Annotated in this window: 77 protein-coding genes; 49 read left to right on the top strand and 28 right to left on the bottom strand. The window is 65.8% G+C overall.

Features of this window, described 5'->3' with window-relative positions; all coding sequences use genetic code 11:
• The first annotated feature begins 128 nt into the window (after positions 1 to 128).
• The 6 genes from ACSQ22_RS23610 (at position 129) to ACSQ22_RS23585 (ending at position 7,115) form a co-directional block, all read left to right on the top strand.
• Positions 129 to 2,435 carry an NADP-dependent malic enzyme gene (locus tag ACSQ22_RS23610; protein WP_436131732.1) on the top strand — a complete coding sequence of 769 codons (2,307 nt, stop codon included), beginning with the start codon at positions 129 to 131 and terminating at the stop codon, positions 2,433 to 2,435.
• 293 nt (positions 2,436 to 2,728) lie between these two features.
• Positions 2,729 to 3,760, top strand: coding sequence for an ABC transporter substrate-binding protein (locus tag ACSQ22_RS23605; RefSeq protein WP_436131731.1), 1,032 nt, complete (start codon positions 2,729 to 2,731; stop codon positions 3,758 to 3,760).
• A gap of 80 nt (positions 3,761 to 3,840) precedes the next feature.
• Entirely contained in the window at positions 3,841 to 4,665 is an 825-nt protein-coding gene (locus ACSQ22_RS23600) for an ABC transporter ATP-binding protein (RefSeq protein WP_431150328.1), read from the top strand.
• An 18-nt stretch (positions 4,666 to 4,683) separates the two neighbouring features.
• Positions 4,684 to 5,451, top strand: coding sequence for an ABC transporter permease (locus ACSQ22_RS23595; protein WP_055394856.1), 768 nt, complete (start codon positions 4,684 to 4,686; stop codon positions 5,449 to 5,451).
• Positions 5,444 to 5,926 (top strand): nucleoside deaminase, encoded by a 483-nt coding sequence (locus tag ACSQ22_RS23590; protein ID WP_436131730.1) that lies wholly within the window; start codon positions 5,444 to 5,446, stop codon positions 5,924 to 5,926. The genes ACSQ22_RS23595 and ACSQ22_RS23590 overlap by 8 nt, the downstream gene beginning before the upstream one ends.
• Positions 5,927 to 6,056: 130 nt before the next feature.
• Positions 6,057 to 7,115, top strand: coding sequence for a patatin-like phospholipase family protein (locus ACSQ22_RS23585; RefSeq protein ID WP_436131729.1), 1,059 nt, complete (start codon positions 6,057 to 6,059; stop codon positions 7,113 to 7,115).
• A gap of 132 nt (positions 7,116 to 7,247) precedes the next feature.
• Here the strand turns inward: ACSQ22_RS23585 and ACSQ22_RS23580 are convergent, their stop codons facing one another.
• Complete coding sequence (locus ACSQ22_RS23580; protein ID WP_436131728.1) at positions 7,248 to 7,880, bottom strand: TetR/AcrR family transcriptional regulator; 633 nt, start codon at positions 7,878 to 7,880, stop codon at positions 7,248 to 7,250.
• A gap of 145 nt (positions 7,881 to 8,025) precedes the next feature.
• Between ACSQ22_RS23580 and ACSQ22_RS23575 the strand changes: the two genes are divergently transcribed.
• The 9 genes from ACSQ22_RS23575 (at position 8,026) to otnI (ending at position 17,998) form a co-directional block, all read left to right on the top strand.
• Entirely contained in the window at positions 8,026 to 9,075 is a 1,050-nt protein-coding gene (locus tag ACSQ22_RS23575) for an SDR family oxidoreductase (protein ID WP_436131727.1), read from the top strand.
• 155 nt (positions 9,076 to 9,230) lie between these two features.
• Positions 9,231 to 10,487, top strand: a complete 1,257-nt coding sequence (locus tag ACSQ22_RS23570) for an alpha/beta hydrolase family protein (protein WP_436131726.1) — start codon at positions 9,231 to 9,233, stop codon at positions 10,485 to 10,487.
• 126 nt (positions 10,488 to 10,613) lie between these two features.
• Positions 10,614 to 11,393, top strand: coding sequence for a FadR/GntR family transcriptional regulator (locus ACSQ22_RS23565; protein WP_436131725.1), 780 nt, complete (start codon positions 10,614 to 10,616; stop codon positions 11,391 to 11,393).
• 332 nt (positions 11,394 to 11,725) lie between these two features.
• On the top strand, positions 11,726 to 13,102 hold the full coding sequence (locus tag ACSQ22_RS23560; protein ID WP_436131724.1) for a GntP family transporter: 1,377 nt from the start codon (positions 11,726 to 11,728) through the stop codon (positions 13,100 to 13,102).
• 37 nt (positions 13,103 to 13,139) lie between these two features.
• Positions 13,140 to 14,063, top strand: a complete 924-nt coding sequence (gene ltnD, locus ACSQ22_RS23555; protein WP_436131723.1) for an L-threonate dehydrogenase — start codon at positions 13,140 to 13,142, stop codon at positions 14,061 to 14,063.
• Entirely contained in the window at positions 14,060 to 15,337 is a 1,278-nt protein-coding gene (gene otnK, locus ACSQ22_RS23550) for a 3-oxo-tetronate kinase (protein ID WP_436131722.1), read from the top strand. Before ltnD ends, otnK begins: the two co-directional genes overlap by 4 nt.
• Positions 15,338 to 15,354: 17 nt before the next feature.
• Positions 15,355 to 16,044 (top strand): class II aldolase/adducin family protein, encoded by a 690-nt coding sequence (locus ACSQ22_RS23545; protein ID WP_395458118.1) that lies wholly within the window; start codon positions 15,355 to 15,357, stop codon positions 16,042 to 16,044.
• A gap of 63 nt (positions 16,045 to 16,107) precedes the next feature.
• Positions 16,108 to 17,175, top strand: a complete 1,068-nt coding sequence (locus tag ACSQ22_RS23540; protein WP_436131721.1) for an alpha/beta fold hydrolase — start codon at positions 16,108 to 16,110, stop codon at positions 17,173 to 17,175.
• A gap of 25 nt (positions 17,176 to 17,200) precedes the next feature.
• A complete protein-coding gene (otnI, locus tag ACSQ22_RS23535) occupies positions 17,201 to 17,998 on the top strand; it encodes a 2-oxo-tetronate isomerase (protein WP_436131720.1) in 798 nt (265 codons plus the stop codon).
• Positions 17,999 to 18,028: 30 nt separating this feature from the next.
• On the opposite strand, the gene ACSQ22_RS23530 is transcribed toward otnI, so the two are convergent.
• Positions 18,029 to 19,024, bottom strand: coding sequence for an isopenicillin N synthase family dioxygenase (locus ACSQ22_RS23530; protein ID WP_436131719.1), 996 nt, complete (start codon positions 19,022 to 19,024; stop codon positions 18,029 to 18,031).
• 433 nt (positions 19,025 to 19,457) lie between these two features.
• Between ACSQ22_RS23530 and ACSQ22_RS23525 the strand changes: the two genes are divergently transcribed.
• From ACSQ22_RS23525 to ACSQ22_RS23475, 11 genes are all read left to right on the top strand, one after another.
• Complete coding sequence (locus tag ACSQ22_RS23525; RefSeq protein ID WP_436131718.1) at positions 19,458 to 19,985, top strand: nucleoside deaminase; 528 nt, start codon at positions 19,458 to 19,460, stop codon at positions 19,983 to 19,985.
• A 79-nt stretch (positions 19,986 to 20,064) separates the two neighbouring features.
• Positions 20,065 to 20,721, top strand: coding sequence for a TetR/AcrR family transcriptional regulator (locus ACSQ22_RS23520; protein ID WP_176886787.1), 657 nt, complete (start codon positions 20,065 to 20,067; stop codon positions 20,719 to 20,721).
• Between the two features lie 189 nt (positions 20,722 to 20,910).
• Positions 20,911 to 21,213 carry a 2Fe-2S iron-sulfur cluster-binding protein gene (locus ACSQ22_RS23515; RefSeq protein WP_436131717.1) on the top strand — a complete coding sequence of 101 codons (303 nt, stop codon included), beginning with the start codon at positions 20,911 to 20,913 and terminating at the stop codon, positions 21,211 to 21,213.
• 36 nt (positions 21,214 to 21,249) lie between these two features.
• A complete protein-coding gene (locus tag ACSQ22_RS23510; RefSeq protein ID WP_436131716.1) occupies positions 21,250 to 21,837 on the top strand; it encodes an NAD(P)H-dependent oxidoreductase in 588 nt (195 codons plus the stop codon).
• A gap of 23 nt (positions 21,838 to 21,860) precedes the next feature.
• Entirely contained in the window at positions 21,861 to 23,189 is a 1,329-nt protein-coding gene (locus ACSQ22_RS23505) for an amidohydrolase family protein (protein WP_436131715.1), read from the top strand.
• Positions 23,186 to 23,662 (top strand): RidA family protein, encoded by a 477-nt coding sequence (locus ACSQ22_RS23500; RefSeq protein WP_218300429.1) that lies wholly within the window; start codon positions 23,186 to 23,188, stop codon positions 23,660 to 23,662. The genes ACSQ22_RS23505 and ACSQ22_RS23500 overlap by 4 nt, the downstream gene beginning before the upstream one ends.
• 29 nt (positions 23,663 to 23,691) lie before the next feature.
• Complete coding sequence (locus ACSQ22_RS23495; protein WP_436131714.1) at positions 23,692 to 24,555, top strand: creatininase family protein; 864 nt, start codon at positions 23,692 to 23,694, stop codon at positions 24,553 to 24,555.
• Positions 24,556 to 24,641: 86 nt separating this feature from the next.
• A complete protein-coding gene (locus ACSQ22_RS23490) occupies positions 24,642 to 25,640 on the top strand; it encodes an ABC transporter substrate-binding protein (protein WP_436131713.1) in 999 nt (332 codons plus the stop codon).
• A gap of 198 nt (positions 25,641 to 25,838) precedes the next feature.
• Positions 25,839 to 26,669 (top strand): ABC transporter ATP-binding protein, encoded by an 831-nt coding sequence (locus ACSQ22_RS23485; RefSeq protein WP_436131712.1) that lies wholly within the window; start codon positions 25,839 to 25,841, stop codon positions 26,667 to 26,669.
• Entirely contained in the window at positions 26,666 to 27,601 is a 936-nt protein-coding gene (locus tag ACSQ22_RS23480) for an ABC transporter permease (protein ID WP_436131711.1), read from the top strand. The genes ACSQ22_RS23485 and ACSQ22_RS23480 overlap by 4 nt, the downstream gene beginning before the upstream one ends.
• A 101-nt stretch (positions 27,602 to 27,702) precedes the next feature.
• Positions 27,703 to 29,088 carry an FAD-binding oxidoreductase gene (locus tag ACSQ22_RS23475; protein ID WP_436131710.1) on the top strand — a complete coding sequence of 462 codons (1,386 nt, stop codon included), beginning with the start codon at positions 27,703 to 27,705 and terminating at the stop codon, positions 29,086 to 29,088.
• A 171-nt stretch (positions 29,089 to 29,259) separates the two neighbouring features.
• Here ACSQ22_RS23475 and ACSQ22_RS23470 read toward each other — a convergent pair whose 3' ends face one another.
• Positions 29,260 to 29,982, bottom strand: a complete 723-nt coding sequence (locus tag ACSQ22_RS23470; protein ID WP_436131709.1) for an alpha/beta fold hydrolase — start codon at positions 29,980 to 29,982, stop codon at positions 29,260 to 29,262.
• Positions 29,983 to 30,143: 161 nt separating this feature from the next.
• On the opposite strand from ACSQ22_RS23470, the gene ACSQ22_RS23465 reads away from it, so the two are divergent.
• The 3 genes from ACSQ22_RS23465 (at position 30,144) to ACSQ22_RS23455 (ending at position 37,587) form a co-directional block, all read left to right on the top strand.
• The gene (locus ACSQ22_RS23465; protein WP_436131708.1) at positions 30,144 to 33,641 is read left to right on the top strand and encodes a DUF2126 domain-containing protein; all 3,498 of its coding nucleotides are present in this window, start codon (positions 30,144 to 30,146) and stop codon (positions 33,639 to 33,641) included.
• Between the two features lie 160 nt (positions 33,642 to 33,801).
• Positions 33,802 to 36,447, top strand: a complete 2,646-nt coding sequence (locus ACSQ22_RS23460; RefSeq protein WP_436131707.1) for a circularly permuted type 2 ATP-grasp protein — start codon at positions 33,802 to 33,804, stop codon at positions 36,445 to 36,447.
• A 168-nt stretch (positions 36,448 to 36,615) separates the two neighbouring features.
• Positions 36,616 to 37,587, top strand: a complete 972-nt coding sequence (locus ACSQ22_RS23455; RefSeq protein WP_436131706.1) for a transglutaminase family protein — start codon at positions 36,616 to 36,618, stop codon at positions 37,585 to 37,587.
• Here the strand turns inward: ACSQ22_RS23455 and ACSQ22_RS23450 are convergent.
• The 6 genes from ACSQ22_RS23450 to ACSQ22_RS23425 form a co-directional block, all read right to left on the bottom strand.
• Entirely contained in the window at positions 37,553 to 38,512 is a 960-nt protein-coding gene (locus tag ACSQ22_RS23450; protein WP_431150365.1) for an alpha-E domain-containing protein, read from the bottom strand. The genes ACSQ22_RS23455 and ACSQ22_RS23450 overlap by 35 nt on opposite strands.
• Before the next feature lie 142 nt (positions 38,513 to 38,654).
• Positions 38,655 to 39,830, bottom strand: a complete 1,176-nt coding sequence (locus tag ACSQ22_RS23445) for a zinc-binding metallopeptidase family protein (RefSeq protein WP_436131705.1) — start codon at positions 39,828 to 39,830, stop codon at positions 38,655 to 38,657.
• A 169-nt stretch (positions 39,831 to 39,999) separates the two neighbouring features.
• The gene (locus ACSQ22_RS23440; protein ID WP_055395483.1) at positions 40,000 to 40,317 is read right to left on the bottom strand and encodes a BON domain-containing protein; all 318 of its coding nucleotides are present in this window, start codon (positions 40,315 to 40,317) and stop codon (positions 40,000 to 40,002) included.
• A gap of 109 nt (positions 40,318 to 40,426) precedes the next feature.
• On the bottom strand, positions 40,427 to 40,819 hold the full coding sequence (locus ACSQ22_RS23435) for a hypothetical protein (protein ID WP_436131704.1): 393 nt from the start codon (positions 40,817 to 40,819) through the stop codon (positions 40,427 to 40,429).
• A 54-nt stretch (positions 40,820 to 40,873) separates the two neighbouring features.
• A complete protein-coding gene (locus ACSQ22_RS23430) occupies positions 40,874 to 41,038 on the bottom strand; it encodes a DUF1328 domain-containing protein (protein ID WP_010463174.1) in 165 nt (54 codons plus the stop codon).
• 198 nt (positions 41,039 to 41,236) lie between these two features.
• A complete protein-coding gene (locus ACSQ22_RS23425; protein WP_121420923.1) occupies positions 41,237 to 42,643 on the bottom strand; it encodes a sensor histidine kinase in 1,407 nt (468 codons plus the stop codon).
• A 124-nt stretch (positions 42,644 to 42,767) separates the two neighbouring features.
• On the opposite strand from ACSQ22_RS23425, the gene ACSQ22_RS23420 reads away from it, so the two are divergent.
• Positions 42,768 to 43,400, top strand: coding sequence for a response regulator (locus tag ACSQ22_RS23420; protein ID WP_010463169.1), 633 nt, complete (start codon positions 42,768 to 42,770; stop codon positions 43,398 to 43,400).
• Positions 43,401 to 43,510: 110 nt separating this feature from the next.
• Here ACSQ22_RS23420 and ACSQ22_RS23415 read toward each other — a convergent pair whose 3' ends face one another.
• The 4 genes from ACSQ22_RS23415 to gpmA form a co-directional block, all read right to left on the bottom strand.
• The gene (locus ACSQ22_RS23415) at positions 43,511 to 43,936 is read right to left on the bottom strand and encodes a response regulator (protein WP_436131703.1); all 426 of its coding nucleotides are present in this window, start codon (positions 43,934 to 43,936) and stop codon (positions 43,511 to 43,513) included.
• A gap of 113 nt (positions 43,937 to 44,049) precedes the next feature.
• Complete coding sequence (locus ACSQ22_RS23410; RefSeq protein WP_055395491.1) at positions 44,050 to 44,799, bottom strand: HesA/MoeB/ThiF family protein; 750 nt, start codon at positions 44,797 to 44,799, stop codon at positions 44,050 to 44,052.
• A gap of 91 nt (positions 44,800 to 44,890) precedes the next feature.
• Positions 44,891 to 46,327, bottom strand: coding sequence for a S41 family peptidase (locus ACSQ22_RS23405; protein WP_055395496.1), 1,437 nt, complete (start codon positions 46,325 to 46,327; stop codon positions 44,891 to 44,893).
• Between the two features lie 121 nt (positions 46,328 to 46,448).
• Positions 46,449 to 47,192 (bottom strand): 2,3-diphosphoglycerate-dependent phosphoglycerate mutase, encoded by a 744-nt coding sequence (gpmA, locus tag ACSQ22_RS23400; protein WP_055395498.1) that lies wholly within the window; start codon positions 47,190 to 47,192, stop codon positions 46,449 to 46,451.
• Positions 47,193 to 47,279: 87 nt separating this feature from the next.
• On the opposite strand from gpmA, the gene ACSQ22_RS23395 reads away from it, so the two are divergent.
• From ACSQ22_RS23395 to ACSQ22_RS23380, 4 genes are all read left to right on the top strand, one after another.
• Positions 47,280 to 47,687 carry a rhodanese-like domain-containing protein gene (locus ACSQ22_RS23395; protein ID WP_121420926.1) on the top strand — a complete coding sequence of 136 codons (408 nt, stop codon included), beginning with the start codon at positions 47,280 to 47,282 and terminating at the stop codon, positions 47,685 to 47,687.
• A gap of 77 nt (positions 47,688 to 47,764) precedes the next feature.
• On the top strand, positions 47,765 to 48,022 hold the full coding sequence (grxC, locus tag ACSQ22_RS23390; RefSeq protein WP_015015481.1) for a glutaredoxin 3: 258 nt from the start codon (positions 47,765 to 47,767) through the stop codon (positions 48,020 to 48,022).
• Positions 48,023 to 48,130: 108 nt separating this feature from the next.
• Entirely contained in the window at positions 48,131 to 48,589 is a 459-nt protein-coding gene (gene secB / locus ACSQ22_RS23385; RefSeq protein ID WP_055395502.1) for a protein-export chaperone SecB, read from the top strand.
• 220 nt (positions 48,590 to 48,809) lie between these two features.
• Positions 48,810 to 49,823: an NAD(P)H-dependent glycerol-3-phosphate dehydrogenase gene (locus tag ACSQ22_RS23380; protein WP_436131702.1), complete on the top strand. Its 1,014-nt coding sequence runs from the start codon at positions 48,810 to 48,812 to the stop codon at positions 49,821 to 49,823.
• Between the two features lie 29 nt (positions 49,824 to 49,852).
• Here the strand turns inward: ACSQ22_RS23380 and ACSQ22_RS23375 are convergent, their stop codons facing one another.
• Both ACSQ22_RS23375 and lysA read right to left on the bottom strand, forming a co-directional pair.
• Positions 49,853 to 50,539 (bottom strand): N-acyl amino acid synthase FeeM domain-containing protein, encoded by a 687-nt coding sequence (locus ACSQ22_RS23375; protein ID WP_436131701.1) that lies wholly within the window; start codon positions 50,537 to 50,539, stop codon positions 49,853 to 49,855.
• Between the two features lie 478 nt (positions 50,540 to 51,017).
• Positions 51,018 to 52,262 (bottom strand): diaminopimelate decarboxylase, encoded by a 1,245-nt coding sequence (lysA, locus tag ACSQ22_RS23370; protein WP_436131700.1) that lies wholly within the window; start codon positions 52,260 to 52,262, stop codon positions 51,018 to 51,020.
• 200 nt (positions 52,263 to 52,462) lie between these two features.
• Between lysA and ACSQ22_RS23365 the strand changes: the two genes are divergently transcribed.
• Positions 52,463 to 53,401 (top strand): LysR family transcriptional regulator, encoded by a 939-nt coding sequence (locus ACSQ22_RS23365; protein ID WP_436131699.1) that lies wholly within the window; start codon positions 52,463 to 52,465, stop codon positions 53,399 to 53,401.
• Between the two features lie 85 nt (positions 53,402 to 53,486).
• Here the strand turns inward: ACSQ22_RS23365 and coaD are convergent, their stop codons facing one another.
• Positions 53,487 to 53,987, bottom strand: coding sequence for a pantetheine-phosphate adenylyltransferase (coaD, locus tag ACSQ22_RS23360; protein WP_055395514.1), 501 nt, complete (start codon positions 53,985 to 53,987; stop codon positions 53,487 to 53,489).
• 148 nt (positions 53,988 to 54,135) lie between these two features.
• A complete protein-coding gene (locus ACSQ22_RS23355; protein ID WP_436131698.1) occupies positions 54,136 to 55,359 on the bottom strand; it encodes a helix-turn-helix transcriptional regulator in 1,224 nt (407 codons plus the stop codon).
• A gap of 319 nt (positions 55,360 to 55,678) precedes the next feature.
• On the opposite strand from ACSQ22_RS23355, the gene ACSQ22_RS23350 reads away from it, so the two are divergent.
• From ACSQ22_RS23350 to ACSQ22_RS23315, 8 genes are all read left to right on the top strand, one after another.
• Positions 55,679 to 56,140 carry an IPTL-CTERM sorting domain-containing protein gene (locus ACSQ22_RS23350; RefSeq protein ID WP_436131697.1) on the top strand — a complete coding sequence of 154 codons (462 nt, stop codon included), beginning with the start codon at positions 55,679 to 55,681 and terminating at the stop codon, positions 56,138 to 56,140.
• A gap of 168 nt (positions 56,141 to 56,308) precedes the next feature.
• The gene (locus tag ACSQ22_RS23345) at positions 56,309 to 57,109 is read left to right on the top strand and encodes a hypothetical protein (protein WP_436131696.1); all 801 of its coding nucleotides are present in this window, start codon (positions 56,309 to 56,311) and stop codon (positions 57,107 to 57,109) included.
• A gap of 182 nt (positions 57,110 to 57,291) precedes the next feature.
• Positions 57,292 to 58,416 (top strand): helix-turn-helix transcriptional regulator, encoded by a 1,125-nt coding sequence (locus ACSQ22_RS23340; RefSeq protein WP_436131695.1) that lies wholly within the window; start codon positions 57,292 to 57,294, stop codon positions 58,414 to 58,416.
• A gap of 202 nt (positions 58,417 to 58,618) precedes the next feature.
• Positions 58,619 to 60,328, top strand: coding sequence for a TPM domain-containing protein (locus ACSQ22_RS23335; RefSeq protein WP_228896456.1), 1,710 nt, complete (start codon positions 58,619 to 58,621; stop codon positions 60,326 to 60,328).
• Positions 60,329 to 60,344: 16 nt separating this feature from the next.
• Positions 60,345 to 60,665, top strand: a complete 321-nt coding sequence (locus tag ACSQ22_RS23330) for a hypothetical protein (RefSeq protein ID WP_436131694.1) — start codon at positions 60,345 to 60,347, stop codon at positions 60,663 to 60,665.
• Positions 60,666 to 60,716: 51 nt separating this feature from the next.
• The gene (locus ACSQ22_RS23325; RefSeq protein ID WP_436131693.1) at positions 60,717 to 61,187 is read left to right on the top strand and encodes a lysozyme inhibitor LprI family protein; all 471 of its coding nucleotides are present in this window, start codon (positions 60,717 to 60,719) and stop codon (positions 61,185 to 61,187) included.
• Positions 61,187 to 61,600 carry a hypothetical protein gene (locus tag ACSQ22_RS23320; RefSeq protein ID WP_436131692.1) on the top strand — a complete coding sequence of 138 codons (414 nt, stop codon included), beginning with the start codon at positions 61,187 to 61,189 and terminating at the stop codon, positions 61,598 to 61,600. The genes ACSQ22_RS23325 and ACSQ22_RS23320 overlap by 1 nt, the downstream gene beginning before the upstream one ends.
• 57 nt (positions 61,601 to 61,657) lie before the next feature.
• Positions 61,658 to 63,385, top strand: a complete 1,728-nt coding sequence (locus ACSQ22_RS23315; RefSeq protein ID WP_436131691.1) for a DUF4832 domain-containing protein — start codon at positions 61,658 to 61,660, stop codon at positions 63,383 to 63,385.
• A gap of 29 nt (positions 63,386 to 63,414) precedes the next feature.
• On the opposite strand, the gene rsmD is transcribed toward ACSQ22_RS23315, so the two are convergent.
• Genes rsmD through ACSQ22_RS23300 form a run of 3 tightly spaced genes read right to left on the bottom strand, consistent with a single transcriptional unit; the run spans position 63,415 to position 66,926 of the window.
• Complete coding sequence (gene rsmD, locus ACSQ22_RS23310) at positions 63,415 to 64,107, bottom strand: 16S rRNA (guanine(966)-N(2))-methyltransferase RsmD (protein ID WP_436131690.1); 693 nt, start codon at positions 64,105 to 64,107, stop codon at positions 63,415 to 63,417.
• A complete protein-coding gene (locus tag ACSQ22_RS23305) occupies positions 64,104 to 65,459 on the bottom strand; it encodes a M16 family metallopeptidase (protein ID WP_436131689.1) in 1,356 nt (451 codons plus the stop codon). The genes rsmD and ACSQ22_RS23305 overlap by 4 nt, the downstream gene beginning before the upstream one ends.
• A gap of 21 nt (positions 65,460 to 65,480) precedes the next feature.
• The gene (locus ACSQ22_RS23300) at positions 65,481 to 66,926 is read right to left on the bottom strand and encodes a M16 family metallopeptidase (protein WP_121420946.1); all 1,446 of its coding nucleotides are present in this window, start codon (positions 66,924 to 66,926) and stop codon (positions 65,481 to 65,483) included.
• Between the two features lie 27 nt (positions 66,927 to 66,953).
• Between ACSQ22_RS23300 and ftsY the strand changes: the two genes are divergently transcribed.
• The 3 genes from ftsY to ACSQ22_RS23285 all read left to right on the top strand — a co-directional run bounded on the left by ftsY (position 66,954) and on the right by ACSQ22_RS23285 (position 72,340).
• On the top strand, positions 66,954 to 68,360 hold the full coding sequence (ftsY, locus tag ACSQ22_RS23295; protein WP_436131688.1) for a signal recognition particle-docking protein FtsY: 1,407 nt from the start codon (positions 66,954 to 66,956) through the stop codon (positions 68,358 to 68,360).
• A 133-nt stretch (positions 68,361 to 68,493) separates the two neighbouring features.
• Entirely contained in the window at positions 68,494 to 71,163 is a 2,670-nt protein-coding gene (locus ACSQ22_RS23290) for an EAL domain-containing protein (protein WP_436131687.1), read from the top strand.
• 112 nt (positions 71,164 to 71,275) lie between these two features.
• Positions 71,276 to 72,340: a hypothetical protein gene (locus tag ACSQ22_RS23285; RefSeq protein ID WP_436131686.1), complete on the top strand. Its 1,065-nt coding sequence runs from the start codon at positions 71,276 to 71,278 to the stop codon at positions 72,338 to 72,340.
• A 70-nt stretch (positions 72,341 to 72,410) separates the two neighbouring features.
• Here ACSQ22_RS23285 and cutA read toward each other — a convergent pair whose 3' ends face one another.
• Positions 72,411 to 72,758 carry a divalent-cation tolerance protein CutA gene (gene cutA / locus ACSQ22_RS23280; protein ID WP_121508607.1) on the bottom strand — a complete coding sequence of 116 codons (348 nt, stop codon included), beginning with the start codon at positions 72,756 to 72,758 and terminating at the stop codon, positions 72,411 to 72,413.
• Between the two features lie 698 nt (positions 72,759 to 73,456).
• Between cutA and rpoH the strand changes: the two genes are divergently transcribed.
• Positions 73,457 to 74,398, top strand: coding sequence for an RNA polymerase sigma factor RpoH (gene rpoH / locus ACSQ22_RS23275; RefSeq protein WP_055398595.1), 942 nt, complete (start codon positions 73,457 to 73,459; stop codon positions 74,396 to 74,398).
• A gap of 116 nt (positions 74,399 to 74,514) precedes the next feature.
• Entirely contained in the window at positions 74,515 to 75,552 is a 1,038-nt protein-coding gene (locus tag ACSQ22_RS23270; protein ID WP_436131685.1) for a Bug family tripartite tricarboxylate transporter substrate binding protein, read from the top strand.
• A gap of 133 nt (positions 75,553 to 75,685) precedes the next feature.
• On the opposite strand, the gene ACSQ22_RS23265 is transcribed toward ACSQ22_RS23270, so the two are convergent.
• Genes ACSQ22_RS23265 through ACSQ22_RS23245 form a run of 5 tightly spaced genes read right to left on the bottom strand, consistent with a single transcriptional unit; the run spans position 75,686 to position 79,862 of the window.
• Positions 75,686 to 76,303, bottom strand: coding sequence for an SCO family protein (locus ACSQ22_RS23265; protein ID WP_121508606.1), 618 nt, complete (start codon positions 76,301 to 76,303; stop codon positions 75,686 to 75,688).
• An 8-nt stretch (positions 76,304 to 76,311) separates the two neighbouring features.
• Positions 76,312 to 77,214, bottom strand: a complete 903-nt coding sequence (cyoE, locus tag ACSQ22_RS23260) for a heme o synthase (RefSeq protein WP_055398593.1) — start codon at positions 77,212 to 77,214, stop codon at positions 76,312 to 76,314.
• A complete protein-coding gene (locus ACSQ22_RS23255) occupies positions 77,211 to 78,392 on the bottom strand; it encodes a COX15/CtaA family protein (RefSeq protein WP_436131684.1) in 1,182 nt (393 codons plus the stop codon). Before ACSQ22_RS23255 ends, cyoE begins: the two co-directional genes overlap by 4 nt.
• A complete protein-coding gene (locus ACSQ22_RS23250; protein WP_306553491.1) occupies positions 78,392 to 79,135 on the bottom strand; it encodes a hypothetical protein in 744 nt (247 codons plus the stop codon). The genes ACSQ22_RS23255 and ACSQ22_RS23250 overlap by 1 nt, the downstream gene beginning before the upstream one ends.
• Positions 79,077 to 79,862, bottom strand: coding sequence for an SURF1 family protein (locus tag ACSQ22_RS23245; RefSeq protein WP_121420954.1), 786 nt, complete (start codon positions 79,860 to 79,862; stop codon positions 79,077 to 79,079). Before ACSQ22_RS23245 ends, ACSQ22_RS23250 begins: the two co-directional genes overlap by 59 nt.
• A gap of 15 nt (positions 79,863 to 79,877) precedes the next feature.
• Here ACSQ22_RS23245 and ACSQ22_RS23240 point away from each other — a divergent pair, with 15 nt between their 5' ends.
• Complete coding sequence (locus ACSQ22_RS23240; protein WP_055398589.1) at positions 79,878 to 80,102, top strand: twin transmembrane helix small protein; 225 nt, start codon at positions 79,878 to 79,880, stop codon at positions 80,100 to 80,102.
• 116 nt (positions 80,103 to 80,218) lie between these two features.
• Here the strand turns inward: ACSQ22_RS23240 and ACSQ22_RS23235 are convergent, their stop codons facing one another.
• Positions 80,219 to 81,100 (bottom strand): cytochrome c oxidase subunit 3, encoded by an 882-nt coding sequence (locus ACSQ22_RS23235; protein WP_055398588.1) that lies wholly within the window; start codon positions 81,098 to 81,100, stop codon positions 80,219 to 80,221.
• A 65-nt stretch (positions 81,101 to 81,165) separates the two neighbouring features.
• Positions 81,166 to 81,361: DUF2970 domain-containing protein (locus ACSQ22_RS23230; RefSeq protein ID WP_436131683.1), on the bottom strand; the 196-nt coding region annotated here is incomplete at its 5' end.

Raw genomic sequence — 81,361 nt, 5'->3', positions numbered from 1 at the left:
GACTTGTGCGACTCCAAAAAGACTTCGAACAGGCTCTTATGCCGCATCCGCATAAACCTGCATGCCAGCCGCCCACGCCATCGGGTACCCTTGTTTTGCATTCCGCCGAGGACTTCCAGGATTTCCGTATGACACAGAACATTTCCGCCGCCGAACAGGCCCTGCGCGACGCTGCGCGCGAATACCACCGCAATCCCACCCGGGGCAAGATTTCGGTCACCCCCACCAAGCCGCTGTCCAACCAGCGCGACCTGTCGCTGGCCTACTCGCCAGGCGTGGCCTATCCGTGCCTGGACATCGCGGCCGACCCCTCCAAGGCGTTTGACTACACATCGCGCGGCAACCTGGTCGCGGTGATCACCAACGGCACGGCGGTGCTGGGCCTGGGCGACATCGGCCCACTGGCCAGCAAGCCGGTGATGGAAGGCAAGGGCTGCCTGTTCAAGAAGTTCGCGGGCGTCGATGTGTTCGACATCGAACTGGCCGAGCGCGACCCCGACAAGCTCATCGAGATCATTGCGGCGCTGGAGCCCACGCTGGGCGGCATCAACCTCGAAGACATCAAGGCGCCCGAGTGCTTCTACATCGAGCGCGAACTCAGCAAGCGCATGAACATCCCGGTGTTCCATGACGACCAGCACGGCACGGCCATCATCAGCAGCGCCGCGCTGCTCAACGGCCTGGAGCTGGTGGGCAAGCAGATCGGCGAGGTGAAGATTGCCGTCTCCGGCGCGGGCGCGGCCGCCATTGCCTGCCTGAATGTGATGGTGGGCCTGGGCGTGAAGATCGAGAACGTCTTTGTCTGCGACTCCAAGGGCGTGATCTACGAAGGCCGCCCCGGGGGCTACGATGAGTCGAAGGCGCGATACGCGCAAAAGACCGATGCCCGCACGCTGGCCGATGCCGTCAACGGCGCCGACGTGTTCCTGGGCTGCTCGGCCCCCGGCGTGCTCACGGCCGAGATGGTCAAGACCATGGGCCCCAAGCCCATCATCCTGGCACTGGCCAACCCCGAGCCCGAGATCCGCCCCGAACTGGCCAAGGCCGTGCGCCCCGACTGCATCATTGCCACGGGCCGCTCGGACTATCCGAACCAGGTCAACAACGTCCTGTGCTTCCCGTACATCTTCCGCGGCGCGCTGGACTGCGGCGCGACCAAGATCACCGAGGCGATGAAGCTGGCCTGCGTGCGCCAGATCGCCGACCTGGCCAAGGCCGACATCAGCGAAGAAGTGGCCAGCGCCTATGCGGGCAAAGAGCTGACCTTTGGCCCCGACTACCTCATCCCTACACCGTTCGACTCGCGCCTGATCCTCAAGATCGCGCCCGCCGTGGCCAAGGCCGCTGCCGAATCGGGCGTGGCCACGCGCCCCATCGAAGACATGGAGGCCTACAAGGAAACGCTGTCGCGCTTCGTCTACCAGACCGGCATGCTGATGCGCCCCGTGATCATGGCTGCCAAGGCCCTGCCGGACGCGCAAAAGCGCGTGGCCTACGCCGACGGTGAAGACGAACGCGCCCTGCGTGCCGCGCAGATGGCCATCGACGACAAAATCGCGCAACCCATCCTCATCGGTCGCCCCGCCGTGATTGCTGCGCGCATCGCCAAGGCCGGCCTGCGCATGCAACTGGGCAAGGATGTGGAGGTGTGCAACCCCGAGGACGACCCACGCTTCCGACAGTACTGGGAGCACTACCACCAGCTCATGAAGCGCAATGGCGCGTCGCCCGAAGTGGCCAAGGCCGCCGTGCGCCGCTCCAACACCATCATTGCCTCGCTGATGGTCAAGCTGGGCGATGCCGACGCGATGATCTGCGGCCTGGTGGGGACGTATGAAACGCACCTGGAACGCATCCACAGCATCATCGGCCGCCAGGAAGGTGCCCACAACTACGCTGCCCTGAACGCGCTGATGACCAACCGGGGCACGCTGTTCATTGCCGACACCTACGTGAACGAAGACCCCACGGCACAGCAGCTGGCGGACATCGCCTGGATGTCGGTGCAGGAGGTGCAACGCTTTGGCATCCCACCCAAGGTCGCCTTCCTCTCGCACTCCAGCTATGGCTCGTCCAAGCGCGCATCGGCCCGCAAGATGCGCGAGGCGCGCGACCTGTTCGTGGACGCCCACCCCGAGATCGAGTGTGATGGCGAGCTGCACGGCGATGCCGCGCTGGAGCCGAACATCCGCAACGCCTACATGGCGGATTCGACCCTGACGGACTCGGCCAACCTGCTGATCTGCCCCAACCTGGATGCCGCCAACATCCTCTACAACGTGCTCAAGACGACCACCAGCGGTGGCGTCACGGTGGGCCCCATCCTGATGGGTGCCGCTGCCACGGCCTACATCCTGACCCCGGCCGCCACCGTGCGCCGCGTGCTCAACATGACGGCCCTGGCCGTGGCCAGCGCTGCCGCCCGGCCACGCTGAGCGCTTTGTGCCGTGCTGACCGTGCGCAGTCCATGATCAGGCCTGCCCACACACCGTTTCAACGGGGCCCTCGGGCCCCGTTTTTCATGGGCAAGCCAACCCCTCACCCGGCGCATGCACCATTTCGGGAAACCCAGCATGCTGGCGCGCACCACTTCGGTGAACAATGGGGCACGGCGAAACACCCGCGTACACAAACCGGGCATCGTTTTTGCTGACTGCAGGTGTATGGCCCCTGAATGGGGCCCATGCCTTCCCTCACCGCATTTCCCCTCGCCCGACAGGAGCCCCCGATGAAAAAAAGACTGTTCATGCAAACCGCTGCCGCCCTGGCCCTGATCGGCAGCACCTCGCTGGCCCAGGCGCAGGCCACCACGCCCATCAAGTTCCAGCTCGACTGGCGTTTTGAAGGCCCTGCCGCGCTGTTCCTGCAGCCCGTGGCCAAGGGTTACTTCAAGGCCGCAGGCCTGGATGTGGCCGTGGATGCTGGAAACGGCTCGGGTGGTGCAGTGCAGCGCGTGGCCTCGGGCACGTACGACATGGGCTTTGCCGACCTGGCCGCCGTGATGGAGTTCCACGCCAACAACCCCGACGCGCAGAACAAGCCCGTGGCGGTGATGATGGTCTACAACAACACGCCCGCATCGGTCATGGCGCTGAAAAAGAGCGGCATCACCAAGCCCGCCGACCTGGCTGGCAAGAAGCTGGGCGCCCCCGTGTTCGACGCAGGCCGCCGCGCGTTCCCCATCTTCCAGAAGGCCAACGGCATTGGCGCTGTGACCTGGACGGCCATGGACCCGCCCCTGCGCGAAACCATGCTGGTGCGCGGCGATGTGGACGCCATCACCGGCTTCACCTTCACCTCGCTCCTGAACCTGGAAGCCCGTGGCGCCAAGGCCGCCGACGTGGTGGTGCTGCCCTATGCCGATTTCGGCGTAAAGCTCTATGGCAACGTGATCATCGCGTCTCCAAAGCTCATCAAGGAGAACCCGGCCGCCATCAAGGCGTTCCTGTCGGCCTTCACAAAGGGTGCCAAGGAAGTGATCGCCAACCCCGCAGCCGCCATCGAGCATGTGAAGGCACGCGACGGCATCGTGAACGTGCCGCTCGAAACCCGCCGCCTGCAACTGGCCATCGACACTGTCATCAACAGCCCCGACGCCCGCGCCGAAGGTTTTGGCAAGGCCGTGCCTGGCCGCCTGTCGCTGATGGCATCGCAGGTGTCGGACGCGTTCAACACCAAGACCCGCGTGAACGCCGACGATGTGTGGAACCCCAGCTTTCTGCCCCCTGCAGCCGAGCTGAACATCCTGCCCAAGAAGTAAAACTATCAATTTGATAGCAGCCAGCGCTTGATAGGCAGGCGCTGGCTGCCATTTTTATTCAAAAAGAAGAACAACCTTCCATGCAGGCTGCCGATTCCTATTTTGTGGATTTCCGCGATGTCTGGCTCGCCTACAACGACGAGCTGCGCGCCAAGAACCAGTTTGCGGTGGAGGCCATCGACCTGCAGGTGCGCCAGGGCGAGTTCATCGCCATCGTCGGCCCCTCGGGCTGTGGCAAGTCCACCTTCATGAAGCTGGCCACCGGTCTGAAGATGCCTTCCATGGGCAAGATCCTCATCGATGGCCAACCCGTGACCGGGCCGCTCAAGGTCTCGGGCATGGCCTTCCAGGCGCCTTCGCTGCTGCCGTGGCGCACCACGGTGGACAACGTGCTGCTGCCACTCGAAATCGTCGAGCCCTACCGCAGCAACTTCAAGCAGAAACGTAAGGAATACGAAGAACGCGCCCGCAAGCTGCTGCAGAAGGTGGGGCTGGCGGGCTATGAGGACAAGTTCCCCTGGCAGCTGTCGGGCGGCATGCAGCAGCGCGCCAGCATCTGCCGCGCGCTGATCCACGAGCCCAAGATGCTGCTGCTGGACGAGCCGTTTGGCGCGCTCGACGCATTCACCCGCGAAGAGCTGTGGTGCATCCTGCGCGACCTGTGGACCGAGCAGAAATTCAACGTGATCCTGGTCACGCACGACCTGCGCGAGTCGGTCTTTCTGGCCGACACGGTGTATGTGATGAGCAAGAGCCCCGGCCGGTTTGTGGTGCGCAAGGAGATCGAGCTGCCCCGCCCGCGCGACCTAGAGGTGACCTACACCAAGGAATTCACCGACATCGTGCATGAACTGCGCGGCCACATCGGCGCCCTGCGCAAGGCCGGCGCGCCCATCCAGCAGTAACCCGAAGACCTTCCCACCATGCACAAGAAAACCGTAGAGCGCTGGTCCCCCTGGCTGCTGCTGACCGCCACCATTCTGCTGTGGCAAATCATCTGTTCGGCCTTCAGCGTCCCCGAATTTCTCTTCCCCAGCCCCTGGGTCATTGCCACGCAGCTGGTCGAGTTCAGCGGCGTGATCGCCGCCCACGCTTGGCGCACCTACTGGGTCACGATGGCGGGCTTTGGCATTGCCATCGTGGTCGGCGTGCTGCTGGGTTTTGTGATCGGCAGTTCTCGCCTGGCCTATGCCGCCGTGTACCCGTTGATGACCGCCTTCAACGCGTTGCCCAAGGCGGCCTTTGTGCCCATCCTGGTGGTGTGGTTCGGCATTGGCGTGGGGCCTGCCATCCTCACGGCGTTTCTCATCAGCTTCTTCCCCATCATGGTCAACATCGCCACCGGCCTGGCCACCCTGGAGCCCGAGCTGGAAGACGTGCTGCGCGTGCTGGGCGCTAAGCGGTGGGACGTGCTGACCAAGGTGGGCCTGCCGCGATCCATGCCGTACTTCTACGGCTCGCTCAAGGTCGCCATCACGCTCGCGTTTGTGGGCACCACGGTGTCGGAGATGACCGCCGCCAACGAAGGCATCGGCTACCTGCTCATCAGCGCGGGCTCGTCCATGCAGATGGGCCTGGCCTTTGCGGGCCTGATGGTGGTGGGTGCGATGGCCATGGTGATGTACGAGCTGTTCAGCTGGATCGAAAAGCGCACCACGGGGTGGGCGCACCGGGGGTCTCAGGGTGAGTGAGCCACTGGACGATGCCCGGGTGGCGCTGCTGCTGCGCCGCGCCAATGCCGTAGCCCAACGCGCCATGGACATGGGCCGCCACCCTTTCGGCGCCTTGCTGGTCGGGCCCGATGGCGAGACCGTGCTGGCCGAGCAGGGCAACATCGACACCGTGAACCATGCCGAGAGCACGCTGGCCCGCGCAGCAGCGGCCAACTACCCCGGCGCCTACCTGGCCCAGTGCACGCTGGTCACCACCTTCGAGCCCTGCGCCATGTGCGCGGGCACCATCTACTGGGCGGGCATCGGCCGCGTGCTGTATGGCGCCGAAGAAACCGCCCTGCTCGCCCTGACAGGCGACCACCCCGACAACCCCACGCTGGCCCTGCCCTGTCGCACGGTTTTTGCCTGCGGCCAGCGCCCCACCGAGGTGCTGGGCCCCGTACCCGCACTGGCAGAAGAGATAACTGCCCTGCACCGCGATTTTTGGCGATAAACAGCTCCACCGCCCGCCCACAAAGCGCATATTGCTCCTTTTTTTGGAGCAATCACCCGCGCAACACAGGCCGCAGGCACCCTGCCGCTATACTGCCCGCCCCGTTTGGACGACAGCAGGATCACCCGGCATGCGCTTGACCATTCTTTTGCGCCTTCTGGCCCTTGGGGCCGCAGCAGGTCTGGCCGCATGTGGCGGCACAGCCCCGACCCAGACGGGGGCGGGCAGCGAAGTCGCGCCCCTCGCCACGCCCTCCACGCCCGCAACGACCCCCATCCGCATCGGTATCGCCCTGGGCGGTGGCGCGGCCAAGGGCTTTGCACACATCGGTGTGATCAAGATGCTGGAGGCCAATGGCCTGGCACCCGCTGTCGTCTCCGGCACCAGCGCGGGCAGCGTGGTGGGTGCGCTCTACGCCAGTGGCATGAACGCCTTCGAGATGCAGGAAAAGGCCGTGGCGCTGGACGAAGCCAAGATTCGCGACCTGCAGCTTTCCTCCGGCGGCCTGGTGCTGGGCCAGAAGCTGGAAGACTATGTGAACGAGCAGGTGCGCCGCAAGCCGCTGGAACAGATGGCCAAGCCCTTCGTGGTGGTGGCCACACGGCTCGAAGACGGCGAGCGCACGGTGTTTGCACGCGGCAACACGGGGCAGGCGGTGCGTGCATCGAGCAGTGTGCCAGGCGTGTTCCAGCCGGTCACCATCGGCAAATTCCACTTTGTGGACGGCGGCATCGTGAGCCCCGTGCCGGTGGATGCCGCCCGCCAGCTGGGCGCCGACATCGTGATTGCGGTGGACATCTCCAACAAGGCCCGGGGCCAGACGCCCGGCAACATGCTGGGCGCGCTGAACCAGTCGATCGCCATCATGGGCCAGAAGCTGGGCCAGGCCGAGCTGGCGCGGGCCGACGTGATCATCCGCCCCCAGGTGCTGGACATCGGCGCGGCCGACTTCAGCCAACGCGCCAATGCCATTGTGGAAGGCGAGAAGGCCGCGCTGGCCGTGATGCCGCAAATCCGCGAGCGTGTGGCCCAGTTGCAAGCCGAGCGCGCGCGGGCTGCGCAACTGGCGCAGGAAAAGGTGCGTGAAGCGGAGTACAAGGACTGCATGGACAAGCGCAGCCGCCTGCAGCGGCTGGCGGGCATGGCCGGGATGGGTGAGGCATGCGCGGCGTCGGCGGCCGCCAAGTAAGAGCAGTCCAGCAGATCAAAGCAGGCTGGAGAGACTGGAGAGGCTTGCAAGAAGACCACGATCGGCACGCCAGCAACGATGCCCAATGGATGTCTTGCATCGAGCGGATGAATTCGCCAGGGCTTGCGGCCGCTATCCGGCGTTCTCTCGCTCCGCATTTGCAATCAGCCCGCGCAGGAACGCCATGATGAGGCGCCCCGAGGGATCGGGACACGTGCTCATCCGCTGCAACGCCAGGCCATGCGACAGGGCCATGAAGGCAGCGGCCAGCTCGGCAGGTTCGGCAGGCGGAATCCTTCCGAGCTTGTGGAACAACTGGCCAATCACCTGGCCCAGCTCGCTGCGGTGCCGATCCCACACCTTCTGGTACTCCACGGCGAACGTCTGACTACGGTTGGCGTGCAATTGCAGTTCGATAGAAAGCATGCACCAATCCGCGTCGTGATTGAGCGTGGAAGCCCAGGCATCCAGCTCGGCAAATATCTGCTCGGAATCGTCTCCGTCACCCGACATGACCCGGGACAGGTGCGTCGCCTCTGCCGTCATGTGACGCCGCAGCAGCTCGAGCAACACATCTTCCTTGCTCGAAAAGTTGGAATAGAACGCGCCCTGGGAGTAGCCCGCCTTGTTCGCAATGTCGCGGATGGACGCGCCCCCATACCCGTTCGCAACAAACAACTGCTGCGCAGTTTCGATCAGGCGTTCGCGCGTTTGCGCTTGGCTTTCCTCTCGGCTCAAGCGCTTTCTTGCTGTCGTGGGGCTCATGCCCAAAGATATCACATGAACTTTCGAGATGGACCTGAAGCCCTCGCCGGTGCCGCCAGGCTGGGTCAGATTTCAAATATCACTTGATATTTATTTTGCCCATCGATAAACTGAAAGATCATTTGATTTTTGAAGTTCAATCGACATGAAACAATCCAAGGGCTTGCGGGCCGCTTTTGTCACCGGCGCTACCGGCCTCCTCGGAAACAACCTTGTGCGCGAACTGGTCGAGCGCGGCTTCTTCCTCAAGGCACTCGTCCGCTCCAAGGCCAAGGGCCAGCAGCAGTTTGCAGGGGTGGAGGGGGTCGAACTGGTGCAGGGCGACATGGCGGACGTGCCCGCCTTCTCCAAAGCGCTCCAGGGTTGCGACGTGGTGTTCCACACCGCCGCGTTCTTCCGGGACAACTTCAAGGGCGGCAGCCACTGGGCAGAACTCAAGCGCATCAATGTGGACGGCACCAAGGACCTCATCGAGCGGGCATATGACGCGGGCATCCGGCGCTTCATCCAGACCTCGTCCATTGCGGTGCTCAATGGCGAGCCAGGCATGCCCATGGATGAGACCTGCCTGCGCGAACTCGCGGATGCCGAAGACGACTACTACCGCAGCAAGATACTGGCCGACCAAGCTGTGTCGGCCTTTCTGGCTGCGCACCCGGACATGCATGCCAGCTTCGTCTTGCCCGGATGGATGTGGGGACCGGCCGATATCGGCCCCACCTCTTCCGGGCAGTTTGTCAACGACGTGGTGCTGGGAAAACTGCCGGGGCTGGTGCCCGGCAGCTTTTCCGTTGTGGATGCTCGCGATGTAGCGAATGCGCAGATTGCGGCTGCAGAGCAGGGGCTGCGCGGCGAACGCTATCTGGCTGCCGGCCGCCACATGACGATGCAGGAACTGGTGCCTTTGGTAGGAAAGATCGCGGGCATCAAGACGCCGACACGCAACCTGCCCTTTCCGCTCCTGTATCTCCTGGCGAGCGTCCAGGAGCTCTACGCACGCATCACCGGCAAGCCCATCCTGCTCAGCCTGGCTACCGTGCGGTTGATGCGCAAGGAGGCGGGACGCAGCCATTTCAATCATGCCAAGAGCGAGCAACAGCTTCAGCTGAAGTTTCGCCCGGTCGAGCAAACCGTTGCCGACACGGTGGCCTGGTACCGAGGCCATGGCTGGCTGCCCGGCATACCGAACCGATAGCGCCAGACATGCGGCTGCGTCGCTCCGGCAAAAAGGGCGCGAGCAGCCAACCCCCAACGCGTGCAACGCACCCTCGGCAGCCGTTCATCGGCCTGGTGACACGTGTCTTGTGCCTTGCCACGCTCCCATCGCATTACCACCCTGAAGGAGATATCGTGACGAACAGACTGGCTTGGAAACTATGGATGTCCTTCGGCGCTGCTTTGCTGGCAGCCGCCGCACCACAAGAGTCCGCTGCGCAGGGAATCCCTGCGGCCCGGGCTGCGAACAGCATGGCCGAATTTTGCGCAAAAGGACAGGCCGAGTACCCGGGCGGCATCGCTCGCCTGCATCCCTCGTTCAAATTCAACATCTGTTGGTGGCTGGAGGATGCCGGGATCGAAGCGCGAACCTTTGACGAGGTCATTGGAGCGCTGCCGGAACACGCGGGGCCATCGCAGCCGACCTGGCAGGCAACGTTCAGCAAGCCCGCGCAGATGCACGCAGAAAGAGCACGCGTGGCCGCCGAGCAGGGCGACAACCTGGCGGCATCGGCCGCCTACAGAAAGGCGGCTTTCTACTGGCGGATGAACCGCATCCCCAAGCGTATTCCCGCTGCAGACCTGCGCGCGACCGAACAAGCCTATGCAGCCCTGGGCAAACCACTCCAGCGGATTGCCTTCAAGGCCGGCGGCAAAGAGTTCATTGGCTACTTCCGGGCCCCATCCACCCACCGCAGCGGCGATGCAAAGCTGCCAACCTTGGTGATCCTTGGCGGCCTCGACAACCTGAAGACAGAGATGATCCGGCACAGCGACTACTTCGCAAGCCGTGGGTTTGCAACCATCGTTGTGGAGAACCCGGACACCGGGGAGAACCAGCTGGGGTTCCACCCCGACTCCCATGTGATGTTCGACGCCATTGCCGACTACATCCAGCAACGCAGTGATCTGGATGCCAGCCGGGTGGCGGTGTACGGCTGGAGCATGGGCGGCTATCTGGCAACGCTTGGCGGACTGAAGAACGACCTCTACAAAGCGGTTGTCAACATTGGCGGCCCCAGCGATTCCAGCTTTGGAAGCGCGCATTGCATGGTGGCTCCGGCATGGATCGTCGCGCCGTACACCATGTTTGCGAACATGGATCCGCGGACCACACCTCGGCAGACGATGTGCAACTATTACGAAACCTTCCAGCTCTCCCGCCAGTTGAAGACGCCGACGAGGGGGCAGTTGCAAAAACCCATTCTGATGGTGAACGGGATCCACGAAGACCTTGTGTCCAAGGAGGAGCCCTCTTCTCTGGCCGCGCTCGGCTTCAACGTGACCCAGCTGGTCTACGGGGACGATGGGCATACGGCGGAGCTGCACATGCGGGAGCACTTTGATTTCGCGGCGGACTGGCTGGTGCAGCGGCTCAGGGTGGCGAATTGATCTGACCAGACCTGGCGGGCGCGCGGTCGCGCAGGCAGGACGTGCTGCACGGCGCCTTGCGCTGACGCTTGGGGTACAGTCAGCCGTCCCTCGGGACTGCTGCCGCCACCTCTGTCCGCTTCGCCCATGTCGTCACCTTTTTCCGCCATCAAACCCAGCATCAAGCTGTCCGACCAGGTCGCCAGCGCGCTGGAGGCCGAGATCCGCGCGGGCCGCATCCAGGCGGCCGAGAAGCTGCCCACCGAGGCGGTGCTGGCGCAGCAGTTCCAGGTGAGCCGCACGGTGGTGCGCGAGGCGATCTCGCGGCTGAAGTCGCTGGGGCTGGTGGACTCGCGCCAGGGCAGTGGCGTGTACGTGCTGGCGCCAGGCATCGAGCCGCTGCAGTTTGATCTGCCCCACGCGGCATCGCGCGAGGCCGTGATGCAGATCGTGGAGGTGCGCCGCGCACTCGAAGCCGAGGTGGCCGAACTCGCCGCCCTGCGCCGCAGCGAAGACGACATCACCGCCATCCGCGCCGCCATGCAGCACATCGCCGACGCAGTGCGCGCGGGCCGCGACGGGGTGGAGGAAGACGTGCTGTTCCACCGCGCCATTGCGCGGGCAGCGGGCAACCCGTTCATGATCAGCACACTGGACTACCTCGCCCAGTTCCTGAAAGGCGCAACCCGCGTGACCCGCGCCAACGAAGCGCGGCGCGAGGACTTTGCCGACGCAGTGACCCACGAACACACGCAGATCGTGCGAGCCATCGAGGCGGGTGACCCGGTGGCCGCACGCGCCGCCGCCGCGCAGCACATGAAAAACGCGCTGGCCCGCATCGAGCAGGCCGATCTCACGTTCTGGGCACAGGATGGCGCACGCCTTGCAGAGCCGCTGGTGGCGGCATCCGCACCGCTGGTGTTCTGAACCCGGCGGGGACCCGGCTCCCGCAGCACACGGCCGCTGCGCAGGCGGATCAGGGGATGCTTTTCCCCGCTAAACGCTATTAAATTGATAGCTTACATCGCTTACCAGTTGCGCGCAGAGGGCCAAAAAACCTTCAAATAGCGCCGCCCAACCCGCCTCTCTAGTCCGCGCATGCGGGTTAACCCGAACCAAAATAGTGCACAGTAATTTGTATGATAACCATATAAACACACCAACCGAGGTGCAACCAGGCACCCAAACCGGGCTGCTCCAGGCCCTGTTTCTTTGGGCTGCCTGGGCCTGCCCCCTTCCATCCCGGAGATACCCCGCACATGTCCACCCTCGCACTTCTCGGCATCGGCGCCGGCAGCATTTGCCTGCTCCTGTTGCTCATCATCCGCTGGCAGGTCCACGCCTTCGTGGCCATGATGCTGGTGAGCTTTCTCGTGGCGTTTGCCACCGGCATGCCCATCGGCGACATCATCAGCACGCTGATTGCAGGCATGGGCGGCACGCTGGGTTCGGTCGCCATCCTGGTGGCGCTGGGCTCCATGCTGGGGCGCATGATCGAGGTCTCGGGCGGCGCGGCCAGCCTGGCCAACCGGTTCACGCAGCTGCTGGGGCCCACACGGGTGCCCATGGCCCTCACCGCCGCCGCGCTGGTGCTGGCCATCCCGGTGTTTTTTGACGTGGGCTTCATCATCCTGGTGCCCATCGTCTACGGCTTTTGCAAGGCGGCGGGCGTCAACCCCATTAAGTTCGGCTTGCCCGTGGCGGGCATCATGCTGGCCGCGCACGTGGTGGTGCCGCCGCACCCCGGCATCGTGGGCGGCGCGGCCATCGTCAAGGGCGACATTGGCTGGATCACCATCATTGGCCTGGCCATCTGCATCCCGCTGGCGGCGCTGTCGCAGGTCGTGGCGGGCTGGCTCAACCGCAAGGGCTACCCCATGCTGCCCACCACGGCCGAGCAGTTTGCGGCCTTTGGCAACAGCCAAGAAGGTGCGGAATCCAAGGCCCCCAAGGCTGCCGCAACCCCAGGCGTGGGCACCATCATGGCGCTCATCCTGATCCCGCTGGCGCTCATCATGGCCGGGACCACCGGCGCCACCCTGCTGCCCAAAGGCGACAGCCTGCGCAACGTGCTGGGCTTCATCGGCTCGCCCATCTTCGCGCTGATGGTGGCCGTGGGCCTGGCGATGTTCCTGCTGGGCCGCAACCAGGGCTGGAACCGTGAGCGCACCAATGCCATCATGGAATCCGCCCTGCCCCCTGCCGCTACCGTGATCCTTGTGACCGGCGCTGGCGGCGTGTTTGCCAAGGTGCTCACCGCCAGCGGCATTGGCACGGCGCTGTCGCAAAGCCTCACCGCGACTCATCTGCCGCTCATCCTGCTGGCGTTCATCATCTCTCTGGCGCTGCGCGCCGCACAGGGTTCGGCCACCGTGGCCATCATCACCACCTGCGGCCTGCTGGCCGACGCGATTGCGGGTGGCGGGTATTCCCCCTTGCAAGTGGCGCTGCTCACGGTTGCCATTGGATTTGGCAGCCTGGGCCTGTCGCACGTCAACGATTCGGGCTTCTGGATCGTGACCCGCTACCTGGGCCTGAGCGTGGGCGATGGCCTGCGCACCTGGACCGTGCTGACCACGGTGCTAGGCCTGGCGGGCTTTGCCCTCACGGCTTTGCTTTGGGTGCTGGTCGCCTGAGTGCCATCGTATTGAATTTCTTTGAAGGACTGACAACATGACAAAACCCACCGTCGGCATCATCGGCCTGGGCGCCATGGGCGCTGGCATTGCCAAGACCCTGCGCAACAACGGTTTCACCATCCACGTGTGTGACGTGCGCCCCGGCGTGGCCGATGCCTTTGTGGCCGACGGTGGCACGGCACACGCCACCACGGCTGCGCTGGCAGCGGTAAGTGATGTGGTGGTGTCGGTGGTGGTCAACGCCGCGCAGACCGAGAGCGTGCTGTTTGGCGACGACGGCAAGGGTGGCGCCGCCAGCACCATGCGCCCCGGCAGCACCTTCGTAATGTGCTCCACGGTGGACCCCAACTGGTCCGTGGCGCTGGAAGCGCGCCTCAACGCCCTGGGCCTGCACTATGTGGACGCGCCCATCTCCGGCGGCGCCGCCAAGGCCGCATCAGGCCAGATGACCATGATGACCTCGGCCAAACCAGAAGCCTATGCCGCTGCAGGCGCCGTGCTAGACGGCATGGCTGGCAAGGTGTACCGCCTGGGCGACAAGGCGGGCGCAGGCAGCAAGGTCAAGATCATCAACCAGCTGCTGGCCGGTGTGCACATTGCCGTGGCCGCCGAAGCCATGGCCCTGGGCCTGCGCGAAGGCGTGGAGGCCAGCGCCTTGTATGAAGTGATCACGAACAGCGCGGGCAACAGCTGGATGTTTGAAAACCGCATGGCCCATGTGCTGGCGGGCGACTACACACCGCTGTCAGCAGTGGACATCTTCGTGAAGGACCTGGGCCTGGTGCTGGACACCGCACGCGCCAGCAAATTCCCCCTGCCGCTGGCCGCCACCGCGCACCAGATGTTCATGCAAGCCTCCACAGCAGGCTTTGCCAAGGAAGATGACAGTGCCGTGATCAAGATCTTCCCTGGCATCACGTTGCCAAATAGCGAAGGTCCAGGGAAGGACAAGGCATGACACGCGCACGTGCACTGCTGGGCTGCATTGCCGACGACTTCACCGGCGCGACCGACCTGGCCAACAACCTGGTGCGCGCAGGCATGCGCGTGGTGCAAGCCATGGGCGTGCCCACGGCACCGTTGGATGCGGAGGCCGATGCCATCGTGGTCGCACTAAAGTCGCGCACCATTCCCAAAGAAGAAGCCATCGCCCAGTCCCTGGCCGCGCTGCAGTGGCTGCAGGCACAGGGCGCAGAGCAAATCTATTTCAAATACTGCTCCACCTTTGACAGCACGGCCGAAGGCAACATCGGCCCCGTGACCGATGCGCTGATGCAAGCCCTGGGCACCGACTTCACCATCGCCACGCCCGCCTTCCCCGACAACAAGCGCACGGTGTTCAAGGGCTACCTGTTTGTGGGCGATGTGCTGCTGAACGAGAGCGGCATGCAGAACCACCCGCTCACGCCCATGACCGACCCCAACCTGGTGCGCGTGCTGCAGGCACAAACACCCAGCCGCGTAGGCCTGATCGATCACAGCGTGGTCGCACAGGGCGAGGCCGCCATCCGTGCGCGCATCGACCAACTCAAGGCCGAGGGCGTGCGCATGGCCGTGGTCGATGCGGTGTCGAACGCCGACCTGATGCGCCTGGGCCCTGCCCTCAAGGGCATGCCGCTGGTCACAGCGGGCTCGGGCGTGGCCATTGGCCTGCCGGGCAACTTTGGCGTGGCCCCCAGCAACGAGGCCGCCCGCCTGCCTGCCGCGCAAGGGCTGCAGGCCATCGTGTCGGGCAGCTGTTCGGTAGCCACCAACCAGCAGGTGATGGATTTCATCAAAGCGGGCCAACCCGCTCTGGCCATCGACCCACTGCGCATTGCCGCAGGCGTGGACGTGGCCGCCGAAGCGCTGGCCTGGGCGGAAAGCCACATTGACCAAGGCCCGGTGCTGGTGTATTCCACCGCCGAGCCCTCGGCGGTGCGCGCCATTCAGGGCAAGCTGGGTTCTGAAAAAGCCGGGGCCATGGTGGAGGAAGCCATTGCCGCCATTGCACGCGGCCTGGTGCAGCGCGGTGTGCGCCAGCTCATCGTGGCGGGCGGCGAAACCTCCGGCGCCTGTGTGCAGGCACTGGGCATCACGCAGATGCGCATTGGCGCGCAGATTGACCCCGGCGTGCCGTGGTGCCATGCGGTGGCCCCGGACGCCAAGGACGGGCTGCACATCACGCTGAAGTCGGGCAATTTTGGTAGCACCGATTTTTTCACCAAGGCTTTTGCACAATTGTTGGCATGACCTCTACCCCCGCCTTCATGGATGAGCGCCAGGCCCGCGACGAAATCTGCCGCGTGGGCCGCAGCCTGTTTGAGCGGGGCTATGTGCATGCCACCGCAGGCAACATCAGCGTGCGCCTGGCCGACGGTTACCTCATCACCCCCACCGATGCCTGTCTTGGCACGCTGCAGCCCGAGCGGCTGGCGCGCCTGGACGCACAAGGCCAGCAGGTGGCGGGCGACCAGGCCAGCAAGACCATTGCGCTGCACCGGCAGATTTACGAGGCATCGGCATCGACAGCGGCCCCAGCGCGCTGCGTGATCCATACGCACAGTACGCATCTGGTGGCCTGCTCATTGCAGGCCGACATGACGGCCAACGGTCCGCTGGGGCCTGACGCGCAATTGCTGCCTCCCATCACGCCCTACTTCGTCATGAAGGTGGGCCGTGTGCCGCACATCCCCTACCACCGCCCTGGCGACCCGGCTGCAGCGGCGCTGGTGGCGCAGACCATTGGCCGCTATGCCGCCAAGGGCAGCCCTGTGCGCGCGGTGATGCTGGCGCGCCTGGGGCCCAACGTGTGGCATGACACGCCCGCCGCCGCCATGGCCGTGCTGGAAGAACTGGAAGAAACCGCCCGCCTGTGGATGCTGTGCAGGCCCCACCCCACGCCCCTCAACCCCGTGCAGATCGAGGAGCTGCGCCAGAGTTTTGGAGCGCACTGGTAACTGGTAACCGGCGGGCTGCGCACAAGGCGCGGGGATGAAAGAACACACACAAGGAGACAAACCATGACCCTTTCTTTCTGGCGCAAAGCCTTTGCTCCCATGCTGCTGGGCGTGCTGGCCACGGGCGGTGCATCGGCTGCGGACTACCCCGCCCCCAAACACGGCGAATGGGTCGTCAAGGATTTCCGCTTCCACACCGGCCAGACCCTGCCCGAACTCAAGCTGGCCTACTCCACCGTGGGCGATCCCGCAGGTGAGCCGGTGCTGGTGCTGCATGGCACCAATGGCTCGGCAGAGAGCATGCTCACGCCCGGCTTTGCAGGCACGCTGTTTGGCCCCGGCCAACCGCTGGATGCGCGCAAGTACTTCATCATCCTGCCGGACGCCATCGGCACCGGCCGCTCCAGCAAGCCGTCTGACGGCCTGCGCGCCGCCTTTCCGGCCTACAACTATGACGATATGGTGCAGGCCCAGTACCGCCTGCTGACCGAACACCTGGGCGTGCGCCATGTGCGCGCCATCATCGGCAACTCCATGGGCGGCATGCACACCTGGGTGTGGGCCCAGCGCTACCCCGATTTCATGGACATCGCCGTGCCCATGGCCTCGCTGCCCGCCGCCATGTCGGGCCGCAACTGGATGATGCGCCGCCTGCTGGTCGAATCCATCCGCAACGACCCCGAATGGCAGGGCGGCAACTACACCCGCCAGCCCCGCAGCCTGCAGTTTGCGTCGGTGTTCTTTGGCACGGGCACCAACGGGGGCAACCAGGGCCTGCAAAAGCTGGCCCCCAATCGCGCTGCGGCCGATGCGCTGGTGGAGCAACGCCTCAAAGCGCCTTTCCGTGGCGATGCCAACGACCACATCTACCAGTGGGAAGCCTCGCGCGACTACGACCCCGAGCCCGGGCTGGAACGCATCACCGCGCGCGTGCTGGCCATCAACTCGGCAGACGATGAGCGCAACCCACCCGAGCTGGGGGTGCTCGACAAAGCCATCCCCCGCATCCCGCACGCCCAGGCCTACGTAATCCCCGCCAGCGCCGACACCCTCGGCCACAGCACGGTGGGCCTGGCGCGCTTGTACCAAGACCGGCTGGCCCAGGTGTTCACCAACGCACCGCGCCGCTGACCCGTACTTTTCAGGAACCCTTTTCATGCCCCGCTTTGCCGCCAATCTGTCCATGCTCTACAACGACGTGGACTTTCTCGACCGTTTTGCCGCCGCTGCCCGCGATGGTTTCCAGGCGGTGGAGTACCTTTTTCCCTACGCCTACTCTGCGCAAGAACTGTCCGCGCGCCTGCAAGCCAACGGCCTGCAGCAAGTGCTGTTCAACGCCCCGCCCGGCAACTGGGACGCGGGCGAGCGTGGGCTGGCCTGCCTGCCCAGGCGCGAGGCCGAGTTCCGCGAAGGCATTGCCAAGGCGGTTGAATATGCCCAGGCGCTGCAGTGCCCTCGCATCCACGTGATGGCCGGTCTTGTGCCCCAGGGCGCGGACGCAGCCACCGTGCGCGCCACCTACATCGCCAACGTGCGCCACGCCGCCGAACAGGCTGCACCGCACGGCATCCAGATCCTGCTGGAGCCCATCAACGGCCGAGACATGCCCGGCTTCTTCCTGAGCCGCCAGGACCAGGCCCATGCGCTGATCGCCGAGATCGGCGCCGCCAACGTGAAGGTGCAGATGGACCTGTACCACTGCCAGATCGTGGAAGGCGACCTGGCCATGAAGGTGCGCCAGTACCTGCCCACCGGCAACGTCGGCCACTTCCAGATTGCCGGTGTGCCCGAGCGCCACGAGCCTGATGTGGGCGAAATCAACTACACCTACCTGTTCAAGGTGCTGGACCAGTTGGGCTACGACGGCTGGATTGGCTGCGAGTACCGCCCGGCGCGCGGCGCGGCGCCCCATGCCACATCCGACGGGCTGGGCTGGCTCCAGCCCTGGCTGTAAGCCGCACGGCCACCGGCAGCCTACGCGCCATCAATACGCCTTGAAGTTAGCCGCCACCCGCTGGTTCAGGTAGTCACCCGCAGCAATCGCCGGGTACTTCTTGCCGGGCCCCGCGATGATGGCGTCGCGGTTGGCCTGGGCAAAGAAGGCAATGCTGTAGCGCGGGCCCATGTACTCGCCCGGCAGCGGGTTCTTCACACGGTGGAAGTTGCTGGGCAGCTGGTCGTCGCTCCAGCGCATCAGCATGTCCCCAATGTTGCAGGTGATGGCCTGCTCGTCGGGCTCCACCGAGGTCCAGGCCTGGGTGTCCATCTCCTTGCCCGGGCACACCTGCAGGCCACCCTGGCCCTGGCGCTGAAAGAGCAGGGTCAGGCAATCAAAGTCGGTATGCGCCCCGGCGCGCCACAGGCCCAGGCTGGCTTGTTGCTCGGGCGGGGTCGCAAAGTAGTGCAGCAGGCGCAAGGTGCTTTGGTAGCTGGCCTGTGCAGGGTCGTGCGCGCGGGCAAAGAAGGCCTCGTCAAACCCCAGCTTCCACGCAAAGCATGACAGCACCTGCATGGCCACCTGCCAGCACTGGCCCTCAAACGCGAGCATGGTGGCCTGGAAGCCTGCCAGCTCCTCGTCGGTGGGCCACAGGCCTGCCATGTGCGGGCGGGTGATCTGGTACGACTCCTTCTGGTCCGGTGTGCCGGTGGAGGGGCGCACCTGCGCGCGGCTCTCCCAGCCCACGTTGAGCGCCTTCTTGAGCGGGTACTGCGCCTTCACGGCATCCGGCAGCGCAAAGAAACGCTCGGTCATCGCAAAGGCGTTGTGCACCTCGGCCAGGTCAATGCCGTGGTTCACGATCTGGAAAAAGCCGACATCGACGGCGGCGTCCCATAGCTGGTCGGCAATCTCGGTCTTGCGCTGAGCAAAGTGGCTGAGGTCGATGCGGCGGATCTCGCGGCTCGCGGTTTCCGAGCCCATCGCGCCCATGCGCGTTTCTTTTTGCAGCTCGGCGAGGTCGTAGGCAGCAGTGGTGGTCATGCAGTTCTCCTGAAGACAAGTGGAAGGAAGAAAGGCCCTCCCGCTGGGTGCTTCAAGAGCGTTTGGCACCGCCTGCTGCGGCCGGCCGTTCAACCCTTGAAGCCACGGTGTGCCAACGCACACCGCTGTGCGCACAGCGGGCTTCAAGAGCAATTTCCGACTGGCATCGCCTCGTGCAGGATGGCACAGGGACAACGCAGTGAACGCTTCTACTCTTGCCAATGGCGATGCAAGAAGAATGCCCACACGCCTTCCATGTGTGCCAGCGCAAAGTCAGAGCGCTTGTGCACAGCGCGTCCAAAGCCATGCATACATGTCACTGATTGTGATTGGCATGCCAAATGCATAGCGCCCTGCACCACAACGGCGGGCGTGCAGACAGTCCGGCGTTGCACAACGACAGCAACCCACCCACCATCGACGGAGACACACCATGCACGCGCTCATGTCTGCACGCCCAGCCAGTTTTGACGACCCCACGCCCATCAACGACACCGACGGCACCTACCTGCGCCAGGCCATCGCGTGGTCGTGCACTGCCCGCGCGCGCGGCAACCGCCCGTTTGGTGCGGTGGTCATCAGCGCCGAAGGGCACCTGCTGGCCGAGGCCTACTGCAACACCACCGAGACAGGCGACTGCACCGGCCACGCCGAGACCAATGCCGTGCGCCAGCTCAGCCCCCGCGTGGGCCGCGATGCCCTGGCCAAGGCCACGCTGTATTCGTCGGCCGAGCCCTGCGTGATGTGCGCAGGCGCAATTTTCTGGTCTGGCATCGGTCGCGTGGTGTTTGGCATTGACGCCCTTCGCCTGCGGGTTTATCGCGGCGAGCGAGCGGAACAACGCGATGCAGAGCTGTCCTGCCGCGATGTGTTCGCAGCATCGCCCCATTCCATCGAGTGCATTGGCCCCGCGCTGATCGAGGAGGCCAGCGTTCCCCACATCGGCTTCTGGAAAGCGTGAAGCGAGCAGTAGCGCGCAAAATCGCTGTCTTCTACCTGTTGTCCCTGTGCAAGCCGCGCATCCCGCGCCCCGCCCGTCCATGACTGAAACCGAAACCGATGTCGCCTCAGGCGCACTCCTGGGCCGCGCCAAACAAGGGCGCGAGCGCATCCTCACCGCCATCCGCGAGGCGGCCATTGCCGAGTTCAGCCGCCATGGGTTCAAAGGGGCATCCACCAAGGCCATTGCCGAGCGCGCGGGCCTGACCAAGCCCCAGCTGCACTACTACATCAGCAGCAAGGAAGAGCTGTATGAAGAGCTGCTGTACTCGGTGCTCAACGGCTGGTCGGGCGCCTTCATTTTTGACAGCAACAGCGACGATCCCAAGAAGGTGTTGAGCAGCTACGTGCGCAAGAAGCTCGACTACGCGCTGGACAACCCGGGCCTGTCGCGCATCTTCACCACCGAGGTGCTGGGCGGTGGGCGCAACCTGGGCAAATACTGGCCCGTGGCCGTCAAGTCCACCCAGCAGAAGGTGGACCTCATCAACCGCTGGATTGCCGAAGGCCGCATGCGCGCCGTCAACCCCACGCTGCTGCTCATGCAGATCTGGGGCATGACGCAGCACTACGCCGACTACGGCGTGCAGGTGCACATCATGCTGGGCCTGGCGCCCGACGAGCCCATCGACCGCGAGCCCATCGTGCGCGAACTCACCAGCTTTGTGCTGCTGGGCTGCGGCCTCGCACCAGACTAAGGCCCCCGCCCCATTCTGGGCATGCCTCGGGTGCCCGAGGGGCGAATCCCGGGCAATTTGCACCAGCACGCGGCGTCAAAAGCCCCTTTCAGGCCGCGTTGATCCACCACAAAGACGTTTGACCGCTTTTTGTGGCTGGCACAGCCTTTGCAATAGTTTGACCAATCGATCAAATCACATGGTCAAACAATGCAGACAGCCCCTGACACCGCCGACGCCGCCCGCACAGAACACGCATTCGAGCTGATCCTGCAGCGCAGCCAGATGCGCTTGCCCGTCGCCTCCGGCGAGAGCATGGCTGATGTGCTGCAGCTCGCTGGCGTACCGCTGGAAACCCTGTGCGAGCAGGGCTTGTGCGGCACCTGCGTGACCCGCTGGCTGGACGGCGAGCCCGACCACCGCGACAGCTGCCTGAGCGCTGCAGAGCAAGCCACCCATGTGGCCGTGTGCTGCGCACGCAGCCACAGCGCCACGCTGACGCTGGATCTCTAGGCACCACCCCTCCCACCCACTCGAAGGACACCCGCCATGCGTATCCTCGTGATCTATTGCCACCCGGTAGAAACCAGCTACAACGCAGCCCTGCACGCCGAGGTGGTGCAGCAGCTGCGCGGCGCGGGCCATGAGGTGGACGACTGCGACCTGTACGCCGAGGGCTTCAACCCCGTGATGACACGCGAAGAGCGCCTGGGCTACCACGAGGTGCCCAGCAACCAGTTGCCCGTGCAGGGCTATGTGGACCGCCTGCTCTGGGCCGAAGCCGTGGTGTTCTGCTTTCCCACCTGGTGCTTTGGCATGCCGGCGATGCTCAAGGGATTTTTCGACCGCGTGCTCATGCCCGGCGTGGCCTTTGACATCAGCGACCCGCACAACGTCAAACCCTCGCTCACGCACATCCAGCGCATCTCGGCCGTGGTCACTTACGGCCGCCCGCGCTGGACGGCCCTGTTCATGGGCGACCCGCCGCGCAAGTCCATCACCCGCTACATGCGACTGCTCACGGGCGGCAAGGCGCGGGTGGACTACCACGCCTACTACCACATGAACGTGGCCACACCGCCCCGGCTGGCGGCCTTCAAGGCCCGTGTGGGCCAGGCGATGGCGCGCTTTGCGTAAGACCACGTTCTAAGGGCCACAGCATGCACGCATCCAACACCCCCGACCACATCCTGCGCACACGGTTGCCGCGCTGGCTGCTGCCCGCCGCCTGGCCGCAGCAGGGCCACCAGCCCGCACTGGCCGATCTGCGCCTGGCCCAGGGCCGCATCGTGCAAGTGCTGCCCCACGGCACCCAGCCTGCGCCACACGGCGCTGTGTGGGACGTGGCAGGCGCGCTGGTGCTGCCCGGCCTGGTCGATGCGCACACCCACCTGGACAAGGCCTTCACCCTGCCCCGCATGGGAGAGGTCAAACCCGGACTGCTGGGCGCCATCGAGGCCATGATGGTGGACCGCCAAAGCTGGACCGAAGCCGACATCCACGCCCGCGCCAGCCGCGCGCTGCAATGGGCCTACGACGCAGGCACCGTCCACCTGCGCACCCACTGCGACTGGTGGGAGCCCGACGCGCAGCCACTGGCCTGGAACGTGTTGCGCGCACTGGCCCATGACTGGGCCGACCGCATCACGCTGGAGCGCGTAAGCCTGATCCCCCTGCACCTGTACGCAGAACGCAGCGCCGCCATGCAACTGGCCGCCACCGTGGCCGCCAGCGGCTCTGGCGCACTACTGGGCGGCTTTGTGCATTCCACCAACTGGGACCCGCAGGCACTGCGTCACCTGTTTGAAGCCGCACAACACCACGGACTGAACGTGGACCTGCATGTGGACGAAGAACTGCACCCTGGCGCACAGGGCTTGGCGACCACGGCCGCACTGCTCAAGGAGCTGGGTTTCGAAGGCCATGTGGTCTGCGGCCACACCTGCGCCCTGGCCGCACAAGACGAAGCCACGGCCCTCGCCACGCTCGACGCGGTGGCGCAAAGCCCGATCACGCTGGTCACGCTGCCCATCACCAACCTGCTGCTGCAGGACGCCACCACCGGCCGCACACCGCGCCAGCGGGGCCTGACGCTGGTGAAGGAAGCCCGTGCACGCGGCATCCCGGTGCTGGTGGCCAGCGACAACGTGCAAGACCCGTTCTGCCCCGTGGGCAGCTTCGACCCGCTGGAAGCCCTGGCCACGGGCGTTCTGGCTGCGCAGCTGGATGCACCGTTTGACCAATGGAGCGAATCGCTGTGCCGCACCGACTGGCTGCGCACCGGCCGCACTGGCCCCACGGCGCTGCCGCTGAAGCCCGGCGCGGTGGCTGACCTGCTGGTCTTCACGCAGGCCGACCACTGGGGCTTTCCGTCCCGCACGCAAGGCGCGCAGGGCCGCGTGGTGCTGCGCCAGGGCCGCGTCGCCAGCGGCCATGCACCGGCTGCCTGGCATGTGCCAACCACCCAATCCGCACGGAGCCTCGCATGAGCCCCACATCTGCGCCCGTACCTGCGCCAGGTATCGCCCAGCCACTGGCCCGCTACGCCGCGTGGCGCCGCGCAGGCGACTTCATCTACCTGAGCGGGATCATTGCCGTGGACCCTGCCGCCAGCCGCATCGTGCGTGGCTACGACGACATCCCGCATGAGGCCGCCACACTGATTGGCCGCACGGGCGAGTTCAGCAGCGACATCAAGGAGGGCCCCATCCTCGCGCAGAGCTGGTATGTGCTGGACCGCATTCGCCAGACCATTGAAGCGGCGGGCGGCCAGATGTCCGACGTGTTCAAGCTGGTGCAGTACTTCAAGAACCTGGACCACTTCCCGCAGTACAGCCGCGTGCGCAAGCTGTTCTTCCCCGGCGAGCCCCCTGCATCCACCGTGGTGGAAGTGAGCGGCATGTTGCCCACGCCCGACATCCTCATCGAGGTGGAGGCCACGGCCTACCTCCCTTTGCGCTGACAACAGCTTCCTTCACGAAAGAACCACCCATGCTGCACGGCTACAACCCGCCCCACCGCTACCTGCCCTACCTGAGCTGGACCGAGATCGCCGACCTGCCGGACAAGGAGAACACCGTCATCGTGCTGCCCACGGGCGCCACAGAGCAGCATGGCCCGCACCTGCCGTGTGCGGTGGACACGGTGATCAGCGCGGGGGTGGTGGGCCATGCACTGGCCCGCCTGCCGGCCGATGTGCCTGCGTTTGCGATGGCCCCCATCACCTACGGCAAGTCCGAAGAGCACCTGCACTTCCCCGGCACCGTCACGCTGAGCGGCGAGACCCTGCTGGCTACCATGAACGAGGTGGGCGAATCGGTGTACCGCGCAGGCTTTCGCAAGCTGCTGTTCGTCAACGGCCACGGCGGTCAGCCGCAGGTGATGGAGATGTGCGCGCGCGAGCTGCGCCTGCGCCATGGCGACTTCATCGTGGTGCCCAGCTTCACCTGGCGTGTGCCGCATGTGGCGGGCAAGTACCTGTCCGACACCGAAAAGAAGCTGGCGATGCACGCAGGCCACGCCGAGACCGCGTTGATGCTGGCGCTGGCCCCCGACACCGTGCACATGGAGCGTGCGGTAGTCAACTACCCGCCCGTTTTTGATTCGCCCCTGCTCTCACCCGACGGCCGCCCGGCCTGCGCCTGGAGTGCGCGCGACTTCGGCCCCAGCGGAATCATTGGCGACCCGCTGCCCGCCACGGCCGAACAAGGGCACGCCATCCTCGACTCGCTGGCCGTGAGCTGGGCCGCCGCCATTACCGAGCTGCATCGGCTGCAGTGGGCACCGCGCACTGAGCCCACCTGGGGCCGAGCCAATCACACCGGCCACGTGGAGCACTCCAGCGCACTGGCCTGAAACCTGCGAACGCCACCGCAAAACCTTTTCGCCTTCCCCTTCGTTATCCCTTCGTTCCACCTCCACCACCCTACCGGAGTACCACCATGATGAAGACCGCCTCCCGCCATTCCAAACTTGGTGCAGCCGCGCTGCTCGCTGTTGGTGCCGTCGGCACCATGCAGGCCCACGCGCAGGAAAAGTTCACCTACATGACCAACTGGTACGCGCAGGCCGAGCATGGCGGCTTCTACCAGGCGGTGGCCACGGGCCTGTACAAAAAGTATGGGCTGGATGTGACCATCAAGATGGGCGGCCCGCAGGTCAACATCGTGCAGATGATGGCCGCCGGCCAGGCCGAATGTGTAATGGGGTCGAGCGACCTGCAGATGATCCAGATGCGTGAAGGCGGTGTGCCCGTGGTCAACGTGGCGGCCGTGTTCCAGAAGGACCCGCAGGTGCTCATCGCGCACGAGGACGTGAAGAAGTTCGAAGACCTCAAGGGCAAGACCATCCTGATCGCCTCGTCGGCCCAGCGCGGCTACTGGCCCTGGCTGAAGGCCAAGTACGGCTTCACCGATTCGCAGACCCGCCCCTACACCTTCAACATCCAGCCCTTTGTCGCTGACAAGAACTCTGCCCAGCAGGGTTACCTGACGTCCGAGCCGTTTGCGATTGCCAAGGCGGGCGTGAAGGCCAACACACTGATGTTCAGCGACCACGGCTACCCCGCCTACGCCACCACCATCTCGTGCATGGAAAAGACCGTGAAGGACCGCAGCGCCGCCGTGGCGTCGTTTGTGAAAGCGTCAATGGAAGGCTGGAAGAGCTACCTGAACGATCCAGCCCCCGCCAATGCACTCATTAAGAAAGACAACCCCAACATGACCGACGAGCAGCTGGCCTACAGCGTGGCCAAGCTCAAGGAGTTGGGCATGGCGACGGGCGGCGACGCAACCACCATGGGCATCGGCATCATGACCGACGCACGCGCCAAGGCCAGCTACGACTTCCTGGTGGACGCCAAGCTCATCGACCCTGCCAAGGTGAAGCTGGCCGAGACCTACACAACTTCGTTCGTCAAAGACCTCAAGGTTCTTCCTTAACACCCCCCTGGGTCGCTTCGCGCCTTCCCCCAAGGGGGACAACGCCCTCGCTGCGGGGCGGCCCTTGCTCGGCGTTCGCTGGCTCGGGCCGCGCCAGTTTCCAGCGGCTGGCGCCAAGCCAAGCGCTACGACAGATAAGCCCCATCGCCCTGACACAGCGGCCAGCCTCCCCGGCCACATCCATCGAAAGGCACCACCATGTCCATTCCCGCTGCCTCGCCACCTCTGGCACCCGCGCCGCGCCCCACACCCGCCGTGGAGGTGCTCTCGGCCGAAAAAACCTACCCCAATGGCACCCAGGCCCTGCTGCCCGTGGACCTGACCGTTGAGGAAGGCGAATTCGTCACCCTGCTCGGCCCCTCGGGCTGTGGCAAGAGCACGTTGCTAAAAATGGTGGCGGGCCTGCTGGAACCCACCGACGGCCGCCTGCACCTGTGGCGCAAGCCCGTGGCGCAGCTGGAAGAAAGCGGCAAAAAGATGGCGTTTGTCTTCCAATCGCCCACGCTCATGCCCTGGGCCAGTGTGCAGACCAATGTGCGCCTGCCGCTGGACCTGGCGGGTTTACCCCGAAAGGACGCGGATGCCCGCGTGACCGAAGCACTGGCACTGGTAGGGTTGTCGAAGTTTTCCAAAGCCCTGCCCCGCGCGCTGTCGGGCGGCATGCAGATGCGCGTGTCGATTGCGCGTGGCCTGGTCACGCAGCCCGACCTGCTGCTGATGGACGAGCCCTTTGGCGCGCTGGACGAAATCACGCGCCACAAGCTCGACGCCGATCTGTTGGACCTGTGGCGCAAGAAAAAGCTCACCGTCATCTTCGTGACGCACTCGATCCACGAGGCGGTGTTCCTCTCCAGCCGCGTGGTCATGATGGCCGCACGCCCGGGCCGCGTGGTGGAAGAGGTCCACATCGACGCACCCTACCCCCGCACAGCCGACTTCATGGTGTCGCCCGAATTCAGCCGCTACGCCAAGCAGCTGCAAGACAGCCTGCTTCGCGCGAGCGTGGACACTGAGGAGACGGTGGCATGAGCACCCCTTTCCCTTCCGCGCCGATGGCATCGCCGGTGGCAGCACCCGTGGTGACGTCAAGCCCCACAGCCACGGCGAGAACGGCCACACCGCAGGCCGCCCCTGCCAAGCCCGCCGCCAAGGCCACACCCAAACGACCACCGCTCATGGCCCAGCCCCGCGTGCAACGCGTGGTGTACCCCCTGCTCGTCGGCATGGTGCTGGTGGCGCTGTGGCAGGGCCTGGTAACAGGGCTGGAGCTACCGCCCTACCTCGTGCCCTCGCCCATCCTCATGATGAAGACGCTGTTCACCGACTGGGCTGCGTTGGGTGGCTCGCTGTGGGTCACCGTCAAGATCACGGTGCTGGCCTTTGTGGTGGCCACCGTGGCGGGTGTGCTCATCTCGTTCCTGTTTGTGCAGAGCAAACGCATCGAGACCGCGCTGTTCCCCTACGCCGTGCTGCTGCAGGTCACGCCCATCGTGGCCGTGGCGCCGCTCATCATCATCTGGGTGAAGGACCCGACCGCGTCCATGGTGATCTGCGCCGCACTGGTCGCCCTGTTCCCCATCATCAGCAACACCACGCTGGGTTTGCGCAGCGTGGAGCCTGACCTGCAAAGCTACTTCCAGCTCAACCGCGCCACGCGGCTGCAGACGCTGCTGCGCCTGCGCATCCCGAGCGCGCTGCCCTACTTCTTTGGCGGGCTGCGCATTTCCAGCGGCCTGGCGCTCATCGGCGCCGTGGTGGCGGAGTTTGTGGCGGGCACCGGGGGCCAGGGTGCGGGGCTGGCGTACCAGATTCTGCAGGCCGGCTTTCAGCTCAACATCCCGCGCATGTTTGCTGCACTGCTGCTGATTTCGCTCACTGGCGTCGCCTTGTTCGTGCTGATGGCCTGGCTCACCCGTGTCGCCCTGGGCGGCTGGCACGCCAGCGAAACGTCGCACGACTAGCCCTTTCAACCCCATCGCCAACACACCGCGCGCAGCCACTGGCGCGCGGCAAGGGCTTTCTTTTGCCCAAAACGGCCACCAGCGGCCAAGGAGATACCGACATGACCACCACCGCCCATCAACTGCCCGACCTGCTGCCCGGCCTCGACTGGATCGCCGACCCGCTGCGCGTGGGCCGCCTCTCACAGGACTTTGCCTGGTTCAGCCCCGTGCTCAAGCGTGACCTGGCGGGCAAGCGCGGCGACATCGCCGTGCGCCCGCGCACCGAAGCAGAAATCCGCCAGGTGGTGGCCGCCTGCGCCAGCGCGGGCATTCCCCTCACCGTGCGCGGCAGCGGCACCGGCAACTACGGGCAAAGCACGCCGCTGCACGGCGGCGTGATCCTGGACCTGTCGGGCTACAACGCGTTTGGCTGGGTGCGCGGCGGTGTGGGCCGCGCGCAGTCGGGCATCCGGCTGGCAGACTTTGATGCGCAGGCCAAGCCCCATGGGCAAGAGCTGCGCTGGCTGCCCAGCACCTACCGCAGCGCCACGCTGGGCGGGCTGTTTGGCGGCGGCTTTGGGGGGGCAGGCTCCATCAACCACGGCCCGCTGGCCGCGCCCGGCAACGTGCTGGCCGTGCGTGCGATGACGGTGGAGCCCGAACCGCAGATCATCGAACTGCACGGCCCCGAAGCCATGCTGCTGCACCACACCTACGGCACCAACGGCATCGTGCTGGAGCTGGAAGTAGCCCTGGCCCCTGCCGTGGAGTGGACCGAATGCATCGCTACCTTCGACAAGTTTGACGACGCGCTGGAATTTGCCGACCGCTTTGGCAGCGCCCCCGGGCTGGAGAAAAAAGAGGTGTGTTTTCTGGCCGCACCCATCCCGCAATACTTCACCAGCCTGGCCGAGCACTTGCCCGCCGACCAGCACGCGGTGCTGACGCTGGTAGCCCCGCACTCCGAAGCCGGCATGCGCGATATGGTGGCTCAGCACGGCGGCCAGATTACCTACCGCAAGACCGCCGACGAAGTGGCCGGCAGCCACAAGACGCTGCTCGAATACACCTGGAACCACACCACCCTGCACGCCCTCAAGGTGGACAAGGGCCTGACCTACATCCAGAGCGGCTTCAACCCCATGCACCGCCTCAAGCAGGTGAAGGCGCTGGAGGCTGCGCTGAAGGGCGAGGTGATGATGCACCTGGAGTTCTTGCGCACCAAGGAAGGCGCCTTCAACTGCAGCGGGCTGCAGATCATCCGCTACACCACCGAGGAGCGCCTGAACCAGATCATGCAGATCTACCGCGACCACGGCGTGCAGATCAACAACCCGCACGTATACATCGTGGAAGACGGCAAGCAGAACCACCTGGACCCGGCCGTGGTGGGCATGAAGCGCCGCTTCGACCCGCAGGGCCTGCTCAACCCCGGCAAGCTGCGCAGCTGGTATGCGGCAACACAATTGGCGCCCGAGACAAAGCCAGCGCGACAAACTGCCTGAGAGCGCCTCACAAACTTCCCTGGCGTCGTTGTCCCACCTTGCCGTACTCCTTGTACTGCCTGAGGCCGAACGTCTAGGGATGGCCGCTTCGCTGAGTTTTTTGAGCCGCTCTAAGTCCATCCCGCCCACCACTGCGCCCTCGTCCACAAGGCGAGAGGAAGGAAGCTCAGGTCAGATCCATCCGCTGCGCGCCAACCACTGCACCAGCAGCCGTGTCACCGTTTCAGGTTGCTCCATGGTCAGCATGTGGCCGCTGTCCGGCAAGAGGTGGTGCTCAGCACCGGGCACCAGCGCCGCAATCTCAGCCGAACATTCGGGCGGCGTGAGCTGGTCAGCCTCGCCGCATACCACCAGCACCGGGCAGGCCACGCCGGGCAGGTGCTGGCGGGCATCGGGCCGATGGATGACGGCGCGGTTCTGGCGAACCAGGTGGGAGGCGCCTGCGTCCAGCACAAAGTCGAGATAGGCCTGCACCAGCTCAGGCCGCGTGGCGTTGTCAGGATGAAAGGCAAAGGCCACGTTGGGCTCGATCACTTCGCGCAGGCGGCCTTGTTCAAAGAGTTCGATAGCGGCTTCGCGCAGCGCCCGCATATCCGGCGTCTCGGGCCGCGCGGTGGTGCCCAGCAGCGCGAGCCCGGCCACACGCTGCGGCGCTTGGCGCGCGGCTTCCATGGCGATCATGCCGCCCATCGATGCACCGGCCAGCACCAGTGGCCCCGCGTGCTGTGCCAGCAGCCGGGCGGCAAAGTCCTCGATGGTGTGCAGACCCACATCCTGGTGGGCCGTGGCGACAGCGGGGCGCAGCGCGGCGGGCAGCAGCGGCAGCACGCCGCGCCACATGCGTTCATCGGCCGCGAGGCCGGGCAGGAGCAGAAGGTGGGGGGAATGGGACATGGGTGAATCAGGGCATCACCAAGTTGGTGCGCGGTCAGCAAAAGGGAGACAGCCTCGGGAGCGGGGCATGGACCGCACATTGTGAACAGCCGATGACCGCTTGTCACCGCCCCCGGAATAGTTGCCCGCGATGGCTCGGGACTTGCTAGCATGGCCTGCATATGCCCATCCACGCCGCGCTCCACCACGTCACGCATTACCAATACGACCGGCTGGTAGGCCTCGGGCCGCAGACCATCCGATTGCGGCCCGCGCCCCACTGCCGCAGCAACGTCATTTCGTATTCGCTCAAGGTCGAGCCTGCGCAGCACTTCATCAACTGGCAGCAGGACCCGTTTGCCAACTACCAGGCGCGGCTGGTCTTCCCCGAGAAGACGCGCGAGTTCAAGGTCACCGTGGATCTGGTGGTGGAAATGGCGGTGTACAACCCCTTCGACTTCTTCCTGGAGCCCGAGGCCGAGAACATCCCTTTCAAGTACAGCAGCGATGTGCAGCAGGAGCTGGCGCCCTACCTGGCCACCGACCCGATGACACCGCTGGTGCAGGCCTATCTGGACAAGGTGGACCGTAGCAAGCAGCGCACCATCGATTTCCTGGTCAAGCTCAACCAGCAGGTCTCGCAGGACATCCGCTACCTGATCCGCCTGGAGCCCGGCGTGCAGACACCCGAGGAGACGCTGCAAAAAGCCAGCGGCTCGTGCCGCGACTCCGGCTGGCTGCTGGTGCAGCTGCTGCGCCACCTGGGGCTGGCGGCGCGGTTTGTGTCGGGCTACCTGATCCAGCTCACGCCGGACGTGAAGGCGCTGGACGGCCCCAGCGGCACCGACCACGACTTCACCGACCTGCACGCCTGGTGCGAGGTCTACCTGCCCGGCGCAGGCTGGATCGGCCTGGATGCCACCAGCGGCCTGATGGCGGGCGAGGGCCATATCCCGCTGGCCTGCACACCCCAGCCCTCGGGCGCCGCGCCGATTGAAGGCGGCGTGGACAAGGCCGAGGTGGAGTTCAGCCACGAGATGCGCGTGACGCGCATCTTTGAATCGCCCCGCGTGACCAAGCCCTACACCGAAGACCAGTGGCAGGCCGTGCTGGCGCTGGGCGAGCGGGTGGACGCCGACCTGGTGGCGGGCGACGTGCGGCTGACGATGGGCGGCGAGCCCACCTTTGTGGCCGTGGGCGACCGCGACGCGCCCGAGTGGAACACCGATGCCCTGGGCCCCACCAAACGCGGCTTTGCCACCGAACTCACGCACAAGCTGCGTGCCGAATATGGACAGGGCGGCTTCCTGCACTTTGGCCAGGGCAAGTGGTACCCGGGCGAGCAGCTGCCGCGCTGGGCGCTGTCGATCTGCTGGCGCGCCGACGGCCAGCCCGCGTGGCAGAACCCCGCGCTGTTTGCTGACGAACGCGACCCATCCCACTACACCAGCGCCGACGCCGAGCGTTTTGTGCGCCACCTCACGCGCAAACTGGGCGTGACGGACCGCTACATCCAGCCCGGTTATGAGGACACCTTCTACTACCTGTGGCGCGAGCGGCGCCTGCCGGTCAACGTGGACCCGTTTGACGCGCGCCTGGACGACGAGCTGGAGCGCGCCCGCCTGCGCCGCGTGTTCGAGCAAAAACTCGACAGCGTGGTGGGCTATGTGCTGCCGCTGCAGGCAGGCGAAGGCGCGGGCACGCTGGCGGGCAGCGTGTGGAGTACCGGGCCGTGGTTCTTCCGCGATGACCGCATGCTGCTCATCCCCGGCGATTCGCCCATGGGCTACCGCCTGCCGCTGGACGCCCTGCCCTGGGTGAAGGCATCGGACACCGAGCACCTGATCCCGCAAGACCCGACCGCGCCCCAGAGCCCGCTGGCCGCAGCCACCACGCTGCGGGCGCGGTATTCCGTGCCATCCGGCCCCGTCACTGGCGACCGCGACCTGCCCTACCTGGCAGGCGCCACCGCTCCTGGCGAGGCACGGCGCGTAACGCAGAGCACTGCGGGTGGTGATAACGCGCGCCTGTCCGGTCAGCCCGACCCGCATGCGGGCGTGCAGCCACCCGGCAAGTTCCAGTCCGCCGCAGGCCTGTCGCGCACGGCGCTGTGCGTGGAGGTGCGCGACCCACGCCGCGCCAGCGGCCCCAAGGCCGAGAAGGTGGGCGAGAAATACGGCGTGCTCTATGTCTTCATGCCGCCGCTGTCGCGCCTCCATGATTACCTGGACCTGCTGGCCGCCATCGAAGCCACGGCCGAAGAGCTGGGCATGAAGATCGTGCTGGAAGGCTACCCGCCGCCGCGCGATGCGCGCCTCAAAGTGCTGGCAGTCACGCCCGACCCGGGCGTGATCGAAGTGAACATCCACCCCGCCAGCCATTGGAAGGAGCTGGTGCAGCACACCGAGTTTCTGTACCAGGCCGCGTGGGAGACGCGCCTGTCGGCCGAGAAGTTCATGACCGATGGCCGCCACACCGGCACCGGTGGCGGCAACCACTTTGTGATGGGCGGCGCCACACCGGCCGACTCGCCCTTCTTGCGCAAGCCCGAGCTGCTGGCCAGCCTGCTGCTGTACTGGCACAACCACCCCAGCCTGAGCTATCTGTTCAGCGGCCTGTTCATCGGCCCCACCAGCCAGTCGCCGCGCGTGGACGAGGCGCGCAACGACCAGCTGTATGAGCTGGAGATTGCACTGCGCGAGATCGAAACCAACCGCGCAACCTATGGCCAGGACATGCCGCCCTGGCTGGTGGACCGCACACTGCGCAACATCCTGGTGGACGTGACGGGCAACACCCACCGCAGCGAGTTTTCCATCGACAAGATGTTCTCGCCCGACAGCAGCACCGGCCGCCTGGGCCTGCTGGAGCTGCGCGCCTTTGAGATGCCGCCCCACGCCCACATGAGCGTGGTGCAGCAGCTGCTGCTGCGCGCATTGATCGCCCGCTTCTGGAAGGCGCCCTACCGCGCGCCCGCCGCCCGCTGGGGCACAGAGCTGCACGACCGCTGGATGCTGCCCACCTTCATCCAGCAGGACATGCACGACGTCCTGGCCGAGATGAACGCCGCAGGCTACGCGTTTGACGCGGCCTGGTTTGCGCCGCAGTTCGAGTTCCGCTTCCCCATGGTCGGCACCGTCCAATCGATGGGTGTGGAGCTGACCCTGCGCAACGCGCTGGAGCCCTGGCATGTGATGGGCGAGGAAGGCTCGGCCGGTGGCACGGTGCGCTATGTGGACTCGTCGCTGGAGCGCATCGAGGTGCGCGTGACGGGCATGAACGAAAGCCGCCATGTGGTCACCGTCAACGGCCAGCCGCTGCCCCTGCAAAGCACAGGCACGACCGGCGAGTTTGTGGCGGGTGTGCGCTACAAGGCCTGGAACCCGCCCTCGGCCCTGCACCCCACCATTGGCGCCCACGCACCGCTCACGTTCGACATCGTGGACACCTGGATGAACCGCTCGCTCGGCGGCTGCCAGTACCACGTGGCACACCCGGGCGGGCGCAACTACGACACCTTCCCGGTCAACGCCTATGAGGCCGAAAGCCGCCGCCTGGCGCGCTTCTCGCGCATGGGGCACACGCCGGGGCGGCTGGCGGTGCCACCTGCGACCATTGAACTGCCGGGCAGCCGGGAGTTTCCGTTCACGCTGGATCTGCGGCGAAAGATGCGGAGGTAGAGAAGCCCCCCTGAGTCGCTGCGCGCCTTCCCCCCAGGGGGACGGCGCCCTTGCTGCGGGGCGGCCCTTGCTTGGCGTCCCTGGTAGGGATCGCGCCGGTTTTGAAGGCTGTGGGTTACCCGCAGAGTGTTGTCGACCAAATGCCCGAAAATCGAGCGCAGTGAACCACCTCAACGACAGCCTCCCCACCCCCGACCCTTCTGACAGCGCAGCCCAGTTGGCGGCTGCACTGGCGCCCGCTGCGGCGGCCGGGCATTTTGACGAGCTGCGGGGTGCCAGCGTGGCGGACGCCCCTGGTGCTGCCACTGCATCAGTCACTTCCAAATCAATAGCAAACAAGCCAGATATCACTGGCGCCTGGGCCCAATTCTTCGATCAATTGGGGCCCGAGGGCTTCCAGGACCTGGACCGGCGCATGCAGAGCCTGCAGCGCCAGGTGCGCGACAACGGCATCACCTACAACGTCTATGCCGACGCCGACGGCCCGCAGCGGCCCTGGTCGGTGGACCTGTTCCCGCTGATCCTTTCGCAGGTCGACTGGGCACACATCGAGCGCGGCGTGCTGCAACGCGCACGCCTGCTCAACCGCGTGATGGCCGACGTGTATGGCCCGCAGGAGCTGCTGCGCAAAGGCCTGCTGCCCAGCGCGCTGGTGCAGGGCCACCCGGGCTACCTGCGCGCCATGCATGGCGTGCAGCCCGTGGGCGGCACCCATTTGCACATCGCGGCGTTCGACATGGCGCGCGATGCGCAGGGCGACTGGTGGGTGGTGACGCAGCGCACGCAGGCGCCCTCAGGCCTGGGATATTTGCTGGAGAACCGGCTGCTCATCTCGCGCCTGTTCCCCGAGGCGTTCAGCCAGATGCATGTGCAGCGCCTGGCCGCCACCTACCGTGCGCTGCTCGACGGGCTGCGGCAGATGAGCCCGGCGGGGGCGGATGCGCGCATCGTGCTGCTCACGCCCGGCCCGTACAACGAGACCTACTTTGAGCACGCGTACCTGGCGCGCTACCTGGGTCTGACGCTGGTGGAGGGCAACGACCTCACCGTGCGCGACGCGCGCCTGTACCTCAAGACGCTGCATGGCCTGCAGCCGGTGCACGGCATCCTCAAGCGCCTGGACGACGAGTTTCTGGACCCGCTGGAGCTGCGCAGCGACTCGCGCCTGGGCGTGCCCGGCCTGCTGCAGGCCATCCGCGCGGGCAACGTGCTGGTGGCCAATGCGCCGGGCTCGGCGTTTCTCGAATCGTCGGCGCTGCTGGGCTTCATGCCCGCGCTGTCGCGCCACCTGCTGGGCGAAGAGCTGGCCCTGCCGTCGCTGCCCACCTGGTGGTGTGGCGAGCGCTCGGCCATGCAGGCGGTGCTGCCGCAGCTCGCGCACAGCGTGATCCGCCCCACCTGGCCCATGGCGCAGCGCGTGCCCGTGCTGGGCGGTGCGCTGTCGGCACAAGACCTGGCGCAGTGGTCCGCTCGCATCGAGGCCCAGGGCGACGAGTACACCGTGCAGGCCCACCTGCCGCTGTCGCAAATGCCCACCTGGCGCAGTGACGCCGCAGAGGGTGCGGGCCAGGGCGGTGGCCCCATCGCCCCCCGCTCGGTGATGCTGCGCGTGTTTGCGGTGTGCGACGGCCCCGGCTCGTGGCGCGTGTTGCCGGGCGGGCTGGCCCGCCTGGCCCAGGGCGACAGCGGCATTACATCCATGCAGCGCGGCGGCAGCAGCGCCGATGTATGGGTGCAGACAGATGGCCCCGTGGACACCACCACGCTGCTGGCCCACAACCAGGCCGCGCCCGCCGTGGTGCACCGCAGCCGCCAGGTGACCAGCCGCGCGGCCGAAAACCTGTTCTGGCTGGGTCGCTACACCGAACGCACCGAGAACGTCACGCGCCTGGCGCGCATCACGCTGCAATGCCTCAATGGGGAGGACCAGACCTCGCAGCCGCTGCTGACCTGGCTGAGCGCCATGGGCGTGAGCCAGGGGCTGGTGCTGCCGACCGTGCCTGCGGCCGGGCAGGCACGGCGCGTGTTCGAGCGCTCGCTGATCGCCGGGCTGACGCAGCCCGCGCAGGTGACCAGCGTGGGCTACAACCTGCGCGGCATCCTGGGTGCGGCCTCGGCCGTGCGCGACCGTTTGTCGCAGGAACACTGGAACCTCATCGTGCGCGCCGAGGCGGAGTTTTTTGCGCCCCGCACAGGAGCCGAAGACGACGGCGACTATTCGCCGCTGGACGCGCTGCGCCAGCTGGAAGGCCTGAGCGGCCACACCGCAGCCATGACGGGCCAGCAGACCGACCGCATGACCCGCGACGACGGCTGGCGCCTGCTGTCCATCGGGCGCCACCTGGAACGCCTGGGCTTTCTGGCCTCGGCGCTGGAAAGCGGCCTGCAGACCGGCGCCGTGCACGATGAAGGCGGCTTCGAGGCCATGGTGGCACTGTTTGACAGCACCATCACCTTCCACGCGCAGTACCAGCAGCGGCGCGACATGCCCGCCCTGCTGGACCTGCTGGTGATCGACCGCGACAACCCCCGCTCGCTGGCCTGGGTCGCGCAGACGCTGCGCGGGCGCATTGCCAAGATCGAAGCGGCCGCCGGTACGCCCGGAGAGTCTGCGGCCACGGGCATCCCCGAAGCGTCCGACCTGTCGCTGGTGGCCCTGTGCGCGCAGGATGCCGAAGGCCGCCATGCCGCGCTGGAGGATTATCTGGGCCAGTGTGTGCGGGGTGTAATGGGCTTGTCGGATGTGCTGGCCACGCGCTACTTCACCCACTCCATCGATGCGTTGCGGCACAGCGTAGGAGCTTGATATGGGACACCCCCCTGAGGCGCTTCGCGCCTTCCCCCCGCTCTCGCATCCCTGCGCGATGCGGGCAGGGGCACGCAGCCTTTGCTGCGGGGCGGCCCTTGCTCGGTCGCCCTCGCCTCGGGCGTGCCAGTTTCGCACCCTGCGTCCGACTTCAAGGCCTGGATTTTTATGAAACTGCGCGTCATCCACGAAACGGTGTACCACTACAGCCCGGCGGTGCAGAACGCCCAGCACATGGCCCATCTGCGCCCGCGCACCGGTGTGGTGCAGCGCGTGCTGACCCACAGCCTGCAGGTGGACCCCGCCCCAACACAGTGCAACATGGTGCAGGACGTGTTTGGCAACACCCGCGCGTTCTTCAGCCTGCCGTTCACCCACGAGCAACTGCGGGTGCGCGCCGAAAGCCTGCTGGAGACCCTGCCCGTGCCCGCCGCACCGCCCGGCGAGCCCTGGGAGGCCGTGCGCGAGCGCCTGGGTTATCGGCGCGGCCAGCCCTACCACGCGGCCACCGAGTTCAGCTTTGCGTCGCCCTATATTCCCCGGCATGCCGACTTTGTGGCCTATGCCGCCGAGAGCTTTGCACCCGGCCGCCCGCTGATGCAGGCTGCCCGCCACCTGATGTCGCGCATCCATGCCGACTTTGCCTACACCTCCAACGCCACCGACGCGGGCACGCCCGCGCTCGAATCGCTGCGGCTGCGCCGGGGCGTGTGCCAGGACTTTGCCCACGTGATGATCGGCTGCCTGCGCAGCCTGGGCCTGGCGGCGCGGTATGTGAGCGGCTACCTGCTGACCGAGCCCCCGCCCGGACAACCCCGGCTGGTGGGGGCCGATGCCTCGCACGCCTGGGTGTCGGTGTGGTCACCGGCAGCCGACGAAAGTGATGGCGCATCAGACGACAACACCTGGTTTGACCTGGACCCCACCAACGACCGCGCGGCGGGCGAGGACTACGTGACCCTGGCCATCGGCCGCGATTTTTCGGATGTGTCGCCGCTGCGCGGCGTGATCCACGGCGGCGACCACCATGTGCTGCAGGTGGGCGTGACGGTGGAGCCGGTGCCCGCCGCTACGGCCGCTGCGCCAGACGCGCCAGATACGCCCCTCACACCGCCGCAGGCACCAGAAAATCCCGGCTGATCCGCGCACCCAGGTCGTTCACCCGCTCCAGAAACTGGGTGAGGTAGGCGTGCAGTCCATGGGTGAGGATTTCATCGATGCGTGCGAACTTGAGGTGCGCCAGCAGCCGCCCCGCGTGCCGCTGGGTCTCGGCCGACTGGCCGCTGCCCAGCATGTCGAGGTTGCCCAGCACCTCTTTCATGCAAGCGTGCAGTGAGCGGGGCATGTCGGCCCGCAGGATCAGCAGCTCGGCCACACGTTCGGGCGTGATCACGTCGCGGTATACCTTGCGGTAGGTCTCGAAGCCCGACACGCTGAGCAAGATGGCGCTCCAGTGGTAGAAATCGTAGTCTTGGTCCTGCGCCGTGGCCGCGCCCATGAAGTCGCTCTGCACCGCGTGAAACTTCACATCCAGCAGCCGCGCCGTGTTGTCGGCCCGCTCCAGAAAGGTGCCCAGGCGCATGAAGTGCAGCGCCTCGTCCTGCAGCATGGTGCCCACCGTCACACCCCGCGAGAGGTGCGATCGGAACTTCACCCATTCGAAGAATCGCGCCGGGTCCTGCTCCAGTGCACCGCTGGCGATCAGGCGGTTCACTTCGAGCCAGGTCTGGTTCTGGATCTCCCAGGCCTCGGTGTTGAGCGCACCGCGCACGGCCCGCGCGTTCTCGCGCGCGGCCTGCAGGCAGGCCAGAATGGACGAGGGGTTGGAAGGGTCCTTGACCATGAAGTCCAGCACCTTCGCCGGAGTCACTTCGCCATGCTGGGTGGTGTAGGCGGGCAGCAGCTCGCTGATGGACAGCAACCCTTGCCAGCCCTGCTTGGCGACCTCGGTCGATTGCGGCAGCAGCGCGCTCTGGTAATTCACATCCAGCATGCGCGCCGTATTTTCGGCGCGCTCGGTATAGCGTGCCATCCAGAAAAGATGGTCAGCGGTGCGGCTCAGCATGGTCGCGCCCTCCCTTGGCGTCGTGTGTGGCTCGGTACTGGCTGCTCAAGGGGTTTCAACAGCCCCATGGCAGATACCTAGCAAGTTCCAGGCCGCCGTCCTTGCCGCTCTTTGATGCAGGCAAAAAAAGGAAAAAATGGCGCTAGCGCACGTCCTTACTGGTTGTTTTGCTATTTTTTTTGACGTTTTGTTTGGGAACCGGTGCGGGCTGCGGAGCCGGAGCGGCGACTGGGACGGGCCGCCGGGCGGCTTCGCGCACCACGTCATGCACAAACCGCAGTTTGGCCAGCACCTCGCCTGCCAACGCAAACGGATAGGCATCTGGCTGCCCCAAGCTGCGGGTGAGGCTGTTGAGCAGCAGTGTCAGCGGCACCAGGTGCTGCACCATCGACTGGAAATCAGGCGCCGGGCTGGCAAACGGGTCGATGGCGCTGCTGCGCTGCGCCCCATAAATGCCCGGGATCGTGACCTCGGTCGCGTAGCTGGCCGACGTCTCCAGCAGATCGATCATGTGCAGATAATGGGCCCATGTTTCGGCCCAGTCTTCCCAGGGGTGGGCAGTGGCATAGGCGCTGACATGGTGGTCAGCCCAGTCGCCCAGGTCGTTGCCCTTGGCGTAGTGAGCCTCCAGCGCGGCGGCGTAGTCCTGGCGCTCATCGCCAAACATCTGGCGAAAATCTTCCAGGCGGCCGCCGTCGCGCACCAGCTGGTCCCAATAAAAATGGCCGGACTCATGGCGCAGGTGGCCAATCAGCGTGCGGTAGGGCTCACCCAGCGCGATGCGGCGGCGTGCGCGCTCATCGTCATCGGCCTCGGCCACATTCAGCGTAATCGTTCCGCTGTGGTGGCCCGTCAACACCGGCGGACCACCGGGCACCTCGGCCAAAAATTCAAAAACGGGTCCGGTGCGCCCGGGGGCGGGCTCCAGGCCCAAGCGGGCCAGGCTGTAAAACAGGCGCCGCTTGGCGGCCTCGATCTGCATCCAGCGGCCCATGTTCGCGGGCTCCGACAGATCGGGCAACACCCGGGTCTGGCGGCACGAGACACACAGTTCTGCATAGTCGTTGGCAGGCACGGCAAAGTTGCAGGCCTGGTGTTCGGTATGGTTGCGGCACATACGGTACAAGCGACCGCTGTAATCCGAGCCACCGCGCCCGCCCCGGCGGCGCCACAGGTCGGCGCCATCCTGCGGCGCAGGCGCCAGGGCCGCGATGGTCAACACATCGGGCAAAAATGCCAGCGCGCTGCCACAGTGCAGACACTGCACGCTGTCGAAAAAAACCAGATGACCGCAATGGTCGCAATTGAATACCCGCATGGTGTGGAGCTTATACCCGGTGGGGTGTGGCAAACGAGCAAGACCCAGGGGTATGCCTGCTGGCGCCCCATGAAAAAAGCAGGCCCCAGGAGGTACCCGGAGCCTGCTCAGCGGTCAGTGCCTATGCGCTACCGGCAGGAAGCCCGCAGCGCAATGTTCAGGCATCCGGTCAGGGACGAACCACGATGCTGTTGCGCACTTCACGCACATTCTTGGTGTTGCGTGCGATGGCTTCAGCCTGGTTCTTTTCAGCTTGCGACTTGGCAAAGCCCGAGAGCTGCACCGTGCCGTTGAGCGTTTCCACGCTGATCGAGGTGGCGGAGACGGATTTGTCTTCAGCCATTTTTGCCTTGACGGCGGTGGTGATGCCGGCGTCATCTACATAGGCGCCAACGGTCTGTTGTTCACGGGCCACCGAGCAGCCCGTGGCCGTGATGATGGTGATGCCAGCGACAGCGGCAAAGGCGAGTGCACGTGCGTATTTCATGGTGTTGTCCTTGTTTGAAAATGGTTGGGAACGCGGGTGCTGGAAGATTGCAATCTGCCGGTCTGTTGCACCCTCCGCGACCGGCGGACTGTAGGGATAGAGACAGGCTTCAGTAGGCGTGCTTGCGGCGCGACATCCAGAGCACCAGGGTTGCGAGCACGGCACCCGATGCTGCGGCGATTACGATCGATTTGCCGGGTTGCTCCGCCACATACTTGGTGGTGGCGTCTGCTGCATGCTGCATCTGGCGACGGGCACGGGCACTGGTTTCTGCGCAATAGCCGATGCTGCGGGCTGCCAGATCCTGGGCACGCGCTGCCAAGTCGTCAATGACGGGGTCGGTCTGGCTGCGGAGGGCACGTACGCCTTCTTCGGCTTTTTCCAGCGAGGTGTTGGCGGCCGTGCGGGTGGACTGCACGGCGTCTTGGGCGCTTTGCAGCACATCATCTGCGAGATGGCGTGCGCCGTTGGCAACTTTGTCGGTAGCGGTCTGGATACTCATGCGGAAACTCCTTGAAGGGGTGGATGCGGAATGCTTGGTTTCACGGCCGGGGCGTCAGCCCTTTTTGAGCAGACCCAGTACGAAGGTCACAACCGCCATGATGACGAACACGAAGAACAGAATCTTGGCGATGCCCACGGCACCGGCAGCAATACCGCCAAAGCCGAACAGGGCTGCGATCAGCGCGATCACCAGAAAAACAACTGCGTAGTGCAACATTTCTTTCTCCTTCTCCTCTTGAGGGGGCCGGTTGCCGGCGGGTGGGTTGGCACATGAATTTCAGCGCCTGGAATCGACTATAAGGAGCATGGAGAGTCAAAGATGCCGGTGCCCGGCGCGCCAGCCTGTCGGCGGCACAGCGGGCCGCCTGTAGGACGGCGCGCTGCGGCTCGCTATCCCTGGCCCAAGGCCGCTAGGTCAAGCGGCCAGAGAGGGCGGCTGCGACGACGCCTCGGCGCCATGGCGCTGCAGCGGGAGCACGGCAGAGACCAGGGTGCCGTTGCCCGGGCGCGAGGTGATGGACAGCCTGCCGCCCGCAGACTCCACGCGGTGGCGCATTCCCGACAGCCCGTGCGAGGTAGGACGCACCGTGGCGGGATCGAACCCCTCGCCATCGTCGCGCACCTGAACTGCCACATGCGTGGGGTAACCGTGTACCGACACCAGCACCTTGCTAGCTTTGGCGTATTTGCCGATGTTGGTCAACGCCTCCTGCACCATGCGGTACACCGTGAGTTGCGAGGCATCAGGCAACTGCACGGATTCCAGGCTCGTTTCCACTTCGATACCTGCGCGTTCGGCATATTCGCGGGTGAGGATCTCGATCGCGGCCGTCAGTCCGAGGTTGGAGAGCGATGAGGGCCGCAGGTCTTCAATGATGCGGCGCTTGAGCGCAATACCGCTGTTGAGCGTTTCGGTCAGGTGCTTGAGCCGCTCTGCCACCTCGGGAGCGTTGGCGTCGATCCTGGACTTGAGCCGCGCAACATCCAGCTTGGCCGCAGTGAGCAGCGCACCCAGCTCATCGTGCAGCTCGCGCGCAAGGTGCCCACGCTCATCTTCACGTACTTGCTGCAGATGGTTTGCCAGCTCGGAAAGAGTTGCGGTACGGGCCTTTACAAGGCCTTCGAGGCGGTCCCGTTCGCGCTCCAGCAGGGCCTGTTCGCGCTGGTTAACGACCTGCAGCGCCTGCGCCTGGCGCAGATACATGTAGAACGCCAGCAAGCCAATGACCGTCACCGTGGCAATACCAATGCGCGACAGCATGAGCGACTGCTCGATCTGGTCCTGGCCTTGTTTCACGTGCATGTCGCTGCGGGCAATCAACTCCAGCGCGTGCTTGCGGATGGCCTCCATGTGCTCCTTGCCCACGTCGGTATGCAGGATGAACTTCCAGGCATCTTCATTGCCCTGCCGGCGCAAACGCAGGCTCAGTTCCATCTCCGCGAGCTTGCGGGATATCTGCCGCGACAGCAGCGCAAATTCCTGCATGTCTTCGGGGGCATCCATGAACAGCCCGCGCAAGCCGTCCAGGTTGGTCTGCACGGTAGCCACCGCCTTGTCGTAAGGCTCCAGATAAGTCTCGTTGCCGGTGAGCAGATAGCCACGCTGCCCGGTTTCTGCGTCCAGCATGCTCTGCAGCAACAGGTTGACGGCCTTGCGCGTGTTCTGACCGTGGCTCATCTGCTCCACCGCATCTTGTGAGCGCATGTGACCCGTTTCGTTGATACCCACCAGCACCATCGCCGCCAGCAACGCCATGGGCAGGCTCAAGGCCATCTTGCGGACCTTGGGCAGCCAGATGCGGGTGTTTTCTTTAAGACTCATACGCGGTATTCTGGATAATGTGTGAAGACCGGGCACCACCCTGCCAACAGGGATGACGTGCCGGAGAAGCTTTCCAACCAACAAACATCAGGAGCGGCATCACCGCCCTGCGAAAGAAAGATCGATGATCAAGATTGGCATTGTGGATGACCACGCGATAGTTCGTTCCGGGCTGCGGCAGTTCCTGTCCGAGCATGTGGATCTGCGGGTGGAGGGTGAGGCCTCCAACGGCCGTGAAGCCATCGACCTGGTGCGCAACAAGGAAATTGATGTCCTGCTCATGGACCTGTCGATGCCCGGACAGAGCGGGCTGGATGCGCTGGCCATGCTGCGGGCCAAGGCCCCGGACATGGGTATCCTGATTCTGAGCGGCTACCCCGAAGAGCACTACGCGATCAACCTGATCCGCCAGGGCGCGAGCGGCTACCTGAACAAGGAGTGCGAACCCTCTGAAATCGTGGAGGCGATCCGCACTATTGCGCTGGGCCGCCGCTACCTGACGCCTGCCGTGGCCGAACTGCTGGCCCAGCAACTCAATCGCAAGGACGACGCACCGCCCCACGAGCAGTTGTCGGAACGCGAGTTCCAGGTGTTCCTCAAGCTGGCCAAGGGAGAGACGGCAGGCGATATCGCCAAGGCCTTGTCGCTCAGCGTCAAGACGGTGAGCACCTATCGCACGCGATTGATGGAAAAGATGAGCCTGTCGTCCAACAGCGATCTGACCTACTACGCGCTCAAGAACCGCTTGATTGACTGACATGGAGCAGTGGCCTCAGTCCGGGGTCATTGGGCCTGACTCAGCCCGCTGGCGAGAAGAGTAGAAAATAAAAAGCCCCGCCGCGCGCGCCCGCGCTGCAGGGCGCAGCATCACAGCGAATGGCCAGGCGACGACAGGGACTGGCCAGCTTCCATTCCCGCAGGACTGCTGCTGTGCTGGATGCAGTAGTCCACCAGCGCATCAATTTCGTTGGATTTGTCGAAGACCGCATCCACCCCAAGCTGTGCACAACGCATGCGCACATCGGGTGTCGCGTAGTTGCTCAGCACCACCATCTTCTGGCCATGGCGGCGCGAGCGGCATGCTGCCAGGACCCCCAGCCCACTGCCTTGGCGCAGGAAAAGATCCACTATTGCAAGATCCCACTGCTCACCATGGGTGGCGAGCCAGTTCTTGCCCTCGTCCTCGGTCTCAGCGACCCCTACCGCCTCTACGGACGCCAATTCTTCGAGCGTCCCGATCAGGTTCTCTCGAATGGTGGCGTTGTCTTCAACGATATAGGTGCGGAGTTTCACAGAAGGGTCCCGTTTCACTACCAACGCACATTTACGCTGGTCGAGCCTCAAATTTAGTGGCTCAGCTGAGCGGATTCTGCCAGCCGCCGCACGCGGACGCTGTAGGAGTAATCCTACCGAGCAACACACACCGTGCAGTGCGGCGCACGCGCCACGTTCATCGTGCTCCACTCCATGGACCGTCCATCCAGCATCAACAAACGCCCAGCCAGTGACGTCCCGATGCCTGCAAGCAGCTTGAGCGCCTCGGCCGCCTGCAGGGCACCCACCACGCCCACCAGCGGGGCAAACACGCCCATGGTGGAGCAACGCACCTCTTCAAAATCCGCCTCAGGCGGAAAAATACAGGCGTAACAGGGCGACGCAGCCTGGCGCGGGTCCACCACCGTGATCTGGGCATCAAAGCGAATGACGGCCCCCGCAACAAGGGGCTTGCGATGGCGCACACAGGCCGCATTGACGGCGTGGCGTGTTGCGTAGTTGTCGCTGCAATCGAGCACCACGCAAGCGTCCTGCACCAAGGTATCGAGCACAGCGGCATCTGCGCGCGCCTGGAGCACGGTTACCTGCACTTCGGGGTTGATAGCTGCCATGGCGCTGGCTGCAGACGCCACCTTGGGCTGGCCGACGCGCGCGGTGGTGTGTGCGATTTGGCGTTGCAGGTTGGTCAGGTCCACCACATCGTCGTCCACCAGGGTGATGTGCCCCACACCGGCAGACGCCAGGTACAGCGCGGCAGGCGAGCCCAGGCCACCCGCACCGATGATGAGGGCATGGGACGCCAGCACCTGCTCCTGCCCCTCGATGCCCATCTCATCGAGCAGGATGTGGCGGGAGTACCGCAGGAGCTGGTCATCGGTCATGGCGAGAGTCTCAAGAAAAGAAGAGCAAGAAGGACAAGAAAAAAGGCCGGACTTCGCTGGAAATCCGGCCTTCAGCACAGGGAGCGAAAGCTCAATTTTCTTTCTTTTCGTCCTTGCGTTCCGTCAGTGTCTTGCTGACCAGCACGGGGCGGCCCTTGAGCTGGTTGAGCGCCTGCACGAGCTGGAAGTCCTTGTCCGAACCGAACTCTGGAGCCTTGCGTTCTGCTGCAGGCTTTTTGGCTTCTTCTTCCATGCGCTTGAGGGCGCTTTCACGGGCCTTTTCACGGGCCTCATCCTTCTTTTCCTCGCCTTGGCCGCTGCCCAGGTGCTTGTCCAGATCGGCCTCGCGCATGCGCAAAGCAGCGAAGATGTTGCCTTCTTCCGATTCGTCGATCATCACGTCGGGCACGATGCCCTTGGCCTGGATCGACTTGCCGCTGGGGGTGTAATAGCGCGCGGTGGTCAGCTTGATGCCGGTATCAGGCCCCAGCGGACGCACGGTCTGCACCGAGCCCTTGCCAAAGGTCTGGCTGCCCATGATGGTGGCGCGCTTGTGGTCCTGCAGAGCGCCCGCCACGATCTCGCTGGCCGACGCAGAGCCTTCATTCACCAGCACCACGAGTGGCACGGACTTGAGGGCTGCGGGCAGGCGGCGCAGCGGGTCACCCCCGCCACGGCGCTGGTAGAAGTCGGGCGAGGCCTTGTAAGTGGCCTTGCTGTCCGCCAGTTGGCCGTTGGTCGTGACCACCGTGACGTTTTCTGGCAGGAACGCGGCCGACACGGCCACAGCCGCATCCAGCAGGCCGCCGGGGTCGTTGCGCAGGTCGAGCACCAGGCCCTTGAGGTTGGGTTCCTGCTTGTAGACCTCTTCCACCTTGCGCACAAAGTCATCGACCGTGCGCTCCTGGAACTGCGACAGGCGGATCCAGGCGTAGCCGGGCTCCACCACCTTGCCCTTGACTGACTGGGTCTTGATCTCTTCGCGCGTGATGGTGACCGGGAAGGTGCGGCTCTCGTCCTTGCGGAAGATGGTGAGCGTGACCTTGGTGTTGGGCTCGCCACGCATGCGCTTGACGGCATCGTTCAAGGACAGGCCCTTGACCGCCGTTTCGTCGATCTTGGTGATCAGGTCATTGGTCTTGAGGCCAGCGCGGAAGGCGGGAGACCCTTCGATGGGCGACACCACCTTGATCAAGCCGTCTTCCTGGGTGATTTCGATACCAACCCCCACAAAACGGCCGGAAGTGCCTTCGCGAAATTCCTTGAAAGACTTCTTGTCGAAATACTGGGAGTGCGGGTCCAGGCTGGCGACCATGCCGGAGATGGCGTCGGTGATGAGCTTCTTGTCATCCACCGGTTCGACATAGTCGGTCTTTACGAGGCCAAACACTGCCGACAGCTGCTGGATTTCTTCCAGCGGCAGCGGAGTCATCGCACCACGCGCGACCGTCTGCAACGAAACCGTCGTCAGAGCCCCAGCCACGACACCAACCGATACCCATCCCGCAATTTTGAGTTTGTGGCCCATACAACACCTTTACCGCTTCAAAACCAATATACACCTTGGAAGGACCAAACCCGCTGCAGTTCCGCGCAGGCACTCACTTTAGACAGGGTATCGGCGGGTTTTCCCCGTCTTTACCCAGGCTTTACGCCTTGCCTTGCGATGCCACTGCCGCAGCTGCCTTGGCAGCCGCTTCTGCATCGCCCAGATAGTAGTGGCGGATGGGCTTGAGGTCGGCGTCCAGTTCATATACCAACGGGATTCCGTTGGGAATGTTCAGGCCCACGATGTCCGACTCGGAGATGTTGTCCAGGTACTTCACCAGGGCGCGGATGGAATTGCCGTGCGCGGCGACCACCACGCGCTTGCCTGAGCGGATGGCCGGTGCCATGGCATCGTTCCAGAACGGCAGCACGCGGGCCACGGTGTCCTTCAGGCATTCCGTGAGCGGCACGCTGCCTTCGGCCAGAGCGGCGTAGCGGCGGTCGCTGCGCTCGCTGCGGGGGTCGGTGGCTTCCAGCGCTGGCGGCGGGGTGTCATAGCTGCGGCGCCACACCAGCACCTGCTCGTCGCCGTACTGCTTGGCCATGTCGGCCTTGTTCAGGCCCTGCAGGGCACCGTAGTGGCGCTCGTTCAGGCGCCAGTCCTTGACGACGGGCAGCCAGGTGCAATCCATTTCGTCCAGCGTGTACCACAGGGTGTGGATGGCGCGCTTGAGCACGCTGGTGAACGCCAGGTCGAACTCGTAGCCCTCGGCCTTGAGCAGCTTGCCGGCCGACATGGCCTGGGAAACACCGGTGGGCGTGAGATCCACGTCGGTCCAGCCGGTAAAGCGGTTTTCAAGGTTCCAAGTGGATTCGCCGTGGCGAATCAGAACGAGCTTGTACATGGTTTCCCCAGGAAAGGCAGGTCAAAAAAATGCGGGCCAAAACCCAGCATTCTAGAATTACGCTGTTCGCCAACCCAAGGAAGCTTCGTGAAATTCATTATTGATAACTGGTATCTGTTCCTCGTTGCACTGGCTTCGGGCAGCATGTTGCTGTGGCCGGTCCTCAAGAACGCCAGTGGCGGCTCGCTGACGCCAGCGCGCGCCGTGCAGCTCATCAACCGCGAAAAAGCGGTGGTCATCGACGTCTGCGAAACCGAGGAATTCGCCGCCGGCCACGTGAACGGAGCCAAGAACGTGCCCCTGGGCCAGCTCGAAGAGCGCCTGCCCACCGTGGTCAAGAACAAGGCCCTGCCCGTGGTGCTGGTGTGTGCCAGTGGCGCCCGCTCCAACCGCGCCGTCGCCATTGCTAAAAAGCTGGGCTACGAAAACGCCCAGTCGCTCGCTGGTGGCCTGAAGGCCTGGCGAGAAGCCAGCCTGCCTGTGGAAAAAGCCTGATCCGCCCCCAGTTATTGGGTCCGCGATAGTCTTGCCACTGGTTTTTAGCCCCACAGGAAGAAAGAGGAAGGTCCGCCATGCAACCCGTGAAGATGTATACCACCGCCGTCTGCCCCTACTGCATCCGGGCCAAGCAGATCCTCAAGTCCAAGGGTGTGGAGCAGATCGAGGAGATCCGCATCGACACCGACCCCGCCGCGCGCAGCCACATGATGGAGATCACCGGCCGCCGCACGGTGCCGCAGATCTACATCGGTGACACCCATGTGGGCGGCCACGACGATCTGGTGGCGCTGGACAGCCGTGGCGAGCTCATGCCCTTGTTGGGCGCCTGACCCCCTCCCCGGGCGCTGCATAATGCAGCCCCATGTGCCCGCTGCGGGAGCTGCTCCCCGGCGGGTTTTGTTTTGCTAGCAATTTTGTAAGCTCAAAGAGACTTCACCATGGCCGATCAAGAAAACCCCGTGTTCCAGATCCAACGCGTCTACCTCAAGGACCTGTCGCTGGAGCAACCCAATTCCCCCGGCATCCTGCTCGAACAAGAGCAACCCAGCGTGGACATCCAGCTGGGTGTGGAAGCCACTCCCGTGGCCGAAGGCATTTTTGAAGTGGCCGTGACGGCTACCGTGCAGACCAAGATCAAGGACAAGACCGTGTTCCTGGTCGAAGCCAAGCAGGCCGGCATCTTCGAAATCCGCAACGTGCCCGAAGACCAGATGGGCCCTATCATGGGCATCGCCTGCCCACAGATCGTGTACCCGTACCTGCGCGGCAACGTGGCCGACGTGATCAACCGCGCTGGCTTCCCGCCCGTCCACCTGGCCGAAATCAACTTCCAGGCCATGTACGAGCAGCAGCAAGCGCAGGCCGCCGGCCAAGCCTCGCCCATCATCACGCAGTGATGTAAAACGCCCCCTGAGTCGCTTCGCGCCTTCCCCCGCTCTCTACGCGCTGCGCGCTACGGGAGGGGGACGCAGCCAGCGGCCTGGCAAAGCCAGTTCCGCGGCTACCGCGCTTGGGCCACGCCGGTTCCACGGACGGCCGACGAAGCACAGCGCAGTGGGCCCTTGAAATCAATGCTATTTTTGGCCTCTACCGCCCGATAGATAAGCGCAAGCAGCTATGAAAATCATAGTATTGGGCGCTGGTGCCTGGGGCTCTGCGGTCGCCATGAGCGCAGCCCAGCACCCTGCCGGGCACGCGGTCACCCTGTGGGCCCGCGATGCAGCCCAGGCGCAAAGCATGCGCGCCCAGGCACAAAACGCCCGCTACCTGCCGGGCATTGCCCTCCCCCCGTCCCTCTCAGTGGTCGATGGCGACTTCCGCGCGCTGTTGCCAGGTGCCGACCTGGTCATCGTGGCCACGCCCATGGCGGCCCTGCGCGGCATGCTGCTGGCGCTGCGCGGGTGCACGGCACCTGTGGCCTGGCTGTGCAAGGGCTTCGAGGCGGTGCCTGCCGGTGCCAATTCAGCATCTTTTGGGCTGCTGGCGCACGAAGTACAAGCCCAAGTAGCTCCTGATTTGATAGCAGGCGTATTCAGCGGCCCGAGCTTTGCGCAGGAAGTCGCCCTGGGGCAGCCCACAGCCCTGGTGGCCGCCAGCGCCCATGTCGCCGTGCGCGATGCGCTGGTCAAAGCCTTTCACAGCCCGAGCGTGCGCGTGTATGCCAACGAAGACATCGTGGGCGTGGAAGTGGGCGGCGCGGTGAAGAACGTGCTGGCCATTGCCACCGGCCTGTGCGACGGGCTGGCGCTGGGTCTCAACGCCCGCGCCGCACTCATCACGCGCGGCTTGGCCGAGATGACGCGGCTGGGCCTGGCGCTGGGCGCGCGGCCCGACACCTTCATGGGCCTGTCCGGCCTGGGCGACCTGGTGCTGACCGCCACCGGCGACCTGTCGCGCAACCGGCGCGTGGGCATTCTGCTGGCACAGGGCCAGACCCTGGCGCAGGCGGTGGAATCCCTGGGCCATGTGGCGGAAGGCGTCTACAGCGCCCGCACCGTGGTGCAGCGTGCGCAGACACTGGGTGTGGACATGCCCATCGCCGAGGCCGCCGTGGCGCTGCTTGACGGCCGCCTGCAACCAGCCGAGGCCGTGGCGCAGCTCATGGGCCGCGGCCCCCGGGGCGAGCTCTGACGGTAGAGGCCCCGCGCAAGACCTGACGGCTACCCCACCGACAGGCGCCGCAGCAGCCCCTCTTCATCGTCAGGGCGGAAGAAATAGGGGTAGAAGCTGCGCTCCACGCTGGCCAGCTTGGGCTGGCCGCCAAATTGGTCGATGAGGCGGCGCCCCTTGTCGGCGCCGATGTGCAGCAACACGGCGGGCGCCCCCACACGCTCGCACATGCGTTCGGGGCCAATCTGGTCAAAACACAGCATGCGCCGGTAGAACGGGGCGTGGCGCGGGTTCACCTCGATGACGATGTCGGTGGCGCGCCGGGCGCGGAAGGCCACGATCCACGCAATGTGGAAGATGGCACCCAGCACATGCTTGGAACGCACCCCGGGGTCCATTGCGAGCTTGCCCATTTCGCAGATGCGCGCGCCGCGCTGGCGCAGTTCGGCGATGAACTCGGGGTACTGCTCCTCGGCCGCTAGGTGCCCGTCATCCATGCGCACCGAAATCGTCCCCTGCGACTGTCCATCAATCTGCACCACCAGGCTGCTCAGGTCGCAGTCGTGCGACAAGGTGGCCTGCATGCTGTAGCCCTTGCGGGCGTACATGCGGGCCAGCAGCCCCTGGCCCTTGCGGGACAGGCGGATCTTGCAGGTCTTGGTTTCGGCACAGCCCAAGCGGCTCAGGTATTCGCCGGGGTAGTCCAGCTCGACAATGGTCTGTTCTTCGGCGTCCATGGCGGCTCCAGGGGTGGGCAAAGTGGCCTCTACCCGCCCGCGCGCCGTGCGTGGCGCGAGGCAGCCGGGGCCTCGTCGCTCTGTTGAAAATAGGGCGAAAGGCCAGCTTAGCGGCTTCTCTCGTTCCCTGGAGCCCGGGTTGGCATGGCAAGCGGACGAACGGACGCACGACCTTGGCGAAAGGCATGCCCAGCAAAAAAGCCGCAGGGCACCATGGATAGGCGCCCTGCGGCTTTTTTGGCAATCCCCTTGCGGGGCAGGATCAGAACACGCCGAACAGCATGAGCAACAGAACAACGGACAGTGGGACGCCGAGCAGCCAGGCAATGATGGGCATAGTGATCTCCTGAAAAGGGTTGAAGGGGATAAGTGATTTCACTGTAGGGCCCTCCTTTTCCCGCCCGTGTGCGCCAGCACGGCGCGTGGCCGTAGGCGCGCGCCTACCGGCTGTGGGAGCGGCACCCGCCCCACAACACGATCAAAGCCCCAGTTCCAGCGCCAGCAGTTCGTCCACCGTCTGACGGCGGCGGATCAGGCGCGCCTGGCCACCGTCAACGAGCACCTCGGCAATCAGCGGACGCGTGTTGTAGTTGGAGGACATCGATGCGCCATAGGCCCCGGTGTCGTGGATCACCAGCAGATCGCCCACCTGGGCGGCGGGCAGGTCGCGTGGCAGCACCACGCCGCCGTCGCCCTGGGTGAACACGTCGCCCGATTCGCACAACGGGCCTGCCACCACCGTGGGTTGCTCTGCCGCCGTCGAGCCATCGCGACGCAGCACGCTCATGCCGTGGTAGCTGCCGTACATGGACGGGCGCATGAGTTCGTTGAAGCCGGTATCGACCAGCACAAAGTGGTTGTTGCCCGCGTTCTTGGTGGCGCGCACCTGGCCCAGCAGCACGCCGGATTCGGCCACCAGGTAGCGGCCGGGCTCGATCTCCAGGCCCAGCTTGTGGCCCACGATGGCCTCGGCCTGCTGCCGCGCGGCGTCCCACAGGCCGTGGTAATGCTGCGTATCGACCACCGGGTCGCCACTGCGGTAGGGGATGGACAGGCCGCCACCGGCCGAGATGGCGTGCAGGTCATGCCCGGCCGCATGCGCCGTGCGCACCAGGTTGACCATCGCACCACACACCTCCTGCAAGTGGCTGTAGTCCACGCCCGAGCCGATGTGCATGTGCAGGCCCACGAGCTTCAGGCCGTGCTGCTGGATCGCGGCCAGCGCTGCAGGCAGGTCGGTGTGCCAGATGCCGTGCTTGCTGTGCTCGCCACCCGTGTTGGTCTTGTTGCTGTGGCCATGGCCAAAGCCGGGGTTGATGCGCAGCCACACCGCATGGCCCGGCGAACGCGCGCCCAGCTGGTGCAGCATGTCGATCGAGCCAGCGTTGACGGGCACGCCGTGTTCCACCACGCAGTCGAGCGTGGCGGCGTCGAACAGGTCGGCGGTAAAGACGATCTCCGACGGCTCTCCGCCGGCCGCGTAGCCGGCCGCCAGCGCACGCAGGATCTCGCCGCGCGAGACCGCATCCACCTTCACGCCCTGCTCGCGCATGAGCTTCAGGATGTGGATGTTGGAGCAGGCCTTCTGCGCGAACCGGATGGTCTCGAAATTGGACACCTGCGCAATGCGCTGGCGGATGGTGGCCGCGTCATACACCCACAAGGGGGTGCCGAACTGGTCGGCCAGGGACCACAGCTGGGCGGGCGAGAAGGGGTTGGACATGGGGACTCCGAAGGCACAAAGACTGATAGGACTTACGCAAATCGGGATGCAACAACCGCCTCGCCCTGGGGTGAACCGCTTGCCTGAACCCTGTTTTGCGTAAGTCATGACTGAATGGAAGCGCGGATGATGCCCCTTCCAAGGTATTTGGTCGAATGCTTTGATTTACATCCTCTATTCAATATGGATATGCTTTGCCCATGACCGACACCGCACTGGCCCACCGCATCACCCACCGGCACATCGAGGTGTTCCGCGCCGTGATGACCGCTGGCAGCGCCACCGGCGCCGCCGACCTGCTGCACAGCTCGCAGCCCACGGTGAGCCGCGAGCTGGCCCGGCTTGAATCGTTATTGGGCTATACGCTGTTCGAGCGCATACAGGGCCGCCTGCGCGCCAATGCGCGGGCACTGGCGCTGTGGGACGAGGTACAACGCTCGTGGCAGGGGCTGGAGCGCGTGGTGGACCGCGCCGTGGCGCTGGGCCGGCCCGACGCCGTGCAGCTGGCAGTGCTGTGCCTGCCCGCGCTGGCGCATGCGCTGCTGCCCGGCGCGGCGGCGCGGCTGATGCAGGCGCAGCCCCACGCGCGCCTGTCGGTCACGCCGCAGGATTCGCCGCTGCTCGAAGAATGGATGAGTGCCCAGCGTTTTGACCTGGGCCTGTGCGAGCAGACCGCAGCCCCGCCCGGCACCCGCGCCGAGGTGCTGCTCACCCTGGACGAAGTGGCCGTGCTGCCCGCAAGCCACGCCCTGGCCCGCCAACCCGTGCTGCAGCTGGCGGACTTTGCCGACCAGCCCTTTGTGAGCCTGTCGGCCGACGACCCCTATCGCCGCATCATTGACGCGCGCTTCGCCGAAGCCGCCGTGCCACGCACGCTGCGCATGGAAACCCACAGCGCGGCTGCCGTGTGCGCGATGGTGGAGCATGGCCTGGGGCTGGCCATCGTCAACCCGCTGACGGCCCTGACCGCCGCAGCCAATGGCCGGCTGGTGGTGCGTCGGCTCGCGTTGTCGATCCCGTTCAGCGTGGCGGCCGTACTGCCGCTGTACCGCCCACCGCTGCCCGAGGTGGCGCCCATGCTGGATGCCCTGCGGGCCGAGGCGGCGGAGGTGGCGCGCCGCCTTGAGGCCGTGGCGTGAGCACTGCCGCCACAGAGAGTTTGCTACTATTTATATAGCTTCTCACGCTTACCAGATAAGCGCCAGAGGCTGTTTTGGCTAAAAATCAGGGCGGCGTGAGCGTGCGCACCTTCTCGGCCAGCCGCTGCTCCACCGAGGGCGACACAAACTTGGTCACCTCGCCGCCGAGCACGGCGATCTCGCGCACAAAGGTGCTGCTGATGAACTGGTACTTGTCGCTGGGGGTGAGGAACACGGTTTCCACCTGCGGCATCAGGCTACGGTTCATGCCCGCCAGCTGGAACTCGTAGTCAAAGTCGGTCACGGCGCGCAGGCCACGCACCATGGCCTTGCCGCCACGCTCCACGACAAAGTCGCGCAGCAGGCCCGAGAAGGCCTCGACCTGCACTTGTGGGTAGTTCTTGACCGCCTCGCGGACCATGTCGATGCGTTCTTCCAGGGTGAACAGCGTCTTCTTGTGGTGGCCCGCAGCCACGGCCACGATCACGCGTTCGAACAACTGGGTGGCCCTGCGCACCACGTCTTCATGGCCCAGCGTGATGGGGTCAAAGGTTCCGGGGTACACGGCGAGCACGTTCTGGGCCATGGCTGGTTGTCTCCTGTCTGGCTGTATAGACGTTGGCCCGGGCCCTGGGAGCGGATGAACCACCCGTGCCGCAGGGCCTGCGGGCCGCGTGCGCGCATTATGCAGTGCACTGCAACATGGACCGGCGGGCCGCCCTCTCCCCACGAGATCACACCACCGCAATCCCCTGCAGTGCCACGTTGCCCGGTGCCAGCAGCATCAGCCGGGCCACCAGCGCCACCAGATCCTGCTGGCGCTGGGTGCGCGTCTTGGCCAGCAGCGCGCTCATCTGCGTGCGCACGGTCGAGATGCGCGAGCCGCGTGCGTCGGCAAAATCCTGCGGGGTCTGGCCGCGCATCAGCGCCAGCAGCAGGTCGGCCTCAGACGGGCTCAGGCGGTAGGCCTGGCGGGCCAGGGCGACGGCGGCCTCGCTGCACAGGCTGCGCTCCAGCACCACCCAGGCGACGCCCGGCGCGCGGTGGCTCAGGCCCAGCGCGGCCAGATCGCTCAGGGGCAGCGTCACCAGCAGCAAGCCGCCCTCGGTGCCGGGCAGCTCCACACAGCCGCTGCGGCCCTGCAGCGATTGCTGGAACAGCGCGCGCAGCGCGGCATCGGCCGTGCTGGCCAGCACCGGGCGGCGCAGCAGCGTGCGCAGGGCCACGCTTTCGGGCCGGGCGCTCAGCAGCCGGGCGCGTGCATTGGCGTGCAGCAGGCGGCCGGCAGTGTCAAAAAACAGCAGGCCCATGGGCATCTGCTCCATCAGCGACTCCAGGCCCTGGGTGCGCGCGCGCAGCGCCACCATCTCGCGGTGCAGAAAGGCCGCGCGCTGCACGCCGCCAAACTCTGCGCGAAAACGCGCGACTTCCTCCGGTGTGAAGCCCTCGTCGTCCCCCTGGCGGTACACCGACATGAACAAATTGCCCACCGGGTGCGACGCGCCCTGGCTGCCGCCAAACATGCGGGTGCCGATGCCGTACTCGCGCAGGAAGTCGCTGTAGATCTCGCTGCGGCGAAAGCCGCGCGTGGCGTGCACGGGCGCATCCGTGGCCACCCAGGCACCCGACGGGCCGGTGCGCGCACGCTGCGCCATGGCGTCGTCCCACAGCGGGTCTTGCAGGCGAAAGTGCGTGGCATAGCGCTGCGCCGCCTCGGGCGTCACGCCCATCGCCAGCAGCGCGGGCGCGCCGTCGCTCGATGGCGACTGCAGCCAGTAGTCCACCTCGGGGTGCGCGGCAAACTCCGCGCCCCACTGCGCCAGCTGGTCCAGATCGCTGGCCAGGAAGGCTCCGCCGAGCAGGTCCGCGCGAAAGCTGGCGGCGTAGCGGGCCAGCGTGTCGCCAAACCGGGTGCCGTCCGACACCGATGCCAGCAGATCGCAAAAAGCAGGATGCAAACCCATTCCCTTCATGCAGAGCCTGCTCCCGCCGGAAAGCTGCCCCAGCGTTTGCCCCCTGCCCGTTACCTTTTGCAAAAGGCAGGCAGGCGGGCCGGACGCAGGCACCCGGCTTCGCACAGGCCATGTGTTTCATAGAAAGCGGCGGATCGTAGGAGCTGCCCCTGGCTGCCGTCATCATCTACCCGAATGAGAACATAGCGAGCGAGGCTCCTCCAGGTAGCGGATGGGCAAGGGCGCCGGGGCTTTCTACAGTCCCTGCGTGTCGCCGCTCGCGCCAGCGGGCGGCATGGTCCATTTTTTTCCAAGCCTCGCACCCATGAAACTCCGCCGCCGCATTTTCCGCGTTGCCCTGTTCCGCTCCGTGTCCGTCAGCGCCTGCCTGGCCGCAGGAAGCGCCCAGGCCCAGTGGGCCACCATCAACACCATCAGCAACCCGCCCGGCGCGTTCACCATTACCTGCACCGATTTCCCGGTGCCCGGCCCCCAACAGGTCTGCGCCGTTTCGCCGCCACTCCCCGTGGGCAGCACGGTCCGCGGCAACTGCGGCGGCAACGTCCGCATGGTCGATGACCCGGCCCGCCCCAACACCTGGCTGTACCAGGTGGGCCCCCGGCCCGCCAACCCACCCACGGCCACCTGCGACTTCACGGTGAACGCGCCCAACGTTCCCCCCGTCGGCGCCACCCCCGTGCCCACCCTGGGTGAATGGGCGCTGATCCTGCTGTCGCTCGCGGCGGTCACGCTGGGCATGGGGGCACTGCGTCGCAAGAAGTTTTAGGAATTTTTGGGCGCCAGCGCTTATCCATCAAGCGTCAATAGCTACATAAAACATAGCAAATCCACGCAGCGCCGTCGCTCATCGTCGTTCATGTGAACGATGGCGGCTGCCGGGCCACAGCCTACGATCCGCAGCCCACCCCAGCCCGGCCTGCGCCGTTCCTTCCTTGTGATTCCCCGTCCGCCCCAGCCCACTCCCACCACCGTCAGCGACACGCTGTTCGACACCCAGGCATGCCTGAACTGCGGCGCGGCGCTCTCTGGCCCGTTTTGCGCGCAGTGCGGGCAGAAGAAGGCCGCGCGCATGGGCAGCAGCACCGTGCGCAAGGAAGCGTGGGAGCGTTTTCGCTGGTTTGAATGGAACACCCTCCGCAACGCACTGCGCGTGCTGCCCCAGCCCGGCACCACCGCACGCGAATACGTGCTGGGCCAGCGCAAGGACCACCCCCACCCGCTGACCCTGCTGTGCCTGGCCATCGGCTTCCTGCTGATCGTGCTGGGCCACACCGACTACTTGCGGCCCGAGCTGCCCAGCGAAGAGGCGCAGCGCATGGTCGCTCTGGTCACGGGCTACTCCAAGTGGTCGTTCTCGCTGGGCGCGGTGGCGGCGTTTGCCAGCATGTGGCTGGTGTTCCGCCGGTGGGGCTACAACGTGGCAGAGCTGCTGACCCTGGCACTGTATTGCCAGGCGGTGTTCATTGCGCTGCAGATGGTCAACCAGCTGCCGCTGGTGCTGGCGTCGTCGCCCGAGCTGTTCAGGTGGCACAAGGCCTGGTCTCCCTGGTACATGACGGCGCTGCAGACGCTGATGCTCATGGTGGCGCTGCGGCAGTTTTTGGTGCTGGATTGGCGGCGCGATGGCTGGCGGCTGCTGCTGGCCGGTGCGCTGTTCGCGGCGCTCAAGTGGCAGGCCACCCAGCTTTATGCCCGCGCAGTGGTCGAACTCGTGCTGTGGCAAATGGGCGCGTGAAAAGCGTGAACAAGTTCATGAAAACCTGTCGGGCCGCAGCCACATCCTTCACCTGAATGATGTTGCGGCGCAGGCATCAACCCTACCATCCGGCGCAGTTCATTCAACCTGATGAGGAGCACCCATTGAGCGGTGAAGAGCGGGACCCGCAGCCTGTGGGAATACCGGGTTTCGAGACCCTGATGGCTGAAAGCCTGGAGGCCCTGGGCGAGCCCGGCATGGTGGAGCGCCTGCTGCACCGCGTGGGCGAATCGCTGGGCAGCCACAAGGTGGTGCTGTTTTGCCCCCTGCCCGGCTCGGACGACCCGCTGGCCGCCTACCAATGGGGCATGCCCGATGATTTTCTGGCGCGCTATGCGAACCTGATCCAGGGCAGCGATGCGTGGAGCGAAGCGCTCGTGCGCCAGCAGGGTGAGGCGCTGGCACGCGGCGGTTCGCTGAGCCAGCAGCTCGTCAGCACCCCAGCCCTGCGCCGTGGCGCGTTCTATGCCGACTACCTCAAGCCCCTGGGCATCGATGCCATGGTCAACAGCATCGTGGAGGCCTCGCCCGAGGTGGGCATGCACGTGCTGGCGATGTACAACGACCTGGGCCAGAACGAGTTCACGCCCGAACAATTTGCCCGGCTGCGCACCGTGACGCCCTGGGTGCGCAGCCTCATGCGCGCCCAGCGCCGCCTGCAGCAGGCCCGCCGCCACAGCAGTGCGCTGGAGCGCACGCTGGACCAGCTGCCGCTGGGGCTGATGCATGTGAACCAGCGTGGCGAGGTGCGCTACCTGAACGAACACGCCCGCGCCTGGCTGAGGGTGGAGGACGAATGCCGCATCCTGCTGCGCAACGCCACGGGCTGGCAGGCGCGCCAGCCCTTGCAGCTGGCGCAGATCCACCCCGGGCTGGCGCCACTGCTCACCGCCAGCCTGAGCACACGCTCGCCCGTCTCGGCCCGGCTGCAGACCCAGCACGACACCGCGCCGGGGACGCTGGTGGCCCTGGCCGCGCCGCTGCGCAATGGCCCGGGGCCCGCCGCCGAGCCGCTGGCCCAGTTCATCCTGGTGCCCGAGGCGCCGCCGCACGCGGGCGCCACGGTGTCGGTGTGCAGCGCGCTCTATGGCCTGACTCCTGCCGAAGCCGCCCTGCTGCCCCTGCTGCTGCAGGGCATGACGCCGCGCGAAATGGCCGACAACCGGCACGTGAAGATGCCCACCGTGCGCTCCCAGCTGGCCAGCCTGTACGCCAAGACCGGCACACGCGGCCAGGCCGAACTGGCCCAGCGCGTGCTGCGCGTGGCGGCCCTCGTGACAGCATGAGACACCCCCTGAGTCGCCTTCGGCGCCTTCCCCCCCGCTCTCGCATTGCTACGCAATGCGGGCAGGGGGACGCTGCCCTCACTGCGGGGCGGCCCTTGCTCGGCCGCCCTGGCTTGGGGCGCGACAGTATCGACGGCTGCGCGCAACACGCAGCGCAACCGGCCACCGCATTCACTGATCCCAACCCAAGGAACCCATCCCCATGAAACACCGCATTGTTCGCCCTGTCGCCTTCGCCTGCGCCACCATGCTGGGCCTGGCCGTGGGCGGCCTGGCCATGGCCCAAAAGACGGCTGCCGTGGCCAAGCCCAGCAAGGCCCAGCTGGCGGCCGAGCTGGCCGCCACGCTGCAGGCCTGCTCGTACGACGGCAGCCCGCTGGCCTTCTCGCCACCCGACCTGTCCAAGGGCGGCGGCACCGGCAAACAGGTGGTGGCCGAGATCATGAAATACACCGGCCTGCCCGCCAACTTTGTGGTGGTGGAGGGCAAGGTGCCCAACGCGGCGGCGGTGATCATGCAGGGGCCTGACAAGGTGCCGCGCCGCGTGATTGCCTACAACCCGGCCTTCATGGGCGAAGTCATTCAGGCCACCAAATCCAACAACTGGGCGCCCGTGAGCATCATGGCCCACGAGATCGGGCACCACCTCTCGGGCCACACCATCGTGCCCGGCGGCAGCCAGCCGCCCATCGAGCTGGAGTCGGACAAGTTCAGCGGCTTTGTGCTCTACAAGATGGGCGCGCCGCTGGCCGACGCCCAGCGCGCCATTGCCACGCTGATCCCCGAGAAGGACGGCGAAACCCACCCGGGCCGCAAGAAGCGCCTGGCCGCCATTGCCAGCGGCTGGACAGAAGCCTGCGAGCTGCAAGGCGGTGGGCCGCAGTGCTCTGGCGGATTGCCGGTGCGCACCGCAGCGGCTGCCCCCGCTGCACCGGCACCGGCTGCCGCATCGCCCGCCCCGGCACCCGCCACCACGATCGCCAAGGCGCCAGCGCCCACGGCAGCACCGGCGGTCCCCTCGGCCAAGACGCCCGCCCCAGCCCTCGCCGCCGCGGCCGAAACCCTGCCCAAGGTGGACGCGGCCGCCATCCCGTCCAAGGGCACCCAGTTCATCTACGACGAGTTCGGCATCCTGGACCCGGCCATCCGTGCTCAGTTTGAAAAGCAGATGTACGAGCATGCGCAGAAAACGGGCGTGGAGATCGTCACCCTGCTGGTGAAGGACCTGGGCGGCAAGAGCGCCAATGAATATGCCCACGCCATGATGCGCCAGCTGCGCGTAGGCAAGCTCGATGTGGGCAACGGCGCCGTGCTGGTGGTGGCGCCCGAGCAGAACCAGGCCGCCGCCGTGCTGGGCGCGGGCGTGGCGCTGGAGATGGACGGCCACCAGGACAAGGCCGAGCAGCTCAAGCGCTGGATCAGCACAGCCTGGCCGCTGTGCAAGAAGAAGAACGCCTGCGGCGGCTGGACGGAAACCCTGATGCTCGCCGCCGACCACCTGCGCCGCGATACCAGCCACGCGGACTGGACCATCGCCTACCAGTCGCTGGGCGACATTCAGAAGGCCGATGCCGCAGAAAGCGGCAAGGTCACCAACCCGAAGGACAGCAAGGTCTGGCGCAAGATCGTGCGCCTGTCGGGTACCGTGGAGAGCCTGAACCCGCCCACCGGCAACAAGGCGGCCTGGGTGAGCGATATCAAGGTGAAAAACGGCAAGCAGGCCGTGCTGCTTCGCAGCGCCGAAGGGTTCACGGCCATGCTCTACGTAGACCCGCGCACCGCCGCCCTGCAACCTGGCGGCAAGCTGGAACAGGGCAGGGTGTACACGGTGATCGCCCGTGCGGACTGGATCTCGGGCAACCCCCAGCACACGCAGTCGCTGGATGTGCTGAGCTACGCCGTCACGGAGTAAGCCGCAGGCCCACCGCATGTCAGCCACGACCCTCACCATGCTCCTGGCGGGCGCTGCCAATCTGCTGCCCGCGCTGTTTTTCATGTTTACGGCACTGCTCGGCAGCAACGGGATGAACTCCACCCAGGGCGGAAAGCTGCTGGGCGCCCTGGCCGTGCTGCTGGTGCTGGGCTGGCTCGCCGCGCTGGGGCTTGCTCGCCACCTTGCCCACTGTGGCCAGGCGCGCGGCTGGTCCACCGCGGTCAGCGTGGCAGCGGCCAGCGGTGGCGCGGTAGTCGCTTTCACCGTGCTCGCGCTGCTGTCCACCCTGGCAGCGCTCCTGTGGGTGGGCGCATGAGCTTCCTGCACTCCCCCTGAAAAGAGAAGAACGCCAGAAAGAAGGCCTCCCATGCAACATCCCCTGCACCAGCCCTTGTACAACACCACCCTTGCACTGCTGGCCGCACTCACCCTGCTGGCCGTCGGGACACACACAGCCCACGCCGCCGAACACTTCTGCGGCCAGACCTCTGCCCACCCCATCGACAAGGCCCAGGCTGCGGCCGCCGAACGCAGCGGGGGCGTGACGGTGGACCTGCGTGACGCGCAGTCGGCCGCCTACGCCGCGTGGGACAAGGAGCTCAACCGCGTCTACGCCCAGGCCCTCAAGGCCGCTGGCCCGACCCGGCGTGACGCCCTGCGTGCGGCGCAGCGCGCATGGCTGGCGTTCGACACCGCGCAGGGCCAGTGGGACGCCATGCTGCATGCCGACCAGGGCACATCGGCCGCGCTCAACATCGCCGGTGCTGCGCTGGAGCGCCGACGCGCGCGGGTGTGCGACCTGAGCAGGGACCTGCAAAGCCTGAAGGATTCGGAATGATGCGTCGCACACTCCTGCGGCTGCTGCCCGTGCTGGCACCCGGACTGGCCCACGCGCAGGACCACCCCACGGTGTGGCTGCGCGTACGCAACAACAGCCAGGAGGTGTTCGAGCATGTCTGGCAAGGCCTGCCGCGCACCCGCAGCGATGTGGACCTGGGTCCCTTGCTGCCCGGCCAGACCAGCCGGTGGCACGCCGTTCCGGCCACGCTGGCGCACTACCGCAAGACCCGCATCCAGCTGGCCCAGCGCCAGCTCACCGACGTGACCGACACCTCCTTCCCACAAGGCCGCGCCACCCTGGAGCCGGGCCGCTACACCTTCGCCTACACGCTGGAGGGAGATGCACTGCGGTTGACGGTGATCCCGGAAGCCGAGACCACCGCGCCGGACAGATCACATCAAAAACAATAGCTGCTAGCGCTTATCAGATAAGCGCTAGAGCCCAATTTCATTCAAAAAATGGCGTCCATGAACACCTTCAGCACCTTGAACCCCGTCCGCATGGCGCGGCTCACGGCCCTGGCGGCCGCCCTGTTTGCGGCGGCCTGTGGCGGCGGGGACGCCAACGAGGCACCCACTCCCACTCCCACGCCAGCCCCAGGCACGGCGCCCGCACCAGGGCCCACGCCGGAACCCCCACCACCGCCCCCGCCGGCCCCCACGGCACCGCCGGTGCAGCCCCCGTCTGCACCACCCCCATCGCCGCCGCCGTCGCAGCCACCCTCGGTACCACCACCGCCACCTCCTCCGGAGCCCCCCCCGCCCAGCGCGGGATGGAGCGTGGTTTCAGTGAACTCCCTGCTCGCGCCCCTGGCCATCGCCAGCGACCTGACCCCCAACCCCGGCCGGGGCTACTACCAGTGGCGCTCGGACCCGGGTGACGTGCCGCTCGCACAATCGGCACCACCCCAGGCCGCCTACCAGCGCTACCTCTGGAAAGACCTGGAAGGCAACACACCCGGCCAATACACCCTCGGCAACCTGGTGGCCGCGCGCGATGCAGCGAGGGCCGCTGGGCGGCAGTTTGCGTTTCGCATCCAGGCCATGCGCGGCTACGGCACCAACACGCTGGACGTGCCCACCTACCTGCACGGTGCGGGCACGGCGCAGCCGCAATGCTCGGCACCCAACCCCGCCTGTGTGTGGGCGGCCCCGATGCCCGCCCCCACCCCGCCCGCGCCCGCATTGCCTCCCACGCTGGTGCCCAACTGGAACCACCCCTATGTGCTGGAGCGCATGCAGGCCCTGCTGCAGGCCGTGGCCGCCGCGCTGGGCGACACGTCGGACCTGGCCTGGATCGACGTGGGCCTGTACGGGCAATACGGCGAGTGGGCCATGAGCACCAGCAACGTGGTCTACACACCGGCCCTGGAAACTCAAGGCATCACCCCGGCCTCCAACGCCACCAAGCGCAGCATTGCGCAGATGCATTTCGACAGGTTCCCGGATGCGCAGCATGCGATGTTCATCCCGCATGCCAACCTGGACACGCTGCAGTACGCGTTCTTCCAGCAGACCACCACCACGCTGCCGGTGGGCCTGCGCTGGGACTGCCTGGCGCAGGACGGCTTCATGAAGCAGTGGACCGACCGCCCGAGCGACTGGGCACAGATCTCGGACCGCTGGAAGACCGCCCCCTGGATCGCGGAGTTCTGCCCCTTCGGCCCCGGCGAGTCCAAGACCAACGCCGCCACCGCGCTGCAGCAGGTGCGCGACTTCCATGTCTCCACCGTGGGCAATGGCAACCTGAACGCGCCGTGGTCCAGCTTTACGGGCACCGAACAGGCCCACCTGGCGGCCGTGGGGCGCGAGGCGGGCTACCGCTTTGCGCTGGGGCCCATCACTGTCACGGCCCCCACGCCCAGCACGGTGCAGGTGCAGGTGCGCGTGGACAACACGGGTAACGCACCGCTCTACACCCCTTGGCAACTGCAGGCTCAGCTGCGCGATGGCACCGGCCAGGTGGTGGCCAGCCGAGAGCTGCTGAGCACCGCCCAGGCGCGTGCCATTCTTCCGGGTGTGCCCGCGCAGATCAACACCACCTGGACCTTGCCGAGCCCACCTGCGGGCAGCTACACGGTGCACCTGGCCTGGGTGCGCCAGCCCACGCTGGCGGGGCTGCCGCAGATGCTGCGCTGGAACATGGCGGGCATCGAAGCCGACGGCAGCATCCGGCTGGCGACGTTGAAAAGGTAGGCCGCTGCGGGTCTGCGGCCCTGCGTGCTTCAGGTGCTGCGCTGAAGCAGGTGCGCGTGCACGGCGCCGGCCTTGAGGTGGCGGTACAGCACCAGGCCACTCGCGGCCAGCTCGTCGTCCGTCCAGGCGCGGGGCGCTTCGAGGTAGACAAAGCCCTGGGCGGCCACAGCCTTGGAAGCGGCCTGCAGGGCAGCGACGAACAGGTCGCTGTCAAACGGCGGGTCCAGCAGCACCAGGTCGATGCTGGCGGGCGCCGCCTGTTTGAGGGCGGCAATCCCGTCGCCACGCTGCACGCGCACGGCCGTGGCCGAAAGGCGCTGCTGCAGGGTGTGCAGCTGGGCCACCAGAGCGGCATCGCTTTCCACCAGCTGCACGGCGGCCGCTCCACGCGACGCGGCTTCGAGCCCCAACGCGCCCGTGCCCGCAAAGGCATCCAGGCAGCGCCAGCCGGTCAGGTCCTGGCCCAACCAGTTGAACAGCGTTTCGCGCACGCGGTCGGGCGTGGGGCGCAGGCCGGGGCGCTGGGCCACGGGCAGGCGGGTGCGTTTCCATTGCCCGCCAATGATGCGGATTTCGCCCGCGCCCTTGGGCGCTGCTGCGGCAACGGCCTTGTCCTTGGGCGCGCCCTTTTTGCCAGCGGCAACCGGGGGGGGGGCCGCTGCAGCCTGGGCTTTGCGGATCTCGGCGTTGATGGCGGTGGTCTTCAGGGTTGAGCGGCTCATGGCTTGCCCCCCACCACCACGGTCACCATGCGTTCGGGTTGCAGCTTCTTGGCCATGGCCGTGCGCACGTCGGCCACGGTAAGGGCTTCGACCTTCTTCGTCCACTGGTCCAGGTAGTCCAGCGGCAACTCGTTCCAGGCGATGTTGGCCACGTTGCCCAGGAGCTTCTTGTTGCTGTCGATGCGCAGCGCAAAGCCGCCGATGAGGTTGTCCTTGGCGGCGCGCAGCTCGGCCTCGGTGGGGCCTTCGGCCACAAAACGTGCGATCACGTCGCGCGAGACCTTCACGGCCTGGGCCGCCTGGTCGGGGCGCGTCTGCAGGCCCACGGTGAAGGCGCCGGCGTGCATGCCAGCGGCAAAGTAGCTGTACACGCTGTAGCTGAGGCCGCGCTTTTCACGCACCTCGTTGGTCAGGCGCGAGACAAAACCGCCTCCGCCCAGGATGTGGTTGCCCACCAGCAGCGCCACAAAGTCCGGGTCGCGCCGCTGGAAGCCCGGCTGGCCAATCAGCACATGGGCCTGGGCCGAGGTGAAGGGGATGTTCTGCTCGGCGGGGGCAGCGAGCGCTGCGATCTCGCCCACAGGCGGCAGCGGCGCGCAGCCGGTGCTGGCGGGAAGGCGCGACAGCAGCGTGGCCACCAGCGCCTGGGCCTGTGTGCGCGACACGGCGCCCACAATGCTGACCTTGGCGCGGCAGGCGCCGATGTGCTGGGTGTGAAACGCCTGCATGTCGGCCACGCTGATGCGCGCCAGCGTCTCTGCGGTGGTCTGCACGCCGTAGGGATGGCTGCCGTACACGGCGGCTTCAAACGCGTGGTTGGCCACGGTGGCCGGGCGTGTCAGCGACTCTTTGATGCTGGCGCTCCAGCGGGCGCGGTCGCGTGGCCACACGTCGGCCGGAAAACTGGGCTCGCCGATCTGGCGCGCGGCCAGACGGGCGGCCTTGTCGAGCAGCGGCGGGTCGGTGAGCGAGCGCAGTGAATACTGCAGCCTGTCGTTGTCGGCGGCCACCTCGAAACTGGCGCCCAGGTCGGCCCAGGCCTCGCCCAGGCCGTTTTCGTCCAGCGCGGGTTCGGTGCTTGTGTCGCGCCCGGCCTTCACGCCCTTGCTGGCCATGGCGGCCACAGCGCTGGCCAGGCCCGACTGGCCCGCCGGGTCGCGGCGGCTGCCAGCATCGAAGTCGATCTGCACGTCCACCATGGGGATGACCGGGCTTTCAACCAGGTAGACCTTGGCGCCGTTCCCCTCCGTCCAGTGCTGGATGGGCAGCAGCGCCCAGGCAGAATTTGAACAAAAAATGGCTCCAGCGCTTATCAGTAAAGCGCGAGCAGCTATGTTTTTAATAGTAATCATGAAATAGGGCGCAAAGCGGGTTCAGTGGCGGGACGCACCGGGTGCGGGCTGTGCGCGGGGGCGGGGGGAATCCAGCGGCTGGGGCAGCAAGGTGGCCACCGTGAGCTGGTCGTCGCCAAAATATTTGGCGGCCACGGCTTGCACCTGGGCGGGCGTCACGGTGCGCAGCAGTTCCAGAAGGCGTTCGTTGGCATCGAGCGGGAAGCCCTGAATCCAGTTGCCCCCCAGCTCCTGCGCCTGGTTCATCACCGAGTCGCGTTCGTACACGGTCGAGGCGATCCACTGCGTCTTCACGCGGGTCAGCTCAGCCTCGCTGACCCCATCGCGGGCGACGCGGGTGACCTCGGCGCGCAGCGCGTCTTCCACCTGCTGGGCCGTCTTGCCTGCAGCGGGCACACCGCTGAGCATGAACAGGCTGGGGCCACGGCCCGTGACCATGGCGCCGCTGCTGGCGCTGTCGGCCACGCGGTTTTCGCCCTGGGTCAGCGCACGGTCGAGCCGCGCGCCGTCGTAGCCGTTGAACACCGCCGACAGCACCATGAGCGCCAGAGCATCGCGGTCGGTTTCGGTCAGGTTCTCCACACGGTTCAGGCTGGGCGCACGAAACGCCAGCGCCACGTAGGCCTGCTCGGCCGGGGCCTTCACGGCAATGCGGCGCAGGCCCTGCTGCGCGGGCTCGGTGCGGGGCTTGCGCTCGGGCAGCGCGTGGGCGGGCAGACTGCCGTAATACTTCTCGGCCAGTGCGCGGACCTGGGCCACGTCCACATCACCTGCCACCACCACGGCGGCGTTGGTGGGCGTGTACCACTGGCGGTAGAAGGCGCGCGCATCATTCGGTGTCATGGCATCCAGGTCGCTCATCCAGCCCACGATCGGGCGGCGGTAGGGCGATGCGGTGAAGGTGGCGGCAAACAGCTGCTCGGCCAGCATGGCGCGCGGCTGGTCTTCGGTGCGCAGGCGGCGCTCTTCCTTGACGACCTCCAGCTCCTTCTTGAACTCGTCATCCGGCCAGTGGTTGTTGGCAAACCGGTCGGATTCGAGTTTCATCACATCTTCGAGCCGGTTGGACGGGATCTGCTGGTAGTAACCCGTGTAGTCGCGGCTGGTGAAAGCGTTTTCGCGCCCGCCCAAAGCCGCCACACGCCGCGAGAACTCGCCCGGCGGCAACGTCTTGGTGCCTTTGAACATCATGTGCTCCAGCACATGGGCCACACCCGTGGTGCCATCCACCTCGTCCATGGAGCCCACGCGCACCCACACCATGTGCACCGCAGTGGGGGCACGCCGGTCGGGCTGCACGATGAGCTGCATGCCGTTCTTGAGCGTGAACTGCTGCGCGCCAGAGGCCGTGGCGGACGGCGTGGTGGAAGGCGCAGCGGGGGGTTGAGAGGCGGGAGGCGTTGCCGCAAAGGCAGCCCCGGACGAGAGGCAGGCCAGCAGGCCCAGTAGGGTGAAAGCACGTTTCATAGAATGGATGATTCTAAGAACCCTCCAATGTTCAGTTTTTTCAAGAAAAAGCCCGCCGCTCCGCCATCGACGCCCACACTGTCCGATGCGCCCTCCCCGGCCGTTTCGCACGGCGCTCCGGCGCCTGCCGCCCCCCACACCCCGGTCGTGCCAGCGGCGACAGCTGCGGCGGCGCAGCCGCCGTCTCCGGCCCCTTCGCCCGCCCCAGCGCCCGTGCCCGCGCCACCGCCGGTCGAAGCACCGGCAGCGTTTGGCTGGCTGCGCAACCCGTTTGCCCCCAAGGCGCCCGAGGCAGCTCCGGCGCCCACGCCCGTAACAGCGCCAGCCCCACCGCCTGCGCCAGTGCCCGCCGCAGCGCCCCCGGCCACACCCGTTCCCACACCTGTGCCGGTGGCAGCCCCGGTTCAGGCAACTCCTGCGGCATCCATGCCGGTGGCAGCCCCGGTTCACGCAACTCCTGCGGCACCCGTGCCGGTGGCAGCCCCCGCCATCGCTGCCCTAGCACCCGCTTCCGCACCGGCAGCCGCCCCCACGGAACGCAAGGGCTGGCTGGATCGCCTCAAGGCCGGCCTGCGCAAAACCGGCAGCAGCATCACCACGGTGTTCACCGGCACGCAGATTGACGATGCGCTGTATGAAGAGCTGGAAGAGGCCCTGCTGATGGCCGACACCGGTGTCAAGGCCACCACCCACCTGCTGGCCGACCTCAAGCGCCGCGTGAAGGAGGCCAAGGCCACCGACCCCGCCGCTGTCAAGGGTTTGCTGGCCGACGCACTGACCGACCTGCTGCGCCCGCTCGAAAAAGCCCTGGTCATCGGCGAACACACCCCCACGGTGATCATGGTGGCGGGCGTCAATGGCGCGGGCAAGACCACCTCGATTGGCAAACTCACCAAACACCTGGCTGGCGAAGGGGCGGCCGTGCTGCTGGCGGCGGCCGACACCTTCCGCGCGGCAGCGCGCGAGCAGCTCGGCGTCTGGGCCGACCGCAACACGGTCGAAATCGTGAGCCAGGAAGGCGGCGACCCGGCCGCCGTGAGCTTTGACGCCGTCACGGCCGGCAAGGCGCGCGGCAAGGATGTGGTGCTGGTGGACACGGCGGGCCGTTTGCCCACCCAGCTGCACCTGATGGAAGAGCTGAAAAAGATCCGCCGCGTGGTGACCAAGGCCGACGCCACGGCCCCGCACGAGGTGCTGCTGGTGATCGACGGCAACACTGGCCAGAACGCCCTGGCCCAGTTGCGGGCGTTTGACGACGCGCTGCAGCTCACAGGCCTCATCGTGACCAAGCTCGACGGCACGGCCAAGGGCGGTGTGCTGGCCGCCATCGCGCAGGAGCGCCCGATTCCGGTGTATTTCATCGGCGTGGGCGAAAAGCTCGAAGACCTGGAAACCTTTAACGCGCGCGAGTTCGCGCAGGCGCTGCTCACCTGATGCAGCCCGGCGGTCCGGGCCGCCCCCTTCCCCCGCCAGCGTGATCCATGGCCCCTTCGGGGGCCATTTTCACGTTTACGAACTGCGGCAATTCCCCCATGATGGGCTTCCCCCTGGAAAGGCACGGAGGCCCATGTTCATTGAGCTGGTCAAAGGTGTTGCCCTGCTGCTGGCGCTGTGCTTTCTGCATGGGTTCAACATCCGCGTCTGGCGCCAGCATCCGCGCACCGGGCAGGTGTTCTCGGGCATTCTTTTTGGCACCATCTGCGTGGTGGGCATGCTCACGCCGGTGGTGCTGATGCCCGGGGTGATCTTTGACGCCCGCTCGGTGGTGCTGAGCATGGCAGGCCTGTTTGGCGGCCCGCTGGTGGCCTGCATCGCCGCCGCCATGGCCGCCACCGGCCGCCTGTGGCTGGGCGGCGCGGGGGCGGAGGTGGGCTTGATGGTGATCGCACTGTGCACCGCACTGGGCCTGGTCTACCGCGAGGGCCGGGCGCGTGGGCGCCTGGGGGTCGAGCCCGTGACGCTGGCGCTGTTCGGACTGCTGGTGCACACCGCCGTGCTGGCGGTGTTCCAGCTGCTGCCGACCGAAGTGGTTCAGCGCGTCAACCAGACCCTGGCCCTGCCCTTTCTGCTGACCTTCACACCCGCCACGGTGGCGCTGGGCCTGCTGCTGCACGACGTGGAAGAACGCCTGGCCACCGAACGCGCACTGCACGGCACGGCCGCCCGGCTGCGGGCCATTGCGCAGGCCATTCCCGACGTGCTGCTGGTGCTGGATGCCCAGGGGCGCTATGTGGAAGTGCTCTCGCCCGACGACGCCCCGCTGGCCGCCAGCCCTGCCCAACTTGTGGGCAAGCGGATGCATGACGTGCTGCCCGCAGAGCAGGCCGACAGATTTGTGGAACTGATCCGCAGCACCTTGCTGTCGGGCCAGACGCAGAGCGTGGAATACGAGATACAGACACTCTCGGGAACGCGGCAATTTGAAGGGCGGGCGCAGCCCCTGGGTGTGAAAGTGGGAGGCCAGGCGGCCGTGGTCTTCCTGGCGCGGGACATCACCCAACGCAAGCGCGCCGAAAGTGCGCTGCGCGAGTCAGAGCTTCGCTTTCGCTCGCTACTGCGCAATATCCCGTCCATCTCGGTGCAAGGCTATCTGGAAGATGGCACCACGAGCTACTGGAACCAGGCCTCCGAGGAGCTGTATGGCTACACGGCCGAGGAGGCACTGGGCAGCAACCTGCTCGACCTCATCATTCCGCCCCCCATGCGCGACGCCGTGCGTGAACACGTACGCCACATGTTCGCCACGGCCGAGGTGATTCCCGCCGGCGAGCTGCAGCTGCAACGCAAGGACGGTACGCCCGTGCATGTCTTCTCCAGCCATGCCTACATCCGGGTGCCGGGCCACCCACCGGAGATGTTCTGTATCGACATCGACATCTCGGGCCGCAAGGCGGCCGAGGACGAGGCCCGCTACCTGGCCTTCTACGACGCCCTCACGCAGCTGCCCAACCGGCGCCTGCTGGTAGACCGTCTGCAGCAGGTGCTGGCCAGCGGCGCACGCTCGGGCTTGACCACAGCCGTGCTGTTTGTGGACCTGGACAACTTCAAGACCCTGAACGACACCCGGGGCCATGAGGTAGGCGACCTGCTGCTCAAGGAAGTGGCCCTGCGCCTGCGCGGCTGCGTGCGCGAGCAGGACACGGTGGCCCGGCTGGGGGGCGACGAGTTTGTGGTGGTGCTGCAGAACCTGAGCAGTGACCCGCCGGAAGCCGCCGCCCAGGCGCGCACGCTGGGCGAACTGATCCTGGCCCAGCTGCGCCAGCCCTACGATCTGGCCGGGCATGAACACCACTTCACAGCCAGCATCGGGGTGACGCTGCTGCGCGAGCACCGTGACTCGGTGGACGAGGTGCTCAAACAGGCCGACATGGCCATGTACCGCGCCAAGGACGCGGGCCGCAACACCCTGCGCTTTTTTGACCCTGACATGCAGCAGGCCGTGAACCGCCGCGCGCTGCTGGAAACGGAGCTGCACAATGGCCTGCGCCAGTCGCAGTTCCTGCTGCTGTACCAGCCCCAGGTGAACGCGCAGGGGCGGGTTACCGGCGCAGAGGCGTTGGTGCGCTGGCAACACCCCGCGCACGGCATGGTGCCGCCATCGGAGTTCATCCCGCTGGCAGAGGAATCCGGCCTCATCCTGCCCTTGGGTTATTGGGTGATGGAAACCGCCCTGCGCCAACAAGCCCGGTGGCGGCTGGACCCGGCAATGGCCCACCTGAGCCTGGCCATCAACGTCAGCGCGCGGCAGTTTCTGCAGGAAGACTTTGTGACACAGGTACTGGCCTTGCTGCAGCGCACTGGCGCCGACCCGGCGCACATCAAGCTGGAGCTGACCGAAAGCCTGCTGCTGGACAACGTGGACAGCGTGATCGCCACCATGCGCGCACTCAAAGCCCAGGGCCTGGGCTTTTCGCTGGATGACTTTGGCACCGGCTATTCGTCCTTGAGCTACCTCAAGCGCCTGCCGCTGGACCAGATCAAGATCGACCAGGGTTTTGTACGCGACGTGCTGCTGGACCCCAGCGACGCAGCCATCGCACGCTCCATCATCGCGCTGGCCGGCAGCCTGGGTCTGGACGTGATCGCAGAGGGGGTCGAAACGGCAGCGCACCACCAGTTTCTGCTGGCGCACGGCTGCAAGGCGTTTCAGGGCTATCTGTTTGGCAGGCCGATGGCGCTGGAAGACTTTGAAGGGGTCGCGCGGGAGGTGCTGGGCCCGGAAGGCACCTCCAGCTGACCTTGGGCCGGTATCGGGATTGCATTCAAGGTACCGCAGAGAAGTGCCGAAAACCAGGGGCCACGCCAGCCCGCACCGCGCCGGACCTCCGTGGAAACCATGGAGGTGCCCCATGAGAATCGAGTCGTCCACCCTGCAGATGCAGTCCCAGCATGTCGCCACGCGCATGCACAGCCAGACAAGCCGCCTGGAAATGTGGGTGGGCGACCGCCCCGCCAGCACGCCCCTCGCCCGCCAGGCACCGCCGCTGCAAATCTCCACCGCTGCCCGCCTGGCCCAGGCCGCCCATGCACCCCATGGGGCCACCACCTCGGTCGAGCCTCTGCCGGAGCGCGCCCGCGACGAGGGCCTGACGCCCCAGCTCGCCATGATCCGCGATCTGATCGAACGCATGACCGGGGTGCTCGTCCGCGTCTATGCCGGGCCGCAGTCCACCGACGCGCCCGCAGCTCCCCCGCCCCCCTTGGCCCCAACGAACAGCACGGCCGCAGCCCCGCGCCAGCGCGCGGGCTTTGGCCTGATCTATGAGCAGCGCGAAGTGCTGGAAGAAACCGAGCGCACCCAGTTCGCTGCAGCGGGCACTGTGCGCACCACCGATGGCCGGGAAATCCGGTTCACGCTGCAGCTGGATATGCAACGCAGCTACCGCGAGGAATCCTCCGTGAGCCTGCGGCTGGGCGACGCCGTGGCGGTGGACCCGCTGGTCATCAACTTCGACGGCACCGCCGCCCAATTGCAGGACCTGCGCTTTGCCTTCGACCTGGACGGCGACGGGCAGACCGAACAAGTGCCGCTGCTTGCCGGCAACCGGGGTTATCTGGCGCTGGACACCAACCAGAACGCGCGCATCGACAGCGGCCTGGAACTCTTCGGCCCGGACACGGGCAACGGCTTTACAGAACTGGCCCGGCATGACAGCGACGGCAACGGCTGGATCGACGAGGCCGACCCGGTCTTCCATCAGCTGCGCGTGTGGACCCCGAATGCAGATGGCAGCGGTAGCCTGCAGACCCTGGAGGAACTGGGCGTGGGCGCGGTGCAACTCACCGCCCAGGCAACGCCCTTCGCCCTGCGCACGGCGGACAACCACAGCCTGGGCGCCGTGCGCTCCACCAGCATCTACCTGCGAGAAAACGGCAGCGCGGGCACGGTGCAGCAGATCGACCTGAGCGTGTGATCGCGATCCGAGAGTTTGAGCGACCCGTACCAGCGGCCGAGACGTCCGCAAACTGGGGAATGCCCAAGCTTCAGGCCAGCACCGTAGCGTGGGCCACCTGCGCATCCACCCAGTCGGCATATTCCGCAGACCCCTGCAGCGCGTGCGTGACCAGCTGCGGCAGCGCATAGGGATGCTGCGCCCGCAGCAGCGCCAGCAGCGGGTGCAGCGCACGGGGCACGGTCTTGCACACCAGCCGGAGCTCGCGGTCCTCCTGCAACGCGCCCTGCCAACGGAAGTAGGCCGTGATGGGCTCCACCTGCACACAGGCCGCCAGCCGCGCCTGCAACACCAGTTGCGCCAGCCGCCGCGCTTCCGCTTCGGTGGCCACCGTGGTAGTGACAACGAGAATGTCGCAAAGTGCGGTCGGCTCAGTCATGCGCGTCTCCCGAAGGCGTTGGGCGGTGCAGTCTGCCATAGCGGGGGATGCAATGCCAGCGGCGCGAAAACCGCCAGGGATCCTCTGCACGAATCGAGCGGTAAGTGTGCGCCGCGGATCGGGAGGGGCTGCCAGGTGCAAGACGCAGCAATAGCCGTAGCTATTGCGAGTATTTGCAACACCGCAGACCACCCGAGTCCGCAGATGCAGACGGCGCGGTGATTCGTGCAGAGGGTCCCTAGGGATGTCCTGCACAACCCTCGCGAGGCGGTGGCAGTGCGGATCGGGATGGGGCGCAAGGCGTCATTTGGCAGCCAATAGACGGGCTATTGGCAAGAAAAGCAACGCAGCGAAACGCCCGGGGCCATAGGGAGTTATGCACGTCATCCCTAGATCATGAAAACACTGTTCTATTTGTCGCAACAATCGGAAAAACTTGGCTACAAAGGGCTGGAACCCTGAACCCAGAACGCGCTCTGACAACGAAATAATGCGTTCATCGCGGCCTCTGCAGCCATAAAATTTCTTTTTGAATCAATGGCTTAGCAAAACCATCCAACCATATCGCGTTCGGATTCCTGGGCCAATGGTCCAGGCGACAGGCAGGCGGCATCGCCCACAACCGGAGGGGAACTCCTGGCTTAGCACTCTGTCCTATGGAGTGCTAATATCATGGCTTAGAGGAAAGGATTCCCGGAATGAACATTCAATCTGGAACCGCTACGACGACTTTGGCGCCCGCCAACCCCTGGGCGCTGGTGCCCCCATTGGGCAACCTGGACGCGTACATCTCCGCCGTCAATCGCCTGCCGCTGCTCACGCACGAAGAAGAGCAGACCTACGCGCGGCAGCTCAAGGACAACAACGATCTGGACGCCGCCGGTCGGCTGGTGATGTCGCACCTGCGTCTGGTGGTTTCGATTGCGCGCCAGTACCTGGGCTATGGCCTGCCCCATGGCGACCTGATCCAGGAAGGCAATGTGGGACTGATGAAAGCCGTCAAGCGCTTTGACCCCGACCAGGGCGTGCGTCTGGTGAGCTATGCGATGCACTGGATCAAGGCCGAGATCCACGAGTACATCCTGAAAAACTGGCGCATGGTGAAGGTTGCCACCACCAAGGCGCAGCGCAAGCTTTTCTTCAACCTGCGTTCCATGAAGCAGGGGTTCAAGGCCGATGCGTCTGCCGCTGATGCGGCCACGCACCGCGATACGCTGTCGGACCAAGAAATCGACACGGTGGCTGCGCAGCTCAACGTCAAGCGCGAGGAAGTCATCGAGATGGAAACCCGCATGTCGGGCGGTGATGTGCTGTTGGACCCCGCACCCTCGGACGATGGCGAACAGGCTTTTGGGCCGATTGCCTATCTGGCCGACGCCTCGCACGAACCTACGGCCATGATCGAGTCGCGCCAGCGCGATGCCCTGGCCACCGATGGCATTGCCACGGCGCTGGGCAGCCTGGACGACCGCAGCCGCCGCATCGTGGAAGAGCGCTGGCTCAAGGTCAACGATGACGGCACGGGCGGCATGACGCTGCACGAGCTGGCAGCTGTGTATGGCGTGAGCGCCGAGCGCATCCGGCAGATTGAAGTGGCTGCAATGAAGAAGATGAAGAAGGCGCTGGCGGAGTACGCCTGAGCCTGAGGGCCGCGGGGTTAATATCCCCGGCTGCAGAAGTTGCCTCACGGGGCCCCAGTTCTGGGGCCCCGTGTCGTTTTGGCCCCTGAATGTTCTTGTTGAGGAGACCCCTTCCCATGTTGTCGTCACGTCCTGTTGTTTCTCGCCGTGCGTCTACGCTGCTGATTGCGCTGGCAGCCGCCTCCCCCTGGGCTCTCGCCCAGAACGCCGCCAAGCCCGGTGCCGCAGCAGCCGCCGCGCCCCTGGCATGGCCCACCAAGCCGCTCAAGATCATCGTGGGCTTTCCGGCCGGGTCTTCGCCCGACCTCACGGCGCGCACGTTCAGCGAGCCGCTGTCCAAGGCCCTGGGCCAACCGGTGATCGTGGAAAACAAGGTGGGCGCAGGCGGCAATATTGCGGCTGATGCCGTGGCCAAAGCGCGTGATGACCACACCATCGGCCTGATGATCAACGGCAACATGACAATTGCCAAGCTGCTGAACCCGGCCGTGCCCTACGACCCGCTCAAGGACTTGGCACCGCTGAGCCTCATCGGCACCTCGCCCCTGATCCTGACAGCACCCGTGAGCCAACCCGGGGTGCCCGCCAACAGCAGCGCCCGCGACTTCTTTGTGGCAGCCCGCAATGGCGGCGACAAGTGGAGCTATGGCACGCCCGGCGTGGGCACGGTGGGCCACATTGGCACCGAGTTGCTCAAGTCGCGCAGCAACATCAACCCGGTGCATGTGCCCTACCCGGGCTACCCACAGGTGGCCACCGCCATGCTGGGCGGGCAGTTGCAGATGGCCTTGCTGCCCCCGGCCCTGGCGCAGGCCCAGGTGCGTGCGGGCAAGCTGCGCGCGATTGGCGTGACGTCTTCCGGGCGCAGCCCGCTGGCACCCGATGTGCCGAGCTTGGTCGAGGCCGGCATCAGCAACTTCAACCTGGAAATCTGGAATGCCTTTGCGGCGCCTTCGACCCTGCCCAAGCCCATCCAGGCCAAGCTGGCGGCGCTGATCAGCGAGATTGCGCGCAGCGAAGAGGTGCGCGGCAAGCTGTTCCAGCAGGGCTGGCAGACGGTGGGCTCGTCGCCCGAGGGGCTGGCCAACCGCGTGAAGGCCGACACCAACTTGCTGGGCGGCGTGATCGCGATGCGCGGCATCAAGGCGGAATAAATCTGCGCGACGGAAACGCCGCACGCCTTTGCTGCTAGCAAACATCAACCCGGGTCTGGCCGATGCGCCTGCCCGGGTTTTTTGTTGCAGGTGCTGTCAAACCAGCAGGCGGACTGGCGGGCCCACAGAAACCTCAACCCGCCTCGGCCAGCAGTGCCTTGACGTCTGCCGCCAGGGCCTGCGCGCCACTGCCATAGCGGTTGTAGATACGCAGGCGCCCCGCCGTGTCATACACGTAGCTGCCGGCCGAGTGGTCCATGGTGTAGCTGGTGGGCGTTTTGCCATCGACCTTCTTGTAGTAGATCTTGAAGTCCTTGGCGACCGCAGCCAGTTGCTCTGGCGAGCCATACAGGGCCAGAAAACTGGGATCGAAATTGGCCATGTAGGCCTTGAGCACTTCCGGCGTATCGCGTTCGGGGTCTACCGTGACGAAGATGCCCTGCAGGCGGTCGCCGTCCTTGCCCAGCATCTTCTTCACCTCGGCCAGCTCTTGCATGGAGGTGGGGCACACGTCCGGGCACTGCGTGAAGCCGAAGAACACCACCACCACCTTGCCCGCAAAGTCCTTGAGGTGTCGCGCCTGGCCGTTGTGGTCGGTCAGCGGGATGTCACGGGCATAGTCCGCACCGGTGATATCCACGCCACGAAACTCTGCCTTTTTCTCGGAACAGGCACTAAAAATGCCCGCAGCGCTTATAGATAAAGCGCTAACAGCTATCGTTTTAAGAGCACTTCTTTTCAGCATGGTCATGGCGGTCTTCACAGCACGTAGTGGTCCACCAGGAGGGCGGCAAACAGGGCGCTCAGGTGGATGAGGGAAAAGCGGAAGGTCTTGCGCGCGAGCGCGTCCGAATAGTTGCGCCACAGGGCAAAACCGTAGCCGCAGAAGCCTGCGCTGAGCACCACCGCGGCGGCCAGGTAGATCCACGAGCTCATGCCGTAGACGAACGGCATCAGGCACCCGGCAAACAGGATCAGGGTGTACAGAAACACCTGCAGGCGGGTGAACTCGTTGCCATGGGTCACCGGCAACATGGGCAGGCCAGACTTGCGGTAGTCCTCCACCCGGTACAGGGCCAGCGCCCAGAAGTGAGGAGGCGTCCACAGAAAGATGATGAGGAACAGGATGAGCGCTTCCGGGCCGACATCGTTGGTCATGGCCGCCCAACCGAGCACGGGCGGCATGGCGCCTGACGCACCACCAATCACAATGTTCTGCGGCGTAAGGGGCTTGAGAATCACTGTGTAGATGACCGCATAGCCCACAAATGTGGCGAACGTGAGCCACATCGTGAGAGGGTTCACCCAGAAGTACAACAGTGCGGACCCCGCACCACACAACACGGCAGAAAACAGCAGCGTCTGGGCGTTGGACAACTGGCCCTTGGCCGTGGGACGCCAGGCGGTGCGCTTCATCTTGGCGTCGATGCCCTGCTCCACGATGCAGTTGAAGGCGGCGGCAGCGCCCGCCACCAGCCACACCCCGGCACAGGCCAAGGCCATCAGCCCAAGTTGCGAGGCCGACGGAAGCCCAGGCACAGCCAGCACCATCCCAATGAGGGCACAAAACACAATGAGCTGGACCACGCGCGGCTTGGTCAGCGCATAGAACTGCGCAATGCGCGACGGCGTAGAAACAGCGGCGGGGGCAGCAACACTCATGCGGTAACTCTCGATGCACCCGAAGGCGCGGAAAACTCTTGCGGCGCGGACACCGCGCGGCTGGACACCAAGGCCCAGGTCAACACCACCACCAGCGCCGCAGCGCCACCGGTATGCAGCACGGCGGCCAGCAGCGGCCAGTCCAGCACCACGTTGGAGAGACCGGTGGCCAGTTGCAGCAGCGCCAGCGCGGCCAGCCAGCGGGACTGAACCCGGAGCACGCCCGCCTGGCGAAGGCGCCAGCAAACGATGCCCAGGGCCAAGAGGACCACATAAGCCATGAGCCGGTGTACATAGTGGATGGCTGTGAGCCCGGCAAAACTGATGTGGCTGCCGTCCTGCAGCATACCCAGCGCGCGCCAGACCTGAAAACCCTGGCCAAAGTCCATGGCAGGCCACCAACTCCCCTGACAAGTGGGAAAGGTGGTGCAAGCCAGCACCGCGTAGTTGGTGCTGACCCAGCCACCCAGCACCACCTGCACCGCCACGAGCACGCCGGTGATCACCAGACCCCAGCGCAACCCGGTGGAGACACGCACAGGCAGCTTGCCCTGAGCGCTCTGGGTGTGGCGCACTGCCTGCACACACAGCAGCGCCAGCAGCACCAGCCCCCCGATGAGGTGCAGCGTGACGATGGCCGGAAAGAGTTTCATCGTCACCGTCAGCGCCCCGAAAGCCCCTTGCAGACACACCCAGAACAGCGTGAAGGTGGGCCACCACGGGCTGATGGGGGGACGCTCGCCCCCCATACGCAAGGCCTTGCGGTGCTGCACCCACGCCGACACCGTGAGCACGATGATGAGCACGCCCACGCCCGTGGCCAGGTAACGGTGGATCATTTCAACCCAGGCCTTGCCATGGGTCACAGGGCCCGTGGGCATGGCCTCCTGGGCCGCCGCGATCTCGGTGCGCGCCCCCACGGGGCTGGCGCTGCCGTAGCACCCAGGCCAGTCGGGGCAGCCCAGACCCGAGTCGGTCAGGCGGGTGAAGGCGCCAAAAAGCACCAGATCAAACGTCAGGAACAGGGTGAGCACCGTGAGTGCCTGCAAGCGCCGCATGGGGGAGCTGTTGCGGTTGCGCCAGCCCACCCAGGCGAGCGGCCCGAGCGCAATCAGCACGCCCAGCAGCATCAGCCGGGCGATGGGCGCCAGATCGTAGAGCGGCTGTGGGGTGTCCATCACGGCTTCCCGGGACGCCCGGCCTCATCCCATGACGAGGATGCACGCAACAGGCGTTCAAGATCCCGCTTGGCCTTGGCCGCGCCTGCCGCATCCATGGCTGCCGGAAAACGCATCATCCAGTTGCCCATGGGGTCCACCACATACAGGTGGTCCGCGATCTGGTGCCCCTCGGCAGGCGCAAGCCACGCATTGAGTGCAGCAGCATCCATGCGCAGCACCGTCGCTTTCTGCAATGCGGGCGTGAGCTCCGGGGGCACGCTGGTAGCGTCGTTCACCAGCCAGACCCAGTCCACGCGGTCTTTCTCCTTGCCCACACTTTCGCGCAGTTGCCGCTGCAGGTACAGGTGCTTCTGGCAGGCGGCATCACAGGCCCCGCCCGCAACGCTGACCAGAAGCCATTGCCCCTTCAGCGAAGCCAGGGGAACGGCCTTGCCATCGAGTGCCGTGGCGCTCAGGTCCGGCAGGGTGCGCTGCGGGTTGATCAACTCGCCATAGTTGCGCCGGCCTTCGGGGCGGATGACGTAATACGTGAAATACGAGGCGACGACCGGCGCCGCGCAGATGAGCAGCACGCCCAGCATCTTCAAACGCCCATGGCGCGTGCGCTGCGTCAGGGCCACGGCGCCCGCCGCTTCGGGCAGCGTGTGCACGGTGAGCCCCAGGGGATGGTCCCCCTGGGCTTCAGGCGGCAGGGTGGCTGCGCGGGCGAATGAACCGTCGGACGATTTGGAACCAGACATAGAGAAGTGCAATCAGGCCGCAGAGCCCGAACCATTGAAATGCGTAACCGTAGTGTTTGTCGACGCCTGCGCCGACCACGGGCCAGTCGCGTTGAAGCCCCTCGCCTGCTTCGCCCGTCTGCAGCACCGTGAGGTGGGCAAGCGCCAGACCGGTTTCGGTGCGAAACGCTGCCAGGTCGAGATTTTGCCGGATGCGAGAAGACCCCTGGGCACTGTCGGCGCCCTGGAACTCATACAAACGTGAAGGCGCGGGCGCCACACGGCCCTGCACCCGCACCGCCACATCCTGTGGCGTCTGCACCTGTGGCAATTGCGTGCGGTCCTGGAAATTGCGCGGCGCCCAGCCACGCTGCACCAGAACCGCCGCGCCACTTTGCCCTGCCAGCTGCAAAGGCGTCACCACAAAAAAGCCCGGGCGCCCGTGCATCTGGCGGTTGTCGAGGTACACCGTGTGCTCCGACAGCCACCGCCCCTCCAGAACCACAGCACGGTGCACCAACGAAGAGGCGTCCTTCGAGGATGGATCTGCCACCGCAGCAGCAAGCAAGGCGCGGCCGTCAATGGCAGGCATGCGACCCCGTTCGTCCAGCGCGGCCTGAAGCGCCTCTTTTTCGGCTGCGCGCGACAGCTGCCAGCGGCCCAGCGATGCCGTGACCAGCATGCCCGCCACTGCGGCGAGTGTGATCAACCAGAAACGCAGGCCTGCGGGACGGCGGAAAGTGGTCACGGGATAATGTGCTCCATGAAATACCTCGTAGTGCTGGCGTTCATCGCCATTCTTGCCAGCCTGGCATCCGCCCTGTTCTTCATGATGCGCAATGGACGCGATGACAAGTCCAAGGGCAACCACATGGCCAAGGCGCTGGCCGTGCGGGTGGGGATCTCCATCGTGCTGTTCCTGTGTATCCTGGTCGCCTGGCAGCTGGGCTACATCCAGCCTACTGGCCTGCCGGCAACCGCCCGCTAACCCCCCCAACCGTGGCGAGCAGGACGCCGCCAGCGATGGACCAGGCTCTGCGCTGACAGCATGCATGCCAACAAAAAAAGCGCCGCGAGGCGCTTTTTTTACATGGCAGGCGCGGTTTACATCCAGTAGACCAGCACGTACAGACCCAGCCACACCACGTCCACAAAGTGCCAGTACCAGGCAGCGCCCTCGAAGCCGAAGTGCTTGTCGGCGGTGAAATGCCCCTTTTGCAATCGCAGCGTGATCACCAGCAGCATCAGCATGCCCAGGAACACGTGGAAACCGTGGAAGCCGGTCAGCATGAAGAACGTCGAACCGAACACGCCCGAGTTGAGCTTGAGGTTCAGGTCGGTGTAGAGGTGGTAGTACTCATAGCCTTGCACCAGCAGGAAGACAAAACCCAGCAGCACCGTGGCCCACATGAAGCCAATCGTCTTGCCACGCTGGTTCTCGCGCAGGGCGTGGTGGGCAATGGTGAGTGTCACACCCGAGGTCAGCAGCAGAGCCGTATTGATGGTGGGCAGCCAGAAAGGGCCCACCGTCTGGAAGGGCTCGACGATGCCAGCCGGCGAACCGGTCACGCCAGCAGCCAGACTGGGCCAGACCGCCTTGAAATCAGGCCACAGCAGTGCATTGTCCAGGCTTCCCAGGGCAGGTACAGAGTGCGAACGTGCCCACCACAGGGCCGTGAAGAACGCGCCGAAAAACATCACCTCCGAGAAGATGAACCAGCTCATGCTCCAGCGGTACGACAGATCGATCTTGTGGCCATACAGGCCACCTTCACTCTCACGCACCGCATCGCCGAACCATTGGTACAGCGTGAACAGCCACCACACCAGGCCCAGCGCCAGGGAATACTTGCCCCAGTCGTGGCCGTTGATCCACTGCCCTGCGCCCAGAATGACGAAGAACAGGCCTGCAGCCGCCATCACAGGGTGACGCGACTCGGCAGGCACATAGTAGTACGGGGTTCCGCCGTGGGTTGATGCACTCATTTCAGCTCCTGACTCTCAAAATCTTTGTTTTCAGTATTTGTTCGTACCAACCAACACACACTCACTCACACGATCCAGTTCACCAGCCCGATCAGGCCGATGACCAGCAGAAAGACCGCGATCAATCCCACCACGATGATGTGCAGTGGGTTGAGCTTTTCGACATCCTGCTGGTATTCGCTGCCCTTGCGCAGGCCGATCAGCGACCAGGCCACGGCGCGCACGGTGCGCAGCAACGAGCCTTTGCGCGCATGCGGCTTC

Origin of the sequence: Acidovorax sp. LjRoot38, from assembly GCF_964252975.1 — a bacterium.
Classification (GTDB): Bacteria; Pseudomonadota; Gammaproteobacteria; order Burkholderiales; family Burkholderiaceae_C; genus Acidovorax; species Acidovorax facilis.
Note: the sequence above shows the minus strand (reverse complement) of the source record. Positions and strands in the feature narration are given on the sequence as shown.

Bases quoted from the DNA above. Each gene is read 5' to 3' on its own strand.
- ACSQ22_RS23420 (WP_010463169.1), top strand. From the start codon at position 42,768: ATGATCAAGATTGGCATTGTGGATGACCACGCGATAGTTCGTTCCGGG.
- ACSQ22_RS23575 (WP_436131727.1), top strand. From the start codon at position 8,026: ATGAAACAATCCAAGGGCTTGCGGGCCGCTTTTGTCACCGGCGCTACC.
- ACSQ22_RS23335 (WP_228896456.1), top strand. From the start codon at position 58,619: ATGAAACACCGCATTGTTCGCCCTGTCGCCTTCGCCTGCGCCACCATG.
- ACSQ22_RS23305 (WP_436131689.1), bottom strand. From the start codon at position 65,459: ATGATTACTATTAAAAACATAGCTGCTCGCGCTTTACTGATAAGCGCT.
- ACSQ22_RS23465 (WP_436131708.1), top strand. From the start codon at position 30,144: ATGCCCATCCACGCCGCGCTCCACCACGTCACGCATTACCAATACGAC.
- ACSQ22_RS23435 (WP_436131704.1), bottom strand. From the start codon at position 40,819: ATGAGTATCCAGACCGCTACCGACAAAGTTGCCAACGGCGCACGCCAT.
- ACSQ22_RS23530 (WP_436131719.1), bottom strand. From the start codon at position 19,024: ATGACCACCACTGCTGCCTACGACCTCGCCGAGCTGCAAAAAGAAACG.
- ACSQ22_RS23580 (WP_436131728.1), bottom strand. From the start codon at position 7,880: ATGAGCCCCACGACAGCAAGAAAGCGCTTGAGCCGAGAGGAAAGCCAA.
- ACSQ22_RS23270 (WP_436131685.1), top strand. From the start codon at position 74,515: ATGTTGTCGTCACGTCCTGTTGTTTCTCGCCGTGCGTCTACGCTGCTG.
- ACSQ22_RS23240 (WP_055398589.1), top strand. From the start codon at position 79,878: ATGAAATACCTCGTAGTGCTGGCGTTCATCGCCATTCTTGCCAGCCTG.
- ACSQ22_RS23525 (WP_436131718.1), top strand. From the start codon at position 19,458: ATGCACGCGCTCATGTCTGCACGCCCAGCCAGTTTTGACGACCCCACG.
- ACSQ22_RS23265 (WP_121508606.1), bottom strand. From the start codon at position 76,303: ATGACCATGCTGAAAAGAAGTGCTCTTAAAACGATAGCTGTTAGCGCT.
- ACSQ22_RS23350 (WP_436131697.1), top strand. From the start codon at position 55,679: ATGAAACTCCGCCGCCGCATTTTCCGCGTTGCCCTGTTCCGCTCCGTG.
- ACSQ22_RS23605 (WP_436131731.1), top strand. From the start codon at position 2,729: ATGAAAAAAAGACTGTTCATGCAAACCGCTGCCGCCCTGGCCCTGATC.
- rsmD (WP_436131690.1), bottom strand. From the start codon at position 64,107: ATGAGCCGCTCAACCCTGAAGACCACCGCCATCAACGCCGAGATCCGC.
- ACSQ22_RS23285 (WP_436131686.1), top strand. From the start codon at position 71,276: ATGAGAATCGAGTCGTCCACCCTGCAGATGCAGTCCCAGCATGTCGCC.
- ACSQ22_RS23425 (WP_121420923.1), bottom strand. From the start codon at position 42,643: ATGAGTCTTAAAGAAAACACCCGCATCTGGCTGCCCAAGGTCCGCAAG.
- grxC (WP_015015481.1), top strand. From the start codon at position 47,765: ATGCAACCCGTGAAGATGTATACCACCGCCGTCTGCCCCTACTGCATC.
- ACSQ22_RS23325 (WP_436131693.1), top strand. From the start codon at position 60,717: ATGCAACATCCCCTGCACCAGCCCTTGTACAACACCACCCTTGCACTG.
- otnK (WP_436131722.1), top strand. From the start codon at position 14,060: ATGACACGCGCACGTGCACTGCTGGGCTGCATTGCCGACGACTTCACC.
- ACSQ22_RS23445 (WP_436131705.1), bottom strand. From the start codon at position 39,830: ATGCGGGTATTCAATTGCGACCATTGCGGTCATCTGGTTTTTTTCGAC.
- cyoE (WP_055398593.1), bottom strand. From the start codon at position 77,214: ATGAGTGTTGCTGCCCCCGCCGCTGTTTCTACGCCGTCGCGCATTGCG.
- ACSQ22_RS23490 (WP_436131713.1), top strand. From the start codon at position 24,642: ATGATGAAGACCGCCTCCCGCCATTCCAAACTTGGTGCAGCCGCGCTG.
- ACSQ22_RS23255 (WP_436131684.1), bottom strand. From the start codon at position 78,392: ATGGACACCCCACAGCCGCTCTACGATCTGGCGCCCATCGCCCGGCTG.
- ACSQ22_RS23510 (WP_436131716.1), top strand. From the start codon at position 21,250: ATGCGTATCCTCGTGATCTATTGCCACCCGGTAGAAACCAGCTACAAC.
- ACSQ22_RS23430 (WP_010463174.1), bottom strand. From the start codon at position 41,038: ATGTTGCACTACGCAGTTGTTTTTCTGGTGATCGCGCTGATCGCAGCC.
- ACSQ22_RS23365 (WP_436131699.1), top strand. From the start codon at position 52,463: ATGACCGACACCGCACTGGCCCACCGCATCACCCACCGGCACATCGAG.
- ACSQ22_RS23480 (WP_436131711.1), top strand. From the start codon at position 26,666: ATGAGCACCCCTTTCCCTTCCGCGCCGATGGCATCGCCGGTGGCAGCA.
- ACSQ22_RS23330 (WP_436131694.1), top strand. From the start codon at position 60,345: ATGTCAGCCACGACCCTCACCATGCTCCTGGCGGGCGCTGCCAATCTG.
- ACSQ22_RS23505 (WP_436131715.1), top strand. From the start codon at position 21,861: ATGCACGCATCCAACACCCCCGACCACATCCTGCGCACACGGTTGCCG.
- ACSQ22_RS23340 (WP_436131695.1), top strand. From the start codon at position 57,292: ATGGCTGAAAGCCTGGAGGCCCTGGGCGAGCCCGGCATGGTGGAGCGC.
- ACSQ22_RS23375 (WP_436131701.1), bottom strand. From the start codon at position 50,539: ATGGACGCCGAAGAACAGACCATTGTCGAGCTGGACTACCCCGGCGAA.
- ACSQ22_RS23485 (WP_436131712.1), top strand. From the start codon at position 25,839: ATGTCCATTCCCGCTGCCTCGCCACCTCTGGCACCCGCGCCGCGCCCC.
- ACSQ22_RS23300 (WP_121420946.1), bottom strand. From the start codon at position 66,926: ATGAAACGTGCTTTCACCCTACTGGGCCTGCTGGCCTGCCTCTCGTCC.
- ACSQ22_RS23595 (WP_055394856.1), top strand. From the start codon at position 4,684: ATGCACAAGAAAACCGTAGAGCGCTGGTCCCCCTGGCTGCTGCTGACC.
- ACSQ22_RS23565 (WP_436131725.1), top strand. From the start codon at position 10,614: ATGTCGTCACCTTTTTCCGCCATCAAACCCAGCATCAAGCTGTCCGAC.
- ACSQ22_RS23585 (WP_436131729.1), top strand. From the start codon at position 6,057: ATGCGCTTGACCATTCTTTTGCGCCTTCTGGCCCTTGGGGCCGCAGCA.
- ACSQ22_RS23560 (WP_436131724.1), top strand. From the start codon at position 11,726: ATGTCCACCCTCGCACTTCTCGGCATCGGCGCCGGCAGCATTTGCCTG.
- ltnD (WP_436131723.1), top strand. From the start codon at position 13,140: ATGACAAAACCCACCGTCGGCATCATCGGCCTGGGCGCCATGGGCGCT.
- lysA (WP_436131700.1), bottom strand. From the start codon at position 52,262: ATGTCCAACCCCTTCTCGCCCGCCCAGCTGTGGTCCCTGGCCGACCAG.
- ACSQ22_RS23320 (WP_436131692.1), top strand. From the start codon at position 61,187: ATGCGTCGCACACTCCTGCGGCTGCTGCCCGTGCTGGCACCCGGACTG.
- ACSQ22_RS23380 (WP_436131702.1), top strand. From the start codon at position 48,810: ATGAAAATCATAGTATTGGGCGCTGGTGCCTGGGGCTCTGCGGTCGCC.
- cutA (WP_121508607.1), bottom strand. From the start codon at position 72,758: ATGACTGAGCCGACCGCACTTTGCGACATTCTCGTTGTCACTACCACG.
- ftsY (WP_436131688.1), top strand. From the start codon at position 66,954: ATGTTCAGTTTTTTCAAGAAAAAGCCCGCCGCTCCGCCATCGACGCCC.
- ACSQ22_RS23540 (WP_436131721.1), top strand. From the start codon at position 16,108: ATGACCCTTTCTTTCTGGCGCAAAGCCTTTGCTCCCATGCTGCTGGGC.
- ACSQ22_RS23610 (WP_436131732.1), top strand. From the start codon at position 129: ATGACACAGAACATTTCCGCCGCCGAACAGGCCCTGCGCGACGCTGCG.
- ACSQ22_RS23455 (WP_436131706.1), top strand. From the start codon at position 36,616: ATGAAACTGCGCGTCATCCACGAAACGGTGTACCACTACAGCCCGGCG.
- gpmA (WP_055395498.1), bottom strand. From the start codon at position 47,192: ATGTACAAGCTCGTTCTGATTCGCCACGGCGAATCCACTTGGAACCTT.
- ACSQ22_RS23600 (WP_431150328.1), top strand. From the start codon at position 3,841: ATGCAGGCTGCCGATTCCTATTTTGTGGATTTCCGCGATGTCTGGCTC.
- ACSQ22_RS23545 (WP_395458118.1), top strand. From the start codon at position 15,355: ATGGATGAGCGCCAGGCCCGCGACGAAATCTGCCGCGTGGGCCGCAGC.
- ACSQ22_RS23500 (WP_218300429.1), top strand. From the start codon at position 23,186: ATGAGCCCCACATCTGCGCCCGTACCTGCGCCAGGTATCGCCCAGCCA.
- coaD (WP_055395514.1), bottom strand. From the start codon at position 53,987: ATGGCCCAGAACGTGCTCGCCGTGTACCCCGGAACCTTTGACCCCATC.
- ACSQ22_RS23520 (WP_176886787.1), top strand. From the start codon at position 20,065: ATGACTGAAACCGAAACCGATGTCGCCTCAGGCGCACTCCTGGGCCGC.
- secB (WP_055395502.1), top strand. From the start codon at position 48,131: ATGGCCGATCAAGAAAACCCCGTGTTCCAGATCCAACGCGTCTACCTC.
- ACSQ22_RS23470 (WP_436131709.1), bottom strand. From the start codon at position 29,982: ATGTCCCATTCCCCCCACCTTCTGCTCCTGCCCGGCCTCGCGGCCGAT.
- ACSQ22_RS23315 (WP_436131691.1), top strand. From the start codon at position 61,658: ATGAACACCTTCAGCACCTTGAACCCCGTCCGCATGGCGCGGCTCACG.
- ACSQ22_RS23405 (WP_055395496.1), bottom strand. From the start codon at position 46,327: ATGGGCCACAAACTCAAAATTGCGGGATGGGTATCGGTTGGTGTCGTG.
- ACSQ22_RS23515 (WP_436131717.1), top strand. From the start codon at position 20,911: ATGCAGACAGCCCCTGACACCGCCGACGCCGCCCGCACAGAACACGCA.
- otnI (WP_436131720.1), top strand. From the start codon at position 17,201: ATGCCCCGCTTTGCCGCCAATCTGTCCATGCTCTACAACGACGTGGAC.
- rpoH (WP_055398595.1), top strand. From the start codon at position 73,457: ATGAACATTCAATCTGGAACCGCTACGACGACTTTGGCGCCCGCCAAC.
- ACSQ22_RS23250 (WP_306553491.1), bottom strand. From the start codon at position 79,135: ATGTCTGGTTCCAAATCGTCCGACGGTTCATTCGCCCGCGCAGCCACC.
- ACSQ22_RS23410 (WP_055395491.1), bottom strand. From the start codon at position 44,799: ATGACCGATGACCAGCTCCTGCGGTACTCCCGCCACATCCTGCTCGAT.
- ACSQ22_RS23495 (WP_436131714.1), top strand. From the start codon at position 23,692: ATGCTGCACGGCTACAACCCGCCCCACCGCTACCTGCCCTACCTGAGC.
- ACSQ22_RS23475 (WP_436131710.1), top strand. From the start codon at position 27,703: ATGACCACCACCGCCCATCAACTGCCCGACCTGCTGCCCGGCCTCGAC.
- ACSQ22_RS23235 (WP_055398588.1), bottom strand. From the start codon at position 81,100: ATGAGTGCATCAACCCACGGCGGAACCCCGTACTACTATGTGCCTGCC.
- ACSQ22_RS23290 (WP_436131687.1), top strand. From the start codon at position 68,494: ATGTTCATTGAGCTGGTCAAAGGTGTTGCCCTGCTGCTGGCGCTGTGC.
- ACSQ22_RS23440 (WP_055395483.1), bottom strand. From the start codon at position 40,317: ATGAAATACGCACGTGCACTCGCCTTTGCCGCTGTCGCTGGCATCACC.
- ACSQ22_RS23450 (WP_431150365.1), bottom strand. From the start codon at position 38,512: ATGCTGAGCCGCACCGCTGACCATCTTTTCTGGATGGCACGCTATACC.